The 113966-nt window shown below is 58.9% G+C and carries 104 protein-coding genes (1 of these 104 only partly in view); 39 read left to right on the top strand and 65 right to left on the bottom strand.

The genetic code is table 11. The features are described 5' to 3' along the window. A protein-coding gene (locus tag EI291_RS02850; RefSeq protein WP_125417743.1) for a S9 family peptidase crosses the window boundary here: on the bottom strand, positions 1-2004 show its 5' portion. Its footprint begins 207 nt before the window's first position; 2004 of the gene's 2211 nt are visible here — the first part of the coding sequence; its start codon is at positions 2002-2004; the stop codon falls past the left edge of the window. A 143-nt stretch (positions 2005-2147) separates the two neighbouring features. On the opposite strand from EI291_RS02850, the gene EI291_RS02855 reads away from it, so the two are divergent. Together EI291_RS02855 and EI291_RS02860 are read left to right on the top strand one after the other, a co-directional pair. After that, positions 2148-3056, top strand: a complete 909-nt coding sequence (locus EI291_RS02855; RefSeq protein WP_125417745.1) for a LysR substrate-binding domain-containing protein — start codon at positions 2148-2150, stop codon at positions 3054-3056. A 69-nt stretch (positions 3057-3125) separates the two neighbouring features. After that, on the top strand, positions 3126-4121 hold the full coding sequence (locus tag EI291_RS02860) for a YeiH family protein (protein WP_125417747.1): 996 nt from the start codon (positions 3126-3128) through the stop codon (positions 4119-4121). A gap of 74 nt (positions 4122-4195) precedes the next feature. Here EI291_RS02860 and EI291_RS22730 read toward each other — a convergent pair whose 3' ends face one another. After that, entirely contained in the window at positions 4196-4372 is a 177-nt protein-coding gene (locus EI291_RS22730) for a hypothetical protein (RefSeq protein WP_170172475.1), read from the bottom strand. Between the two features lie 141 nt (positions 4373-4513). On the opposite strand from EI291_RS22730, the gene EI291_RS02865 reads away from it, so the two are divergent. The 4 genes from EI291_RS02865 to EI291_RS02880 all read left to right on the top strand — a co-directional run bounded on the left by EI291_RS02865 (position 4514) and on the right by EI291_RS02880 (position 7862). Next, positions 4514-4759 (top strand): hypothetical protein, encoded by a 246-nt coding sequence (locus EI291_RS02865; RefSeq protein WP_125417749.1) that lies wholly within the window; start codon positions 4514-4516, stop codon positions 4757-4759. A gap of 39 nt (positions 4760-4798) precedes the next feature. After that, positions 4799-5524 (top strand): glutathione S-transferase family protein, encoded by a 726-nt coding sequence (locus tag EI291_RS02870; protein ID WP_125417751.1) that lies wholly within the window; start codon positions 4799-4801, stop codon positions 5522-5524. Between the two features lie 33 nt (positions 5525-5557). Continuing rightward, positions 5558-6721, top strand: coding sequence for an SHOCT domain-containing protein (locus tag EI291_RS02875; RefSeq protein WP_125417753.1), 1164 nt, complete (start codon positions 5558-5560; stop codon positions 6719-6721). A 94-nt stretch (positions 6722-6815) separates the two neighbouring features. Next, complete coding sequence (locus tag EI291_RS02880; protein ID WP_125417755.1) at positions 6816-7862, top strand: DUF3089 domain-containing protein; 1047 nt, start codon at positions 6816-6818, stop codon at positions 7860-7862. A 73-nt stretch (positions 7863-7935) separates the two neighbouring features. Here EI291_RS02880 and tsf read toward each other — a convergent pair whose 3' ends face one another. From tsf to EI291_RS02905, 5 genes are all read right to left on the bottom strand, one after another. Continuing rightward, positions 7936-8775: a translation elongation factor Ts gene (tsf, locus tag EI291_RS02885; protein ID WP_125417758.1), complete on the bottom strand. Its 840-nt coding sequence runs from the start codon at positions 8773-8775 to the stop codon at positions 7936-7938. A gap of 142 nt (positions 8776-8917) precedes the next feature. Next, positions 8918-9685: a 30S ribosomal protein S2 gene (gene rpsB / locus EI291_RS02890; protein ID WP_125417760.1), complete on the bottom strand. Its 768-nt coding sequence runs from the start codon at positions 9683-9685 to the stop codon at positions 8918-8920. Positions 9686-9706: 21 nt separating this feature from the next. Then, the gene (rpsI, locus tag EI291_RS02895; protein ID WP_125417763.1) at positions 9707-10093 is read right to left on the bottom strand and encodes a 30S ribosomal protein S9; all 387 of its coding nucleotides are present in this window, start codon (positions 10091-10093) and stop codon (positions 9707-9709) included. 35 nt (positions 10094-10128) lie between these two features. Further along, positions 10129-10581, bottom strand: coding sequence for a 50S ribosomal protein L13 (gene rplM, locus EI291_RS02900; protein WP_125417766.1), 453 nt, complete (start codon positions 10579-10581; stop codon positions 10129-10131). A 106-nt stretch (positions 10582-10687) separates the two neighbouring features. Continuing rightward, the gene (locus tag EI291_RS02905) at positions 10688-12220 is read right to left on the bottom strand and encodes an ArnT family glycosyltransferase (RefSeq protein WP_125417768.1); all 1533 of its coding nucleotides are present in this window, start codon (positions 12218-12220) and stop codon (positions 10688-10690) included. A 166-nt stretch (positions 12221-12386) separates the two neighbouring features. On the opposite strand from EI291_RS02905, the gene EI291_RS02910 reads away from it, so the two are divergent. Then, positions 12387-13793: a hypothetical protein gene (locus EI291_RS02910; RefSeq protein WP_125417771.1), complete on the top strand. Its 1407-nt coding sequence runs from the start codon at positions 12387-12389 to the stop codon at positions 13791-13793. 75 nt (positions 13794-13868) lie between these two features. On the opposite strand, the gene EI291_RS02915 is transcribed toward EI291_RS02910, so the two are convergent. The 5 genes from EI291_RS02915 to recA all read right to left on the bottom strand — a co-directional run bounded on the left by EI291_RS02915 (position 13869) and on the right by recA (position 19223). Then, complete coding sequence (locus tag EI291_RS02915; RefSeq protein ID WP_125417773.1) at positions 13869-14582, bottom strand: RluA family pseudouridine synthase; 714 nt, start codon at positions 14580-14582, stop codon at positions 13869-13871. A gap of 83 nt (positions 14583-14665) precedes the next feature. Continuing rightward, positions 14666-15757 (bottom strand): sensor histidine kinase, encoded by a 1092-nt coding sequence (locus EI291_RS02920; protein ID WP_125417776.1) that lies wholly within the window; start codon positions 15755-15757, stop codon positions 14666-14668. Between the two features lie 135 nt (positions 15758-15892). Then, a complete protein-coding gene (locus EI291_RS02925; protein WP_240635358.1) occupies positions 15893-16594 on the bottom strand; it encodes a response regulator transcription factor in 702 nt (233 codons plus the stop codon). Positions 16595-16909: 315 nt separating this feature from the next. Then, positions 16910-17740: a DUF3108 domain-containing protein gene (locus EI291_RS02930; RefSeq protein WP_125417778.1), complete on the bottom strand. Its 831-nt coding sequence runs from the start codon at positions 17738-17740 to the stop codon at positions 16910-16912. A 373-nt stretch (positions 17741-18113) separates the two neighbouring features. After that, the gene (recA, locus tag EI291_RS02935; RefSeq protein WP_125417781.1) at positions 18114-19223 is read right to left on the bottom strand and encodes a recombinase RecA; all 1110 of its coding nucleotides are present in this window, start codon (positions 19221-19223) and stop codon (positions 18114-18116) included. Between the two features lie 183 nt (positions 19224-19406). Here recA and EI291_RS02940 point away from each other — a divergent pair, with 183 nt between their 5' ends. Beyond that, a complete protein-coding gene (locus tag EI291_RS02940; protein ID WP_125417784.1) occupies positions 19407-20558 on the top strand; it encodes a hypothetical protein in 1152 nt (383 codons plus the stop codon). Between the two features lie 5 nt (positions 20559-20563). Here EI291_RS02940 and EI291_RS02945 read toward each other — a convergent pair whose 3' ends face one another. Further along, entirely contained in the window at positions 20564-21154 is a 591-nt protein-coding gene (locus EI291_RS02945) for a GNAT family N-acetyltransferase (RefSeq protein ID WP_125417787.1), read from the bottom strand. Between the two features lie 192 nt (positions 21155-21346). On the opposite strand from EI291_RS02945, the gene EI291_RS02950 reads away from it, so the two are divergent. Beyond that, positions 21347-22231, top strand: a complete 885-nt coding sequence (locus EI291_RS02950) for an SDR family NAD(P)-dependent oxidoreductase (protein ID WP_125417789.1) — start codon at positions 21347-21349, stop codon at positions 22229-22231. Between the two features lie 135 nt (positions 22232-22366). Here the strand turns inward: EI291_RS02950 and EI291_RS02955 are convergent, their stop codons facing one another. From EI291_RS02955 to guaB, 8 genes are all read right to left on the bottom strand, one after another. After that, on the bottom strand, positions 22367-22810 hold the full coding sequence (locus tag EI291_RS02955) for a hypothetical protein (RefSeq protein WP_125417792.1): 444 nt from the start codon (positions 22808-22810) through the stop codon (positions 22367-22369). 113 nt (positions 22811-22923) lie between these two features. Continuing rightward, positions 22924-23886 carry an AAA family ATPase gene (locus tag EI291_RS02960; RefSeq protein ID WP_125417795.1) on the bottom strand — a complete coding sequence of 321 codons (963 nt, stop codon included), beginning with the start codon at positions 23884-23886 and terminating at the stop codon, positions 22924-22926. 108 nt (positions 23887-23994) lie between these two features. Beyond that, on the bottom strand, positions 23995-25383 hold the full coding sequence (locus EI291_RS02965; RefSeq protein WP_125417797.1) for a peptidylprolyl isomerase: 1389 nt from the start codon (positions 25381-25383) through the stop codon (positions 23995-23997). A 279-nt stretch (positions 25384-25662) separates the two neighbouring features. Continuing rightward, positions 25663-27963: a peptidylprolyl isomerase gene (locus EI291_RS02970; RefSeq protein ID WP_125417800.1), complete on the bottom strand. Its 2301-nt coding sequence runs from the start codon at positions 27961-27963 to the stop codon at positions 25663-25665. Between the two features lie 189 nt (positions 27964-28152). Then, complete coding sequence (locus EI291_RS02975; protein ID WP_125417802.1) at positions 28153-28566, bottom strand: ATP-binding protein; 414 nt, start codon at positions 28564-28566, stop codon at positions 28153-28155. A gap of 24 nt (positions 28567-28590) precedes the next feature. Further along, positions 28591-28920, bottom strand: a complete 330-nt coding sequence (locus EI291_RS02980; RefSeq protein ID WP_125417805.1) for an STAS domain-containing protein — start codon at positions 28918-28920, stop codon at positions 28591-28593. Between the two features lie 14 nt (positions 28921-28934). After that, positions 28935-31025: a PP2C family protein-serine/threonine phosphatase gene (locus tag EI291_RS02985; protein WP_125417808.1), complete on the bottom strand. Its 2091-nt coding sequence runs from the start codon at positions 31023-31025 to the stop codon at positions 28935-28937. Positions 31026-31231: 206 nt separating this feature from the next. Continuing rightward, the gene (guaB, locus tag EI291_RS02990) at positions 31232-32704 is read right to left on the bottom strand and encodes an IMP dehydrogenase (protein ID WP_125417810.1); all 1473 of its coding nucleotides are present in this window, start codon (positions 32702-32704) and stop codon (positions 31232-31234) included. Between the two features lie 383 nt (positions 32705-33087). On the opposite strand from guaB, the gene EI291_RS02995 reads away from it, so the two are divergent. Beyond that, positions 33088-33933 carry an oxidoreductase gene (locus EI291_RS02995; RefSeq protein ID WP_125417813.1) on the top strand — a complete coding sequence of 282 codons (846 nt, stop codon included), beginning with the start codon at positions 33088-33090 and terminating at the stop codon, positions 33931-33933. A 74-nt stretch (positions 33934-34007) separates the two neighbouring features. On the opposite strand, the gene EI291_RS03000 is transcribed toward EI291_RS02995, so the two are convergent. From EI291_RS03000 to hrpB, 3 genes are all read right to left on the bottom strand, one after another. After that, complete coding sequence (locus tag EI291_RS03000; RefSeq protein WP_125417815.1) at positions 34008-34700, bottom strand: hypothetical protein; 693 nt, start codon at positions 34698-34700, stop codon at positions 34008-34010. Positions 34701-34822: 122 nt separating this feature from the next. Continuing rightward, positions 34823-35599 carry a DUF2490 domain-containing protein gene (locus EI291_RS03005; protein ID WP_125417818.1) on the bottom strand — a complete coding sequence of 259 codons (777 nt, stop codon included), beginning with the start codon at positions 35597-35599 and terminating at the stop codon, positions 34823-34825. A 125-nt stretch (positions 35600-35724) separates the two neighbouring features. Next, positions 35725-38280: an ATP-dependent helicase HrpB gene (gene hrpB / locus EI291_RS03010; RefSeq protein ID WP_125417820.1), complete on the bottom strand. Its 2556-nt coding sequence runs from the start codon at positions 38278-38280 to the stop codon at positions 35725-35727. A gap of 226 nt (positions 38281-38506) precedes the next feature. Between hrpB and EI291_RS23000 the strand changes: the two genes are divergently transcribed. Beyond that, positions 38507-39748: a DUF6799 domain-containing protein gene (locus EI291_RS23000; RefSeq protein WP_205701554.1), complete on the top strand. Its 1242-nt coding sequence runs from the start codon at positions 38507-38509 to the stop codon at positions 39746-39748. Positions 39749-39840: 92 nt separating this feature from the next. Here the strand turns inward: EI291_RS23000 and EI291_RS03020 are convergent, their stop codons facing one another. Continuing rightward, positions 39841-40164 carry a rhodanese-like domain-containing protein gene (locus tag EI291_RS03020; RefSeq protein ID WP_125417823.1) on the bottom strand — a complete coding sequence of 108 codons (324 nt, stop codon included), beginning with the start codon at positions 40162-40164 and terminating at the stop codon, positions 39841-39843. Positions 40165-40294: 130 nt separating this feature from the next. Here EI291_RS03020 and pnuC point away from each other — a divergent pair, with 130 nt between their 5' ends. Genes pnuC through EI291_RS03040 form a run of 4 tightly spaced genes read left to right on the top strand, consistent with a single transcriptional unit; the run spans position 40295 to position 42878 of the window. Continuing rightward, on the top strand, positions 40295-40921 hold the full coding sequence (pnuC, locus tag EI291_RS03025) for a nicotinamide riboside transporter PnuC (protein ID WP_170172476.1): 627 nt from the start codon (positions 40295-40297) through the stop codon (positions 40919-40921). 43 nt (positions 40922-40964) lie between these two features. Next, positions 40965-41528 carry an AAA family ATPase gene (locus tag EI291_RS03030; protein ID WP_125417828.1) on the top strand — a complete coding sequence of 188 codons (564 nt, stop codon included), beginning with the start codon at positions 40965-40967 and terminating at the stop codon, positions 41526-41528. 50 nt (positions 41529-41578) lie between these two features. Continuing rightward, a complete protein-coding gene (locus EI291_RS03035) occupies positions 41579-42454 on the top strand; it encodes an aldose 1-epimerase family protein (protein ID WP_125417831.1) in 876 nt (291 codons plus the stop codon). A 7-nt stretch (positions 42455-42461) separates the two neighbouring features. Continuing rightward, complete coding sequence (locus EI291_RS03040; RefSeq protein WP_125417834.1) at positions 42462-42878, top strand: GNAT family N-acetyltransferase; 417 nt, start codon at positions 42462-42464, stop codon at positions 42876-42878. 134 nt (positions 42879-43012) lie between these two features. Here the strand turns inward: EI291_RS03040 and EI291_RS03045 are convergent, their stop codons facing one another. Beyond that, positions 43013-43240, bottom strand: coding sequence for a hypothetical protein (locus tag EI291_RS03045; protein ID WP_125417837.1), 228 nt, complete (start codon positions 43238-43240; stop codon positions 43013-43015). 466 nt (positions 43241-43706) lie between these two features. On the opposite strand from EI291_RS03045, the gene EI291_RS03050 reads away from it, so the two are divergent. From EI291_RS03050 to EI291_RS03060, 3 genes are all read left to right on the top strand, one after another. Further along, entirely contained in the window at positions 43707-46184 is a 2478-nt protein-coding gene (locus EI291_RS03050; protein ID WP_125417840.1) for a TonB-dependent receptor, read from the top strand. A gap of 520 nt (positions 46185-46704) precedes the next feature. Then, on the top strand, positions 46705-47937 hold the full coding sequence (locus tag EI291_RS03055) for an acyl-CoA dehydrogenase family protein (RefSeq protein ID WP_125417843.1): 1233 nt from the start codon (positions 46705-46707) through the stop codon (positions 47935-47937). 92 nt (positions 47938-48029) lie between these two features. Continuing rightward, a complete protein-coding gene (locus EI291_RS03060) occupies positions 48030-48524 on the top strand; it encodes a YfbM family protein (RefSeq protein ID WP_205701555.1) in 495 nt (164 codons plus the stop codon). 60 nt (positions 48525-48584) lie between these two features. Here the strand turns inward: EI291_RS03060 and EI291_RS03065 are convergent, their stop codons facing one another. Together EI291_RS03065 and EI291_RS03070 are read right to left on the bottom strand one after the other, a co-directional pair. Further along, the gene (locus tag EI291_RS03065; RefSeq protein ID WP_125417846.1) at positions 48585-48977 is read right to left on the bottom strand and encodes a hypothetical protein; all 393 of its coding nucleotides are present in this window, start codon (positions 48975-48977) and stop codon (positions 48585-48587) included. A 104-nt stretch (positions 48978-49081) separates the two neighbouring features. Continuing rightward, positions 49082-49543, bottom strand: coding sequence for a DUF4268 domain-containing protein (locus tag EI291_RS03070; RefSeq protein ID WP_125417848.1), 462 nt, complete (start codon positions 49541-49543; stop codon positions 49082-49084). A gap of 119 nt (positions 49544-49662) precedes the next feature. Here EI291_RS03070 and EI291_RS03075 point away from each other — a divergent pair, with 119 nt between their 5' ends. Beyond that, a complete protein-coding gene (locus EI291_RS03075; RefSeq protein ID WP_125417850.1) occupies positions 49663-49995 on the top strand; it encodes an HIRAN domain-containing protein in 333 nt (110 codons plus the stop codon). 208 nt (positions 49996-50203) lie between these two features. On the opposite strand, the gene EI291_RS03080 is transcribed toward EI291_RS03075, so the two are convergent. Further along, complete coding sequence (locus EI291_RS03080; RefSeq protein WP_125417852.1) at positions 50204-51166, bottom strand: hypothetical protein; 963 nt, start codon at positions 51164-51166, stop codon at positions 50204-50206. A gap of 184 nt (positions 51167-51350) precedes the next feature. Here EI291_RS03080 and ruvB point away from each other — a divergent pair, with 184 nt between their 5' ends. Continuing rightward, positions 51351-52397, top strand: coding sequence for a Holliday junction branch migration DNA helicase RuvB (ruvB, locus tag EI291_RS03085; protein ID WP_125417854.1), 1047 nt, complete (start codon positions 51351-51353; stop codon positions 52395-52397). Between the two features lie 127 nt (positions 52398-52524). After that, positions 52525-53505 carry a tRNA epoxyqueuosine(34) reductase QueG gene (gene queG / locus EI291_RS03090; protein ID WP_125417856.1) on the top strand — a complete coding sequence of 327 codons (981 nt, stop codon included), beginning with the start codon at positions 52525-52527 and terminating at the stop codon, positions 53503-53505. Between the two features lie 96 nt (positions 53506-53601). Here the strand turns inward: queG and EI291_RS03095 are convergent, their stop codons facing one another. From EI291_RS03095 to EI291_RS03115, 5 genes are all read right to left on the bottom strand, one after another. Beyond that, the gene (locus EI291_RS03095) at positions 53602-53796 is read right to left on the bottom strand and encodes a hypothetical protein (RefSeq protein WP_125417858.1); all 195 of its coding nucleotides are present in this window, start codon (positions 53794-53796) and stop codon (positions 53602-53604) included. Between the two features lie 273 nt (positions 53797-54069). Then, positions 54070-54987: a ferritin-like domain-containing protein gene (locus EI291_RS03100; RefSeq protein WP_125417860.1), complete on the bottom strand. Its 918-nt coding sequence runs from the start codon at positions 54985-54987 to the stop codon at positions 54070-54072. 18 nt (positions 54988-55005) lie between these two features. Beyond that, a complete protein-coding gene (locus EI291_RS03105; protein WP_125417862.1) occupies positions 55006-55710 on the bottom strand; it encodes a ferritin-like domain-containing protein in 705 nt (234 codons plus the stop codon). A gap of 160 nt (positions 55711-55870) precedes the next feature. After that, positions 55871-56722 (bottom strand): ferritin-like domain-containing protein, encoded by an 852-nt coding sequence (locus EI291_RS03110; protein ID WP_125417864.1) that lies wholly within the window; start codon positions 56720-56722, stop codon positions 55871-55873. Between the two features lie 32 nt (positions 56723-56754). Further along, positions 56755-57477 (bottom strand): ferritin-like domain-containing protein, encoded by a 723-nt coding sequence (locus EI291_RS03115; RefSeq protein WP_125417866.1) that lies wholly within the window; start codon positions 57475-57477, stop codon positions 56755-56757. Positions 57478-57764: 287 nt separating this feature from the next. Here EI291_RS03115 and EI291_RS03120 point away from each other — a divergent pair, with 287 nt between their 5' ends. From EI291_RS03120 to EI291_RS03135, 4 genes are all read left to right on the top strand, one after another. Beyond that, a complete protein-coding gene (locus EI291_RS03120; RefSeq protein WP_125417868.1) occupies positions 57765-59228 on the top strand; it encodes a BatD family protein in 1464 nt (487 codons plus the stop codon). A gap of 87 nt (positions 59229-59315) precedes the next feature. Then, a complete protein-coding gene (gene aroC / locus EI291_RS03125) occupies positions 59316-60392 on the top strand; it encodes a chorismate synthase (RefSeq protein ID WP_125417870.1) in 1077 nt (358 codons plus the stop codon). Positions 60393-60517: 125 nt separating this feature from the next. Beyond that, a complete protein-coding gene (nhaA, locus tag EI291_RS03130) occupies positions 60518-61837 on the top strand; it encodes a Na+/H+ antiporter NhaA (RefSeq protein ID WP_125417872.1) in 1320 nt (439 codons plus the stop codon). Between the two features lie 130 nt (positions 61838-61967). Next, entirely contained in the window at positions 61968-62603 is a 636-nt protein-coding gene (locus EI291_RS03135) for a NifU family protein (protein WP_125417874.1), read from the top strand. A gap of 158 nt (positions 62604-62761) precedes the next feature. Here the strand turns inward: EI291_RS03135 and EI291_RS03140 are convergent, their stop codons facing one another. The 11 genes from EI291_RS03140 to EI291_RS03190 all read right to left on the bottom strand — a co-directional run bounded on the left by EI291_RS03140 (position 62762) and on the right by EI291_RS03190 (position 73529). Next, positions 62762-63664 (bottom strand): DUF5777 family beta-barrel protein, encoded by a 903-nt coding sequence (locus EI291_RS03140; protein ID WP_125417876.1) that lies wholly within the window; start codon positions 63662-63664, stop codon positions 62762-62764. 7 nt (positions 63665-63671) lie between these two features. After that, positions 63672-64259, bottom strand: a complete 588-nt coding sequence (locus EI291_RS03145) for a YceI family protein (protein WP_240635345.1) — start codon at positions 64257-64259, stop codon at positions 63672-63674. A 3-nt stretch (positions 64260-64262) separates the two neighbouring features. Next, positions 64263-64658, bottom strand: a complete 396-nt coding sequence (locus tag EI291_RS03150) for a hypothetical protein (protein WP_125417877.1) — start codon at positions 64656-64658, stop codon at positions 64263-64265. A 56-nt stretch (positions 64659-64714) separates the two neighbouring features. Next, a complete protein-coding gene (locus tag EI291_RS03155; protein ID WP_125417878.1) occupies positions 64715-65599 on the bottom strand; it encodes a hypothetical protein in 885 nt (294 codons plus the stop codon). A 154-nt stretch (positions 65600-65753) separates the two neighbouring features. Continuing rightward, entirely contained in the window at positions 65754-67262 is a 1509-nt protein-coding gene (locus EI291_RS03160) for a PorT family protein (RefSeq protein WP_148103371.1), read from the bottom strand. Further along, positions 67237-67839: an RNA polymerase sigma factor gene (locus tag EI291_RS03165; RefSeq protein ID WP_125417880.1), complete on the bottom strand. Its 603-nt coding sequence runs from the start codon at positions 67837-67839 to the stop codon at positions 67237-67239. The genes EI291_RS03160 and EI291_RS03165 overlap by 26 nt, the downstream gene beginning before the upstream one ends. Before the next feature lie 183 nt (positions 67840-68022). Then, positions 68023-70998, bottom strand: a complete 2976-nt coding sequence (secDF, locus tag EI291_RS03170; RefSeq protein ID WP_125417881.1) for a protein translocase subunit SecDF — start codon at positions 70996-70998, stop codon at positions 68023-68025. A 148-nt stretch (positions 70999-71146) separates the two neighbouring features. Then, positions 71147-71515, bottom strand: coding sequence for a hypothetical protein (locus EI291_RS03175; protein ID WP_125417882.1), 369 nt, complete (start codon positions 71513-71515; stop codon positions 71147-71149). Between the two features lie 140 nt (positions 71516-71655). Beyond that, a complete protein-coding gene (locus EI291_RS03180) occupies positions 71656-72291 on the bottom strand; it encodes a uridine kinase family protein (protein ID WP_125417883.1) in 636 nt (211 codons plus the stop codon). A gap of 149 nt (positions 72292-72440) precedes the next feature. Continuing rightward, the gene (rdgB, locus tag EI291_RS03185) at positions 72441-73031 is read right to left on the bottom strand and encodes an RdgB/HAM1 family non-canonical purine NTP pyrophosphatase (RefSeq protein ID WP_125417885.1); all 591 of its coding nucleotides are present in this window, start codon (positions 73029-73031) and stop codon (positions 72441-72443) included. Between the two features lie 99 nt (positions 73032-73130). Then, positions 73131-73529 carry a hypothetical protein gene (locus tag EI291_RS03190; protein ID WP_125417887.1) on the bottom strand — a complete coding sequence of 133 codons (399 nt, stop codon included), beginning with the start codon at positions 73527-73529 and terminating at the stop codon, positions 73131-73133. Positions 73530-73723: 194 nt separating this feature from the next. On the opposite strand from EI291_RS03190, the gene EI291_RS03195 reads away from it, so the two are divergent. The 5 genes from EI291_RS03195 to hemC all read left to right on the top strand — a co-directional run bounded on the left by EI291_RS03195 (position 73724) and on the right by hemC (position 78337). After that, complete coding sequence (locus EI291_RS03195) at positions 73724-73969, top strand: type B 50S ribosomal protein L31 (RefSeq protein WP_125417889.1); 246 nt, start codon at positions 73724-73726, stop codon at positions 73967-73969. A 174-nt stretch (positions 73970-74143) separates the two neighbouring features. Beyond that, a complete protein-coding gene (locus EI291_RS03200) occupies positions 74144-75382 on the top strand; it encodes a GlmU family protein (protein ID WP_125417891.1) in 1239 nt (412 codons plus the stop codon). Positions 75383-75394: 12 nt separating this feature from the next. Beyond that, entirely contained in the window at positions 75395-75934 is a 540-nt protein-coding gene (locus tag EI291_RS03205; RefSeq protein WP_125417893.1) for a hypothetical protein, read from the top strand. Between the two features lie 6 nt (positions 75935-75940). Continuing rightward, positions 75941-77077: a DNA polymerase III subunit gene (locus EI291_RS03210; RefSeq protein WP_125417895.1), complete on the top strand. Its 1137-nt coding sequence runs from the start codon at positions 75941-75943 to the stop codon at positions 77075-77077. A gap of 324 nt (positions 77078-77401) precedes the next feature. Continuing rightward, positions 77402-78337, top strand: coding sequence for a hydroxymethylbilane synthase (gene hemC / locus EI291_RS03215; RefSeq protein ID WP_125417897.1), 936 nt, complete (start codon positions 77402-77404; stop codon positions 78335-78337). A gap of 105 nt (positions 78338-78442) precedes the next feature. On the opposite strand, the gene EI291_RS03220 is transcribed toward hemC, so the two are convergent. Continuing rightward, positions 78443-79066 (bottom strand): DUF2238 domain-containing protein, encoded by a 624-nt coding sequence (locus EI291_RS03220; RefSeq protein ID WP_125417899.1) that lies wholly within the window; start codon positions 79064-79066, stop codon positions 78443-78445. 174 nt (positions 79067-79240) lie between these two features. On the opposite strand from EI291_RS03220, the gene EI291_RS03225 reads away from it, so the two are divergent. Together EI291_RS03225 and EI291_RS03230 are read left to right on the top strand one after the other, a co-directional pair. Further along, complete coding sequence (locus EI291_RS03225; RefSeq protein WP_125417901.1) at positions 79241-79882, top strand: peptidylprolyl isomerase; 642 nt, start codon at positions 79241-79243, stop codon at positions 79880-79882. A gap of 13 nt (positions 79883-79895) precedes the next feature. Next, on the top strand, positions 79896-80795 hold the full coding sequence (locus tag EI291_RS03230; protein ID WP_125417903.1) for an SDR family oxidoreductase: 900 nt from the start codon (positions 79896-79898) through the stop codon (positions 80793-80795). Positions 80796-81257: 462 nt separating this feature from the next. Here the strand turns inward: EI291_RS03230 and EI291_RS03235 are convergent, their stop codons facing one another. The 4 genes from EI291_RS03235 to EI291_RS03250 all read right to left on the bottom strand — a co-directional run bounded on the left by EI291_RS03235 (position 81258) and on the right by EI291_RS03250 (position 85270). Further along, on the bottom strand, positions 81258-82226 hold the full coding sequence (locus EI291_RS03235) for an ABC transporter permease (protein ID WP_125417905.1): 969 nt from the start codon (positions 82224-82226) through the stop codon (positions 81258-81260). Next, positions 82223-83146 (bottom strand): ABC transporter permease, encoded by a 924-nt coding sequence (locus tag EI291_RS03240; protein ID WP_170172477.1) that lies wholly within the window; start codon positions 83144-83146, stop codon positions 82223-82225. The genes EI291_RS03235 and EI291_RS03240 overlap by 4 nt, the downstream gene beginning before the upstream one ends. A gap of 125 nt (positions 83147-83271) precedes the next feature. Further along, positions 83272-84978 carry an ABC transporter substrate-binding protein gene (locus EI291_RS03245; protein WP_170172478.1) on the bottom strand — a complete coding sequence of 569 codons (1707 nt, stop codon included), beginning with the start codon at positions 84976-84978 and terminating at the stop codon, positions 83272-83274. A 100-nt stretch (positions 84979-85078) separates the two neighbouring features. After that, the gene (locus EI291_RS03250) at positions 85079-85270 is read right to left on the bottom strand and encodes a hypothetical protein (RefSeq protein ID WP_125417911.1); all 192 of its coding nucleotides are present in this window, start codon (positions 85268-85270) and stop codon (positions 85079-85081) included. Between the two features lie 818 nt (positions 85271-86088). Here EI291_RS03250 and EI291_RS03255 point away from each other — a divergent pair. Beyond that, entirely contained in the window at positions 86089-87165 is a 1077-nt protein-coding gene (locus tag EI291_RS03255; protein ID WP_125417913.1) for a phospholipase D-like domain-containing protein, read from the top strand. A 72-nt stretch (positions 87166-87237) separates the two neighbouring features. Here the strand turns inward: EI291_RS03255 and EI291_RS03260 are convergent, their stop codons facing one another. The 7 genes from EI291_RS03260 to EI291_RS03290 form a co-directional block, all read right to left on the bottom strand. Further along, positions 87238-87753 carry a hypothetical protein gene (locus tag EI291_RS03260; protein ID WP_125417915.1) on the bottom strand — a complete coding sequence of 172 codons (516 nt, stop codon included), beginning with the start codon at positions 87751-87753 and terminating at the stop codon, positions 87238-87240. Positions 87754-87920: 167 nt separating this feature from the next. Then, on the bottom strand, positions 87921-88538 hold the full coding sequence (locus tag EI291_RS03265; protein WP_125417917.1) for a PKD domain-containing protein: 618 nt from the start codon (positions 88536-88538) through the stop codon (positions 87921-87923). A gap of 20 nt (positions 88539-88558) precedes the next feature. Next, the gene (locus EI291_RS03270) at positions 88559-89287 is read right to left on the bottom strand and encodes a LytR/AlgR family response regulator transcription factor (protein WP_125417919.1); all 729 of its coding nucleotides are present in this window, start codon (positions 89285-89287) and stop codon (positions 88559-88561) included. A 36-nt stretch (positions 89288-89323) separates the two neighbouring features. Beyond that, positions 89324-92866 (bottom strand): hybrid sensor histidine kinase/response regulator, encoded by a 3543-nt coding sequence (locus EI291_RS03275; protein WP_125417921.1) that lies wholly within the window; start codon positions 92864-92866, stop codon positions 89324-89326. Positions 92867-93055: 189 nt separating this feature from the next. Next, complete coding sequence (locus EI291_RS03280; protein ID WP_125417923.1) at positions 93056-95098, bottom strand: OmpA family protein; 2043 nt, start codon at positions 95096-95098, stop codon at positions 93056-93058. Between the two features lie 151 nt (positions 95099-95249). Continuing rightward, positions 95250-96317: a tetratricopeptide repeat protein gene (locus EI291_RS03285; RefSeq protein WP_170172479.1), complete on the bottom strand. Its 1068-nt coding sequence runs from the start codon at positions 96315-96317 to the stop codon at positions 95250-95252. 136 nt (positions 96318-96453) lie between these two features. Then, positions 96454-96747 (bottom strand): hypothetical protein, encoded by a 294-nt coding sequence (locus EI291_RS03290; RefSeq protein ID WP_125417927.1) that lies wholly within the window; start codon positions 96745-96747, stop codon positions 96454-96456. Between the two features lie 175 nt (positions 96748-96922). Between EI291_RS03290 and EI291_RS03295 the strand changes: the two genes are divergently transcribed. Both EI291_RS03295 and EI291_RS03300 read left to right on the top strand, forming a co-directional pair. Beyond that, positions 96923-97345, top strand: coding sequence for a BrxA/BrxB family bacilliredoxin (locus EI291_RS03295; protein ID WP_125417929.1), 423 nt, complete (start codon positions 96923-96925; stop codon positions 97343-97345). A gap of 95 nt (positions 97346-97440) precedes the next feature. After that, positions 97441-98169, top strand: a complete 729-nt coding sequence (locus tag EI291_RS03300; RefSeq protein ID WP_125417931.1) for a GNAT family N-acetyltransferase — start codon at positions 97441-97443, stop codon at positions 98167-98169. A gap of 85 nt (positions 98170-98254) precedes the next feature. Here EI291_RS03300 and recQ read toward each other — a convergent pair whose 3' ends face one another. After that, on the bottom strand, positions 98255-100453 hold the full coding sequence (recQ, locus tag EI291_RS03305; RefSeq protein ID WP_125417933.1) for a DNA helicase RecQ: 2199 nt from the start codon (positions 100451-100453) through the stop codon (positions 98255-98257). A gap of 174 nt (positions 100454-100627) precedes the next feature. Between recQ and EI291_RS03310 the strand changes: the two genes are divergently transcribed. Beyond that, positions 100628-101605 (top strand): KpsF/GutQ family sugar-phosphate isomerase, encoded by a 978-nt coding sequence (locus EI291_RS03310; RefSeq protein WP_394343368.1) that lies wholly within the window; start codon positions 100628-100630, stop codon positions 101603-101605. A gap of 193 nt (positions 101606-101798) precedes the next feature. After that, positions 101799-102926, top strand: coding sequence for a mannose-1-phosphate guanylyltransferase (locus EI291_RS03315; RefSeq protein WP_125417935.1), 1128 nt, complete (start codon positions 101799-101801; stop codon positions 102924-102926). 87 nt (positions 102927-103013) lie between these two features. On the opposite strand, the gene EI291_RS03320 is transcribed toward EI291_RS03315, so the two are convergent. The 7 genes from EI291_RS03320 to EI291_RS03350 all read right to left on the bottom strand — a co-directional run bounded on the left by EI291_RS03320 (position 103014) and on the right by EI291_RS03350 (position 111242). Next, entirely contained in the window at positions 103014-103679 is a 666-nt protein-coding gene (locus tag EI291_RS03320) for an outer membrane beta-barrel protein (protein ID WP_125417937.1), read from the bottom strand. Positions 103680-103872: 193 nt separating this feature from the next. Beyond that, positions 103873-104880: a 23S rRNA (guanosine(2251)-2'-O)-methyltransferase RlmB gene (gene rlmB / locus EI291_RS03325; protein ID WP_317127638.1), complete on the bottom strand. Its 1008-nt coding sequence runs from the start codon at positions 104878-104880 to the stop codon at positions 103873-103875. Then, the gene (locus EI291_RS22735) at positions 104844-105398 is read right to left on the bottom strand and encodes a GWxTD domain-containing protein (RefSeq protein WP_170172480.1); all 555 of its coding nucleotides are present in this window, start codon (positions 105396-105398) and stop codon (positions 104844-104846) included. Before EI291_RS22735 ends, rlmB begins: the two co-directional genes overlap by 37 nt. A gap of 751 nt (positions 105399-106149) precedes the next feature. Further along, positions 106150-109140, bottom strand: coding sequence for a glycosyltransferase family 117 protein (locus EI291_RS03335; protein ID WP_125417941.1), 2991 nt, complete (start codon positions 109138-109140; stop codon positions 106150-106152). 258 nt (positions 109141-109398) lie between these two features. Next, positions 109399-110037: a T9SS type A sorting domain-containing protein gene (locus EI291_RS03340; RefSeq protein WP_125417943.1), complete on the bottom strand. Its 639-nt coding sequence runs from the start codon at positions 110035-110037 to the stop codon at positions 109399-109401. Between the two features lie 178 nt (positions 110038-110215). Beyond that, complete coding sequence (locus EI291_RS03345; protein WP_125417945.1) at positions 110216-110407, bottom strand: hypothetical protein; 192 nt, start codon at positions 110405-110407, stop codon at positions 110216-110218. 70 nt (positions 110408-110477) lie between these two features. After that, positions 110478-111242, bottom strand: coding sequence for a biotin--[acetyl-CoA-carboxylase] ligase (locus tag EI291_RS03350; protein ID WP_317127639.1), 765 nt, complete (start codon positions 111240-111242; stop codon positions 110478-110480). A 42-nt stretch (positions 111243-111284) separates the two neighbouring features. Between EI291_RS03350 and rsfS the strand changes: the two genes are divergently transcribed. Beyond that, positions 111285-111680, top strand: coding sequence for a ribosome silencing factor (gene rsfS, locus EI291_RS03355; protein WP_125417949.1), 396 nt, complete (start codon positions 111285-111287; stop codon positions 111678-111680). A 99-nt stretch (positions 111681-111779) separates the two neighbouring features. Continuing rightward, a complete protein-coding gene (gene ftsH / locus EI291_RS03360) occupies positions 111780-113894 on the top strand; it encodes an ATP-dependent zinc metalloprotease FtsH (protein ID WP_125417951.1) in 2115 nt (704 codons plus the stop codon). Positions 113895-113966: the final 72 nt, after the last annotated feature.

A 113966-nucleotide genomic window follows, 5' to 3' on the forward strand; every position in this document is an offset into this window, starting at 1 on the left:
CAGGATGGGCGTATCCCAGTTTTTGGCAAACAACTGGGGGTTGAACTCCTGGTAGGTGCGGGCCACGCTGGCTTTACGATTAATCTGCGCTTGGACGTCTTTCATCTTTGACTGCGCCACCAATGGATCATTGTTGCCACTTTTATCTTCCATAGCATCCGCCATAGCATCAGCAGCATCTTCTACCATGTCTGCCTTGTCTTCCTCACTCAACGGCTTGGTTGGAACTTCCCACGGCGCACCACCCAAATCGTGCTTGGCGAAGAACATTTCCTCGGTGCTGGGGTACCAGCTGGTGAGGTTGTAGAGGCCGCAGTGGGCAATAAATGTCTTGAAGCGGCCCTCGTGCTTGCCGGCCAGCAGGTACACCGAGTAGCCGCCGTAGCTGGCGCCCACGCAGCCCAGACGGGCTTTGTCCACGTAGGGCTCGGCACTCACGTTGTCGATGGCCGAGAGGTAGTCCCGGATGGGCTGGCCGCCCCAGTCGCCCGAGATGCTGTTGTTCCACTCGGTGCCGAAGCCGGGCAGGCCGCGGCGGTTGGGCGCCACCACAATGTAGCCCTGGGCCGCCAGCAGCTGGAAATTCCAGCGGTAGGAGAAGCTCTGCGTAATCGGGCTCTGCGGGCCGCCCTGGCAGTAGAGCAACGCCGGGTACTTCTTGGCGGGGTCGAAATCGGGCGGGTAGATGACGTACACCTGCATCTGCTTACCGTCGGTGGTCTTCACCCAGCGGGCCTCCGTTTTGCCGGTTTTCACGCCGGCCAGCTCCTGCTCGTTGATGGTGGTGAGGGACGTTTCGCGGCCGGTTTTCAGGTCCACGCGCACTAAATCGGCGGGCGTGGCCTGGGTGGTTTTGCTCACGATGGCCACGCCGGGACCGGCCAGCTCGAAGCTGTTATAGTTGAAGGCCCCCTTGCTGAGCTGCTGCACCTTGCCGCCCTTGGCCGGTACGCTGAACAGCTGCTCGGTGCCTTCCAGCGGGCTCACGAAGTACAGGGTTTTGCCATCAAGGCTCCAGCGCAGGTTGGCGGCACTCTGCTCCGAGCCCTTGGTTACGTCCTCGCGCTTCTGGGTCTTGAAATCATACACCACGATGCCGTTGCGGTCTGACTCAAAGCCCGGCGTGGCCATGCTCAGCCAGGCCACCTTCGAGCCGTCGGGCGAAAACACCGGCTCGGTGTCGTAGCCGCCCAGGCCCTCGCTCAGGTTCTGGGTCTGGCCCGAGCGCACGTCGTAGAGGTAGATGTCGGAGTTGGTGCTTTCGGCCTCGGCCTTGCCCGTGAGCTTGCGCGAGGTGTAAGCCAGCCGGTAGCCGTCGGGCGAAAAATTCAGCTGCTCGGAGCCGCCCAGCGGCTGCAACGGCGAGTCGAACTTCTCCCCGGCCATCACGTCCTTGCCGTAGCCGGTGGGCTTGCCATCGGGACCCAGGGGCTGGAAGAACACGTGCGAGGCCTTGTAGTCGTCCCACACGTTCCAGTGGCGGTAGTTCAGGTCGTCGATGATTTTGGCGTCGGCTTTGGGCAGGTCGGGGTACCAGTCCTGCACCGATTTGCCGGTTTTCACGTCCTGGGTGTAGAGCACGAAGTTGGCTTTGGGGGCCAGCTTCAGGTTGCTCAGGCCTTCGTCGGGGAACTCACTCAGCAGCTGTTTGCCCGAGCCGTCGGGGCTTATCACGTAGAGCTGGTCGGTGCCGCTTTCCCCGCTCAGAAAGGTCAGCTTGCCGTCGGGCCGCCAGTTCAGGGTGTTTTCCGACACGGCGGGCGTGTTGGTGAGCTGCCGGGCCGGCCCACCGGCTACGGGTACCAGCCAGATGTCGGACTGGCCTTTGTTATCGGCCAGGTTATAGCGCGTGACGGTGTAAGCCACCGTTTTCTTGTCCGGCGACACCTGCATTTCGCCCAGGCGGCCCAGCTTCCAGAGCAGTTCGGGGGTGTAGGTACTGCCGTTTTGGGCAGCGGCGGCCAGCGGCAGCAGCGCCAGCGCGGTTAATAGGTTTCGTTTCATGTAGCGCATGCTTTAGCTTGCGAAGGCAAGGGCAATAAGGGTGGGAGAAGGGCAAAGGTACTTTTCCCGCGCCTGACTGCTACCCGCCGGCTGGTACTTCAGCCGTGCCGTTCCTCTTCTCGCAAGCTAAAGCATGCGCTACTATGCCTGATTTTCGATTACGCGTGTTTCAGGCAGTGGCCCGGCACCTGAGCTTTACCAGGGCCGCCCAGGAGCTGTACATCACTCAGCCGGCCATTACCAAGCACATCCGGGAGCTGGAGCGCACCTACGGGCAGCGGCTGTTTGAGCGGCGCGGCAACCGCGTGAGCCTCACCGAAGCCGGCACCCTGCTGCTCGCCCACGCCGATGAAGTAGAGCAGCTCCACCAACAGCTTACGGAGCACCTGCATAACCTGCACGGCGAGGCGGCCGGCCGCCTGCGCCTGGGAGCCAGCACCACGCTCAGCCAGTACGTATTGCCCGCCATTCTGCCAGGGTTTCAGCAGCGCTACCCCCAGGTGGAGCTGACGCTCCTCAACGGCAACTCCGAACAGATTGCGGAGGCTATTCTGGCCGGGCAGCTGGATCTGGGTTTCGTGGAAGGTCGCTCCAAAAGCCGGGACCTGCACTATGAGCCGCTACTGGCCGATGAGCTGGTGGCCGTGCGCCGGGCCACGCCCGCCGGTCCGCCACCCGAGCCCATGCCCCTGGCCGAGGCGCTGGCCCACCCGCTGGTGCTGCGCGAGCGGGGCTCGGGCACGCTGGAAGTGCTGGAATTTGCTTTGCGGGAGCAGAAAATCAAGCTCGCCAGCCTGCACGTGGCCTTCTATTTCGATAACACCGAGGCCATCAAAACCTATCTGGAAGCTGCCCCCGAGGCCCTCGGTTTTGTATCCAGGCGGGCCCTCACGCGGGAGCTGGCCGCCGGGCTGCTGGAGGAAGTAGCCATTCAGGGTTTGCGGCTGCCCCGGCAGTTCGAGGCGCTGTGGGTACAGGGCCAGCCCCTTATAAAGTCGGCAGAACGATTCTTGCGGTATGCGCAACACGTTATAACTTCAAGTAATACCTGATAACTATTTTGGATTATCGAAAGGGTAGGGGGTAGCGTACTTTTGAAGCGAAGCACCCACTTCCTGAGTATGAAATCCACCCTCCCGCTATCCGGCCGCGCTGCATCTGCTGCCGCGGCGGCCACCCACGTTTCCTCCAACCAGAAAGTATGGCTGTCCCGGCTGGTATTTGGGCTGCTGCTGGTGTTTTGTCTTACGCCCTGGGCCTCGCCGCCCGTTGCGCTGGCACTGGGTCTGGTACTGGCTCAAACAGTAGGTAATCCGTTTCCGGCCTTCACCAAACAGTACACCGCGAAGCTGCTGCAGTTCTCCGTTATCGGGCTGGGATTTGGCATGAATGCGTACTCGGCGGTACAGGCCGGCCGGCAGGGAATTCTGTTCACGGTGTGCTCCATTTTCGGTACGCTGCTGTTGGGCTATGTGGCCGGGCGCTGGCTGAAGCTGGGGCGTCATCTTACGCACCTGATTTCCTGCGGCACCGCCATCTGCGGCGGCTCGGCCATTGCGGCGGTAGGCCCGGTGCTGCGCGCCAAGGATGAGGAAATGTCGGTGGCACTGGCTACGGTGTTTGTGCTGAATGCCATTGCACTGTTTGCGTTTCCGGCCATCGGGCACGCCTTCAGCCTCACCCAGCAGCAATTCGGGCTGTGGTGTGCCATTGCCATTCACGATACCTCCTCGGTGGTCGGGGCCGCGGCGGCGTACGGTAAAGATGCCCTTGAGGTAGCCACCACCGTGAAGCTGGCCCGGGCCCTCTGGATTATTCCGGTGGCGCTGGGCACTGCCATCCTGTTTAAGCAGCAGGATGTGAAAGTGAAAATTCCCTGGTTTATCCTGGGTTTCATCGGGGCGATGCTGCTCAATACCTACCTGCCCGCCACGCACTATGTGGGGCCCTGGCTGGTAAAGTCGGCTCATATAGGCCTTACCATCACCCTGTTCTTTATCGGGGCCGGGCTATCCGTGCGGGCCATTAAGTCCGTGGGTCCAAAGCCATTTGCCTTGGGCGTGCTGTTGTGGCTGGTTATTTCCTCGGTTTCGCTGTACGTTATCCTGCACGCTTAACAACAATTCTACTAAGATTCAGCAAAAAGCCCTGCCGGACGTTCCGGCAGGGCTTTTTGCTGAATCTTAGTAGATCAATTCTTTCGGCCTGAGCCGCTTTTCTTGCCGCCACCGTCCTGTTTGTTGACTGTGGCCCAGGCGCGTTTTTCGGCTTCTTCCTCCGACACGCCGCGTTTCTCGTAGCTTTCCTCAATGTGCTCAGCCTGCCGCTTTTGCTTGTCGGTATAGGACGATTTATCTCCCTGTGGCATAAGGCAAATCAATTAAAAGGTGAAACATGAGGTACTGTCAGACTGTACGCACTGGTGGTAGTGGTGTTATGCTGAGCTTGCGGCCGGGGTAGCGGGCAGCTCCGTATCTTCGCCCCGCTCAACTTACCTCGTGCAGTTCCTATGCGTCAGCTCGCCATAATTCCACACCCAGAGGCCAAAATCACGCTATTCAGCTGGAACGGGAAATACCTGATCAAGCTCGAAAAAGGCTCTTTGGAGCAGACCTATAAGGTGAGTGAGCTGGACCTAACCAGCGAGGACGACATTCACCTACTGCTCGACGAAGAATTCGTGCAGGCAGCCGTGCAGCGCTTCAAAGCCATGCAGCAGGATTTGCAGGCTGCCTTCGACCGGCACGGTATCTGAGGTGCTTCCGGTACTCCCCATTCCTTAATTCCTATCAGCATGAATCGGCTAATCACATTTCTGCTCACGCTGGCGGTGCTCTTCGTAGCATCGGCCGCCCGGGCCCAGCTCTACGAGGTGCGCAGCAGCAGCGTCAACTTCGAAAAAAAGGAGCGGGAAGCGCTTAAAGTGCAGATTGACGGCACCGCCCAGTGGACGCGCGACTTCTGGCAGAGCTGGCTCAAAGACACTTACAACATCAAGCTGAAAGGCGACGGTGTGTTTGGCGTCGGTAAAAAGGACGTGCTGGCGGCCAAGCAGGTGCCCATGTCCAGCATCAGCGGTAAGCTCCTCGATATGTATTCTACCGTCACGGCCCCCTCCGATACGGTAGCGGAGCTGTCGGTGTGGGCAGCCATGGGCCCCGATTCGTTTTTATCGGCTGCGGGTACGCCCTCCGAGTACAGCGCCCTGCGCAACATCGTGCAGAGCTTTGCCGCCGCCGCCCGCCTGAAAGCCTACCGGGAGCAGATTACCGAGGCCGAAAAGCAATTGACGGCAGCCGAGAAGGATAAGGAGAAGATGGAAAAGGAGCGGGTGAGCCTGGCCAACAACACCAAGGCCAACCTGGAAAAGATTGAGCAGCTCAAAAAGCAGAACATCGACAACAAGCTCAAGTCGGCCGAAGACTCGGTAAAGCTCTTGGACAACGCCCGCCTCATGGAGTTGCGTAAACAGCAGCTGGAGCGCCGCCGCGCCCGTCTCACCAACCTCGACCGTAAATAACGCGCCGTTGCCGCCCATTCGGGCCCATCGTTCATGGAAAAAGATTCATCCCTCGATACCCTGCGCCAGCTCAAGGAATGGCTGGATGCAGGTGCCATCACCCCCCAGGAATTCGCCGAGCTGAAGCAGAAGCTGGTGTTCAACAACCCGGTCCCAGCGGCTCCCGTTGCCCCGGCCGCACCCGAGCCACCCATTTCCCCGGTGCCGCCCATAAGCAACTCCCCGCTGGGTACCCCGGCTACTGCTGAGCCCACTGCCACTATTGCGCCCATCGAAGACCCACTATTGCCGCCCGTACTGACGGAGCCCGGCGGTGTATCCCAGCCGGCCGTGCCGCCGACGCCCCCCACCGGCATGCCCGGTTTCTCGCACCCGCTGGAGGCCGGCCGGCCTGGCACTTCGCCCAGTCAGGAAGATACCTTCGTAACCCCGGCTACTGCTGAAACCGAAGAGGAGTACATCGAGGATGCCCCCTACACGGCGCCTGCCAAAAGTCCGCTGGGTACCATTCTCATCATTGGCGGAGTGCTGCTGCTGCTGGCACTGGTAGCGTATTTGATGCTGGGCAGCCGCGACTCGGAGCGGCTCACCAGCACCACCATCACCGCTGCCGATTCAGTGGCGACGCCGCCGGAAATCGGGCCTCAGTCGGAGCAGATTGACCTGCCTCCGGCCGCCGCGCCCGAGACTATCCGCGTGGCTCCGGCCGTGCCCGTAACTCCCCCCGCCGATTCGGTGGCGGCTCCCGCAACACCTCCTGTCGACGAAGCTCCGGCGGTTTCATCGGCCGCCGATGAAAGTGCCGCGCAGGCCCGCATCGAAGGCGTGCTGCAGAATTATTATGCCGATTTACAGGCGTCGCCTTTTTCCGCCTCTTCCTACTTCGCCCCGAAGGTGGAGCGGTTCTATCTGCAGCAGAATACAACCCCAGCCGCCATCAACGCGGAACTGGAAAAAACGCATTTCCCCGAATTCCTGGAGGCTCAGAGCACTATCGAGCCGGGTACCCTGAAGGTGAGCCCGCCCGTAGCCGACGGGTCCCGCGTTGTTACGTTCATCGAGAAAAGCAGTGCCCTGCGCCAATCCATGCAGAAGCATCAACAAACGGCCGCACAGGTGCGCGTACGGTTCGATAAGAACTTCAAAATTGTATACCTGCGACAGGAAAAGCTGCTCGAAAATACTTTCAGCGACTAACCCCCGCACCGCCACAGCGGTACAACGCACGCTGCCTGCAACCGGTGGCGTGCGTTGGTGTTTATATCTCCCGCCGGTTACGTTTCTGCTGTCAATGCGCGTCATTTTTCTCTTCCTGCTACTGGCCGGAGCGGCCTCGTTAAGCTCCTGTCTGAAAATACTCAAGCCCGGCCGGGATTTTGCCCGGTCGCCGGTACCGGAAGCACCCGATTACCGGATGGAGGATAACTGGGCCGCTCTGCCCGACCGGCGCGACTCGGCCGATGTAGTGCCGCGCAATACGCTGTTGCGCGACAACCAGCGCAATGCCCCGGTTGACGTCTTCTTTGTCCATCCCACCACGTATTACTGGCGCAAGCAGTGGAACGCCAGCCTCAGCAATGAGCGGGTTAATCGGTTTACCGATGAGTCCGTCATCCGGGGCCAGGCTTCGGCATTCAATAGCACGGCCCGCGTGTACGCGCCGCGCTACCGGCAGGCTACGCTGTATTCCTTTTTCGACGAGAAGGAGCTAAACGGTAAGGAAGCCCTTGAGGTGGCCTACGACGATATTAAAACGGCTTTCCAGTTTTATCTGGACAATTACAACCACGGCCGCGCTATTATTATTGCGGGGCATAGCCAGGGCACGGTACATGCCACGCGGCTCCTGCACGACTTTTTCGAGCAAAATCCCAAACTGCGCCGCCGGTTGGTTGCCGCGTACCTTATCGGCTTTAAAGTGAAGCCTGACGAGTACACGACCATCCGCCCCTGTGAAGACTCCACCCAAACGGGCTGCTTCGTGGCCTGGAATACCGTGGCCTGGGGAAACACCTACGAGCCCTTCGCCAACGGCGTAGCCGTAAATCCCCTTACCTGGACGCGCGACACCGCCACAGCCCCGGCCCGTCTCAACCTCGGCGGCGTCCCCCAAGATTTTGACCGGCAGGATAAGCGCGTAGTGGATGCCAAAGCGCACGATGGGCTGGTATGGGTGCATCCGCCCGCGCCCAAAGGCTACCCCCGGTTTCTGCTGCCCGGCCACCCCGAGCTGCGCCACTCCTTCCACATTGCCGATTACTCTCTGTTCTACACCAATATCCGCCAGAATGCCGAAGCCCGTGTACGTGCCTACCGCATGCTCATGAACGGGCAGTAATGAACCTTACAAGACAAAAAAAGCCCCACCAGCAGCTGCCGGTGGGGCTTTTTCTATGGTAAACTCAGCGAGTTTAGCCTACGATGGCTACACGCTTGAAGTCCGAAATGGTCAGGCCCTTCTGCGTTTTGTCGAGCAGCTGGCTGATGGTAACCGAGTTGTCCTTCACGAACTCCTGGTTGAGCAGGGTGTTCTCTTTGTAGAACTTGTTCAGCTTGCCTTGGGCAATTTTCTCCAGCATCGCCTCAGGCTTGCCTTCGGCACGTGCCTGCTCTTTGCCGATTTCAATTTCCCGCTCGATGGTAGCAGCATCAACGCCGTCTTTATCGAGAGCTACGGGCTTCATGGCAACAATTTGCATAGCCACGTCGCGGCCTACTGCCGTAACGTCGGCACCGCCTACGTTCTTCATGGCCACCAGTACGCCCTTCTTGTTATCCGAGTGGATATAAGAAGCTACTTTCTCAGCGGTTACGTTCTCGTAAGCCACTACGTCCAGCTTCTCGCCGATTTTGCCCATCAGGTCGGTGATGTGCTCCTGCAGCGAGCGGCCATCTTCCTGCGAAGCAGCCAGCAGCTCTTCCTTGGTGGCAGCGTTGGTTTTCACGGCCGTAGCCAGAATCTGCTGCGCCAGGTTTTTGAAGTCTTCTACTTTGGCAACGGGCTCCGTTTCGCAAGCCAGGGCTACCAGTTTGCCGTTGGTGCCATCTTCGCTCACGGCCGCCAGCACAAGGCCTTCGGCAGTAGCGTTTTCAGCACGCTTATCGGCAATTTTCTGACCCTGCTTACGCAGAATGTCGCGGGCGGCTTCGAAGTCGCCGTTAGCCTCGGTCAGAGCTTTTTTGCAATCCATCATGCCGGCACCGGTCATGGTGCGCAGCTTGTTCACGTCTGCGGCGGTAATAGCGGCCATTGTTGTGAGTTGTATGTGGTTTGAGAGGGTATTTCGGGGAGGACCAGCAGCGTAGCGGATAAGCTCCGCTGCTGGTTAAAGAAAAAGGGAACACCGGAGCCGAGTGCTTCGCATGTTCCCTTTTCGGTGGAGGGCCGCTAGCCTATTCGTCGGCAGCCTGCTTCTCCTGGATGCCTTCTTCTTCGGCTTGCTTCTTGTCGGCGTCTTCCTTGTCGACTTTGCGCTCCGACAGACCATCTTCGATAGCCTTGCCGATTACGCTGACAATCAGCTGAATCGACTTCGAGGCGTCGTCGTTGGCCGGGATGGGGAACTGCACCAGTTCGGGGTTCGAGTTCGTATCCACGATGGCAAATACCGGAATACCCAGTTTCTGGGCCTCTTTCACGGCAATGTGCTCACGCTTCACGTCGATTACGAACAGAGCGGCGGGCAGGCGGCTCAGGTCGGCAATGCCGCCCAGTACACGCTCCAGCTTCTCCCGCTCACGCGACATCATCAGCTTCTCGCGTTTGGCGAGGGCCGCGTAGGCCGTGTTTTCCTTTACCATCTTGTCGATGGTGCTCATCTTCTTCAGCGACTTGCGTACGGTAGCGAAGTTGGTGAGCATGCCACCCAACCAGCGGTCCGTAACGAAAGGCATTTTCAGGCGCTTGGCTTCTTCCGTAACAATTTCCTGCGCCTGCTTCTTGGTGGCCACAAACAGCACCTTGCGGCCGCTCTTGGCGATGTTGCGGATAGCCGCAGCAGCGTGGTCGAGCGAAACGAGGGTTTTGTTCAGGTCAATGATATGGATGCCGTTCTTCTCCATGAAGATGTACGGCGCCATTTTCGGGTCCCACTTACGCGTAAGGTGACCAAAGTGGGCACCGGCGTCCAGCAGTTCTTTATACGTGGTGGTCTGAGCCATGATAGGGTTCCTCTGGAGATATTAGCGTTTCGAGAACTGGAACGAACGACGAGCTTTGCGCTTACCGAATTTCTTACGTTCCACCATGCGCGGGTCACGGGTCAGGAAGCCTTCTTTCTTCAGGGCGGGACGAACTTCGTCGTTGTCGCCTACGAGGGCTTTCGAGATGGCCAGACGGATAGCCTCAGCCTGGGCCGAGATGCCACCACCGCGCACGTTTACCTTGATGTCGTACTGGCCGACTTGCTCGACCGTAGCCAAGGGCTGGTTCACGATGTTTTCCAGGAGCTCATTGCTGAAGTACGCTTTGATGTCCCGGCCGTTGATAGTGATATTCCCTTGCCCGGCCTGCATGTAAATGCGGGCCACCGAGGTTTTTCTTCTACCAGAGGTATTGGAGATTTCCATTAAGTGAAGAGTTAAAAGGGGGGCCGACTAACGGCTTAGAGATTCGTGAAAGAAACAGCTTTGGGCTGTTGAGCTTCGTGGGGGTGAGCCGTGCCGGCGTACACGTACAGGTTGCGGAACTGCTCGGCACCCAGTTTGTTGCCTTGCAGCATGCCCCGTACGGCGTGCTCAATCACGCGGGTCGAGTCCTTGGCTTTCTTGTCGCGCAGGTTTATGCGCTTCTGACCGCCGGGGTAGCCCGAGTGGGTGATGTAGATTTTGTCGGTCAGCTTTTTGCCGGTTACGCGCAGGTTATCAGCATTGATAACGATTACGTTGTCGCCACAATCTGAATTGGGCGTAAAGGAGGGCTTGTGCTTGCCACGCAGCATGTTGGCAATCTGGCTGGCGAGACGACCCAGGGTAGCGTCGGCGGCGTCAACCACAACCCAGCCCTTGTTGGCGTTGGCTTTGTTGACGGATACCGTCTTGAAGCTCAAATGATCCATTGGGGAGGAGGATAAGCGTTTGAAAATGAAGAAGAAGCCGAACACAGTTCGGGGAAAACGGACACAAAGTTACCGGCTTTCTGCCAATATGCAAGCCAGCAGGTAATTATTGTCTCTGAACCGGTTGGATAACAGGACTCAGCGCCGCCGTTGACACGGCCGGGTGGCGCAGCTCCAGTACCCGGAACGCCCCGGTTTGATTGAGCTGCCGGCCCAGGTAGCGCTGCAGCGTAGGATGAGTCAGGACCGTTGAATCGTTGGTGTAGAGGTAGCGGGCTCCCTTGGTAATGCAGCTCTCAATATAGAGCTGCCCTGAGGCGGTGGGGGCCAGCAAATCGGCCGCGGTACCGAAGCCAAAGCCCTTTTTGTGCAGGTAGTAAAGACTGATGCAGCCCGAGTTGTCGGGGCCAACAAGGCAGCGCACGTTGGCAGGGGTGGCAGCTTCCAGCTGAGCCCGGGTAACGGGGTTGAACAGCTCCGGGGCTACATCGGGGCTGTGGTGCAGCCAACGGCCCCAATCGATGCGGATGGTGGCCCACAGCGGCTGAAACAGCAGAAAAGCCAGCAGCCAGGGGCGGGCCCGGGGGATACTCGCTAGCTGCGCGGCTCCCCACACGGCTATCAGCAGCAGTAAGGGCAACAGGGGCATGAGGTAGTACGTGTGCAGCTTCATCTGGGCCAGCTCGATGAAATAGTAGGCACTCACGCCCAGACCCCAGACCAACAACGGCAGAAACCACGGATGGCGCACCGGTGTGCGGCGCGCCAGAAACCACAGGCCGGCCAGCAGCAGGCCCAGCGTACCGTAACCCACCAGCAGCTCCGGTAAGTCGGAAATCAGGTTTTTGCGGATGATATTGAGGGCTGTGGCGGCATCGGTGGCAGGGCGGAACTCAATGCCGAAATCGGCAAGGCCGGAGGCTTCGATCAGACGGAGGGCATAGGCATACCAGGCTAAGGGTACTGCCACCGTTACTACCGCAAATCCGGCCAGCTGCAGCAGTTGTGCCCAACCAAGCCGGCGCTTCAGGATATCCTGCACCACAAACACGGCAATCGGGAACCCAACGGCCAGAAACTGCAGCTTGGTCAGGCCCGCCAGCGTAATGGCCAACATGCTCAGCACTAAGTTGCCGGGTTTCTGCGTGGTGCGCCACTGCCCAAACCAGTACAAGCCGGCAATGGAAGCTGTCAGGGCCAGAATATCAGGCAGGGCGTTGATGCCGTGGTAGAACAGCTCCGGACTCCAGGCCATGCACCAGGCGCCCACGGCCCCAAGCCAGGCCCGGCCGCTGATCTGCCGGACCAGCAAGTAAAACGCCACCACCCCGGCCATGTAAATGAGCCAGTTGATCAGGCGAGGCAGGGCCTCGTGAAAGCCAAATAGCTTGTAGCTGCCCGCTACCGCCCACTCGTAGGAGGGAAACTGCATGCCCGTTACACCGTCGGTATCGTTGCGGCGGTCTACGCGGGGGCGCAGGATGTTCATATCCTCTTCGTAGAAGTTGCGGGCTACGGCCAGCGTATTGCACTGCCGCCACACGTGGATGCTGGAGGGCGGGCGGTTGAAAAAGGGCGCGTGTAGCAGGAAATTCAACCCAATCAACAAAGGCCAGAACCAGCCCCGGGGCCAGTTCATAATGGTAGATAGCAAGGAAAACGAACGGGGCACCAGGTGATTTTTAAGAGTAGAAGCGCAAAAGTAGGCTAACCCTGGGAGTAGTTATATTTTTACGAGTACTATGCTGTATTCCGCTTCTGGCTCTGGCAACAGAGAGCCACTGCCAAGCAATTCATATGCGTATATGCTGCTCGGGTTGCTACTGGGCCTTTCGGTGGTCACTGCTTGCCTGACGCAGGGAACGTATGATTCCAGCGACAGTATCATGCACTACCTGTTTGCGCGCTACGCCTTCCTGCACCCCGTTAATTTCCTGGAGTCGTGGTCGAAGCCGCTGGTGGTGCAGCTGATGGCGGGGCCGGCGCAGCTGGGGTTACGGGGCGTGATGGTGCTGCAGTGCGCGCTGGTAGCGGCGGCGGCCGGACTGGCCTACGATGCGGCCCGCCAGCTGCGGCTACCCTGGCCCTGGCTGGCTATGGTGTTCTGCTACGCTTCGGCCGACTACTTCCGCATTCAGTTCTCGGGCCTGACGGAGCCTACCTTCAGCGTTGTGCTGATGGCGGCCGTGGCGCTGGCCTTGCGCAGCCGGGTAGCGTGGGGCGCAGCTGTTATATCCTTTCTGCCTTTTGCCCGCTCCGAGGGGTTTTTGCTGCTGGCCGTGTATGGGCTCTATGTGCTGCTTATCCGCCAGTGGCGGGCACTGCCGTGGCTGGGGCTGGGTTTTGTAGTGTATGGCGTGGCCGGACTGTTTGTCTACCAGGATTTTCTGTGGGTGTTCACGCGCAACGCCTATCCGGTTCACAACACCGACTATGCGTTTGCCTCCGGACAAATCACGCATTTCGTACTGGGCCTGGCCGACACTATCGGCTGGGTGCAGTACGGGCTGTTCTGGCTGGGAGCCGGCGGTATGGTGTGGGCGTGGCTGAAGCCTGGCAAACGGCTGCGTCCCAACTTATTTACGGCGGAGGTGCTGCTGGTGTACGGGAGTATTGTGGTGTTTGTGGCGGCCCACACGGTCTTCTGGATGTTTAATTTATTCGGGTCTTTGGGCCTGATACGGGTGCTGTGCAGCCTGGTGCCGCTGCTGAGCCTGGTGGTGTTGCGCGGGGTGTGGGTGTGCAGCCAGCTCTCCGACGCTCCCACGCGGCAGCGGCAGATCAGGGTGGTGCTGCTGGTAGCGGTGGTGGGTTTTCTGTTCAGCGGCTCCCGCATTGCCTTCCGTTGGGAGCGGGACTTCGGCCGCGCTTCCGACCAGCTGCTGCTTGATGAGGCTGCCCGGTGGGCCACCCATGCGCACGCAAATGCGCAGCTGGTGTACTGGCATCCGTACGTAGCCAGAGCCACGCAGCTGGATCCGTTCGGCCCGCGCCATAGCGCGCCGGAAGCCCTGCACGAGCAGCAGTGGCCATTGTCCGCCGGTAGTCTGGTGTTCTGGGATGAGTGGTACGCCGTGGTAGAAGGCAGCACCCCCCTGGAAGCGCTGAAAGCCAACCCTCAGTTGCGGCTACGCTGGTACAAGGCCATGCCGCGCAACCGCCGCAAGCCTGCTTCCGACTCAGTGCGAGTAGCTGTGTTCGAGAAAATCTAATTTTGTCCAATACAGAAAAAGCGGCTCCATACGTAGGAGCCGCTTTTTCTGCGTCTGATAGAGAGCCTAGGCGGGTTATTGGTACTGCTGCAGCGTTTCTACCAGTACCCGGAAATCCTTGGGGTAGGGTGCCTCAATGGTTACCTGCTCACCGTCCATTTTGGTAAAGGTGAGCTGGCGGGCGTGCAGCGCGAAGCGCTTGATGAACGGCTGCTCCTCCTCGCCCTGCTTCATGTTGAACTTCTTTTTCAGGGAAGACAGGTAGAAGTCGTCGCCGCCATACATGCCGTCGCCCACTATGGGGGCCTGCAGGTACGCCAGGTGCAGGCGGATCTGGTGCATGCGGCCGGTAATGGGCTGGCATTCCAGCAGCGTATGGCGGGCGTAGGCCTCCAAGGTGCGCACCAGCGTTACGGCCGGCTTGCCCTTGTACGCCAGGCGGGCTTTGCCTTTCGTGGTGGTTTCAATGCTGCGGTCCACGCGCAGGCCGTCGTACTGGTGCACGCCCCAGGCCACGGCGTGGTACACTTTTTTCACCTGCCGGTCCTCAAACTGCATGGCCAGGTGGCGGTAAGCCGCCGGGTTTTTGGCCAGGGCCAAAGCGCCGCTGGTTTCCTTGTCGAGGCGGTGGCAGGCCTGCACGTCGTCGTACCTCTCGCGGGCCAGGCGCAGAATGTTGGGGGCACCGCCAAACCGCTCGTCGAGGGTGGCGAGGTAGGGGGGCTTGTTGATGATGACGAAATCTTCGTCCTCAAACAGAATCAGGTCGTCGAAATTGGGCAGCTTCATAGAGAGCTGCAAAGGTACGGGGCTGGGCGCAAGTCAACGTGAAAAAGTAAAAAGGCAAAGCCACGGACGTGTTGCAGGGGCTTTTACTCTGGCACGTTCACTTCCCCTGAGGCCGTTTGCTCCGGTATGTGGCGGGGGCGGGGCAGCTTAAACTCCAGCGTGGTGCCTTCTCCCGGCTCGCTCCGCACCCGAATAGCAGACTTGTGGGCCTCCACAATGTGCTTGCTGATGGCCAGCCCCAGTCCGGACCCGCCGGCCTCTCGTGATTCACGGGTGCGGCTTTTATCAATGCGGTAAAACCGCTCAAAAATGCGGTTCTGGTGCTGCTTCGGAATGCCTTCACCGTCATCCTGCACCTGTACCCGGAGGCGTTTGCCTGTTTCAGCGAAGGACACGCGCACATGGCCGTTTTCGCGGCCGTACTTGATGGCGTTATCAATCAGGTTGATGAGTACCTGCCGGATGCGGTTCCGGTCGGCAACCACAAGGCTGGAGGTAGTCTGGGGCATCAGCTCCAGCATCACGTGGCGGCGGGCCGCTTTCAGTTCCAGTTGCTCAAAAATATCCTGTACCAGCTGACCCAGCTCAAACCGCTGCCGGCGCATACGTACCACGCCCTTTTCAAGCTGGGAGATGGTCACCAGGTCCTGCACCAGCGCGTCCAGCGCATCGAGGCTGGTGGCGGCTTTCTGCAGGAACTTCTTGCGGGTGAACTCATCCACGTCATCATCGTCCAGAATAGTGTGCACGAAGCCCTGGGCCGCAAAAATGGGCGTTTTCAGCTCGTGCGATACATCGGCCAGAAACTCCCGGCGCAGGGCCTGTAGGCGCTTCAACTCGTCTATTTCCTGCTGCTTGCGCTGAGCCATGTCCAGAATTTCGTCGCGCATGCGTTTGAGGGGCTCCGGCCGGAACAGAAACTTGTTCGACATGCGCCGAAACTCCTTGCGCTTGATATTCTCCAGGCCTTCGTAGATGTTGTTGATTTCCCGGAAAATCAGGGCTTCAAACATCAGGTACAGCAGCAGAAAGCAGGCCGCTATGGTAATTCCCGCCGCCAATACGCCCTGCTCAAACGGTAGAGTAGGGGCCAACCAGGCCAGCGTGGTCAGCACGGCCGCCACCAGCAGCGACAGGATGATGGCAATGGTGCGGGAGGAAATGTTGAATCTCATGGCTTGCAATGAAGAATACAAAAAAACGTCATGCTGAGCTTGTCGAAGCATCTCTACCGAGGGTAATTAGAAATTACTTTGGCGGGAGAGATGCTTCGACAAGCTCAGCATGACGTTCTGCTGGTTCGTGCAATCTTAATTATCCGTGTTGAACTTGTAGCCGACGCCTTTGATGGTCTGGATGTGGTGGTCCCCTACTTTCTCGCGCACTTTGCGCACGTGCACGTCCACGGTGCGGGCCAGCACAAATACGTCGTTGCCCCAGATGTTCTGCAGCAGCTCGTCGCGGCCGAATACTTTGTGGGGAGAAGCAGCCAGGAACGCCAGCAGCTCGAACTCCTTCTTGGGCAGCGAGATTTTACGGCCGTCCTGGTACACGGCAAAACCGGTGCGGTCAATTTTGAGGCCGTTGATTTCGATGGTATCCGACGTCTGCTGCGGGTCTTTGTCGCGGCGCACGAAGGCGGCCAGGCGGCTGAGCAGGGCCCGGGGCTTGATGGGCTTGGCAATGAAGTCGTCGGCCCCGGCATCAAACGCCGCTACCTCTGAAAACTCCTCGGCCCGGGCCGTGAGGAAGATGATGTACGTGTCCTTGAACTTGGGTTGCTCCCGCAGCTGGCGGCAGGCGGCAATGCCGTCGAGGTTCGGCATCATCACGTCCAGCAGAATAATATCGGGACCAAACTGGGGAGCCACTTCCAGGGCCTTGCGGCCGTCGGGGGCGCTGGCCACCTCGTAGCCTTCCTTGCGCAGGTTGTACTCCAGCAGCTCCACGATGTCGGGGTCATCGTCCACTACCAGAATTTTGTAAGCGTTGGGGTTGGCGGTTGGTTGCACGGAGCGGGGAGGTTTAGGGTAAAACAGAATGCGCGACGACAAAAGTACCGCCGGGCGGCGCGGGCGGCGTATTATGGTTTCGTTACCAACCGGCCGAACCGCTTCCTTGCGAGGTGCCGGCCCCGGAATGGGCCACACAAAATCGACAATGGGCGGCGGCGCGGGTACCGGCACTGCTACCGGCAGGCGGCGGGGCGGCATCACCAGGCGGCGGCGGGTGGCTAGCGTTGTTTGCATCAGGTACTTGGTAAGAGCAAAAGGGCAAATCAGAAAAAAAGAAAAGCGGCCCCCAACGGGAGCCGCTTCGCACAAGCATCATTTTTGAGCCACCAGATTCAGCCGGTTTCGGAGGCCTTTGTATTTGTACATGTCCACCTTTACGGAGCCCACGAACATTTCCGCCTGAATCAGGACCGGGACTTTGTTTCGGTCGTCGGAGAGGTACACCGAAATGGCGTTTTCTCCTTTAAACAGTTTATTGCTGGGCATTTTGGGCACCAGCCGAATGGTGCGGATGGTGCCGGCCTTGGTTTCCACTACCTCCCGGCCTTTGTAGATGACGTCCATGTTGAACACGTCCTCGTCAAAAAAGCCCTGGACCTTGATAACGTCGCCAATCTTGCGCTGGTCGTAATTGAGGGTGCGCAGGTAGTAAAATCCGCTGACCAGGTCCTGCACGTTGTTGGGCACTTTGAACGTGCCCTTCTTGACGTCGTTTTTATTCTTCTTATGGCTTTCCACATCGGCTACGTCCCGGATGTGGTCGAAGTCCACGGTTTCGCGCTTGCGGTAGTTGTTCTCCTCAATGTTGCGGAAAAAGCGCTGGGGCAGAATGCTGGTGGTGTCGATGTAGGAACGCCACGTGTCCCGGATGCGCAGGAAAAAATCGAAGGAGCCGGTAGTGCGGCCCGTAACGGTGGCCTTATAGCACGGCCGCTCATTCACGCGGTGCACATCCTCATCCACCTCAATGGTGGCCTCGGCGGCGTTTATCAGGCCGTAGTGCACTTTATACTGCAAAACTTCGCCCCGCTCAAAGCTGGTGTTGGCAATGGTACGGGTGGGTTCAGAGGCCGGGCCAAACGCAGTAAGAGTAGCTGCCAGCGGCAGCGCGAGTATCGTAAACGGAAGCCAGCGGCGGTTCATGAACAATCGGCAAGTTGGAGTGTAGCCGGTACCTACTCAAATGCGGTGCCAGCAAAGATAGTCGGATTCTGGCAGGGCAAAAATATCTTCTCGCGGCGCAGATTACGCCTTTTAGAGGTCAGGCAGTTTACCGGGCCGTAGTCGCGTAGGATTCTGGGGTACGGGCCGGCCCCGCAACCGGTTTTCTGCCTGGTTGCCGCCGCTTCCCGGGCATCGGGTCAACCGGTAGGATGAGCAAGTTCTCATCGCGCCATGCTTCACCATGCTTTGCCCAGCGGGGTGGGTAGTACCAAAAGCTTTGTTAGCTGTACAACTCCGGCCAATAAAAAAGCCCGCTGTAGCATACAGCGGGCTTTTCTTCGAATGCAGTGGCTTACAGCTCGGCAGTTTCGTCGTCGTCCATGGAGCGGTCCTCGGGAATGGCGGCCAGGGCTTCCTCCGGAGCGCCTTTCACCTTGGCCCGAATCTGGGCTTCGATTTTGTCGGCCAGCTCGGGGTTGTCCTGGAGCACGGTTTTCACGCCTTCGCGGCCCTGACCGAGGCGGTTGCCTTCGTAGGAGAACCAGGAGCCGGATTTGGCAATAATGCCCATATCCACGCCCAGGTCCAGAATCTCACCTACTTTGGAAATGCCTTCGTTGTAGATGATGTCGAACTCAATAACCTTGAAGGGAGGAGCCACTTTGTTTTTCACCACCTTCACCTTGGTGCGGTTACCGGTTACGTTGTCCTTATCTTCCTTGATCTGGCCAATCCGACGGATGTCGAGGCGCACGGAAGCGTAGAACTTGAGGGCGTTACCACCGGTAGTGGTTTCGGGCGAGCCGAACATTACCCCAATCTTCTCCCGCAGCTGGTTGATGAAGATGCAGAGGCAGTTGGTCTTGTTGATGGTACCAGTCAGCTTCCGCAGAGCCTGGCTCATGAGGCGGGCGTGCAAACCCACCTTGGAGTCGCCCATGTCGCCTTCCAGTTCGCCTTTCGGCACCAGGGCGGCTACGGAGTCAATTACAATGATGTCGATGGCACCGGAGGAAATCAGCTGGTCGGCAATTTCCAGGGCCTGCTCCCCGTTGTCGGGCTGGGCAATCAGCAGGTTCTCGGTATCGATACCCAGCTTTTTGGCGTACAGCGGGTCGAAGGCGTGCTCGGCGTCGATGAAGGCCGCAATGCCGCCCTTCTTCTGTGCTTCGGCAATGGCGTGCATGGTCAGCGTGGTCTTACCCGACGATTCCGGGCCGTAGATTTCCACTACGCGACCTTTAGGCAGACCACCTACGCCGAGGGCAATATCCAGACCCAACGAGCCGGTGCTGATGACTTCTACGTCCATCACCTTGTTGTCGCTGAGCTTCATGACGGTGCCTTTGCCGTAACTCTTATCCAGCTTATCCAGGGTGAGCTGGAGCGCCTTCAGTTTTTCAGCTTGCGGGTTTGCGGCAGTTTTTTCTGCTTTTTCGGCCTTTTCAGTGGTTGCAGCCATTATAGAGAGGGGTTGGATTGGAAATGCGTAGGTTTGGTGAATGTAGGCCTTTTGCGGGCCCCGCGCAACCCACCGGAGTAGCCGGAGTGGGTAGGCTCATGGTAACGCCGCCGGACTATATTTTGTGCCCGCAATGCTAAAAAAATTCGTCGGATTTAGCAGATTCTTTCCGTGCTAAAATTTTTGGAAAAACACCGGTTGGCTACTGTCCTGATACTGACGGTAGTAGCGTGGCTGGGAAGTGTGCAGGCCGGTTGGGCGCAGCTGGATAACCGGGCTTTTTATAATCGGCTGCCCCTAGGCCCGGGCTATGAGCGGCAGATTCGGCTGGATGTGCATGGGCTGCTGTTCAATAAGGACAATGAGTATTTCAACAAGATAGACCCCGGCCTGACTTACTTCGGGGCGCAGCTGGCTCCGCGGCTGGTCTATTTTCCGGCGGCCAACCTGCGGCTGGAAGCAGGCATCTTTCTGCAGAAGGATTACGGTACGCTCCGGTTTCGGCAGGTACGGCCGTTGTTTACGCTGAAATACGCCAACGGCCCCCACCGGCTGCTATTCGGCAACATTGAGGGTAACCTGCAGCACGGCTACATTGAGCCGATGTATGACTTTGAGCGGGTACTGACCGACCGGCTGGAGGAAGGTACCCAGTATCAATACCTGACGAACTATACCTTTCTGGATGCCTGGGTGAACTGGCGGCGGCAGCAGTACCGCTTCAGCAATTACCAGGAGCAGGTGGCCGGCGGCTTGAGCGTGGAACGGCGGCTGCTGGGCGACTCTACCGGGTGGCTGCTGAAGCTGCCGTTCCAGTTTACGGCCACCCACCGCGGCGGGCAGCTGGATACCGTGGATCGACCCCTGCAGACGCTGTTCAACGTGGCTACCGGCCTGCGGGTGCGGCGGGCTTTAGCTTCTCGCTTTGTGCAGGCGGCCCATTTTGATGGCTACGTCACCTATTTCCATGACTATTCCTTCACCTACGAGCTGCCCTACAAGCGGGGCACCGGCCTGTACCTGAACGCCGGCCTCGATACCCGCCTGACCAACCTGCAGCTGGCGTATTGGCAGGGCAGCGGCTACATCTCGCCCATCGGCGGGCGGCTGTACCAGTCAGTATCCGTATCAGTGGCCGACCCGAACTACACTGAAAAGAGCCGGCAGCTGCTGATTCTGCGGGCTATTAAAGATTATAAGCTGCCTGGCAATGTGGTGCTTACAACGCGCCTGGAACCGCTGTACGACCTGAATAACGGGCTGTTCGACTTCTCCTTTGCGCTGTACCTGAACTTCAGCCAGAGCTTTCTACTGGGTACGGTGCGCGGGGAGTAATTCAGTCAGGCAACTGGTAAGTCCGTCGGCCGCCGCAACGAGAAATACAGGATATCGGAAGTTGTAAAGGCCCGCAGCGGCCAGGGCCGGGGGCGGGGCGGCAATGGCTGAAAACCGGCGGCTTCGGCCACGGCGCAGCTGCGCGGGTTGCCGGCCCGGCACCGGATGAGTAGCCGACCAACCTGAAGAGCCCCAAATCCAAACGTGACGGCCGCGGCCAGTGCCTCCCGGGCATAGCCCTGACCTTCGGCCGCCTGCGCCAGGTAATAGCCAATTTCGGCGGTGATGGGAGCGGTCCAATTGGGCTTCAGGCTGATGTCGCCGAGGTACTCGTGCGTTTGCTGGTGCCAGATGCCGAACACGTACAAGCGGCCCGCCACCCAGTCGTGGCGAAACTGGCTAATGACCTGTCCGGCCGCGGCCGGATTCGACACGGCGGCTTCTCGGTTTGGAAACGAAGGCCGGAGCCGCTCCCGGTTCTGGTCAATCAGCGCGAAAAAGGTGTCCGAATCGGTGGGTTGGTACGGACGAAGCTCCAGCCGGGCCGTGAGCAGCGGAGTATCCGCAGGGGCAGATAAGGGCGGGGCAGCGTACATGATTTCGGGGAGCTGAGACGACCGATACTACGCAGAAACTGCAGAAAACGGCATTCCAATGACGTGGCATCTTAACAGGACAGTAACTCCAACGCCGGCAAATCGTTGAAAATGCAGCGGCTACGAAGTAAGCTGGACGGTAATGGTCCAACTTTCACGAGCCGGTTTTTGTCATTTTTTACGATCTGTCTTATGTCAACCAGACTTCAGAATAAAGTAGCCATTGTAACCGGCGGCGGCTCCGGTATTGGAGAAGCCATCAGCAAGCGGTTTGCCCGCGAAGGGGCGGCCGTGGTGGTAGTAGGCCTCGAGTCGGACCCCGTGCGGGAGGTGGTAGATGAGATTCAGGCTGAAGGGGGCCGCGCCATCGGCTACCTCGGCGACATCTCCCAGCAGGAAGCCGCCGAAGCCTGCGTGAAGGCTGCCGTAAAGGAGTTTGGCAAGCTGGATATCCTGATAAATAACGCCGGCGTGTTTCCGGCCACTTCGGAGCTGGATAAGTACCCCGTAGAGGCTTTCGAGTACATGATCAAGAATAATATCTACTCGGTGTTTATGATGAGCCGGGCTGCTTTGCCGGAGCTGCAGAAAACCAAGGGCAACATCGTATCAGCCGGCTCGGAAGCCGGGCACATGGGCTCCCCCATGATTACGCCCTACGGCGGCACCAAGGCCTGGGTGATGACGTTCAGCAAGGGCCTGGCCGTGGAGCAGGCCAAGCACGGGGTACGCGTGAACTGCGTAGGCCCCGGCCCCATTGATACCGCCTGGACGCACAAGGAAAGCGGCCCCATGAACCAGAAAATGGAAAAGAATACGGTATCCGGCGTACCCATGGGCCGCCGTGGCACTCCCGAGGAAGTAGCCAATGTGTACCTGTTCCTGGCCTCCGACGAAGCCAGCTACGTAACCGGTGCTACCTATTTCGTGGATGGGGGCGTAACCATCTCCAAAAGCGCCGCCGGCGACGAGGTGCCCACCCACCTTAAGCAGGAACCCGCCGGCCAGCTTCAGCTCAGCCACTCCAAAGAGGGCAACACCAAAGTGCGCAAAGAGGCACTGGCATCCATGAACTAAGCCCATTGATTACGCGGGCTATGCCGCGAATTTTACGGATTGTGTGGCCGATTTATTCTGCTTCAAGCTGTTCGGAAAACGAAAAAGACTTGCCAGCATGGCAAGTCTTTTTCGTTTTAGGTCTTCAACCGTGGGTTAGCCTTTCTGCAAGGCAGTACCTACGCCGGAGCGGCTTTGGGGCGGGCTGCCGAGGGCGCGCTGGTTGCGCATCACGTTTATCTGGCGGGCTGCTTCGTTGAAATACTCCAGGCGGCGAATCAACATTTCCTTGGTCAGGACGCGGCCTTCGGGCGTACGCATCATGGCTTTTTTATCATCCAGGATGCGCTGAAGCAGGGCCTCATTGCCTGCTTCGTTCTGGCGGAACTGGGTGTAAAACTCGCGCAGGCGCTCCAGCGGGGTTTCGGTGGTGAGGCGAAACTGGCCGCCGCCCTGGTTCAGCACTTCACTCAGCACGTACACTTCCAGCGGCAGGGAGGTATTCAGGGCCGTAGTACGCACATCGAGGCCGGCTTCCAGGCCGCTCAGAATGATTTCCAGGTTGCGCTCAAACTGCTGGTAGTAACCGGCTGCTTCCATTTTTTGAGGAATTAAAAATTAGGAATTAAAAATAAAAAATGGGGCAACGTATTACCGGCCAAGTGCCGCAGATGATACATCGTTTAATTCCTCATTTTAAATTTTTAATTATTTCAGAGAAGTTCTTTTACAATCTGCGCCACGGTGATGCCTTCGGCTTCGGCCTTGAAGTTGCGCACCAGCCGGTGCCGCAGAATGGGCAGCGCCACGGCTTTTACGTCTTCGATATCGGGCGAATACTTGCCATGGAGCAGGGCGTGACATTTGGCCCCCACAATGAGGTGCTGCGAGGCCCGGGGGCCGGCGCCCCATTCCAGCAGCTGGGTGGCGCGGGCCGCGGCCCGGTCGGTGTTGGGACGGGTTTTGTGGACCAGACTCACGGCGTATTCCACCACGTTGTCGGCCACGGGCACGCGGCGCACCAGTTGTTGAAACGCCTGAATTTCGGAAGCGTGTAGCACCTTGCTTACCGTGGGCTTCCGGTCGGAGGTGGTGTTTTTTACAATCTGCAGTTCCGCCTCGTAGCTGGGGTAATCCAGCTCGATATTAAACATGAAGCGGTCCAACTGGGCCTCGGGCAGGGGATAGGTGCCCTCCTGCTCAATAGGGTTCTGGGTAGCCAGCACGAAGAACGGTCGCTCCAGTGGGTACCGCTTACCGGCCACTGTTACGGCGTATTCCTGCATGCTTTCCAGCAAGGCCGCCTGGGTTTTGGGCGGAGTCCGGTTGATTTCGTCAGCCAGCACAATGTTGGCGAAAATCGGACCCGGCACGAAGTGAAACTCCCTCTGCTGATTGAGCGTCTCAGAACCCACAATATCGGAGGGCATCAGGTCCGGGGTGAACTGCACCCGGTTGAACGACAGGTCCAGCGAGTCGGCAATGGTTTGGATGAGCAGGGTTTTAGCCAGCCCCGGCACGCCCACCAGCAGACAGTGGCCCTGCGAAAACACGGCCGTCAGCACCAGCTCCACCACGTCTTCCTGCCCGATAATGACCTTCCCGATTTCCTGGCGAAGTTTCTGGTACGACTGGGCCAGCGCGTCGGCGGCTTCTTTATCGGAGGCGAAAGGCATCAGGTAGTGCTTGGTGCTTGGATGATAGTGCTTAGATAATGCAAAGTTACCAGCGCTTGGTGCTTGGGCTGACGAACAACCTAAGCACTAGGCACTGACAACTATGCACTAATTAACGGAATTCAGCAGCTTACAGCCGGAATATTCGGGGTCAACCTCGAGATATACAGTGCCACGGTTCTGGGCAAACCACGCGTCGAGAGCTTTATTTTTCTTCTCGTTGAGGGCGGCAGCGGCGATTTTCTGATAATCGTCCTGAATGTTAGCCTGGTGCGGGGCTGAGTTCGACTTCAGGTACAGAATCCGCACGGCATCCTTGCCATCTTCAGTCCGGTACGGCAGCGGGGGCGTAATACTGCCCACCTTCATGGTATCAATGGTGAAGAAAATGGCGGGGTCCAGCTGGTCAAGCGGGAGGTAGGTGCTGCCGTCGCGGCGGTTTTGCAGCATACCACCGTTGCCGCCCGTAGTCTTGTCATCGGAATTATCCTTAGCGGCTTTGGCGAAGGACACGCTGTCGGCCAGAATCCGGCGGCGCAGCTTCGCCAGCTCCAGGGCTGCGTCGTTGGTATCGGTGGTGCCGGTTTCGGGTTTCAGCAGAATGTGACGGGTGCTGTACGAGTCGCCTTTGCGCTCAATGAGCTGAATCAGGTGAAAGCCGAACTGCGACTCCACGATGGGCGACAGGCCGCCGGGCTCCAGGCGCAGGGCCGCTGCTTCGTACTCGGGCACCAGCTCCCGGCGCTTGAAGAAACCCAGGTAACCGCCTTCCACGGCCGAGCCGGGGTCCTGCGAATACTGCTTGGCCAGCGTAGCGAAATCCTCACCGGCTACAATGCGGGCCCGGATATCGTTGAGCTTCGCCTGGGCGGCCTGCTTGGCTTTTGTGTTGGTCTTGGCCACCTTCACGATTTCCCCAATTTCCACCTCGGTGGAATAATAGGGCAGGCTGTCCTTGGGAATACGGCTGAAATACTGCTTCACCTCCCGGGGCGTCACGGAAACCTTACCGGCAATCTGGTCCTGCATTTTCTGCTGAATCAGCTGCTCCTTCACCTGTACCCGCAGCTCTTCCTTCAGCTGTTTCAGGGGCTTGTTATAGTATTCCTCCAGCTTTTTCTCCGAGCCAATCTGCTGCACGAAGTAGGCCATACGCCGGTCCAGCTCACTCTTTACCTGCGAGTCTTCCACTACCACCGAGTCGGTTTCGGCTTTGGCCAGCAGCAGCTTGTTCAGGGCCAGGCTCTGCAGAATGCGGCACTTGGTATCGGGGGGCAGCATTTTGCCCTCGGCGCGGGCTACTTCCTGCGCATAAATCGTCTCCAGGTCGGAGCGCAGCACAATCTGGTTGTCCACCTTGGCAATGATACCGTCAACTACCTTCAGGCCTACCGGGCGGCCCACCCCTAACTGGGCATAGCTGGCGGTGACCGAAACGGCCAGTAGCATGGCACTCAGCAGTGCTTTACGGGCCGATACTCGCAATACTTGAATCATGGAATGTTCCGTAATGCTTCCGAATGCAACCGGAGTTGTGGAAGCCAGACAGCAGGCAAAACGCCAAAAGCTGCCCGTAAATTTCATCATAAATCCTTTCTCCGGCAAAAACAACGACTTCGCCCCTGGTTGTGCCGCATTACACCGGACAGAGCCTCATTTGCGGCCAGGGGTTGCAGTCCATACCAACCAAGCTACCGGAAAAGAAAAAAGCCAACGCCCGGCCGCCAGCAACGGGCTAACCAGAGCGTTGACTTTTCCTGAATTCTGACAGCGGCGTTATTTGGTTACCAGCTTATCAACTTCCGGCTGGTTGATTTTTACCGGATACTTCTCACGCAGCTGACCAATCCACTGCTTTTCCAGATAATTCTGGTAGTCGCTGGTAGCCTGGCCGCGGGCTTCAGACAGGTTTTTGGGGCCGGCAGGCAGCTGCTTTTCTACCTGTACGGCATAGTAGCGGCCATCCTGCTGCGTGGTGTACGTGCCGGGCGCATTGCTCAGGAACTGATCCACGGCTTTATTGTCGCCTTTCTGGAAGTTACGCTGCTGCACCTGTACCGCTAGCGGATTCTGCGCATTTAAGCTTTCCTCGAGGGCCGTAGGGTTGGTAGTGGTTACCGTGAGCAAAGCATTGCCTTCAGTAGCTGGCTTGCTGGCCGTGGTGGTCTTGATGCGGTCAGCGGGTATCCCTTTTGCCGTGAGGTATTTTACCACGTTGGCGGCGCGGCTGGCGGCTACGGCGGGCTTTTCGCCACGCTTGGTCTGGCCGGTTACCGTAAGGGTCAGGGCGGGGTCGGAGGCGAAGCGGCTGGCCAGGAAATCAAGCGGAGCCCAGTTGGCCTTCAGCAGCTCGGCGGTACCGGCCCGGAAGGTGGCCGCCGCAGGCAACCCCTGCCGCACCACAAACCGGCCGTTTTTCAGCTGTTGCTGAGCCTTGGCCAGCAGCTCCGGCGAGGCGGCGCTGATAACGGTGGCCTGCACGCGGGGCTCCCACTGGTATTTCGCCTGGTTCTCGGTAAAGTATTTCTGCAGGCCCACGGTGTCCTCAATGGCTTTGCTCCACACTTTCTCGTCCATCAGCTGGAACAGAAGGATCCCGTCCCGGTATTCCTTCACCAGCATGCGGTAATCCTCATACTTGTTCTCCAGGTTGGCCTTCTCGAAGTCGGTGAGGCTTTGCTCTACGTACTGGTCGTAGAGCTGCTGAGCCACGAAGCGGGCCTCGGAGCCGGGGCGGGGCCGCTGGTTCTGCTGGGCGTACGTCAGGAAGTCCTTCACCAGATACGGCTTGCCGCCGATGGTGAACAGCGTTGAGTTATCCGTGGGCAGCTGCTTGGCCTTCACGGGTACGGTCGGGGCCATGTAGGCATACCGGCCATTTACCAGGGCCGTATCCACGCGGCTGAACATGTAGTCCTTGGCGGCCTGGTTTTCGGTGAAGTTGTTCTCAGTGCGCACCCGTTTCAGGAATGCGGCCTTGTTCAGCTCCGAGCGGGAATCCTTGGCTACTTTGCTTTTGAGCGTGGGCTCCATGGCCGCAAACGTGGGCACGGGCTGCTTTTCAAGCAGCCGGATGATGTGCCAGCCGTAGGGCGTCTGGATGGGCTGCGAAATATCACCGGGCTTACGGAGCTTGAAGGCGGCCTCCTCGAAGCTCGGAATCATGCGGCCCGTGCCGAAGGGGGGCAACTCGCCGCCGTTAGCGGCCGAGCCGGCATCTTCCGAAAACTGCGCTACGGTCTTCTCCCAGTTGGCACCCTGCTTGGTGAGGCGGTTATACAGCTCATCTACCTTCTTCTTGGTGGTCACGGAGTCGGCGGCGGGCATACCGGGCGTGGTCCGAACCATGAGGTGGGCCACTTTGATTTCGCCCTGGGCCGGCCGCACATCGTTCACCTTGATGATATGGTAGCCGAAGCGCGTGCGCACCGGCTGCGACACCTGTCCCACCGGCGTGCTGTACGCCACCGACTCGAAGGGGTACACCATCTGCATAGCCGTGAAGTAGCCCAACTTGCCCCCATTTTCGGCCGCCGAGGGGTCCTCAGAGGTTTCGCGGGCCACTTTGGCGAAGTCCTCGCCACCGGTTACACGTTGGCGTAGGGCTGTAATCTTCTGGTAGGCCGCCAGCGTGTCTTTGGGGCTGGCGTCGGGCGTAATCCGAATCAGGATGTGGGAGGCGCTTACCTCTTTGCTCATCCGGTCGTAGGCTTCGCGCACCAGCTTATCCGTCACGCTTTTCTCGGTGAGATAAGGCTGGGCTAACTGCTGGCGGTAGCCGTCCAGCTCACGCTTGAACGCCTGGGTGGTGTCGAGGCCGCGTTGTTCCGCCTCCAGCACCTTCAGCTTGAAGTTGGTATAAAGGTCGAGGTATTCCTGTACGCTGGCCTTGGTGCCGTATTCCGGAGCCGTGCTGTTGTTTTTGCGGTACACGTACGCAAACTCCGAAGCCGGAACTTCGGTGGTACCCAGGGTTTCGACGGCGGGCACCATTGCCTTGGTAGTAGGTTTGGTAGTTTGGCACCCGGCCAGGAAAGCAGCCGCGGCGGTGCCGACAAGCAAAATGCGTTTGTGCATACAGTGAGGTAGGAATCAGACGAAGCAGGGAAACCGGCCGGGAAAAACTCCGGGTTCGGAAGGCTGCCTGTCGCAATTTTACGGATTTTTTTCCGGGTGCCGGAGGCGAAGTATGTGGGCTGGATGATCATGAAAAAAGCACTCCTTAAGCGGAGTGCTTTTCCTGTAGCCCAAGCCTGTAACGCTGCTTCAGGCCAGATTCTTATACAAACGGCATAGGTTGTGGGTTCCGTGCGTAGTAAATTCTACCCGGTCCATTATGCGGTTAACCAGCATCATGCCCACGCCGCCTTTCTTACCAATGCGAACATATTCCTGCAGATCGGGCTCCTGGTAGCTGGAAGGGGAATAGGAGGTAAGATTCTTGTCTTCCAGCTCAATGCTGAATTCCTTGTTCAGCAACTGTACACGTACATCCAGAAACTGCGACTCGTCTTCCCCGTTGCCGTGAATAATCAGGTTGGCCACTACTTCATCAACGGCCAGCACAATCTGATTAATTGTAAGCTCAGACAGGTTTTGATTTGTCAAAAAGTCGCTCACGAAGTCGCGCACCACCTTCAGGTTGCGGCGTGTGCAGCTAATTCGGATTGCGTGTTTCATTACTCGGGTTTCCGTGCGGCGCTATCAGATGGCTTCGGCTTCGGCTTCCGACGGTACAATCGTCATCAGCGAATCCAGACCCAGAATCTCAAACACATTGTGCACTTTTTCCTGCATGTTGAAGAACACCAACTTTACGCCGGCATCCTGAAAGCTTTGCAGGTGCGAAATGAACACACCCAGACCGGCCGAGGAAATGTAGTTGAGCTGACGGCAGTCAATCAACACCTTCTGGTTGCGCAGGATTTCCGGCTTGCTGAGTTCCGTATCGAGCAACACAGATGAGCTGGCGTCCAGCTCCCCGTCGAGGCTAAGCGTAAGAGTACTTTCGGTAGCGTGTTGTGTTATTTTCATAGCTCCGTGCTACGTTAAAGGCCGGCTTCGGGTTGGGAGGCTTTGAATTTAATTACCAGCAGCGTCTGATCGTCGTGCATGGGCTGGCCTTTGCTGAATTCCGTGAGGTCGGTCAGGATCTGTTCTTTAATCTGTTCGGCGTCAAGGTAGTAGGTGCGCTCCAGCATCTGCTGCAGCCTCTCCTCGCCATATTCCTCCTGAGCACCGTTGCGGGCTTCCACAATGCCGTCGGTGTATATCACCATCACGTCACTGGGGTTGTAATCGTAAAACTGGTTTTTGATGTGTTTTTCGTAGGTGTCATTCCGGATGATACCGAGCCCTAATCCAGCCGTACGGAAGTAGGAAACTTCCTCCTTGATGGAGTGATAATAGAGCGTGTGGCAATGTCCGGCTCGCGCAAATACAAAGCCGCCGTGCTCGTAATCAATGATATAGAGTGAGGCGGTAATAAAGGCGGCTTTCTCGAGGCAGCGGGCCAGGGCGTTGTTGGCCTGCGCCATGAATTTGCTGGGCACCGGAAACTTCTCCCGCTCGTTGCGGGCCAGCGGATTTTCCTGCATTAGGGCATGGAAAATGCCTTTCATCTGGGCCACGTGGAAGGCTGCCGTTACGCCTTTGCCCGAGACGTCGCCGATAAGCACGGCCAGGCGGCGACCCGGCAGATGCAGAAAGTCGTAAAAATCACCTCCTACCTCCGTAGCGGCCAGGGCGTGGGAGCTGATTTCAAACCAGTTGTCAATCGGCAGGTTTTTCGGAATGAGGCTGTCCTGTACCGCTGAGGCAATTTTGAGCTCATCCTGCACCCGCTGCGTGTGCATGGAGGCCTGTACCAGCTGCAGGTTTTCAATGCTGAGTACCGTCTGGCTGGCGAAGGTTTGCAGAATGCTCAGATTTTCGCGGTCAAAGCCCTGCGGGTGCTCCTTCAGCATGTATATGCTGCCGTACTGGTTTTTGCTGGAGTGCAGCGGCATTACAATCAGCGAGCCGAAGGGCAGATTCAGTCCCCGAAAGCCAGCGCTGTTGAACAGGTCATTGTTCAGGTACTCGATGTGCGAGAGGTTGTAATCGGCCAGCAGGTTGCGGATGGCCTGGGCCCGCTCCGGCTGCATATGATGATACAGATGCGGCTCCCCGTCAACGGCAATATCCAGCCAGGCGGCATCCGCTTCAACAGTCTGAATGGCCGAGTCGAAGAACATGCGATACACCTCCTCCGTGGTCTGGCCACGCTGAATAAGCTGTGTCAGGCGCTGCAGGCTGAGAATTTCCTCACGCTTCTGCTCAAATACGCCCGCAGTAGGAAGGTTGAACAGCGTAATCAGCAACCCCATCAGGGCATAGAAGCCGGCGAAGAAGGCGTTCAGAACCAGAAAGGTATGCTGGGTGGGGGGGGCAATCAGCTGTGGGTCGTGCTGGGTCTGCAGGAAGTAGGCGGTGAAGGCAGCCATAGCCAGAATGATGGCAATCTGGAGTAGGACGGCTTCTATTTTCTGCCGCCGGCTCAGGTATGCCACCCATTTCTGATGGCTGCTGAGGTAAGCCCCAAATGCCGCCAAAGCCCCAAAAATAGCCGTGTTGAAGCCCCACGTGGGCGTACGGGCAAACAGGTGAATCAGTAGGGTGATGCCCAGGAGCACCTCAAACCATACCCATTGCTGCCGAAGCCTGGCCGACGCGCGAAACAGGACCAAAGAGCGCCAGGCATAGTTGGTGCGGGCCAACAGCACTACGAACAGGCCAACATTGGCAGTGTATACCACCGAAAACAGCACCGAGCGGGTTTCAGGCAGGGTGGTAGCAATTAATTGCTGGAGCAGATGCAGGCCCATACACACCGTGGCCAGCAAGCCCGGCCCAAGTACCAGCCGGCGGAGCAGCCCCACAAAATCGAGGCCCCGCAGCCGTTCGGGCATGCTGCGCTCATGAATGAACACCGCCGCCGTAAATACTGCCTGCATTACCAGCATGGGCCAGTTGGGCTGCGGACTGGTGCCCGGTAGTAGCTGCGGATGCGCGTACAAAAGTGTACAGGCCAGAAGCCCGAACCACGTCAGAAGGGAAACTGGGAACAGGAAGGGGTGGAGCTTCCGAAGAAATGACATGCAGTAATCCTACTGAAAAAAAAGGCAGGGCGGGGGGCTGAACAGAGTAGCAAGATACAGGGTACAGCGGAAAAGTGTTGCAACCGGCCTAAGCAGATAGCTTTGCCCCCTACGGTAACAAGCCAAAAAAAGCCGACGACCCGAGGGACCGTCGGCAAGTTTATGGGAGAAATGCCCGGTACTGCAGGTAAAACCCTGACGGACCGTTAGCGGCTGCTGTAGTTGGGCGCTTCACGGGTAATCTGCACATCGTGCGGATGCGACTCGCGCAGGCCGGCCCCGGTAATGCGCACGAAGCGGGCGGTTTGCAGGGCCTCGATGGTGGCGGCTCCGCAGTAGCCCATGCCGGCGCGCAACCCACCGGAAAGCTGGTACAACACCTCCGCTGCCAGGCCTTTGTAGGGTACACGGCCCACAATGCCTTCGGGCACCAGTTTCTTTACATCATCTTCGGCATCCTGGAAATACCGGTCTTTCGAGCCCTCTTCCATGGCCTCCACCGAGCCCATGCCCCGGTAGCTCTTGTATTTGCGGCCCTCGAACAGCGTCACCTCGCCGGGGGCTTCCTCAGTACCCGCCAGCAGGGAGCCAATCATAATGGTACTGGCGCCGGCGGCCAGGGCCTTCACTACGTCGCCGGAGTATTTGATGCCACCATCGGCAATAAGGGGTACGCCGGTGCCTTCTAGGCCGCGCGCCGCTTCCAGTACGGCCGAGAGCTGCGGTACGCCAATGCCAGCAATGATGCGGGTAGTGCAGATAGAACCGGGGCCCACGCCAACTTTCACGGCATCGGCACCGGCATCGGCCAGGGCGCGGGCACCTTCGGCGGTAGCCACGTTGCCGGCAATTACTTCCAGCTTGGGAAACTGGTGCTTGAGGTTGCGCACAGCATCCAGCACGCCTTTGCTGTGGCCGTGGGCCGTATCGACACTTACCACGTCCACGCCGGCTTCCACCAGTGCCGCTACGCGGTCCGTGAGGTCGGCAGTTACACCCACGGCAGCGCCTACGCGCAGGCGGCCCAGCTCATCTTTGCAGGCGTTGGGGGTGCGGCGGCGCTTCCGGATGTCTTTATAGGTAATGAGGCCCACCAGCCGTCCTTCCGTGTCGATAACCGGCAGCTTCTCCACTTTCGAGTCCTGCAGAATATCCTCGGCGGCGGCCAGCTCGGTGCCGGCTTTGGCCGTTACCAGGGGAGCGGCCGTCATCACCTCCGTTACCGAGCGGGTCATGTCCTTCTCAAAGCGCAGGTCCCGGTTGGTGAGGATGCCCTTGAGGCGGCGCTGACTGTCAATAATAGGAATGCCGCCGATGTTGTTGTTGCGCATCAGCTTCTTGGCATCGGCCAGGGTGGCGGTTTCCTCCAGTGTGAAGGGGTCCAGAATCATTCCGCTTTCCGAGCGTTTCACGCGGCGCACCAGCTCAGCCTGCGCCTTGATGCTCATGTTCTTGTGAATGATGCCGATACCGCCTTCCTGAGCCAGGGCAATGGCCATTTCGGCTTCGGTTACGGTATCCATAGCCGCCGAAACAAAGGGGAGCTGAAGCCGGATGTTGCGGGTAAGCTGGGTGCTGGGGTCGGCGTCACGGGGCAGTACTTCCGAATAACCGGGCAGCAGCAGGACGTCGTCGTAGGTAAGCGCCTCGAAGGCAATTTTGGCAGCGAAATCAGCCATGGCAACAAGAAGGTTAGGTTCTACTTATTGCCGGGCAAATCTACGGCGAAATATTGGCTTTCCGCTTTTTAGTCAGGCTATTTTAGGCATACCAGTAGTTTCATCTGGTAAAGCAGACCCGTGTGCCGGGCGTTTTTGACACAGAAAAAACGTCCCGGGAATTTCACGGGACGTTTCAGTCTGAGGGGAGCGGATAAAACAGAGCAGGACAAATTTCTGCCTCCTTCATGAGCGGAGCATGAACAGAGGCGTTGATACCGGGAAAGTAGGTTGACACCGGGCAGGAGGTGAGCCGGTGAAAACCCCAGGGCAGCTTTTGCGGTTACATCTGCCAGCCGCATTCAACCGGCTACTTATCCTTTCAACATTCCCCTCGAATAGTCATGACAACCACTAAAACCTGGTTTATTACCGGTGTAAGCACCGGTTTCGGCAAAGAGCTGGCCGAATACTGCCTGAGCCAAGGCGACTCCGTAGCCGCCACCTTCCGCAAACAGGAACAGGCTGATGAATTCACGAAAAAAGATGGTAACCGGGCTCGGGGCTTCGTGTGCGACGTGGTAAACGAGCAGCAGGTGCAGCAGGCCGTACAGGATGCTATCCAGTTCTTCGGACAGCTGGATGTGGTGGTAAATAACGCCGGCTATGGCTCCTTGGGCAGCATTGAGGAAATTGACGACGCCGAAGTGCAGCGCCAGTTCGACGTGAACGTATTCGGGCCGCTGCGGGTGCTGCGGGCGGTGTTGCCGCATCTGCGGGAACGGAGAAGCGGCCATGTGCTCAACATCACCAGCATTGGCGGGCTGAAAACCTTCCCCGGTGTGGGCGTGTACAACGCCAGCAAGTTTGCCCTGGAAGCCATTGGCGAAAGTCTAGCCCAGCAGGTAGCACCACTTGGCATCAAGGTGACCAACATTGAGCCCAGCGGCTTTCGCACCGAGTGGGCCGGCAGCTCGGCTACGTATGTGGATACCAACATTGAGGACTACCGCAGCACTGTGGGCGAGAACCTGAAAGGCATCCAGAGCTACAGCGGCAAGCAACCCGGCGACCCGCAGCGCGCCGCCAAAATCATGTTCGACGTGGTACGCCAGGAAAACCCGCCGCTGCACCTGCCGTTGGGCAAAGCCGCCGTGAAAGGTGCCCGCGAGAAGTTCACGAAGCTGGTGGATGAACTGGCCCAGGTGGCCGACCTCGGTGACTCCGCCGACTACCCCGCCGGCGAATAGCGCCCGATTTCTGTAGCCCACAAAAAAGCCGACTGCCCGTTGCTGGCAGCCGGCTTTTTTGTTGATAGACGGGCCTAGAACTTAGCTCCCACGCTTAGCTGAAACTCCCGGATGTTGTACTCCGCATCGTACGTATAAGGGCCATTCAGGTCGCCCTCGAAGTGGGAAGCGCCCGGAATAAGCACGTTGTAGGGAGTAGTGGAAACGGTAGCCCCCAGCAGGAGCCGGTCGGTGGTGAAATACAGGCCGGGCTGAATGAAAGTGTAGCTATAGCCGTCCTTGCTCAGATTCACCATTTGCCCCACCGATACGCCCGGCATCAGCTGGCCCGACTGGCCCAGGCGTACGGCATAATGCAGGCCGAAATCGGTGCGGGCCCGACTCATCAGGCGGCTGATGTGCTGGTTGCCATAGGCCGTAATAATGCCGTTGCTGCCGGTTTGGGTGTAGCCCGTGCGGTAGTTCAGGTGCTGCATATCCAGCCCCACCGTGCCTGAAAGCATGAGGTGTTCCGACAATGCGCGGAAGCCTTTCACCTGCATAAAGCCCGAAAACGTGTTGCGCACAGAAACCCGCCGGTCTTCTTCCGGAGACGACCGGCCCGAGGTAGGAAAATAGCTACCCCCTGACGAATTGGTGCGAAAGTCGCTGATTTTAGGACCGGCTTCAAAGTAAAAGCGCCATTTAGGAGCTGTATCCTGGGCCGCGGCTGAGTGAGCGACAATTGAAGCGCCCAACAGAGCAATAGCAGTAAAAAAGTGTTTCATAGCACGCTGATGAAGGAAAAGTGATGTACAATTCCTCCTAACCAATGATAGTGCCACCCTTCACTATTCAACCACAAAGGGTTCCTTTCTGGGCAATAAATACCAGAATTCCAGTAGAAAAATTAGTTGCCAGCCGCTGCCAGTACTCGCCGCCAGTCGGGGTTGAAGCAGAGGCTGATCTGCATATTCTCGTTCAGTTCGGGGCGGCCTTCCTGAGGCAGCTGCACAAACTGATTGAGGTAGCCGATTTCGAGCGAAGAGGCTTTACTGATCTGATAGCCCACGCCGGCATACGCCCGGTTCTGCTGAAAGAGCCGGCCGTTGGATTGATGCCCAAAGCCGAGGAAAATTTCATCGGCTACCACGGCAAACGGCACGCCGCTGGTCAGTTCGCGCCCAAGCAACGGTATCGTCAGGCGCAGTTGGTAGCGCAGGCGGTTGAGGTAAGTGAAATCCTGGCCGGGGCGGAGCTGCACCCAGCGCTGTTCCAGCCGGTAGCGCTGCTGCAGCTGTACCCGGTTCTTGGCGTCGCGGAGCTGCAGTTGCTGGTAAAGCCGGTGCTCCGGGCCGGTAGCGCCGGCATAGCTGTCCTCGGCCACGTTCTGCGAGTAGGCGTAACCGCCCGTCAGCAATAAGTTATCGGTGGCATAGTACGTAGCCCCGCCTCGGAATACGTTCTGGTAGCCCAGCTCCGAGGTGCGGGTCCGCAATACCTGTACCTCGGTGTGCAGACCCCAGCGCTTGCTCAGGCGGGCATCACTCAGCAGCATAAGCCAGGTATTCTGACGAAGCCGGGACGAAGAAGGGGCGGAAAGCTGCTGGGCCGTGCCCGGGTGCAGCAGCAACATCAGGCTCGGCAGCAGCATCAGGCCCCGTTTAAGCAGGGTAGATGTTTGCATAGAGTAATGTTACCGAATTGTTGCCTGTGTTACCTAATTGTTAATGTTAAGTTTTAAGTAGTTCTCGGTGAATGCTGTACAGCGGCGGGCGAATGTGCTGAGGAGACGAAAAGAGAGGCCATATATCACAGCCCGTTCTGCTTTTTGGTGCCCCGGATGGCCTGGGCTTCCAGCGGGTTTTCGGGCCAGTAATGCTTTGGATAACGGCCGCGCAGCTCCTTCCGCACCTCAAAGTAGCTGTTGGTCCAGAAGCTGCGCAGGTCGCGGGTAACTTGGGCGGGGCGGTAGCCGGGGCTGAGCAGGTGCAGGGTAAGCGGCACGCGGCCCCCGGCCACCATTGGCGTATCCAGCAGCCCGAACACTTCCTGCAGGCGCACGGCCAGTACCGGGGCGGCCGGCTCCGAGTAATCCAGCCGAATGCGGGAGCCGGTGGGCACCTCCAGGTGCGAGGGAGCCAGCCGTTCCAGTTCCTGGCGTTGTGCCCAGCCATTGGGCAGCTGCCCCAGCAGCGCCTCCTGAAAATCAACCCGGCCCAGTTCCGCCATCGATTTTATGCCGGTCAAGTAGGGCCCCAGCCACTCTTCCAGCTCCGTGAGCAGCACCTCGTCCGATACAGCGGGCCAGTTGTCGGGAAAATGATGATGGAGAAACGCCAGCCGCTCCCGGAGCTGCTGCGCGGCCTCGCTCCACGGCAGCCGCGCAATCCCGCCCGCCCGAATGGTTCCGAGCAGTGCCGCCGTAATGGTGGCGGGCTCAGGGTTGGGCAGGTTGGTGTCGGAGAGAACAAGGGCCCCGAGGCGGCGCAGGCGGCGGGCCGTAACACGGCCGGCGGCCTCATCCCAGCGCACTTCATCCTGCGTATCCATCTGCCCGGCGAAATGCGTTTCCAGCTCCTGCCGGCTCAGCGGGGCCGCCAGGCTGGCCCGGGGCTGGGCGGCAATACCATCCAGGGCGGCCACGGCAAAAAATACATCCTGCTGCCCGAAAAACTCGGCCGGCAGGGTGGCCCGCTGCCCGCTGATGAGGCGCACCCGCTCCGGGGTTTCGCGCTGAGCCAGCCGGTCGGGGTAAGCCAGGGCGGCCAGCAGCCCGGCTACATCGGGCTCAATGGTGCCTTTAGCCCCGGCCCGGCTACGGAGCACGGCGGCGGCTTCCCGCACCCGGCGCATCCCGGCCCCATCGGGCTGCAGGCCCGGTAGCGGGGCCCGCCCGGTGCTCAGTGCCTCCAGCCTCAGCCGTAAATCGGGTGGCCCGAACGACCCATCGGCGGGGCGCAGGATGTCGCGCTCCGTGAGCAAAGCGGCTAAGGCGCAGGCCGTGGCTCCGTGCCCGATTTCCTGCCCCCGTACCACCAAGTGCGCCAACCGGGGGGCCAGCCCGAGGCCTGCCAAAGCCCGGCCGTGGGCCGTGGGCTGCCCGTTGGGCTGCAACGCCTGTAAGCGCACCAGCAACTCGCGGGCCTGAGCCAAAGCCGGGGCCGGTGGCGCATCCAGCCAACGAAGAGCCGTGGCGTCGTAGGCTCCCCACAAAGCCAGTTCCAGAGCCAATGGGCTGAGGTCGGCGGTGAGAATTTCGGGGGCGAGGTGGTGGGGGAGGGCCTGGTATTCGGCTTCCGTCCAGAGGCGGTAGCAGGTGCCGGGGCCGAGGCGCCCGGCCCGGCCCCGGCGTTGGTCGGCGGCGGCCTGGCTCACGGGCTCGGTGCCCAGGGTAGTGAGGCCGGTGCGGGGCTCGAAGCGCGGCACGCGGGCGTAGCCGCCATCCACCACAATGGTTACGCCTTCAATGGTAAGGCTGGTTTCGGCAATACTGGTGGCTAGTACCACTTTGCGCCGGCCGGCCGGCGCTGGTTGGAGAGCGGCGTCCTGCTGCTCGGCCGGCAACTCACCATGCAGCACGTGAATATCGATGTACTCGGGCAGGCCGGCCAGCTTATCGGCCACGCGACGCTGGTCGGCCAGGCCGGGCAGAAACACCAGCACGTCACCGGTAGCGTGGGTAGTCAGGGCTTCGCGGATGATGGCGGGCGTGAGGTCCTGGAGCTTCTCGTGGGGGCGGCTGGAAACGGTGGCGGCGCGGCGTGGGCTCAGGTAGTGGGTTTCCACCGGAAACATGCGGCCCAGGCTGCGTACCACCGGCGCCCCAAGCCACTGGCCCAGCCGGTCAGCGTCCAGTGTGGCCGACATTATCAGCAGCCGCAAATCGGGCCGCAGCACCTGCTGGGCATCCAGGGCTAAAGCCAGCCCCAGATCGGCCTGCAGGCTTCGCTCGTGAAACTCATCGAACAGCACAGCCGCCACGCCTTCCAGGGAGGGGTCGTCCTGCAGCTGGCGGGTCAGAATCACCTCCGTAACTACCTCAATGCGTGTTTTGGCGGATACTTTACTTTCCAGCCGCATGCGGTAGCCTACCGTCTGACCCACTGGCTCACCCAGCAGCTGCGCCATGCGAGTAGCTGCCGCCCGGGCCGCTAGTCGACGTGGCTCCAGTACCAGGATGCGCCCTCCGTTGCGCCAGGCAGCTTCCAAGAGGGCCAGCGGTACTACCGTGGTTTTGCCCGCACCGGGTGGGGCCTGCAGCACCGCAGTGGTATGGTTGTCCAGCGTGCGCAGCAGTTCCGGCAGCGCCTCCAGAATAGGAAGCTGCAAAGCGCGGAGATAATCGGGCAGGAGGGTGGGGGCCATAGCAGACGAGTGAGATATGCAGCGGCAAAATTGGCTAAAGCCCCGTCAACTCTCGCCGAATATAGGCAAGCAGACGACGAACAACTACCAGAATAGTAATTATGGAAGGTGTGATAATATTTTTCTTCCGATATGTATAAATTTTAGTGTAAAAAATTACAGATTTGCGCAGTGTGGGCTGCCTGATTTGGCCCGATTCTGTCCATTTATTTCTTCTATTCACTTCATGCTGACACATTTACTCCGTCGCATTTTGTGCGTGTGGCTTTTGGCTGCGTGCGCGCCACTCCTAAGCCTGGCCCAAGGACCGGCCGTAACGGATACTCCCCCACTCCCACAGCTTACTTGGTTCATCAAGCAAGGGCCGGATATGGTGGTGCGCCGTGGTACTGTAGTGATGACCATGGACCGGGACGTGGTGCTGGCCAACGGGGCTCGCATCAGCCACACCGATGGCAAAGTAGAGCTGCTGACCGGAGGCAGTATGCCGTTGCGGGATGGAGAGGCAATGAGCCAAAACGGGGAGCTGGTGGGAAGCCAGCGGGCTCAGCAAATGGGGCTTACTCCGGCGGCCGTCAACATGCGTCGGGACGCCGCTGCTGCTCCGGCCCCTGCTGTTCCGACCTCTACTGCTCCGGTTTCTGCGGCCGTTGCTACTGCGGCACCGTTCACTTACCAGCCACCGGTGCCCGTTGAGGGCAAGCTGAAAGGAGTGGTAGAACTGGGAGCCAGTGGGTTCAACTCTTTCATTATTCGGGTAGATAAGCAGCAGAACTGGAAGCTGGAGAAGGCCGATTTCGGTACCAGTCTGGTATTTGAAAACCTAGCCACCGACGAAGATGTTCGGAAAGGCCTGAAAGGCTACATCGGACAGATGCTGGACTACGGTGTAGGCGGCCGCGACATTCATTTCGTAGTAAGCTCGGGGGCCACCATGGCCGATGTAACCCGCCGGATTGTGCGTACGCTCAAGGAGCTAGGGTACGTGGTAAATACCGTAACTCCTGAGCAGGAAGGCGCTCTGGCCCTGAAAGCGGCTCTGCCCCCCACGTTTACGGGAAAGGCATTTGTGGCCGATATTGGCTCGGGCAACACCAAAATATCGTGGCTGCAGCATGGTATCCCGGCCGCTCTTGACTCGTACGGGGCCAAGTATTACCAAAAGGGCATTGCCGACGAGGCCGTAACCCGCGACATTGTGGATAATGCCCATCAGGTACCCGTTGAGCTGCGCCAGACCTGCTTTATCATTGGGGGCGTGCCTTATGAATTAGCCAAAGCCAGCCGCCAAGGCAAGGAGCGCTACACTGTGCTGAAAGCACCCGCTGCCTATGCCGAACTGCCGGGGGCCAAAATCAAATCGGGCGTCAACATTTACAAAGCCCTGGTCGATGCTACCGGCTGCCAGCAGTTCGTATTCGACTGGGATGCCAACTTCACCATTGGCTACCTGCTGAATATGCCTTAAGCCAGCGTGGCAGCATCTGCATAATCATAATATAAAAAGCACCAGCCGGCCCGAAGCAATTTGGGCTGGCTGGTGTGCTTTTGGGCAGCCGCTTAATAAACCGGCACCGATGGATCTACCTGTACACTCCAGGCATGAATGCCGCCCCGCAGGTTGAGCAGGTTGGTTAGCTCGTGGCGGTGCTGCAAATAAGCCAGGGCCTGCATGGAGCGCACCCCGTGGTGGCAGATGAGCACAGTGGGTCGGTCGGGGTCAATTTCCTCGGCGCGACGGGCCAATTCGCCCAGCGGAATCAGCTGGCTGCCTTCGATGCGGCAGTAGGCATACTCCTCTGGCTGCCGCACGTCAATCAGCTGGATATCCTCGCCGCTTTGGAGGCGGGCGTGTAGGTCGGAGGCGGTGAGTTCGGGGAGCATAGCAGCCGTGGAGAAAGGGAAAGTGCTGTAGAAGCTGCAAAATTACCACGCTACTCAGTAGTTTTGGACAGGCCCACGTGTCGGCCCGCTGCTGCGGAAGATGATGAGGGGCTTTTACGGTTCTTTTGCTGTGCTACAAGCGTTGTACGATTTTTGGACGGCCGCTGCCGGCGGTAGTCCGCTGGAGTGGGTGTCCGTGCTCACTGGGTTTGCCTGCGTGTGGCTGGCGGCGCGCGAGTCGCTCTGGAATTTCCCGGTGGCTATTATCAGCTGTGGCCTGTACGTGCTGGTATATTATCAAACCGGCCTGTATTCCGACATGTTTTTGCAGGGCTGCTTTATTGCCCTGAGTCTGTATGGCTGGTACGGGTGGCTGTATGGCGGCCGGGGCCGCACCGAGCTGCCCGTGACGCGCACCCGGCGCGCCGAGTGGGTGGGTGGGGCACTGTTTGCGGCGGCTTACACGCTGGGCGTCGGCTACCACCTGCAGCACCACACCGATGCTGCCCTGCCCCACTGGGATGCCTTCACCACGGCCGGGAGCTTGGTGGCGCAGTACCTGCTCATGCGTAAGCGGCTGGAAAACTGGTGGCTCTGGATTGTGGTGGACATCATCTACGTGCCTATTCTCTGGTACAAGCACCTGTATCCCACCAGTGCGCTGTATGTCCTGTACCTGGGGCTGGCCGTGTACGGGTACTGGGAGTGGCGCCGGGCCATGCGGCAGGAACAGGCTGCCTTGCCGGAGGCGGTGTAAGCCGTATATTTCGTTCTTCACTGCTGATTATTTCCCCCCTTACGTGCTGCGCGTTGCCCTTACCGGACCCGAATCGACGGGTAAAACTACTCTGAGCCGCTTGCTGGCCGAACATTACACCACCACTTGGGCCCCCGAATACGCGCGTTATTACCTGGAGCAGCACGGTCCCGGCTACACCCTCGCCGACCTGGAGCGCATTGCCCGTGGCCAGCTGCGGGCCGAGCAGAATGCCATGCAGGCCGCGCAGCTGCAGGGCCGGCCCATCATATTCTGCGACACGGATTTGCTGGTAATTAAAATCTGGGCCGAACATGCCTTTGGCGTGTGTCCGCAGTGGATTCTGGAGCAGATTGAGCAACAGCAGTACGATTTGGTGCTGCTGCTGAATGTGGATTTGCCCTGGGAGCCGGACCCGCTGCGGGAGCACCCGCACCACCGCCAGTATTTCTACGATTTGTACCTGCGCGAGCTGCGGGAGCAAATGTCCAACTTCGCCGAAATCAGCGGCGACCTCACTGAGCGGCTGGAGCAGGCTTGCTTTCACATAGACACCCTGCTGGGCAAAACCGGCTACTGGCGGGCTCCGGCCAGTCTGCGGGTTTAACCTTCGGGGCCGGCTTGCCGTTGGGGAGGCTGGTTGCCAATCCCTCCCATATGCTCTATACCCTCGAAAATGAACTGTGCCGGGTGGCCGTGGACACCCACGGGGCCGAGCTGCACAGCTTTGTCCGCAAAGATCTGAATGGTCTGGAATACATCTGGCCCGCCGAGGCTGCCCACTGGAACCGCCACGCGCCGGTACTGTTCCCCATTGTGGGCCGCCTTCCGCAGGATACCTACCAGTACCGCGGCCAGGAGTACCGCCTCACCCAGCACGGCTTCGCGCGCGACCAGGAGTTTCAGCTGCTGCACCAGGGGCCGGCCGAATTGACGTTTGAGCTGCGTGATACCGAGGCCACGCGCCAGCAGTATCCGTTTGCCTTTGCCCTGCGCATCAGCTATCGGCTGGCGGGCCCCACGCTCACCATTGGCTGGGAAGTGGAAAACCTCGGTGCCGATGAGCTGCTGTTCAGCATTGGCGCGCACCCGGCCTTCCGCTGCCCACTGCTGCCCGAGGAAACCTTCGAGGATTATGAGTTCGTGTTCGACCAGCCCGTAACTTTGCACCGGCATTTGCTGGATGGGGGGCTGCTCACGGGCCACACCGCGCCCGTGCTGGAGCAGCAGACCACGCTGCCGCTCCACTACGCGCTGTTTGCACAGGATGCGCTGGTGTTTAAGCACTTCGATTTCACCCACCTCACGCTGCGTAGCCGCCGCTCGGGCCGCGCGGTGCGGGTGCGCTTCGATGGGTTTCCGTACCTGGGCCTCTGGACCAAAGGGCCCGGCGCACCGTTTGTGTGCATTGAGCCCTGGCACGGCATTGCCAGCGCCACCACCGGCTCCCGGGAGCTAGCCGATAAAGAAGGCATTCTGTATTTGCAGCCCGGGCAGCAGTTTATCACCTCGCATAGCATCACCGTTGAGTAACCACTTCATGACCTCCGAAATTACCATCCGCCCCATCAAGGCGGCCGAAACCTACCCACTTCGCCACGAAGTACTGTGGCCCCAGGAATCCCTCGATTACGTAAAACTGAATCAGGACGAGCAAGGTCACCACTACGGCGCTTTCCGCAACGGCAAGCTCGTATCGGTGCTGTCATTGTTTATGGACGGCAGCGTGGCCCGCTTCCGCAAATTTGCTACCCGCCCCGATTGCCAGGGCCAGGGTATCGGCTCCCAGCTGCTGCGCCAGGTACTCGACGATGCCCGCCAGAAGGGGGCCCAGCGCATCTGGTGCGACGCCCGCGCCGTGAACGAAAACTTCTACCGCGCCTTCGGTCTGGAGCCCGAGGGTAACCGCTTCTACCGCGGCACCATTCCCTATATCCGCATGGCCAAGGACCTGTAGGTGGCAGAGCTGAGAATCTAGAGCTCAGAACTGAGAACAAAGAAGTGAGAGGTGAGCCCTTCGTTCTATCGGCACGTTGCCAGAACGAAGGGCTCACCTCTCACTTCTTTGTTCTCAGTTCTAAATTCTACAATTCACACCTCCACTGGGCGCCGCCGGTTATAGTCCGGCTCCCAGTCGTTGATGGGACGGGAAATACCGGGCGGCAGGTCGAAATCGGGCAGGCCGTCGTCCAGCGGTTCGCCCCCGTCGTCGTCACTATCAGGGGTGGGCGGGTGGCGCTGGCGGCGGCGCGGGAGCATCAGCAGTACCCCGGCAAATATCAGCGCAACAAGTAGGTAGAGTATACTGGAAACGGTCATGACAGGGAGAGCTGAAGTGCAACATCAAACCGGAAATCAACTGGTGTCACAGCAAGAAACGGAGGTGCAAGCCGGGTTGTTTTGGTTGGGTCGGTTTTTCTTTGGGTGAAATTGAGGGTTAGCTAATTTACCTGATTGTCAGGAAATAAAGTAGCCTTTTGCCGATCAATAACTCCCGCTGTTTGACCGGATACCGCGGGAGGCTGCCGGGCAGTTACGGCGTGGACTGTCGGCCGTGTATTCGGTGCCAATCAGGAGAATTTTGGGCCCGGTGCCGCAAAAACCAGACTCCCGCTTACCTTTGCCGCATAGTTTAGGGGTGCCCTCCTGCACAGGATGGCTGAGATCATACCCATTGAACCTGCCCGGGTAATGCCGGCGAAGGGAACAAACGATCCGCGAACGAAAAACCTTAGGGTGCCGACCCCTGGCACCGGGTCCGTTCCATCTTTTTCATTTTTCACCAGTGAAAAATTTTGTAGTAACCGGAGTAGCCTTGCTGGCCGCTACCGGTGCGGCATGGGCGCAAGGCCCCGTGTCGGGCGCAGTGCTGGATGCCCGTACGGGTGTGGCCCTGCCCAATGCCACCGTATTGTTGGACGGCGTAGCCGTGGCCGCTTCTACGGATGGTTCCTTCACGCTGCCGGCCGTGGCCGCGGGTGTGCACGAGCTGCGAGTCACATTTGTGGGCTACGAGCCCCTGGTGCAGCGCCTCGAAGGCCAGACCAGTCCGCAACAGCTGCGCCTTACGCTGCAGCCCGGCGGCGTACTCACCGGCGAGGCGCTGGTAACGGCCTCCCGCGCCAATGAGCGTACCGCTACGGCCTACACCAACCTCAGCAAGGAAGATCTGGCTAAGCGCAATTTCGGGCAGGATATTCCTTACCTGCTCGACCAGACGCCCTCCGTGGTGGTGAACTCCGACGCCGGCAACGGCGTGGGCTACACCGGAATTCGGGTGCGGGGCACGGGTATAGAGGGAATTAACGTGACGGTGAACGGCGTGCCGCTGAACGATGCGGAAAGTCACGGCGCGTTCTTCGTGAACCTGCCCGACCTGGCTTCCAGCACCAGCAGCCTGCAGGTGCAGCGGGGCGTGGGCACCAGCCAGAACGGCAGCGCTGCCTTCGGGGCCAGCATCAACATGAGCACCCTGGAAAGCCGGCAGCAGGCTTACGCCGAAAGCCAGAACAGCTACGGATCCTTCAATACCTGGAAAAACAACGTGCAGTTCGGCACCGGCCTCATCAACGGCCGCTTCACGGTGGATGGTCGCCTGTCGCGCATCAGCTCCGACGGCTATATGGTGCGCGGGGCTTCGGATCTGAAATCGTACTACCTGGCTGCCGGCTACCAGCAGAAAAATACCCTGCTGAAGTTTATCACCTTCTCGGGCCGCGAGAAAACCTACCAGGCCTGGAACGGGGTACCCGAGCCCGCCCTCACCCGCAATGCCGCCGGCCTGCAGCAGTACGTGGACAACTACGAGCTGAGCCCCGAGGATGCCGAGCGGGCCCTGCGCGAAGGCCGCCGCTACGCCTACTACACCTACGACAACCAAACCGACAACTACCAGCAGAATCACTACCAGCTCCACCTTACCCAGGGTCTGGGCCGCAACTGGAATATGGCCGCCGCCGCCCACCTCACCCGGGGCTTCGGCTACTACGAGAGCTTCCGCGCCAACCGTAAGCTGGCCGATTACAACCTGCCCGACGTGGTGCTGGGCACCGCGCCCAACACCACCGTCATTAAGCGCACTGATCTGGTGGACCGCAAGTGGCTGGATAACTACTTTTTCGGCGGCATCTTCGCGCTGAACTACCAGCCTACTGAGGGCAAGGTGCAGGCTACGCTGGGCGGGGGCTGGAACCGCTTCCTCAACGACCACTACGGCGAGGTAATCTGGGCGCGCTACGCTTCCACGGGCAACATCCGCCACCGGTCGTACTTCAACGACGCCACCAAAACCGACTACAACGCCTACGCCCGCGCCATCTGGCAGGCTGCGGAGAAACTGAGCGTGTATGCCGACGTGCAGGTGCGCCGCATCAACTACGAGCTGGGCGGCATTGAGGACAAGCAGGTGCCCGTATCGGCCAAGGCCAACTACACCTTCTTCAACCCCAAAGGAGGCCTTACTTGGCAGCTTTCCGATTACCAGACGCTGTACGCCAGCTACGCCGTGGCTCACCGGGAGCCCGTGCGCTCCGACTTCACCGACCGTCCGTTGTATGACGCCGGTCCGAAAGCCGAGCAGCTCCACGATCTGGAAGGCGGCTACCGCCTCAACCGCACCGTGAACAACCAGGTGCTGCGGGCCGAGGTGAACGGCTTCTATATGCGCTACCGCAACCAGCTGGTGAACACCGGCCAGCTGAACGACGTGGGCACGCCCTTGCGCACCAACGCCCCCCGCAGCTACCGGGCCGGCGTGGAGCTGACGGGCGCGTACCAGCCGCTCACGTGGCTGAGCCTGAGCAGCACCCTCACCCTGAGCCGCAACCGCATTCTGGACTACCGCGCCGTTACCTACGACAAGGACTACAACCCGGTCATTGCCTCGGAGGGCCGCACCACTACCATTTCCTACTCGCCCAGCGCCGTATCGGCGCACACGGTGGAGGTGATGCCGGTGAAGGGGCTGCGCGCGGCCCTGCTCTACAAAACCGTGAGCCGCCAGTACCTCGACAACACGGAGTCGGCCAATAAAGCCATTGCCGCCTATCAGGTGCTTGATTTGCGCCTGCGCTACACCGTGCAGCCCCGGTTTATGCGCGAGCTGGAGCTGGGCCTGCTGGTAAACAATCTGCTCAACCGCGAATACGTGGCCAACGGCTACACCTATGGCTACCCCGATGCCACCGGCCAGCAGCTCACCTTCAACTACTACTACCCCCAGGCCACCTGCAACTTCCTGGCCTCGGTAGGGGTGAAGTTTTAAGATGGGTTGGCGGTTTATGACCCGCCATTTATTAGGACGTCATTCCGAGCAGCGCGAGGAATCTCGCGTGCCGACGTTGCAATGGTAATCTGAGGTCAGCACGCAAGATGCTTCGGCTGCGCCTCTGCATGACAGATACTCGCTAACGTCAGCACGCGAGATTCCTCGGTCCCTGGCCTGATACGCCACATGCTCGGAATGACGACTTCGTAAACTAAAACCACTTCATTGTCAGGATTTTTTGCGAATAGATTAGCGAAACGCTATTTTTCGGCATACGCTTTGTAACGAAGCGGCAGTGAATTTCCCGACCGGAAATCTGCCTTTCGGTCGTTTTGTGGGCGTAGCGTTGTATGAGCCGGCTTCTGGCATTCCCGGGCCATCCGCTCCGCCCTCCGAAAACCCTGACTGGTCCCCTTGCCGGTCAGGGTTTTTTGGTGCCCGGAACCCGGGACCGGGCCTGCCGGTTGTCCGTAGTGGAATTCCTATCTTTGGGCATCATTCCCACCCACTTACTATCATGTCTTCAGAAACCGACGTACTGTCCACCAAGGCCCAGGTGCAGCGCAACAAAGGCTCCCTGAATGCCGCCGGCTTCACCGATTACTACGACATCGACGAGCTGCTCACCGAGGAGCACAAGCTCATCCGTCAGAGTATCCGCGACTTTGTGAAGCGCGAAATCAGCCCCAACATTGAGAAGTGGGCCCAGCAGGCGCACTTCCCGTCGGAAATTGTGCGCAAGTTCGGCGAGGTGGGCGCGTTCGGCCCCACCATTCCCACCGAGTACGGCGGCGGCGGCCTCGACTACATCAGCTACGGCCTCATCATGCAGGAAATTGAGCGCGGCGACTCCGGCATGCGTTCCACGGCCTCGGTGCAGGGCTCCCTGGTGATGTTCCCCATCTACCAGTACGGCTCGGAGGAGCAGCGCCGCAAGTACCTGCCCAAGCTGGCCTCGGGCGAGTGGCTGGGCTGCTTCGGCCTCACCGAGCCCGACCACGGCTCGAACCCCGGCGGCATGACCACCACCATTAAGGACATGGGCGACTACTACCTGCTGAACGGGGCCAAGCTCTGGATCAGCAACTCGCCCCAGAGCCAGGTAGCCGTGGTGTGGGCCAAGGACGACAACGGCCGCATCCGGGGCGTCATCGTGGAGAAAGGCATGGAAGGCTTCACGGCCCCCGAAATTCACAACAAGTGGAGCCTGCGCGCCAGCATCACCGGCGAGCTGGTGTTCGACAACGTGAAGGTGCCCAAGGAAAACATCCTGCCCAACATCGACGGCCTCAAAGGTCCCCTGAGCTGCCTCGATTCGGCCCGCTACGGCATTGCCTGGGGCGCCATCGGTGTGGCCATTGATTGCTACGAGTCGGCCCTGAAATACTCGCTGCAGCGCGAGCAGTTCGGCAAGCCTATTGCCGGCTTCCAGCTGCAGCAGAAGAAGCTGGCCGAAATGATTACCGAAATTACCAAGGCTCAGCTGCTGGTGTGGCGTTTGGGTATGCTCAAAAACGCCGGCAAAGCCACCTCGGCCCAGATTTCGATGGCCAAGCGCAACTCGGTGGAAATTGCCCTGCACATTGCCCGCGAAGCCCGCCAGATTCACGGCGGCATGGGCATCACGGGCGAGTACCCCATCATGCGCCACATGATGAACCTGGAGTCGGTGGTAACCTACGAAGGCACCCACGACATCCACCTGCTCATCACCGGCGCCGACATCACCGGTATCCAGGCGTTCAAATAAACCGCCGCCCGCGTATCTTCAAACGGCCGTTCTGCTGGGCAGGGCGGCCGTTTTTGTATAAATACACCTATGAATATTTCTTAAGTATGGGGATGAGAATGACACTCAGGAAGGTCAGCAAGGTGGAGTTGCGTGAGTTGCTGATCAACCCTGATGGTATCTTTGATTTTATTGATAATGATGTTACGCAGGGCCAAGAGCTGGATTTAGACAAAGCGTGGCATGGGCTGCATTTCATGCTGACAGGTACTGCTTGGGAAGGAGCAGAACCGTTAGCCTATTTACTGGCCGGCGGCCATACTATCGGTAATGATGAAGAACATGACGTAGGCTATGGGCCAGCGCGTGGCCTAACCGACATTGAAGTCAAGCAGTTTGCCAATGCGCTTGATACGATAACACAGGCAGAATTTCAGGCCCGTTATAACAGTGCGCGGATGGATGCTTTGGAAATCTATCCGATTGGTTGGAGCCAGGAGGCAAATCCACAGGAAATGGTAGAGTGGATGACCAGCAGTTTTATACAGATGACAAAGTTTGTGGGCGGTGCGGCGGGTGAATCGGCTGCTTTGCTCATCTACCTTTGAAAAGTAAAAAAAGCCCCAAAGCATGCACTTCGGGGCTTTTCCAGGCAGAGAAAAATAAGGTTATTTCTTCTCCAGATAGTAAATCGTCTGGCTGAAGACGGTGTTACCGCCGCTGATTACGTCGCTTGGCGACACGTTTACCAGGCGCCAGCCGTCGGCGGTGTACTGGTTTACGGCGGCCATAGCGGCTTTGTGTACTTCCGTCATGTTGGCCGCCATTTGCTTGGCGCTGAAGCGGCTGAAGTCAATTTCCTTTACTTGCTCCTTGCCATCCGGCGACACTGTAACGATGCTGGCTTGGGCGTTGAAGCCCATCGACACGCGGGAAATAATCATCATATAGCCGCCGGCAGCTACGGTAGTTGTAGGTTCTGCAAATGGAGCAGAAGTAGCAGCGGGAGCAGCTGCGGCGGTGCTCAGTAACAGCGCCAGCAAAATCATGCGGGTTTTCATGGGTACGCGTAGGAAATAGGGAGAGAGAAAAGTGAACAGCGGCTAAGTAGCAAAATATGAGCCGATATTCAGTCCTCCTTATATAAGATGCCTCCCTCCGCTACCTACCGCAGCTCGTCAAACGCATACTGCCCGGTACTCCAGAACTCATCCAGGGCCATGATGCGCGGCTTAAAGAAGGAAATCAGCTCCGGCCACTGCTCCCGGTTAAACAGGTTGGCGGGGCGTAGCTCCTGGTAAATGCGGCTAAAGGGCTGCCCGTTGGCATCCACGGCATCCGGCTCCCAGGTCCAGGTTTCGCCGGTGGCTTCTTCCAGCATCGGGCGCACCTCCCGAAACTGCTCGAAAAACAGCTCCCGCAGACCGGCATCGGGGTGGGTGAGGTCGATGCTGATGGTGGCGTGGCGGTTATCGGCCTGCATGCGGAAATACACGTGCTTGAGGCCGGTTTTGTAGTTAATCCAGTTGGTGGGCACGCCTTCGGCTGAGGGCACGGGCTGCATGTATTGCCCGAAAGTGGTCCAGAAAGCCTGGCGGAGTTGGGTGACTTCGTTCTTGCTGTACATCGTAGCGCAAAAGTACGGGCTGGCGCGGCCCGTGGTTCGGTAAGCTAACTACGGGGTGGAATGATGCGTAAACCCGCGCCAACGTGTAATTTACGGCCTCAACCCAACTTGCTTCGCCTATGTCTGCTCCCGCCGCTGGCCCCCTCGTACTGCTTGAATGCCTCGTGGCCGGTACTACCCACCGCGAGGGGCTGCGTGCCTTCGAGCCGCAGCTGCAGCCTAACCAGCCGCTGGCCCTGCAACGGGAACCCGACAGCTCCTACGATGACTGGGCCGTGCGCGTATACACTACCGGCCCGGATGCCTTCTGGCTAGGCTACCTGCCCGAGGGCCACAACGAAACTGTGGCCCGTATGCTGGACGCCGGTTTCCCCATCACGGCCCGCCTCACCCACAAAGCCTGGGAGGAAGAGTGGCTACACCTGGAAATTGAAGTGCTGCTGGCGCGGTAAGTGGTGGAAAGCTGTCATTGCGAGCAGCGCGAAGCAATCCTTCCTTCACGTGGCACGAAACGCTGACCTACTCAAAAGTCCTTGCGCTTAGTGTAGAAGTAAAGGCTTTTCAGCTTTTCACAACTCATCTCGCTGAACAGGAAGGATTGTTTCGCCGTGCCTCCTCGCAATGACCCGGCACAACTTCCCCTTTCACAATTTCACCGCTCTACCCCAACGTATCGGCCAACGCCAGAATTTCCTGGCGGGCATGCTGAATTTCGGGGGCGTCGGGGAAGGTGTGCTGCACCCAGTGCGTGAAGCCGCTTACCATTTCGCCCACGGCCTGGCGGTTGCTTACCGGTGCCGCCTCCATCGTCGATTGTTCTTCTTCCGAGAGTACCGGAAAGGCATCTTCCAGCCCAATCCGGCTCATTACATCCGACACGAATACCATCCCGCATACCTGCATGCCCTGGTAGAGCTGCACCAGCTCGGGCATAGTGAGGGTAAGCTGTTCCTGCGCCCGCACCCGGCCTAAATGCTCAATCAGCGGCTCCAAAGCAGCGGGCTGCAGATTCGGTAGCTGCGCCACGGCCCGCAGAAATGGGTGGTCGGCGGTATTGGGCAGGCTGTGCACCAGCAGCAGGGCCAGCCGGAGCATCTGGAGCTGGGGCTCGGCCAGGCGGAGGTTTGCCGCCGGGAGGGCCGGCGCGGGCTGCGCGGCCAGTACCTGCGCAAACGCTTCCTCAACCAGCAGGCGGTGCAGCCCCAGCGAGGCCACACCCACCGGAGCGGCCACTTGTTCTTCCAGCGTAGTCAGAAATGCGCCGCTCAACTCCAGACAATAGGTTTTGAGGGAATCGAGCTGGGCAGCATCAATGCCCATTTGCTGCTGCACATAGGCCAGCACCGGTACCGCCAACGACGTATCCAGCGTCAGACGGCCCAGCAGCAGCAAATGGTACAAAGCCAGCGGCTCCGTGCGCAGCTGTTCCAGCAGTTTCTGATGGGTTTGAATCTGGTTCAGCACCTGTACTTTGCGGGAGTTCAGGCTTGTCAGAGCGGCTAATGCTTGAGCTTCGGGGCGGCTCAGCAGCTCAGCCGTGGCCATGCCGTGCAGACTCAGGCAATGCGCCAGTTGGTCATAGAAATCGGATGGTAAGGCATCAAGCCAGGGTGCAGCAGGCATAGGAGAACGAGGGCAGATGAGGCCGCAAGTTACGCGCTGTTGCCAACCCGTTGCACTGTTGTAAACCCATATTTGCTAATTTTGTTAGTAAATATGGATAATGAGTAATATTTTTTGCTAAAAAAGGCACCAACGCCGGCCCCAAAGTGTTACCTTTCGACACGCTGAACTACTCATTACGCTTATGCGCGAACCGTATATGACCGGGAGCAACGACCACATGGACGCTTCCGAAAAGGACATTGACAAAGCCCTGCGGCCGCTTTCATTCGATGATTTCACCGGCCAGGGTAAGGTAGTCGAGAACCTGAAAGTGTTTGTGGCCGCGGCCAGGCACCGCGGCGAAGCCCTTGACCACGTGCTCTTGCACGGCCCCCCCGGTCTGGGTAAAACCACTCTCTCGCACATCATTGCCAACGAGCTGGAGTCGGGCATCAAAATGACCAGCGGCCCGGTGCTTGACAAGCCTTCCGACCTGGCCGGCCTGCTCACGAACCTGGAGCCCAATGACGTGCTGTTCATCGACGAGATTCACCGCCTGAACCCAGTGGTGGAGGAGTACCTGTACTCGGCCATGGAGGATTACCGCATCGACATTATGCTCGATTCGGGTCCGAATGCGCGCTCCGTGCAGATTTCGTTGTCGCCGTTTACGCTCATCGGGGCTACTACCCGCTCGGGCATGCTCACGGCCCCGCTGCGGGCCCGCTTCGGCATCAGTTCCCGCCTGGAGTACTACGATTCCAAGCTGCTGACCAGCATTGTGCTGCGCTCCGCCGAAATTCTGGGCACGCCCATCTACGAGGATGCGGCTTTCGAAATTGCCCGCCGCTCGCGTGGTACCCCGCGTATTGCCAACAATCTGCTGCGCCGCACCCGTGACTTTGCCCAGATCAAAGGCACCGGCACCATCACCCGCGAAATTGCCGAGTTTGCCCTCAACGCCCTCGACGTGGACCAGAACGGCCTCGACGAAATGGATATCCGCATCCTGAGCACCATCATCGACAAGTTCAAGGGCGGGCCCGTGGGGCTGAGCACAATCGCCACTGCCTGCGGCGACGAGGCCGAAACCATTGAAGAGGTATATGAGCCTTTCCTCATCCAGGAAGGCTTTATCAAGCGCACCAGCCGCGGCCGTGAGGCTACCGAGCTGGCCTACCAGCACCTCGGTCGGCCTATGCCCCAGCACCTGCGCGGGAATACAGCCACGGGCGAGCTGTTCAGCTAAAACCACATTCTGTCATCCTGAGCACAGCGAAGGACCTTATCCCGTTTGAATCGTATCGTTCAGATGGAATAAGGTCCTTCGCTGTGCTCAGGATGACGTATTTTTGTCGTTCGCCTATTCAACCGCCATGCTGCCCACTGCCCACTATACTGCTTTCATCAAACGCCGGGCGGCGGAGCTGGGGTTTATGTATTGCGGCATCAGTAAGGCTGGCTTTCTGGAAGAGGAGGCGCCGCGGCTGGAGAACTGGCTGAACCGCAACATGAACGGGCAGATGGCCTACATGGCCAATCACTTCGATAAGCGCCTCGACCCGCGCCTACTGGTGGATGGGGCCAAATCGGTCATTTCCCTGCTGTTGAACTACTACCCGCCCGAGGACCAGCAGCAGCCCGACGATACGCTCAAAGTCAGCAAGTACGCCTACGGCCGCGACTACCACTTCGTCATCAAGGACAAGCTCAAAACCCTGCTCCAGGATATGCAGCAGGAGATAGGGGAGGTGGGCGGCCGGTGCTTTGTGGATTCGGCCCCGGTGATGGACAAGGCCTGGGCCAGCAAAAGCGGTTTGGGCTGGGTGGGCAAGAACAGCAACCTCATCCGGCCCGGCACCGGCAGTTTCTTCTTCATTGCCGAGCTGATTGTGGACCTGGAGCTGGACTATGATGGCCCCATCAAGGACTACTGCGGCACCTGCACTAAGTGCGTGGACGCCTGCCCCACCCAGGCCATTACCGAGCCCTATATGGTGGACGGCAGTAAGTGCATCAGCTATTTCACCATCGAGCTGAAAGACCAGATTCCGCGGGAAGTGAACGGGCAGTTTGGTAACTGGGTGTTCGGCTGCGACATCTGCCAGGACGTGTGCCCCTGGAACCGCTTCGCGAAGCCCCACCAGGAGCCGCAGTTTACGGCCCACCCGGCCCTCAAAAACCTCACGCCCGGCGACTGGCGGGAAATTACGCATGAGTTATTCTCGGAGCTGTTCCGGCAGTCGGCGGTGAAGCGCACGGGTTACGCGGGGCTGCAACGCAACATTCGGTTTGTGCTGGGCGAGGAGACTAGAGCAGCGCCCGAAACAGGGGCCACCGAGGAGCCACGGATGTAACCGCCCAAAAACGCCGGAGCCGGACGCTGGCCTGCTGTAGTGGCAGGGGGCGTCCGGCTCCGGCGTGTGGGAGGTAGTGGAAAGGAAAGCGGGAAGTTAAGCGGCAACCGGCTGGCGGAACACGCGGTTCAGCACCCGACGGTACAGTTTGGAGAACTGCTTGTAGCACCAGGCTTTCAATTCAGAAAGCTCTGCAGGCACCAGGTTCCGGAGAGCTTTGCGTAGTTCTTTCTCGAAAAGAATTCGGTCAAAGCTCACTTTGAGCAGGATGGTTTTAGCGTACTCAAGCATGGGTATTGTGGTTAGCGGGTAGTGGGGTAAACAGAACGGGGAAAGGTGGGCAGGCACTTGTACGGAACACTGTAAAAAAGGCTAACAAGTGTTAGAAGTTTTTACAGCGCTTTGTTGAAAGATACAAAAAAATAACTGGTGAATACAAGCAAAGATGTCTCCATAGGCCAGTAGGCCGTACCCGAAGGCATGAAAAAAGGAACGCTGAACACGTTCCTTTTTCTGATGGCAAAGCTCGAAAGCTAGTGTGTACGGAGCGTTTCCTGGCGGTTACTAATACGTGAATACCTGCAGGACGCTTTCCGCTGTAACGGCTTCAATGGGCTCATCGAAGGCTTCGGCGACTTTAGCCAGAAGCGCGCTGGCACTAAGGGCGGGTGTGCCCACATTAATCGGCAGCGTAGAATCGAACGGGACCCTGGTTACGGCACCATTGAGCGTGACGTATTGCGAAATGTTGGTTTCGGTGGTGTACACCACATTCAAGGAGGAGCCGGTCGGGACTATGGCCGTATCAGTGGCGCTAACCCAGCTTTTTACGGTGGCTCCCCGCTGCCGGCGCATCGTGCGGATCTGGGCGGCGTGCCGGGCCTCGGTGGAGTGGGCGCGCACGGTGGTTTCCAGCAGATAGTTATCCGACTGCAGGAAGGCGGCCTGTCCCTTGTACGTTTGCACGCTGGCATCTTCCAGCAGCTGCGCTATTTTCAGGAACGTATCCAGGTTGGTATAGACATCCGGGTACACGCTGGCTTGCGCACCATTGCGGCTACCCGTAAAGTCATAATTGGGCATAGCATCGAGGGTGCTGCCGGCGTTGGTAACCAACTGGCCATACAGTGCAGCATGTTGCGCCTGGTGGCTCTGCATGGTCTGAATAGCCGCTTTGATAGCCGTAGTGCCGAAGAAGGCCGTGGGATTGGCCGGGCCGCCGGGCAGCAGGCCAAGGGCGCGGGAGTAAAACACATTCTGAAGATTTTCCAGCTTCAGAATCAGCTTCAGGGCATCCAGGCGGGTGCGGACGTCCTTTTTGCCGGCTTCTGCCGGGGTAGCGAGGCTGGTCAGCAGAGCGGGCAGAATGGCTGTGCCGGCCTGGCCCAGGCGCGAAAGAGCCGCCCGGCGCGGTGCCTGGGTGAGGGCCGTATTGTCAGTATCGAGAGTAGCCAGCCGAGCCAGCAGATGCAGGAAATCCATAAGAGAAGCAGGCAGAGCTTACGAAAGATTGGTGAGGCCGTCCGTCACGAGCGTAAGCGGAACAATAGGAGCAAGTAGTGCGGCCACTTCCATTGGCGTTTTCACTATGTCCAGCCCATCAGTAGTGCCAATTACATCGGCACCGGCAAAGGAGCCGGGCTGTGCCTGCTCCCGCACAAAAGCGGCGTGCCGGGCCTCTACCGACGACAGTTTGCTTAGCAAGGCCAGATACCCGGCGTCAGAAATTCGTTTGACGGCACCATTGTAGGCGGCCACCCCGATATCTTCCAGCGTCCGGGCGGCAGCATACACCCCCGCACGGGTGGTCAGGGTGAAGGATGAGAAGTTGAAGATGATGGCACCCGGCAGACTCAGGTCGTAGGCATTGCCACCCAGCGCAAACCGCAGAAACTCCCGGTGAATTACTTCATGGTCGCGCAGGTCAATAAAAGCGGCTTTATCCTCGGCGGTGAAGTCGCTCGGAAAGGCATCCACTACCTTCTGGTAGAACGTGGCTTCAATCTGCTCCAGCAGGTAGGCAAAGTTCAGCAGCCCATTATCATTGCTCGAAAAGGTGAGCGAAGCAGTGGTATTGGTGGGCTTGGGGTTGTCGTCGGAACCGCAGCCGGCCAACACCAGTGCAGAGGAAGCGGCCGTAGCCCCGGCTACGCGCAGGAAAGAGCGGCGCTGCAGAGTACGCTCCAGAAAAGATGTAAGGTGCATAGGAAAGGTAATACCAGCCTCCGCCAGACAACGGCAGCTGCATTAGTTCAGCAAAGATAACCTGTTCCGGGAGGATGCCGCTCTGCCCCGAAAGGTTGCACGAAAAAAGGCACCCCCGAAACGGAGGTGCCTTCTCAGCGAAGCGCTTACGCGCGGCGGTTTAGAATGTAGCGGCCGAACGGGCAATGGCTACTACGGTCGTGTTGTCGAGGCCCTCATCGAAAGCTTCGCTTACTTCAGCGGCCGTGTAGGTATTACCACCCACCGACGTGAGGGTGAGGCCGCCCTGCACTACGTTGCCTTCGGCAGGGAAGGTAGCGGCAGGATTTCCAGCACCGTATACTGCAGCCGGGGCACCATTGCTTTCAGCATTGGTAATCCAGCCGAACTGAGAAATGCTGCCGGCCGCAGCGGCCCGGCGCATATAGCGGATGTGCGAAGCGTGACGGGCCTCTACCGAGTGAATCTGCAGGGCAGTGGTCAGGACGTTGTTGGGGTTGCCGGCATCCTTGATTTTGGTAGCTTGGCCTTTGTACGCCCGTACACCGGTGTCTTCGAAAGCCTGGGCAAATGTCAGGAACGACGCGTACGTGGCAAAAGCAGTACCGAAGTTAAAGCTGGCAGGCCGGGGATTGGCGGCACTGCCCAGAGCCGACTTCAGCAGCGCAACGTGCGCCGTTTCGTGGGCCTTAATGGTCTGAATGGCACCCAGCGCAGCGCTGCCGGTGCTCAGGTTTGCCGAGAGAGTAGTAGCCGACAGGGCCTGGGCGTAAAAGTCTTCTTCCAGGTATTCCAGCAGCAGCGCGTAGTTCAGCACATCGTTTACGTTGCTAAGCGTCTGCTGGCCCATGGCTTTATTGAAGGCCGAGCCGATGGCAATGGGCGCAGCGGCCAGGGCCATTTTCTTGCTGATATCACCCAGCGCCGTGAGGGCACTGCGGCGGTGGGTCAGCCGATCCATAATTTCTGGATCAACTTTTTCAATTTCGCGGATTATTTGAAACAGGTTCATATCGAAGGAATGTCAGAATGGGAGTGGGAAGCTTATTTACCTACGTTGTCGCCGTTGATTTTGTCCTTGATGAACGGCTGAGCAGCAGCAAGCACATCGGCTACTGACATTGCTTTATCCAGACCATTATTGTCCACCACGGTGCTGTCGGCGAAGGTGCCGTTGCTGAGCAGGTCGCGGATATAAGCGGCGTGGCGAGCCTCTACCGAAACGATTTTACCGGCAATCAGCAGGTAGTCGTTGGTTTTGATGAGCGAGCCAGCGCCATTGTAGGCCGCTACTCCCAGATCTTCGAACGTTTTGGCTGTGTTCAGTACCGAGCTACGGTCAGAGAAATTAACCTTGCTGAAATCCGGCGTCAGCCCCCCGATAATCTGAGTGGGCGCAGCCGCCGTAATGGCCGCCTTGAAAAAGTCACGGTGAATGGCTTCGTGGCGGGAAATAGCCGTGAGGGCCGTCTTCTCGTCAGCAGTAATGCCGGTATAAGGCGTCGCTACTATCTGAGCATAGAAAGCGGCTTCCAGCTGTTCAAGCGCATACGCGTAGTTGAGTACGCCTACGTCGCCGGAGCCCAGGCTCACCGTGCCCGTCGTAGTAGTGTTGTCGTCATCGTCATCGTCGCAACCAGCCAGCAACAGGGCCGTGGCACCGGCCGTGGCACCGGCGTACATAAAAAAGGAGCGCCGCTTGATGGGCACGAACAGAGGCTTGGCGAATTCCGCTTCGTCGGTGCCGAAGAGTTTGTTATCGGACATGGTGAGAACTGGTTGGGTGAATAAAAACAGAAGGCAATACGAAGCCACCTGCCCGCAGGCAGTTCTTTAAAAAATCCCGGAAATCGAAGGGAAGTGAAAAGAGTAGGTGGATGTGAGAGGAATTACGCGACGGTGTTTAGCATGGATTGGTGAATGCCAAAATCTTGTTAGTGATATTTCTTAAATAGTTGATCTTTATTATGTAAGGTAATTGACGATAAACGCATCGGTAGCGCCCTACATGGGTTTTTCTGTAGCTTTGACGCCCTACCTGCTGCCACTGGCTCATGCGTTTATTTCTCATTTTTTTCTGGGGACTGTTTCTGGTAGCGGCAGTTGGTCAGGCGCAGGTGCCTGCGCCCAGTGCCACTATTGTACTCGGAGCACCCTCATTCCCGGTCAACGAGTATTATACTATCAGCTTTAAGCTGCGCGGCGCGCCGCTGGAGCGTTATTCTGCCTTTCCTGACTTAGAGGGATTTAAGAAGAGCGGCAAATCAAGCACCACCACCACGCGCATTGTGAATGGGCAGAGCTCCACAGAGCTGACAATTACGCAGCGATACGCCGCCTATGCAGAGGGAAGCTACGTGGTAAAGCCCTTCAGCATGAAAATCAACGGCCTCACGGTAGAGTCGGGGGGAGCAACGTTGAAAGTGGGGCCGCAGCAAGCCACCCCGCCACCCGCTGCTGCCAGTCCATTGCAGGGCATCGGGCTGCTGGATCAGCTGTTTGGCAAACCCAAGCCTCAGGAATACGTGGAACCGCAGGATCAGGCGTTTCTGGCTCTGGTGCCCGATAAAGCGCAGCTGTACGTGGGGGAAGGGCTGCATGTAGGGCTGTATTTCTACCTTACGCCTCAGGATCAGGCGGTGCTGAACTTCTACAACTTTGCCAGCCAGCTGCCCGGTATCATCCGGCAGCTGCGGCAGCGCACGGTGTGGGAGGAAAGCTTCGATGAGCAGGAGGTGGTGCCGGAAAACGTGCTGGTGGGCGGCAAGCCGTTTCTACGCTACCGCTTATGGGAGGCGGAGCTGTATCCGCTCAACACGCAGCCGCTGGTCTTTCCGGCCGTGGAGCTGCAGATGCTGAAGTACCGACTGGCTAAAAAACCCGCCGCCGGCCTCGACAACCGTCTGCAGGGCTACAAAACCTACCGCTCGGCAGCCCGCACGGTGCCGGTGCTGCCATTGCTGCCCCATCCTCTGCGCGACCAGGTGCCGGTGGGCAACTATGAGTTGAAAGAGGCTATTGACCGCACCACTTTCCGGACGGGGCAGGCCTTTGCGTACACATTTACGGTGGAAGGGGAAGGCAACCTGGCTACGGTGAACGTGAGTACACCGGCGGCCAGCCCGGCGCTGGAAGTGTACGGACCGGAAATCCAGCAAAGCCTTACGCGTCAGAACGGGCGCGTGGGCGGGCGCAAAAGCTTCCGGTTCCGGCTGGTAGCATTGCGGCCCGGCCCGGTTGCGCTGGATACACTGTTTCGGCTGATATTCTTCAACCCAATCAAAGCCCGCTACGATACCCTGCATGCGGGTGTTCAGCCAGTAGTGCGCGGTGCCCGGCAGGCTACTACAGCTTTCCGTACTCTTCCCGATGATCCTTTTTACCGTGAGGCCCTGTCCGAGGCCGATTCGGAGTTGCAGCCCCGGGATATGTACCGGGATGTACGCCGCTATGCCAACCTGCTGCTGGTAGTGCTACTGGCCGTAGCGGGGGTGGGCTGGTGGCAGGCCCGGCGCTAACGCTAGAAATTGTGAAATAGTCGGTTTTCGGGTGAACTTGCGGCGCGGCCCGGTTGCCGCTGCTTCACCTTTTACCCGTTTGCTGCCATGAATACCTTCGGTTCGCTGTTTCGCATTACCACGTTTGGAGAATCGCACGGGCCGGGTATCGGGGTGATTATTGACGGCTGTCCGGCGGGGCTGCCCATTACGGCCGAGGAAATTCAGGTAGCCCTGGACCGCCGCCGGCCCGGCCAGAGCGACCTGACCACGCCCCGCTCCGAGGCCGACCGGGTAGAGGTGCAGTCGGGTATTTTCCGGGATGAAACCACCGGTACGCCCATCAGCCTCTACATCCGCAACCAGGACCAACACAGCCACGACTACTCCCACATCGAGCACGCCTACCGCCCCTCGCACGCCGACTTCACCTACGACCAGAAGTACGGCCGACGCGACTTCCGGGGCGGGGGCCGCAGCTCGGCCCGCGAAACGGCTGCCCGCGTGGCCGCCGGCGCCGTGGCCCAGAAGCTGCTCGACCAGCACGGCATCCGCGTGAGCAGCTACGTGTCGCAGGTGGGGGCGGTGGCCGTGCCGGTGGGCTATGAGCAGCTGGATCTGGGCCTCATCGACTCCAACCCCGTGCGCTGCCCCCACCCCGAAACGGCCGAGCGCATGGCCGACCTCATCCGGCAGGTGCGCGACCGGCACGATACCGTGGGCGGCTACGTGACGTGTGTGGTGCAGGGCGTGCCCGCCGGCCTGGGCGAGCCGGTGTTCGATAAGCTGCATTCGGAGCTGGGCCGGGCCATGCTGGGCATCAACGCCGTGAAGGGCTTCGAATATGGCTCGGGCTTCAGCGGGGTGCTGCTGTTCGGCTCGGAGCACAACGACGCGTTTTACACCGACGAGGCCGGCCAGGTGCGCACCCGCACCAACCACTCGGGCGGCATCCAAGGTGGCATCAGCAACGGGCAGGACATCTACTTCCGGGTGGCGTTCAAGCCCGTGGCCACCATCCTGCAAAGCCAGCAAACCATCAACGACCAAGGCGAGGCCATCAGCCTGGCCGGCCGCGGCCGCCACGACCCCTGCGTGTTGCCTCGCGCCGTACCCATCGTGGACGCCATGACCGCCCTGGTGCTGGCCGACATGCTCCTGCGTGCCCGCGCCAACCGGGTGTAAGCAACTGCCGTTATACTTGAAGGCCGGCGGCCACCCACGTTGTGCGGCGGCCGCCGGCTTCCGTTTTTCCTGCGCTTCCGGCGCGGCTCTGCCAGGGCCCCGGAGGCTTTTTCGCTTTGCTGCCTATGGCTGTTCCTCAACTCGTGCGTCCGCTGGTGCGGCCTTTCACCGAATTTTTCCGCCGCGAAGCGGCCGGCGGCATTATGCTGATGGCCAGTGCGGCGCTGGCCCTGCTGCTGGCGAATACCAGCTGGGGGCCGGCGGCGTACTTCCCCGACATCTGGGAAAAGCACCTGCGTCTGTCGCTCAATGGGCTTGTGCTCGATATGAGCCTGCTGCACTGGATCAACGACGGGCTGATGAGCATATTTTTCCTGATTGTGGGGCTGGAAATCAAGCGCGAGGTAATGGAAGGCGAGCTGTCGGAGTGGCGGCAGGCGGCTCTGCCCATTGCGGGGGCGCTGGGCGGCATGCTGCTGCCGGCCCTGCTGTATTTTCTGGTAAACCGGGGCTTGCCCACCCAGAACGGCTGGGGTATTCCCATGGCCACCGACATTGCCTTTGCCCTGGCCGTGCTGCAGTTGCTGGGCCCGCGCGTGCCGCTGGGCCTCAAGGTGTTTCTCACGGCCCTGGCTATTGTCGATGACTTGGGCGCGGTGCTGGTTATTGCCGGCTTCTACACCACTAACCTCGACCTGACGTACCTGCTGCTGGCGCTGGGCACCTGGGCCTTACTGCTGAATCTGAATTTCCTGGGTGCGCGCGGTTTAGCGTTTTACCTGCCGCTGGGCGTACTGCTCTGGTACTTTATGCACCAATCGGGTATTCATGCCACGCTGGCGGGCGTGCTGCTGGCCCTGGCCATTCCGGCCCGCATCGGGCAGGCCCGCCCCGAAATTCTGCGGATGCTGAACGACCGGCTGGGCATGCTGCAGCATGAGGTGCACGGGGCCGAGGCCAACCCGCGCATCATCAGTGAGGAGCTGGAATACCTTTCCGATACCATCAGCTCACCGGCCCAGAAGCTGGAGCAGCGCCTGCACTCGGTAGTGGCGTTTGGCATCATTCCGCTGTTTGCCTTCGCCAATACCAGCCTGATAATTGACGCCGGCGTGTTCGGGCAGCTGCTGACGCCGCTGGGGCTGGGCATTCTGCTGGGGCTGGTGGTGGGCAAGCCGCTGGGCATTGGGGCGCTGTCGTGGCTGAGCGTGCGGCTGGGTTGGGCCTCGCTGCCGGCCGGCGTGACGTGGCGGCACCTGTGGGGAGCCGGCGTGCTGGGCGGCATTGGCTTTACCATGTCGTTGTTTATTACGCTGCTGGCGCTGGGCGAACAGTCGGCGGGCGAGCCGGTGGCCAAACTGGCTATTCTGACGGCCTCGTTCCTGTCGGGTACTATGGGCTTTCTGCTGCTGCGCACTACGCCCGCTGCGCCCGAGGCCTCCTGAAAAGGCAGCACCGCCACCATCCTGTATTTCCTGGTTACCTTTGCAACTATTGCCGCCCCTGGCGGTTTATGCTTTCAGGCCGCGCCGCTTTGGCGGGTCTTCTCTCCGCTTGTCTCCAAGTCTTTCAAACATGGCTGAACAACTCACTGCCCCCGCTGCGCCGGTTTCTATCTACGCCGAAGCCAGCCCCAACCCCGAATCCATGAAGTTCGTGCTCAACACCCAGCTGCTGGCTGATGGTGTGAGCGTGGACTACCCTAACCTGGAAGCCGCTGCCAACTCGCCGCTGGCCCAGGAGCTGTTTAACTTCGATTACGTGGGCCGGGTATTCATCGCCCAGAACTTCGTAACCATCACCAAAACCACCGAGCACCAGTGGGCTCAGCTCATCCCCGAGCTGCGCACCTTCCTGAAGTCGTACGTGGAAGCCGGTGGCCCCATCTTCACCGTGGACCCCGCTGCCGAGCAGAAAGCCGCCCAGCAGGCCGCCGCTACCGGCGACGCCTCGGAGGCCGACCAGCAGACCAGCCAGAAAATCATCGACCTGCTCGATAACTACGTGCGCCCCGCCGTGGAGCAGGATGGTGGCAACATCACCTTCAAAAGCTACCACGAAGGCATCGTGACGGTGAACCTGCAGGGCTCCTGCTCGGGCTGCCCCTCGGCCACGGTTACCCTGAAATCGGGTATCGAAAACCTGCTCAAGCGCATGGTGCCCGAGGTGAAGGAAGTAGTAGCCGAAGGCGTAACCGCCCAGGGCTTCTAGTCGAAACGACTTCCATAAAAGCAACGCGCCCCGCCATAACTGGCGGGGCGCGTTGCTTTTATGGTTGGGGTTGTTGGGAGCCGGTAGCACGCGAGATGCTTCGCTGCGCTCTGCATGACGGTTACCACCAAACCAGGAGCATGTATGACGTGCTGCGGCTACAAACCGGACTTGAGCGTAAAATTGCGGGCTACATTGAAACCGAAGTACAGGTCGCCCTTGAAGAACCGGCCGCTGGTGGTGGAGATGAACTGCTGCGAAATCATGCTGTTGGCATTAGTCACGTGTAGTTGAAAGACGTGGCCGCCGGTTTCGATGTCGATACCCGCGCCCAGCGCGTCGCGCAGGCCGGCAGTGCGGGAGTTGGGCAGGCGGTAGTAGTATTCCCAGGTGAAGGCCATGCGCTTGGTGAACTTCTGCCGGCCGGCAAAGCCCAGGGCGTACACGTCGTTGGGCGCTGCCTTTTCGCCTACCAGGTTGCGGTGTACTACCGTGGGCATGAGCTGCACCGAGAGGCTCGGGCTCATCTTACGGGCCAACAGGGCCTGCCAGGTGTAGGTGAGGCGGCGCGAAAAGGTGTGCTCGAACCCGTCGGCGGTGGCCGAATAACGCAGGGTATTGATGGCGGAGCTAGCCAGCAACGTGGCGCTGAGCGGCATGCCACCCCTGCGCTGGCGCAGGAGCCGGTACTGCACAAAGCCGTCGAAAGCTTTTTCCACGGAGCTGCGACCTACGCCCACGGCCAGCCGGTCGGTCAGTCCGTACTCCAGTCCCAGCCGGATGGTAGCCTGGTCCAGCCCGAACAGGTTGTAGGGCCCGCTGTTCAGGCGCCCAAACCGGTGCGAAATCAGAAACACCAGCGTACCTGGACCGGGCGTTTCCACCGAATGGCCGTTGATGATGCGGGTGCCCTTGAAGGTGGCCTGCACCAGCTCATGGCCGGTACTATCAGGAGCCTGGGCATTGAGCTCGGCCAGCAGGCTGTCCTGGGCCTGGGCTGCCGCACTTAGCAACAGGGCCAGTAGCAGCACCCAGAAGCGTAGAGTAGAAGGATGGTGCATACACAAATCAGGGTTGAGATACGGTCGTAGCACCTGCTGCCGGAGCACACGCCAGTCGCACCGTTACCAGCACGCTTTTCGCAATATGGTCGCGCACCAGGGCCGGAATTTCGATGTTGTAATCGGCCGGAGCCACCGGAAAGCTGGCATTAATCAACACTTGGTTGCTCAGCGACGTGAGCGTGCCGGGCACTTTGATATGGCGCGTTACGCCGTGCATGGTCAGGTCGCCCTCGGCCACCACCTGCACGGCCCCGGTGGCCGTTAATGTTTCGGGTTTCCATTCCAGCACCCGCCCGCTGAACGTGGCCTTCGGGTACTTCTCCGATTCCAGATAGTTCTCATTGAAATGCTCCTGCATGAGGCTGCGCTTAAACTGGAATGAGCGGATGGGGACCGTAAAAGCCAGCTGCCCGCTGCGGGTATCCAGCACGGCAGCCAGCTGCTGACTGCGCGCTTCAATATCCTCCAAAGGGCTGGAAGAGAAGAAGCTCACCATGCCGGCCCGCGTTTGGTAGCGGGCAGACTGGGCCATACTATGGAAACCCTGGCCAAGCAGCCAGGTCAGGAGCATAAAGCGAATCAAACGGGGCATAGCTCAGTTGTTGGGCATTCCGGCCTGTACCCATTGCCGCAAACGGGCAATGTCGCAACGGGCCAGCTGCGGTTGATTTTGGGGCATGGCGGGGTAGCCGGGCTGGTGCTTCACCACGCCCAGCAGCCGGCCGTCGGCGGCTACCTGCTTCACCTGAGCGTAGCTTTCCAGGCTCACGTTGCCGTTGCGCAGGGCGTTGTTGTGGCAGCTCACGCACCGCTGCTGCAACAGCGGTGCGACGGTTCCCGCGAATGTGACGGCCGTGGAGTCGCAGGTGGGAGCGGGCGGCGCATTTCCCATCAGGTCTTCCACGTTGTCGTAGGTGCAGGCAGAGGTGTAAAGTAGCCCTGCCAGAATGAGCAGCAGCCACCACGCCGGCCGCCGGCGGGGGGTGAGCAAAGTGGCCGAGCGTGCGCCCCCGCGAACTGCCCGGCCACCCGGAGGTACCTGCCGGCTCATGGCGTAGCCACCAGCCATTGGTCACCCTCACTCACGAGTCCGTGTCCTTCTACCCGGCCGCGAGTCAGGTTATCGGCCGTGTAGTAATAGAGCGGTTTGCCCTTGTAGGTAAGCTGAGAAGTAGAAGCCGTTCCGTCGCCGTACGGCCCGCCGCCGCCCGCCGTGGTGCGGGTAATGGTACCAAAATCCGATGCTTTCAGCAGGGAGGGAAACACCCGACCCGAGGTAGTGAAAGGAGGCCACAATGCTTCACAGGAGCCGGTGCAGTTCGTGGGCAGGGTGTTGGGGTTCAGGTCGTCTTTGTGAAAGAAGTAAAGCGTGCGGCCCTTGCCATCTATCAGGAAGCTTTTGGTAGAAGCCTGGTTGGTAGTTTTATCGGTTACGGCCTTGGTAGCCACCATCACCGAGTAGCCGGGGTTCACCACGTACCACACGTTGCCCACGCCGTTGCCGGTGGTCTGGCCGCTGGCTTCGCGCACGTTCTGGCCGTTCACGGCCGGGGCGTAATAGTACAGCGGCCAGCCCTTGTAAGTGGTTTGCGGTTGTCCACTGGCTGTCATTTGCGTTTTGAAGTCGGACGCCTGCAGGCCGTCACCTACCTGAATATCAGCTTCGTAGAAGATGGGCCACACGGCGGCGCAGCCCCCGGTGCACACGTTCTGCCCATCCACGTCGCGGGTGAAGTAGTACAGCGTATTGCCGGCTTTGTCGGTCAGGAAACTGCCCATAGTAGCCGAGGTAGCCAGCTTGATAGTGGGGTCGGGCGTGGGCTGCGCAGGTTTGTCATCGGAGCTGCTGCAGGCCGTCAGCAGCCAGCCAAAGAGCAAGGCAAAGCCAGCCCCCGCTCCCAGTCGGAAGCGGCGAGATAGGAAAGTTGTCATGATAAACAGGGAAAAGGTGGGTGAAAAAGTGGGCACAGGGCCTGCCTGACCCGCTCTGGAACGGGCCCTAATCAGCTGGGCACTGCGGCAATACCCCAGGCAAAACAGAAAGCAAAAGCGGTTGAAAACCGGGCAGGCGGCCCGGACTTAGCACTTACGGTGCGGCCGTGCGGGGCCGAAACAGGCCGTATTTAATCCCTAGCAATATGCCGGAGCTACTTAGCTTAACCTGTCCAAAACCCACGCCGCCCAGCGGGACTTTCACAAAAGGCTCAGCCTGCACCAGCCAGCGGCTGCCTACTGCCCGCTCCATTCCTACGCTCAGCTGCAGCAGGCTGAAAGCGGCATTGCCGCTGCGGTCAATGCTCCAGGTTCGGTCTATGTAATTCCCGTTGAGCTCATACAGATAACGGTACCGCTCATGGCGCATCAGCAGGGACGTGAGACCCGCCGAGGCGTAAAAGGTGTGCCCGGGCCGCACGGCCACATCGTAGCGCACATCCAGCGGAATTTCCAGAATGCGGCAGTTGGCATCTATCTGGTCGACCGGAATCCGATGCGTCCAGTAGGTGGGCGGCGGGTTGTAATCAGCTCCTTTGGCGGCGTATCGTTTGATGCTGCGCGTGAGGCCGGTCCGCACCCGGATACGCGGGGTCAGTCGGTACTCCAGCGCAACGCCCATCGTGCCCCCCACGCGCGGCGTGGGACCAGGCAGTACGGCCGTTGCCTCGGGCCCGCCAATCAGGCCTACCAGCAGGCGGTACGCAGGTTTTGGTTGTGACGGTTTCTGCGTGGTGCTGTCGGTGGGTGCTACACGTGGGGCAGTGGCCGCTGAGTCTGCCGGAAGCACTGCCGCCGTGCCCGCTGCAGCGTCTGTTGCGGTAATTGCTTCAGGAGCTAAGATAGAGCCGGGAGCAGCAGTAATAGCAGGGGTGTTGCCAACACCGGCATTTGGCACAGCCGGATTTGCAGCAGAACTTAGTGAAACGGACTGCTCAACGGATGCCTTCGTCATGATGGAAGGCGGATTTGTTGCGGAAACTGCCAGCGCCGTTGCCGTACCAGCGGTGCCGATGGCAGAGGCAGTATGCTGCTTCCCTGGCTCATCAGCGCGAAAAGAGGATCTGCTGCGGCCGGATGAGGCAACCAATTGGCCCGCTACGTTGGGCAGTACGAAAACCCGGCGCGACTTGTGGAAAGAGCCTACAGACGCTTCAGAAGCCGCAGGTGAGCCAGTAACACCCGTTGCGCTGGCAGCAGCAGCCAGTGCTGCTACTGGTGCAATTTGATCGGGAGGAGTATTGCGGGCAGTAGCTGCCGCCTCAGGCTGTTGCTGAACACGGCGGTTGAGCTGTTGAGCAGCTGCGGGCCGGAGTGTCTGCGCAGCGGTGGCGTCCGGAGTGTTACTAGTAGGTTGCCGCAGCTGCCACCCCGACTTCTGATTCCAAAGTAAGGCCAGCAATGCTACCAGCACCAGCTCAGCGGCAAACCACCGGGCTACCTGACGGCGCACCTGTTGCTGCACCAGCCGTTGTTGGTCGGCGGCATTTAGTTGGTCTTCCAGTTGTAACCAGCCCGACAGGGATACCTCGTCGGGGTAGGCTTCGGCACCGCGCTGGAACAGGCGGTCCAATTCCTCATCTGACATATCCGGCGTAGGCATGGTGATGTTGCTGTTTAAGCAGCGTTTTCAGCTGCGTGCGGGCCTTAAACAGGTTCGATTTCGACGTTCCGGTTGTGATGCCCAGGTGTTCGGCTATTTCCTCGTGGGAGTAGCCGTCAATGGCGAATAAGTTGAATACGGCCCGGTAGGCCGGTGGTAGCAGCCCAATCAGCCGTAGCAGCTCCTCAAACGATAGTGCATCCAGGGGCGTGCTGCCCACATCGGCCGGGTAATGCTCCGCTGCTTCCAAATCCGTCTGGAAAGCGTGGCGGTGGTTGCTGCGGAACTGGTCGATGGCCGTGCGCACCATAATGCGCCGCAGCCAGCCGCGCAGAGAGCCGGCCAGGTCCTCGGGGTAACGGCGGGCATCAAAGCGCGGCAGTTCCTGGAATGCCTTCATAAAGCCGTCGTTTACGGCTTCCTGCGCCAGGTCCCGGTCGTGAAGGTAGCGCAGGCAGATACTGAGCGCGTAGGCGAAATACTGGCGGTAGAACTGGCGCTGGCACGCACGGTCCAGCTGCCGGCATCCAGCCAACAGGTCGGTAAGCAGCGCAGAATCGGGTGCGGGGGCGGCCACGGGAGCGAAGCGTCTGAGTTATTAGGCCACTCGGAACGGTTCCTGAAAAGGTTGCCCTGAGCGCGTAAAAAAGTTAATAAAAAAAGCCCGACCGGTCAGGTCGGGCTTTTTTAAAGTTTCTAGTTGCTGGTTTCTAGTTTTTAGTTGACGTTATAACCAGCAACTAAAAACTAGAAACTCGTTTTACACTTGCGCGGCAGTGTTCAGCTTAGGAGCACCAGCCTCGGAGGTGTTGAGGCGCTCTTTCTCTTTGCGGCCGTAGGTGTCCAGAATCAGCGGAGCGGCAATGTACAGCGAGGAGTACGTACCGAAGATGATACCGATAATCATGGCGAAGGAGAACGAGCGGAGCGTTTCACCCCCGAAGATGTAGAGTACCACCATCACCAGGAATACCGTGGTAAACGTAATCATGGTGCGCGAGAACGTGCTGTTCAGGGCTGGGTTTACCACCTGCGCAAAGGTCAGGTGCTTGTTTTCCCGCAGGTATTCCCTGATTCGGTCGTAAATAACGATGGTATCGTTCATGGAGAAGCCGATGGTTGTCAGCACAGCGGCCACGAATACCTGGTCCATCTCGTAGTTCAGGCCCAGGGCCCGGGCAATCGGGAAGGAGGCAATTACAATCAGGGCATCGTGGAACAGGGCCACTACCGCCGCCATGGAGTACTGCCACTTCTCGAAGCGGAACAACACGTACACGAAAATGGCCAGCAGCGTAAGGCCCAGGCTCAGTACCGAGGTGCGCTTAATGTCGTCGGCAATGGTAGCGCCCACTTTCGAGGAGCTTACCTTGGTAGGATTCAGCGCGCCGTATTTAGCGTTCAAACCCTTGAACATGGCCGCTTCCACCTGCTTGTCGGCGTCGGCGCTTTCGTCGGCGGCGAGGTAGCCGGTCGTAATGCGCAGGCGGTTTTCGGCACCAAAGGTTTTCACCTCCGTACCGGCCCCACCAAAGTAATCCTGGGTAAGCTGGTCGCGCACATCCGAAGCCACTACGGGCTTGCTGAAGTTCACGATGTACTCACGGCCTCCACGGAAGTCAACGCCCAGGTTCGGGCCACCCTGCACGTACATCAGCGCGAAGCCAACGATGATGAACACGGTGGAGAGGGTGTAGGCAATCTTACGCTTGCCTACAATGTCCAGGTTGATGTTCTTGAACAGGTTGCGCGAGAAAGGCGTGCTAAAGCTGAGCGAGTTGGCGTTGTTGTTCTTCACCATGCGCTCAATGATCAGGCGCGACACGTACACGGCCGACAGGAACGAGGTGAATACGCCGATACCCAGGGTAATGGCAAAGTTCTGCACCGGACCCGTACCGAAGAAGCCCAGGATAACAGCAATGATCAGCTGCGTTACGTTGGAGTCGAAAATGGCGGTGGTAGCGCGCGAGTAGCCTTTGTTGATGGCGTCAGTCGGTTGTAGACCGTGGTCCAGCTCTTCCCGGATCCGTTCGAAAATCAGTACGTTGGCATCCACCGAAGCCGCAATTACCAGCAGCAGACCGGCAATGCCGGGCAGGGTAAGGGCAAACTGGAAGTTCGCCAGTACCCCCATAATCAGGAACAGGTTGAACAGCAGCACGGCATCGGCTACCATACCGGCGCGGCCGTAGTACACGGCCATGAACAGCATGATGATAGCCAGACCGCCAATTACCGAGAACAGACCCTGGTTGGTAGCCTCGCGGCCCAGCGACGGACCTACTACGGCTTCTTCCACAATGCGGGTAGGAGCGGGCAGCTTACCGGCTTTCAGGATGTTGGCCAAGTCTTTGGCTTCTTCAATCTGAAAGTTGCCCGAGATGCTGGAGTTGCCGCCAGCAATTTCCGACTGCACGTTCGGGGCCGAGTACACGTAATCGTCGAGCACAATGGCAATCTGGCGGCCAATGTTGGCAGCCGTCAGGCGCTGCCACTTGCGGGCACCACTGGGGTTCATCTGCATGGTCACCTCGGCGCGGCCGGTCAGACCGTCGAAGTCACCGTTGGCGTCGCTGATTACCTCGCCACCAATCGGGGCTTCCGTAGAGCTGCCTTTGCGGATGGCGTACAGCTGCAGATATTCCTGGCCGTCCACTACGTCGGGCTTGGCACCCCACAGGAAGGTGAGGTTAGAGGGTAGTACCGAGCGGGTTTCGGGGCTGCGCAGCATGGCATTCACGCGGGCCGTGTCCCGGATGTTGGCACCCAGCGTACCGGGCATGGTGAACAGGCTGGCCAGAACGTTTTTCTGGGGAGCAGCCGAGTCGGCTTTTGCCGTGGCTTTGGTGCCTTTCTTGGCTAGCTGGCTGGCCAGGGAAGTAGAGTCGCCGGCGGCAGCAGTAGCAGTTTTAGCAGTATCGGTGGTAACAGCGGCGGCTACGGCCGGAGCAGCTTGCTCCTTGGCGCTCAGCACTTGGTTGAGTTGGTTCAGGTAAGGCGCAAACTCATCCTGACGCCATACTTCCCAGAACTCCAGCTTGGCCTGGCCCTGTACCAGCTTGCGCACCCGGTCGGGGTTGTCTACGCCGGGCAGTTCAATCTGAATGCGGCCGGTGCCTTTTACCCGCTGAATGTTGGGCTGGCTGGTGCCGAATTTGTCGATCCGGTTACGCAGGATGTTGAACGAGCGGTCAATGGCTTCCTCTTCCTGCTTATTGATTTCGCTCATCACCTTGTCATTCGAGGCGTTGATGTCAATGGAGCCTTTGTTGACAGTGTTAGCGAAGATGCGAGCCAGCTTGTCGTTCGGGGCAATCTGCTGGAACGACTGGGCAAACAGCGTGGTGAAGGGAGTAGAAGGGTTGGTTTTGCGCAACTCCTGCGCCTGGGCCATGGCCTTGTTGAACACCGGATCCTTGGAGTTGCCGCTCATGGCGCGCACAATCTCCACCGGCGACACCTCCATGGTGAGGTGCATGCCGCCGTTCAGGTCAAGGCCCAGGCCCAGCTCCGACTGCCGTACGTCTTTGTAAGTAAGAGGGCCGAATACCGGAGCCCGCCACACCGAGTCGAGGTAGTGCTGGCGTTGCTTTTCGTTGATCTGGCCGCCGCGCGTGGCATAGCGCGCCGCATCCCGCTGCACGCCTCTGGAAACGAGGGTCAGCGAGAGGAAGTAAATACATAACGCCGATACCAGAAGGGTCAGCGTGATGATGAGTCCTTTATTACGCATGAAAAAAGTAGGGTTGGATAATCCAGGAAGGCAAGTGGGAGGCTGATTTGGTAAGCCGGGCCGCACGCTACTACTACCAACAACACGCAGGATTCTGCCTCATCAGCCGGGGCAGAAGTCGCTCATCAGGCAACGGGCGGCCCGCCGGTTAGGGGGCCTGCGGCGAAAGTGCCGCCAGCAAAAGCCGCGTCCGGAAAAAATCGGGAACGGCGCTGGGACGGGCCTGTGGCCCGGTAGAGCAGGCCGGCCGCCACTGCGCCACGGGCAGGAGCACCGGAAGCGGCAGCCAGGCATCGGCGGCCGGAGCCACGTAAAAGCCCAGCGGCGAGGTAGCCTCAAGGTTCACCCGTTGCTTGACTACCGCCGTGCGGGGAGCCACGTTCAGCCGGGTTTGGTGGCCGGCCGGCAGTACCCGTAGCGTGGCCACAGCCTGGTGGTTCAGCCCCAGCACCATCAGCAGGGTAGCTGTGATGAGGGCAAAACGCAAACGGGGCAACAGGGCGGTAAAGGAACGCAATGCAGTGGGGTAAGAGCTACAAATATAGGTTTTTGGCCCCGGCGCTGCAAAAGCCCGCTCGCATGCGTGGCAATACCGCAAAGAAAAAGCCCCCGCGAGTGGCGGAGGCTATTCCCTGCGGCAGTGAAGCCGGTTGATTTCTAGCGGGTTTGCGCCCCGGCAGCCACCTTGCTGCGCAAAAATGACACCAGCACATCCAGGCCTTTATCGAAGTGCCGGTTGTTCGGGATGATGATATCGGCGTCGTGCTTGAAGGGCTTGATGTACTTTTCGTAGGTAGGCGCCACGTGGTTGGTGTAGCGGTAGAGCACGTCCTCCAGGTCGTAGCCCCGCTCGTCCCGGTCGCGCACAATGCGGCGCTGCAGCTTCACATGTTCCCGGGCGTCGATGTACACTTTCAGGTCCAGCAGCTTGGCCACCTCCTCGAAGTAGAACACAAAGATGCCCTCCACCACTACAATGGGCGCGGGCCGGAACACCAGTTCAGCAGGCACCACGTTGGGGTTATTGAAGGTGTACTCCTGGCGGCGTACCTCCAGGCCCTGGCTGATGCGCAGCACGTCGGCCGCGTAAGCCGCCGAGTCGATGCTGCCGGGCAGGTCGAAGTTGGTGACGCCCTGGGCATCCACCGTCTGGCTTTCCCGGGGGTGGTAATAGTTATCCTGCGAAATCAGACAGATTTCTTCTTCGGGAAACGAAGCCAGCAGCCGGCGCAAAAAAGTGGTTTTGCCGGAGGCGCTGCCGCCCGTGATACCGACGATGAAGGGGTGTTGCATGGTGGGGGGAATAGGCCCGTACCGGCAGGGCCAACCCTGCAAAAGTAAGAAATCTAGCTGAGGCGCGCGGTCAGGAAGTGAAATTGTAGGCTGGCAATACCCGGATGGGCTGTTCAGCTTCCCAAGTCCGGATACCTTAAGGTACGAGCTTAGCCGGCCTGAACTGAGCTAAGAAAGCTAACCAAACCGGCTACAGCCCGGCTCCGGTGACTGATGGCGTTCTTCTCGGCCAGCGTCATCTGGGCAAACGTGCGGCCGTCTGCTTCCGTCGGCTGAAACACGGGGTCGTAGCCGAATCCATCGGTGCCCTGCAGCGTCTCCGTTATTTTTCCAGCCACGGCACCGGCAAACGTATGCACGTCGGTGCCGCTGAGCACCAGCGCCACCACCGTCCGAAACTGGGCTGAGCGGTCGGTAGCACCCTGCAGCTCCTGCAGCAGCTTCTGCACATTATCCTCGGAGCGGCGCTGAGGGCCAGCGTAACGGGCCGAGTACACGCCGGGAGCACCGTGCAGGGCCGTTACTTCCAGGCCGGTATCATCGGCAAAACAGGCCACACCGTAGTGGTCCCACACGTACCGGGCTTTCTGCAGGGCGTTGCCTTCCAGCGTATCCTGCGTTTCGGGCAACTCCTCCTGACAGCCGATGTCAGCCAGGCTGAGTAATTCAATGGAAGCGGGCAGCAGCGGCCGGATTTCATCCAGCTTATGGGCGTTGTTGGAGGCGAAGCAGAGGCGCATAGGAGTGGAGCAGGTGAATTGAATACAAAAGTACGGCAATAAAAAAACCGGCAGGAGCCGGTTTGCGGGAGAAGTGCGGAGAATGTCGTCAGCCGTAGCCTACCGGAACATCAGCTTAATTGTGTCCCAGGAGCGGAGGACTACGTTGGCCTCCGGCTGGGCGGGCGTGGTTTGGTAAGTCCGGGTACCAGTGGCCGTGCGCACCGCTAGGCGGTAGGTAACCCCCTCGCGGCCCATTTCCTGCCGGAACACATTCTGGTCGATGTAGCGGTAGTGGGGCTGAGCGGTTGGCGTCAGGCTGGTGATTTTGTCGAAATCGTCCGCCGGATAATCCTGCCGGTACACCTCATAGCCGCTGATGCCCTGCTCATTGGCCGCGTTCCACTCCAAGTGCACACTGTCGCCCTGCATCTGGGCCCGGAACAGCGTAACTGTGGCCCCGTAGGCCAGCAACGACACCAGCAGGCACGCAGCAAGGAGTATAAAGGTACGGGGCATAGAAACGGTAGCGCGGCGGAAGGAAAGCGGGGTAAGTATACAGGTATTCACCCGAAAAGCCGATGCCGCCCGTGTTAAGGATGAGTTACGCGGCACAAAAGCCCGGGAAGTCTTTTGAAATTCCGGCGTAACGTGTACTTTTGCAGTCCCTTCCGCAAAATCGGCAGGCAACAAGGTAAAACGGCCCTACGACCATGAAAAAAGACATTCACCCCGAGTACCGCGAAGTGGTATTCCAGGACACTTCCAGCGGTTTCAAGTTTGTTACCCGCTCCACGATGAACTCCAACGAGACCATCACCATGGAAGACGGCAAAACTTACCCCGTAATCAAGGTGGAAGTTAGCTCGGAGTCGCACCCCTTCTACACCGGCAAAAACGTACTGCTCGACACGGCTGGCCGCGTAGAGAAGTTCATGAACCGCTACAAGAAAAAATAGCTTTTCGTAAGCTGTTAGCTACTAGCCGTTGGCTGATAGCTTTCTTCAAGAAACTCCCTTCCTCATCCGAAGGGAGTTTTTTATTTGCCATTTTTGAGCATTCATTTCTTTGGCGGCCTGCTTGGCCTGCCGGAGCTATCAGCTAAAAGCCAGTAGCTAACAGCTAAACTTCCTATGCACGTTCTGCTCTTCGACGACCCCGCCATTCGGCCCCACCTCTTGCCGTTTACCTTCACCCGGCCCGTGGCGGCTTTGCGCTGCGGAATTCTCACGCTGGCCGAGAAGTGGCAGCATCGCCTGGGGGTGGAACAGGTAGGCTACCTCACCGAAAGCTACCTGCAGGCTAAATACCCGGCCGGCGACACCCAGGGTCCCGCCCTAGTTATCAACGGTGCCATCTGCCCTGATGATCTGCTGGTGCAGCAGGTGCAGGCCCTGGTACCCGGTGAGGCGCTGTTTGATGAGGAAATGCTGGTAGCTGCCCACCTAGCCGATGCCACCCAGGTAGCCGAGCTGATTCAGGAAGGCTTCCAGAAAACCCGCGACGTGCTGGAGCCCGTTACGGCCATTCAGGCGGTGTGGCACCTGTTCCTGCGCAACGGGGCCGAAATCCGCCGTGACTTCGACCTGCTCACCAAAGGCCGGCAGTCGGAGCCCATCGGTGACGCGCACACCATCGTGTACGCCCCCGAAAACATCTTCATTGAGCCGGGCGTGAAAATCCGGGCTGCCATCCTCAACGCCGAAAACGGCCCCATTTATCTGGGCCGCAACTCCCAGGTGCACGAAGGGGCCATCATCAGCGGGCCGCTGGCCTTGTGCGAGGGCAGCCACATCAACGCCGGGGCCAAAATGCGCGGCGACAATACCGTAGGCCCCTATTCGAAAGTAGGCGGCGAAGTAGGCAACAGCATCCTGCTGGGCTACAGCAACAAGGGCCACGACGGTTACCTGGGCAACTCAGTTATTGGCGAGTGGTGCAACCTGGGGGCTGATACCAACACCAGCAACCTCAAGAACAACTACGCCCCCGTCAAAATCTGGAGCCACTCGGCCGGCCGCTTCGTGAACACCGGCCAGCAGTTCTGCGGCCTCATGATGGGCGACCATAGCAAGTGCGGCATCAACACCATGTTCAACACCGGCACGGTGGTGGGCGTGGGGGCCAACATCTTCGGAGCCGGTTTCCCTCGCACCTTCATTCCAAGCTTCAGCTGGGGCGGGGCCGCCGGCTTCGAAACCTTCAAGCTGCCCAAAGTAGCTGAAGTAGCGGAGCGCGTCATGGCCCGCCGCCAGCTGCAGTACGATGCCGTAGAACAAGGCATCATGCAGCACGTGTACGAGCAAACCGTGAGAGACCGGGTGTGGGAGAAAGCTGCCCCAACGGCCCCGGTTACTGGCCAGGAGTTGTAAGAATTACACGCTATGCGACCATATCAGGTAGAATATGTTCAGCTGCATGGTTGGGACGCAGAAATTGTAGGCTTGTGGCTAGCCGAGAATGAGGAATGGCTATTGTTGCACTACATCCCAGTTGATTATGTAGTGGATGGTTACGTGCTAATCTCGAAGGCGCATATTGCCACCCGTATACCCAATAAGAGTCAACAGCAAGCAGAACTGGTGCTGCGCCTCAAAGGTGTCAAGCAAGACTTGCCTTCGGACTTCAGATTTGCTGATACTCTCTCATTGCTACGCTGGACCGAACAGCAATATGGCTTGGTACACTTCGTAGAGGAGGAGGATAGTACGTATCTCGGGTGGCTGAATGAGGCAGATGTTGTGCATTTCTGGATTGATACGCTAGAGCCGAATGGTACTAAAGATATCCGTGAAGAAAACGAGAAGCCTTTCGCTTTTCACGAAATACGGCTTATCGTTTTCGGTGACGATTACTCTCAATCCATGAAATTGCTGTGGCAGCACCATTGCAATCATGAATTGTGGGAAACGGGTAATAACTGATACAATATGCGTTTCTCCGACATTCCCGGCCAGCAACAGGTGAAGCAGCTGCTCGTGCGCAGCGTGCAGCAAAACCACGTGGCGCACGCCCAGCTGTTTCGCGGGGCCGAGGGCTCGGCGGCGCTGCCGCTGGCGCTGGCTTTTGCAGCTTTTCTGAACTGCGAGAACCGCCCGTCCGAAGCCGAAGACTCCTGCGGCCACTGCCCGAGTTGCCAGAAAATCGACAAGCTCATTCACCCCGACCTCAACTTCATCCTGCCGGTTACCACCACCAAGGCCGTAACCAAAGACGCCGTCAGCAGCAAGTTTGCGGTCGAGTGGCGCGAGTTTGTGCTCCAGAACCCCTACCAGGGCCTCAACGACTGGATGCAGCACATCGGGGCCGAAAACAAGCAGGGCAGCATTTCCAAGGAAGAAAGCGTGAACCTGCTGCGGCTGGTGAGCCTGAAGGCCTTTGAGGCCCGCTTTAAGCTGGTGATTATCTGGCTGCCGGAACTCATGCACCCTTCCGCCGCCAATGCCGTGCTGAAACTGCTGGAAGAGCCACCACCCGCCACCATTTTCCTACTGGTGAGCAACGCCCCCGAGCAGCTGCTGCTCACCATCATCAGCCGGGTGCAGCCGGTGGTAGTGCGCGCCGTGCCGGAGCCGGAGCTGACGGCCTGGCTGCGCGACGTGCAGCACGTACCCGAGGTGAAAGCCCGGCAGCTGGCCCAGCTCACGGAAGGCAACGTGGGCGCGGCCCTGGCTGCCCAGGCTTCCGGCCAGGAAGAGCACGACTATTTTGCGCTGTTTGTGAGCTGGATGCGCACCTGCTACGCCAACAAGGTGGCCGATATGCTGGAAAAGTGCGACGAGTTTCAGAAGCTGGGCCGCGAAAACCAGAAGGAGTTTCTGCAGTACGCCCTCACGCTGGTACGCAAGGTGCTGCTGTTCGGGCTGGATGCGCAGTTGGTGCCCCACCTACCGCAGCAGGAGCAGGGCTTCGTGAAGGGCTTTAGTCCGTTTGTAACGCCCCGTAACGCTTCCCAGTTGGCCGAGGAGCTTAACGAAGCGCACTACCACATTGAGCGCAACGCCAATCCGCGCATGGTATTCCTAGATATTTCGCTGCGGGTGGCGGAGCTGCTCCGCCTAGTCTGAGGCAGATGAGTTGTGGCTGAAGTAAGTCCGTCATGCAGAGCGTAGCGAAGCATCTCGCGTGCTGGCACCTGCCTTACTTTTCGCAACATCAGCACGCGAGATGCTTCGCTACGCTCTGCATGACTGGTCAATAAGTACGCTGAGTTGCTGGAAAAATGCCCCTATACTTAATTAAAAGCCAAAAATACAGTTTGCTAACTTAGTATAGCTGTTGCTAAACTGCGTATAGCCGGCTGGCTTAACAGGGGTGCGTATCTTTGCAGAGGCGAAGGCCTGGGGCTGTTTAGGCTCCCAAGTATCACAGTTTCTGAATTCGTTTCCAAGTTGAAAACTTCCATTCGTATCGGTACCCGCGGCAGCAAGCTGGCGCTGTGGCAGGCTAATCATGTAGCCGACCGCCTCACCGCCGCCGGCCTCTCGCCCGAAATCGTCATCATCACCACCAAAGGCGACGTGGTGCTGGACCGCTCCCTGGATAAGATTGGAGCGAAGGGCGTGTTCACTGAGGAGCTGGAAGAAAGCCTGCGTACCGGCCACATTGATATTGCCGTGCACAGCGCCAAGGACGTACAAAGCACCATTCCCGCCGACCTGGAACTGCTGGCCTTTATGGAGCGCGAGCAGGTAAACGACGTGGTAGTGAGCTTCGACGCCAACCTCGACCTGCAGCGCCCCGACCTAGTGCTGGGCACCAGCAGCACCCGGCGCAAGGCTATGCTGAAGCGGTTTATGCCCCACGCTACCACCGCCGAGGCCCGGGGCAACCTGCAAACCCGCCTGCGTAAGCTCGAAGAAGGCCAATACCACGCCTTGGTGCTGGCCTACGCCGGCGTGCACCGCATGGAGTACGATGGCCTCATCCGCCACGTGCTGCCCGAAACGCAGTTTATTCCGGCCACCGGCCAGGGCAGCGTAGCCATTGAGTGCGCCCGCAATCTGGAGCCCGCCCTCAAAACCGAGCTGCACCGCATCCTCGACCACACCGCCACACACGTATGCCTGGCCGCCGAGCGGGCGTTTCTGCGCACCATGGAAGGCGGCTGCAGCATCCCTAGCTTCGCCCTGGCCACTCTCAGCCCCGACGGCGCAACCCTGCAACTCCATGCCGGCCTCATCAGCCTCGATGGCCAGCAGTTCATTGAAGAAACCCGCACCGCCACCCCCGCCGAGGCCGAAGCAACCGGCGTTCAGCTGGCCGAAAGCATCCTAGTCCGCGGCGGCCAGCAAATCCTCGATGATATCCGGCGGGAGCGGGCGTAGAAAAAAAACGTCATCTTGAGCAACGTAAAGGACCTTATCACGCTGGAACAGATTGTTCTGACGTGGTAAGGTCCTTTGTGTTGAACAGGATGGCAAGTTCAGTTTCTATTCTCTTTTGCCACGGCCAAACAGCGCGTACAGTATCAGCGCAAACACGGCCCCGCTAGTGTCCGCCAGCATGTCTTTTTGGGCGTCCCAGATGTCGCCCTGGCTGCCTAGGAAGGCGGCTCCTGCGTCGCCGCCGGCCAGCTCGGCGTACACCCATTCAATCAGTTCGTAGCTCATGGCTACGGTGCCAATAACGCACAGGGGCAGCAAATAGCTCAGGAAACGGCTCCGGATAAGGTCGCGCTGGTCGGTGTACTCGATGAGGGCGTAGGCGTAGAAGCCCACCGAGAAGTGCGCTACCCGGTCGTACATATTGCGCTTGAACCCGAACAGGTTGTTGAACCAGTCGAAGGGTACCTTCTCGAAGGTGTAGTGTCCGCCCACGGTGTGCATAAAAATCAGCACGCTCATGAGGGCATACGCCAGGTTGGAAAATCGCACCCCGCGTACGTACAGTACGACCAAGGTTCCCACAATCAGCAAAATCGGAATGTTTTCAGCCCACCACGTGCCCCGGTCGGTGGGGTTGATGCCCAGCGCCACAAACTCAATGAGGTAAATGGCCAGGAGTACTTTCGGAAACCAGTGCGAAGCGGTGGAAGAGGGGAGAGGTTGGGTCATGCGAAGGCAAGAAATAAGGTTGAGCTTAGCGGCATACGTAAATGGCCTGTATTCGCTGCCAAAAATCAAAAAGACTACTGGCCATGGTGCGGGATTCCCGGGTTTCGGCCGTTTGAGGCCCGGTAAAACCGCGTAACTTCGCCGGACTTCCTCCATCTCCGATAGTGTGTCGTTATGAGTAACATAGTGCGTCGTGCCCTCTGGGTAAGTCTGATTCTGAGCGTTGTGGTATCGGTCGCGCAGGCTGCCAAAAAGCCCCGTAAGAGTCGTAAAGATGAAATCGTAACTATCAGCACGGCCCAGGGTGATATTCGGCTGATTCTGTTTGATGTGACCCCCTTACACAAGGCCAATTTTCTGAAGCTGGCCCAGAGCGGCTTCTATAACGGCACCACTTTCCACCGCATCATTCCGGGCTTCATGATTCAGGGCGGCGACCCGAATTCCAAGGATGCCGACCCCAACAACGACGGTGCCGGGCAAACGGATGAAAAGATGATTCCGGCCGAAATCCGGCCCGGGCTCACGCACAAGCGCGGGGCCGTAGCCGCCGCCCGCACCCCCGATTTTATCAACCCACAGCGCATGAGCAGCGCCTCGCAGTTCTACATCGTGCAGAATCCGCTGGGTACCCCGCATCTGGACGGGCAGTACACCGTGTTTGGACAGGTTATCAGTGGGCAGGAGGTGGTGGATAAGATTGCCCAGCAGCCCGCCGCCGAACGAAACCGCCCCGTCACGGACATCAAAATGACCGTAAAAGTGGAGAAGTTGAAGAAGAAGAAAATCACGGAGCTGTACGGCTACCAGTATTAACCCGCTTTCGGCTATGAAAATACTGGTAACGGGCTCCAATGGCTTACTCGGGCAGAAGCTGGTGGCTCTGCTCCGCCAGCAGTCCGAGGTGCAGCTGGTGGCCACGTCGCGCGGTGCCAACAAGCTGGCCGATGTGTATCCGGAAGTGCAGTTTGTGACCTTGGATGTTGCCGACGCGGCGCAGGTACACGAGGTAATCGGACGGGAGCGGCCCACCCACCTCATGCACACGGCCGCCATGACCAACGTAGATGAGTGTGAGCTAAACCAGGCGGAGTGCTGGCACCAGAATGTGGAAGCTGTGGCCAACCTGGTAGCGGCCTGCGAGCAACATCAGGTGCATGTGCTGCACCTCAGCACCGATTTTATTTTCAGTGGGGCCGAAGGGCCGCTGACTGAAGAGGCCGTGCCTGAGCCGGTGAACTTCTACGGACAAAGCAAGTTAGCAGCCGAGCAGCTGGTGCAGGCCTGTCGCGCGCCCTGGGCTATTTTGCGCACGGTGCTGGTGTATGGCACTGCCCATGACTACGGCCGTACCAATATTGTGACCTGGGTGCGCGACTCTTTGCAGGCCGGTAAACCCATTAAGGTCGTCAACGACCAGTTCCGTACGCCCACGCTGGCCGAAGACCTGGCCATGGGCTGCTGGCTGGCCGCCCGCCACAATGCCACGGGCATCTACCACATCAGCGGGCAGGAGCAATACACGCCCTACCAGATTGCGCAAGCAGTAGCGGCCTACTTCAACCTGGATGCTATACTCATTACTCCGGTTGATGCCAGTATCTTCACGCAGCCTGCCCGGCGCCCTTTGCGTACCGGCTTTATCATTGACAAAGCCAAGCGCGACCTGGGCTATCAGCCACGCACCCTGGCCGAAGGCATTGCGTTGCTGACTTCGCAAATGGTCTGAAACGCAAAAAACCCGCGAACAACGCCCGCGGGATTTTCACACACCTATTGCAACAACCTATATGTAGCGGAGCCTGCTGCGAGCAGACGCAGCAGCTTCGTACATGAATTATTCGAGTTAAAAAGCCACCCGGCTGGTGGCGCTATACGCAGAATACAGATGTCTGTCAGAATAACTGTATCTGTAGTAAATTCCTGTTTTTCAGGGGATTTAATGGGTCTTGTTAGAGCAGCTTGACTCCTTTTTGGCGCCGTTCTTATGACAATATTAGGGGAGTAATAATGCCTTGTAAAGGACACTTCTGTTATAATTGTGACTTGTTATTAAGTAAAAATAAGTAGTACTTTTTTTAAGTATAAAATATGATGATAGTGGCTTGATTTAGTCTGGAAACACAATTTGGTGTGGTGTGCCACGAAGTACAGCGAAAAAACCAGCTGTTTTATAGCTGATTTGTGACATCTAGCGGCGATTTTCTGACCCACTAATTCGTTGCAGACTTAGGACAGTGAGCGTAATAGCGAGGCCTGGCCACAGAATAAGCCACCAATCGGGAGGGGCCTGACGCACAGCGGCTAACAGGCGCCCCCAGCTGGGCATTTCGGCAGGCAGTCCTACTCCCAGAAAGGAAAGTGTAGTTTCGAGGCTGATCAATACAGCTACCGTCAGCGGAAAGCGAACCAGCAGCACTGGCAGGGCGTTCGGGCCGATATGCCGCCACAAAATCCGTAATGAGGGAATGCCCGCCGCCTGGGCCGCTTCTACATAGGGTTGCGTGCGGCATTGCAGGGTGGCGGCCCGCATCAGGCGGGCCGGCGTTGGCCAGCACGTTGCGCTCAGCAGCGCAACTACTCCTGTCAGTGAGGGGCGCTGCACGGCGGCGGCGGCAACGACCAGCACCAGCAGCGGCACCGAATTCACTAGCGCAATCAGGCCCAGAATGCTGCTGTCGAGGGGTAGCGCCAGGCGTGTGGCGGAACGTGTGCTTCCGGGCAAAAAAGCCCATGCTACTGCAGCAGCGGCTGGTACTCCCGCCAGAATCCAGAAAGCAAATCTTGGGAAATATGTGAGCAGAAGGCCCGTTAGTAGAAGTGCAAATAGCGCCAGTGCCAGTTGGAAGTGAGTAATCCGCAGACGAGTATTACCCCAATAACCAGCTGTTCCTCCCAAGACGGCACCTGCCAGCAAGGTAAAAAATGCGGCGGGCAGGCTTACCAACAGCAGTGTGCGAGCACCTTGCCATAGACTTACGCCTACATCCAGCCCTTGTGAAGTGGTGCCAAGCCAGTGGCCGCCTTGAAACGGGGGCTGGTTGATATTTGCCAGATCGGGGGGGGAAACAGCCGAAGGGGCAAAGAGGCCCGCCAGCACCACCAGTACTAGCCAACCAGCCGCAAGCCTTTGTTTAACTGGAGGTAGCAGAATTGTCATACTTCTGGCCGAATACGAGGGTCCAGAATGGGATAGAGCACATCGGCCAGTAGCTGCGCCCCCAGCCGGACCATGGCCACTAGGCCCACGCCCCCCAGCAGCACCGGAAAGTCCTGATTCAGGGCCGCATCGGCTAGTAAGCGTCCCATCCCTGGCAGGGCAAATACCACCTCCACCACCACCGAGCCCGCCACAATGCTGGGTAGCAGCTCCGTAAGCAGCGTAACGGTTGGCAAAACAGCGTTGCGCAGCGCATGACGCCACACAATGCCTGCCGGTGAGGAGCCTTTCGCACGGGCCGTAGCTATATAAGGGCGGTTGAACTCGTGGCGTAGAGCCCCATCCAGCTGAATAGCCAATGCCGGAAAGCTGCCCAGAACCAGGCTGATGATGGGGAGAGTGAGCTGGTAAAGCAGCAGGCCCGGCCGGCTCCAGCCGGTACTCTCCTGGTCAGCCGGACCCAGGCCGAATGCCGGAAACCAGCTGAGCGCATCGGGGTTTGCCAGTAGCAGTAATAGCCCCAGCGCCAGCAGAAACAGCGGAAAACTCTGCAGTATGTGCGCTACCCGGATAAACCATCGGCGTGCGGAGGGCCGGTAGCTGGTGGCTGTTGCGACGCCCAGCGCCAGAGCAATGCTGAGGGCCGCAGCCAACAGTGTGAGCGGCAGCGTGTAGCGCAGTGCCTGCTTCACCACATCCCACACCGGTGCTTCCAACCGATACGAGTAGCCTAGGTCACCATGCAGAAGCTGCTTCAGCCACCTATGATATTGGGTCTGCACTCCGTGCCAGTGCCAGCCGGTAGCGGGCTGCCAGGTTGCGTAAAACAGGGGTTCATACAATCCGTAGCGGTGCAGCAATTGTTGGCTGGTGGCCGGCTGCTCCAGCAAACCTCCCATGCGGCTGTTGCTTTCCACCATATTTCGCAACTGGCTGTCCGGGTCAGCAGTGCTACGGCTCAGTAGAAACAGTACGGACAGAATAAGCCAGGCGGCAACTATGGTCCGGAGAATATGCCGTAGTGCAACTGCCCCCAGCATACAAACTACAGTGGAGTTTTGATGGGGCTGATGCGCGCCGCCTCATAGCCGGGCTTTAGGCCGGAAACGGGAACTACACCAATAGCACGGGAGGCAGCAACCCGGTATTTCAGGAAATACAGCACCATGAACGGCATTTCCTGCGCCATAACGCGCTGAAATTTCCGCAGTAGCAGCCGCTTCTTGCGGGTGTCTTCCGTCGTGGTAATCTGCTCAATCAGATGATCGGTGAGCGGCGACGAAAACTGGGTAGTGTTGCTGGCCCCGATACCGCGGGAGTGCAGCAACGCCGTAAAATCATATGAAAACGGATTGCCCGAGTAGTTGCGGATGCACATATCGGTTTCTCCTGCCTGCAATTGGCGGCTCAGAACTGCCTGCTCGGTAGGGCGCAATTCAACTTCGATTCCAATTGCTTCGGCAGCCGCCCGAAACTGCAGGGCGGCCGTTTCAAAGGATGGCTCCCCGGCCCGGTAGCTGACGCCAAAACGTAATATCTGCGGGGTACCCTGAACTGAAGTGCGCTGCCAACGGCCAGTGGGCTGCCGTTGCCAGCCCGCCTGCCGGAGCATCGCCACGGTCTGCGCAGGCCGAAAAGCCGGTAAGGCCAGGCTGTCATTGTAATATTCCTTCATGCGTGGGCTGATCAGGCCTGCGCTGGGCGTGGCCGCACCTTGTTGGGTAGCTTTGATAAGCGCCGGCACATCAAACAGAAACCCCAGCGCCCGGCGCGTTGCTGCGTCACGTAACACCGGTTGCCGCACATTAAAGGAGGCCGTGAGAAACTCGTAGGCATCGGCAGTATAAAAAGCCAGCCGTTGCCGGTCGTCGGCTGACTGCTGCAACCGGGTGAATTCGGCGGCGGGCATCAGGCCGTACACATCTATTTCGCCCCGGCGCAGGGCCAGGGTTGCGGTAGCCGCATCTGGAATAACCTGATAGATGAGGGTGGCCGGATAGGCCTGTAGCTGGTAGGGCGGAGCCGGATATACATCGGCCCACCAGGATTTCTTGCGGCGAAGGGTAAGGTAACGGCCGCTTTGCCAGGCACTCAGGCGGTACGGGCCGCATCCCGGCAGGTTTTCCGGATGACGAGCCAGTTGCAGCCGCTGGTACCGCCGGGCCAGTGCCTGCGCAGCAGCCAGTGTAGGCTGCCGGCGCATGTCGGCCAGAGAAACGGTGCGAAGCTGCCCTTGCGGATCCAGTATATATTCCGGTAATACCGAGAAGTCGCCGGACGAGCGGATGTGTTCCGGTGACTGGCCCGCGCACACCAGGGTAAACCGGCGGGCATCGGCACTATCAAGCCGAATATCCCGGATAAACCCGAACATAGCCTGGGCCATTTCGGTAGGCAGGCCCGTGCAGTTCATTATTTTGAGAGTAAGGGCTACATCCCGGGCCAGCACTGGCGTACCATTATCCCAGGTAGCTTCCGGCCGGATACGGTAGGTTACCTGTAGCAGCGTATCGCCGAGGTGCTTAACCGTGGGGAACGACTCCGCCAGCCACGGCACAAAGTCGTGCGCCTCTTCGCGGCCCATAAGCAGGCTGCAATGCGTGAGATTGGCAACCTCATAGGCGCTGGCATTGCTTACTATCAGCGGGTCCAGATTCTCCGGGTCACGAGCCCAGCGGATGCGTACGGTACCTTCTGGCGAGCGGGTGGTAGGGGCTGTACAGGCATACAGCAACCCCATCCAAACCAGCATGAGTACTCCGGAGAAAAGCTGCTTCATGAACGGGTAACCGCATAAGACCTACGTCCGGGCAAGTTACCACGTTTTGCAAATACCAGCAGCTTGGTGCTGCCTAGTGGCCGTCGCCCCAGCCACCGGTGCCGTGGTCGTCAACTACGTGGCCGTCGCCCCAGCCGCCGGTGCCGTGGTCAGTATCCGCCGATGCAGTGGTGCCGGTAGAAGCATCTGTCGCCGCAACGGTAGTAACGTCGGTAGAAGCAAGGCTGGCGAACTGGAAAAGGGCGATGGTGATGAGCTCTAACATGGCTTGGAAATATTTGTGTGTCAAGTGATTGAATGACACAAATGTGGGGTCCAAACCAGCCGCCGTAAAGGAAATACAGGCTATAAATGTGACCTGAAACAGGCGCGTATTACCGGGAAATAATCCGGGAGGAACTAGTAAGTAGCGTGAGGAATAAGATAGAAATGCAGAATAGTTTAAGCCCAGATTAGATGATTTTGTGACATCTGCCTCCGAAAAAAAACACAATTAACCGTTTACAAAAGTCCGATGGATTTTCCCAATGGATAAAGGCAGGGCATTCGAAAAATGTGACATAGGTAACGGCGTGCGTATATTGTAGTATATTGGCTAAAACAGCCTATAAACAGTATTTTACTATGGATGAATTGACAACACTAGTAAGAATTGTGACAGACAGGCGACAAGCTGTTTTACCTTTTCTTGATTTCTCAGACCGAAATTCTTCGCAAAAAGATCTGCGGCTCGTCAGGTTGCTGGAAGGGCCGGTGATTACCCAGACGCAGTTAGTCAAGAGTCTCTACGGAAAAACAGATACCAAAACCCAGGCTACGTACCGCAAACTCAAGTCGAGAGTACAGCAGAAGCTGCTGAACCACTTGTATTTTCTGGACCAGACTGATCCGCGCCACATTGCGTCCAGGCGCTATGAGCAGCAGTGTTTGGGGCTGCTGCACCAAGCCAAAATACTGGCCGGTGAAGGAGAGTACAATATGGCGGAAAAGCTCTTCCGAAGATTTATCCGAATAGCAGAAGCTGCTGAATTCACGGCTTATACAATGCTTGGTGCCCGTATATTACGGAATCTGTACGCGGAAATGCGGCAGCCGGCAAAGTATAAGCATATCGTTAAACAGCTAAGCAAATACCAAGCAAAGCTGGCCCTAGAGGAAGAGGCCGAGACGTTGTACACCGACATCAAGATGGCCCTCAACCACAAGGTGAAATCACGCAAGTTTCTGGTGAACCAGATGCCGGCGTTTGAGGCCCGACTGGAACAGCTGCACAAGCAGGTGAAAAGCTACAATACGTTCCACTTCCTGTACTTCATCAGAATGTCGAAAGAGGAATTGGTGGGTAATTATCAGGAGATTATCAACATTACCTCCGCCACGGAGAAAGCGCGAAAACAGGGTAAAATCAACGAAAAACGCTTCGACAAGCGTTTCAACAACTATATGAGCGTGTATGCGCACCTGCGCTGCCGTAAATCGGAAAAGGGCTTAGCGCTGGCCGAGGAGTACTTCAAAGATTTTCATTATTCGTCCGGCAACTGGTTCTATTTCCTGGAAACCTACCTGCTGCTGGCCGTGCATGCCCGGCAGTATGGTCAGGCGTTTGAGCTGCTGCAACAGGCCCGCAAAAACCCTTACTACCGCAAACAGCGGGTGGCGGCCCAGCAGCGCTGGGAGCTGTACGAGGCGTACGTGCAGTTTGTCCGGCCCGAGCAGTCACCCCTGAAAATGCGCCATTTCACGCAGTTTGTGCAAACGGTGCCCGACTACGGCCGCGACAAGCAGGGATACAACGTGGCCATCCTGATTCTACAGTTCCTGTACTTCCTGCAGCGCCGGGATATTGAGGGGCTGTTGGCCCGTTTGGAAGGCCTGCGCAAATACGAGCAGCGCCACCTGCGTGACCCGGCAACGCTCCGCAGTCAGCTGTTTTTTAGAATGCTGCTGACGACGGTGAAGGAAAACTTTGTGCTGGCCGCGTGTGAGAAGAAAAGCGCCCCACTGCTGGAACGCTTACGTGCTGCGCCGCAGCCCGGCGAAGCCTACGGCGAAATCGAAATCATTCCCTACGAAGACCTGTGGGAACTGACGCTGGGTATCCTGCGGCAGCAGCAGCTGGAGCAGTCGGCAGCTGAGCAGGCTGAGCGCAACCGTACCTAAATGCCGCCGCCCCGGCCGCAACCCGTTATGCAGGTGCTGGCCGGGGCGGCGTGCTTGTGCTTGCGTGACTGACTAACGCCGGGCGGCGGCTTTGGCGGGTGTTGAGCGCGGAGCCGTGGGCCGTGCGGTCGGTCGGCTGGGTTGGCTTTTGCTCACTATGGCTGGAACAGCTGGCTGGGGCGGGGCTACGGAAGCGGCCGGTTGAGCGGCCGGTTGAGGGGCCGCAACAGCGGCTACGGAAGCAGGCAGCATGCCGGGAGCGGCCGCCAGAAAGCGCTGATATTGAGTTGCCGTCAGGACCTGCTCCAGTTGCCGGGTGTATTCCTGGCCGATATCCGCTAATTTTTTTCCGAGCATATCGGCATCATTGGCGTACAGCTGCCGCGCTTCGGCTTCCTGCGTGAGCCGTATCTGCGTGAAACGGCGCACCGGCAGCTGGCGAGCATCATCCAACGAAATAAGGGCCGCCAGCTGACGGGTAGCCGCCGTAGCCTCACTTTTAAAGGCAGGAGAGGCCTCCTGGGCATGTAGCTGCGTGAATGAAAAAAGGCAAAAAGCGGCCAGCAGCCAAGAGTAGAGGTTGTTCATAGGGAAAGGCAAACGGGTGTTCTGGATGAAAGTAAAAACAGGCTGCCTGCTGCGCCAGGCAATAAGCAGCCGCTAAAATATAACCCGGCTGTGTACAGTGCATGGTGCATAAGCTGAACGGGGCCAACAACTCGCTCGGCGGCAGCCTAAGCGCTGCGGTTGTGACATCAGGGAATAACCTGAACTATGCGGCTGACACAGTGGCTGGATGGGCAGGCATCGGGACCGTTGCCGCGGAGACTCATGCGCACGGCGTACCGGCCGGGCCGGCGGAAAGCATGCTGTACCAGTCGGCCATTTGTCACGTAGCCGTCCCGAAAATCCCAGAGCACTACCACATTCTGGCACAGCGGCAGCTGCGAGTCCAGCGCATCGAAGGTCACGGGCTGGCCCACGCGTACGGTGTCAACGGCCCGGAAATTCAGCACGATTTCCTTGGTGAAATCAACCGGGATGAGCTTTTCGGCGGTGCGCACTTCGCCGGTAGCCTCTTCTATCACATCCAGCTGAATGGTGTAGCTGGCGCGCCGCTGGTAGCAGTGCTGCACAGTGGGGCCGGTGAGCTGGGTACCGTCGCCCATGGTCCAGCGGAAGGTGAGGGGGCCGGCGTCGGGGTCAATGGCCCGGCGAGCATCCAATTCCACGCACATTTCCAGTACGCGCGGAGCTGGGCAGTCTACGCTCAGGGTATCGCCAGCCTGCTGAGCCGCCGCGGGGCCGGCCGCCAACAGGCCCACCAGCACCATAAGACCATAGAGAAAACGTACCAGGCCGCGAAGCGTCATGGGCAATGAAGGGCAGAGCGTTAGAACCTGTTCAGCCGCTGAAAAACCTCGCGCATGTAGGTCTGGCCAATGGGAATGTGCTTATTGTCGATGATAACAGTGTTATCCTCAATGGTTTGCACACGCTTCAGGTTGACTATAAATGAGCGGTGTACCCGCACGAATTGGGTGGCCGGAAATTTCTCTTCCACGGCCCGCATGGTGCTGTACACAATGAGCTTGCTCTGGCCCGTTACGATGTGCACGTAGTCGCCAAGGGCCTCCACGTAGCGTACGTCATCAAATAGCACTTTCACCAGCCGGCTATCCACCTTCACGAAAGTAAACTCCGTATTCTGGGGTGCTTCAATGGCGTCGGCGGCAGGATTATTACGGGCCTCTACCGCTTCCAATGCTTTCTGGGCGGCTTTCAGGAACCGCGCGTAGCTGATGGGCTTCACAATGTAATCGAGCACATCGTGCTCAAATGCTTCCACCGCGTATCCTTTGTTACTGGTGATGAGGACCACCAGTGGCGGATGCTGCAAAGTGCGCAGCAAATCTAGCCCCGACATCAGGGGCATTTCCACATCGAGAAACAGCAGGTCAACGGGCTGCTGACGCAGCACTTCGGCGGCGGCAATGGCACTTTCGCAACTGGCTACATGCTGCAAAAACGGAGTATTGCTGATGCAGTTTTCCACAATCTGAATAGCCAGCGGATCATCATCAACAACCAGGCAACGCAGTGGTACAGTAGATTCAGCCATAGCGCCAAAGGTACAAGCTGACTGGAAAAAAGCCTATTATTTATGTTCAGCTGCCGATAAACGCTGTTCCAGCATAGGATAGATGATAAGTAGCTGTCGATGAATATGCTCAGATGCCTCGGTCAGGCTGTCAGCGGTGGCAGTAGCTCTGGCTTGTTGCTCTATGTACTCCAACTGCTCAGTCAGAACATTCAGGCCAAAGTACGCTACCTGGCCTTTGAGCCGATGAGCCGTCTGACTCAACTCGGAGCCGGCAAGCTGCTGTAGCTGCTCAACCAGCGGGGGGGCCTGCGCCAGGAAAGTGCGCACGATCTGCTGAACAAAGGCCTCATTGCCGCCGGCAAGTTCTTCCAACAGGCTCCAATCGGGCTGCAGAAGTGGATCAGTCTGGACGTGGAGTGAGGGAGAAAAGGAGGTTGACTCCGGAGCCATAGTCGGGTTGAGCAAGGTGGCACCGGTTGGGCGTGGTGTCTCTGGCGGTAGCGTGCGGCCGGTGAAATAAGCCAGGCGGGCGTACAGCACAGCCGGGTCGAAGGGCTTAGCGAGGGTATCGTTCATGCCGGCTTCCATGGCCAGAGCCCGGTCTTCGGGCAGGGCGGAGGCAGTGAGGCCGATGAGAGGCAGCGCCATAGCATCCGGAAACAGACTACGCAGCTGGCGGGCCGCTTCGTAGCCATCCATTTCGGGCATCTGCACGTCCAGCAGCACCGCATCGAACAACTGCTGGCGGGCAGCTTCCACGGCCAGACGACCATTGGCGGCAATAGTTACCTCCACGTTCCATGCTTCCAAGGTTTTGCGGGCCACCAACTGGTTCAGGTCGTTGTCTTCGGCTACCAGCACCCGTAGGGCCGGCTCGAAAGGGGCCAGCGGTCCGGTAGCTTCGGCGCGTACAGCAACGGCATCGACAGGGTGGCTGGGAATTTCAAACCAGAAGGTAGAGCCCACGCCTTCCCGGCTTTCTACCCACAGTCGGCCGCCGTGCAGCTGCACCAGGTTGCGGGCAATGCTCAGGCCGAGGCCGGTGCCGCCAAATTGCCGGGTAGTGCTGGTATTGGCCTGCGAGAAATCCTCAAAAATGGTGTCCAGCTTCTCTGCTGGGATGCCAATACCAGTGTCCTGTATCCCAAAGCGGAGCATTTCGGGCATTTCACTGGTGCTAGGCTGTAGCATCAGCCGGATGGTAACGCCCCCGGTGGTGGTGAATTTCACGGCGTTGCCCACTAGGTTCACCAGCACCTGATTAAGGCGCACGGCGTCGCCGAGGATGGCGGCGGGCACGTTGGGGGCTACCTCGGTGCGCAGGTGCAGGCCCTTGGCTTCGGTGGCAAACTGGAACATGCGCGCCACCCGCTCCACCAGCTCCGGCAGCCGGAACGGGGCCTGCTCCAGGGTGAGCTTGCCGGCCTCGATTTTGGAGGAATCCAGAATATCGTTGATAATCACCAGCAGGTTCTGCGACGACGACTGGATGGCCTGCAGGTACTCGCCCTGCTCGGGGCTGACGGGGGTGTTGCGCAGCAAATGGGTGAGGCCAATCACCGCATTCATGGGCGTGCGGATTTCGTGGCTCATGTTGGCCAGAAACTGCGCCTTGGCCCGGCGCGACGCCTCGGCCGCGTCGCGGGCCACTACCAGGTCGGCGTTGATCTGCTCGATTTCGGCCTTCTGGTGGCGCAGCTCGGCAGTTCGCTCGCGCACGGTGGTTTCCAACTGCAGCTTCTGGCGGCGCAGGGTGGCGGTGCGGGCCTGGGCAAAGGCGTAGGCCAACCCCGCCGCCCCCAGCAGCACCAGCGCCGCAAACCACCACGTGCGCCAGAACGGAGTAGCAATGCTGAAACGGGTAGCAACCGGTGCTGACCACTGGCCTTCCGCGCCGCGGCGCGCCCGCACTTCCAGCACGTATCGGCCCGCATCCAGTCGCGGAAAATCGGCCTCGCCGGTGGCGGTAGGGCGACTCCAGGTATTCAGAAAGCCCCGCAGCCGGTATTGGTACTGCCAGGTGCCAGCGGGAGCCAGGCTGGCCACCCGGAAAAACCACGTGACGTGGTGGGGCTGGGCCGAAAGCTCCGGCAGCGGCCCCGCGGGCTGCCGCACGCCATCCACCTCCGCCCCCGTCAGCGTTACCGGCGTGGCGATGCGACGCGGCACCGCTAGCCGTACCTGTACCAGCCCCGTGCGGGATGCCAGCAGCACCGCCGAATCGGATGGAGGGAGCAGGGCCGCGGCGTTGGGCAGCAGGTCGCGGATAATCGGGTTGTTGGGGGTGGAAATAGGGGTGAACTGCGTGCCTTGGCCCAGAGAGAGGCCGTTGCGGTGCTGTACTACTAAGCCGGTGGGCGTGGGCTGCAAACCGTAGCAGTAGTTGCTGGCCAGCCCGCTGTTGTGAGTGGTGAACTGCCGGAACCGGCCCTGCTCGTAACAAAACAGCCCGTCGCCCTCGGTGCCAATCCAGACGCGGCCGGCGGCGTCCTGGGCCAGCGCGGTGGCATCCACGCCGCCCGGCACCAAGCGGTGCACCCGGAAGCGGCCGTTTTCCAGCACTGCCAGGCCAGTACCGTCAGTGGCAAACCACACCCGGCCCTGCCGGTCGGGCAGAATGGCGTACACATCGTTCTGCAGCAGGCCGTTGGCGGTGGTGTAGTGGCGCACCTGCCGGCCTGTCACGTGAAAAGCGCCTTCACCAATGGTGCCTACCCAAAAACTCCTATTGCCGGGAGAGAGAGTATCATTTGATTTATCTAAAACCAGAGCAGTGACATGAAGATCAGTGGGCAAGTCAGCCAGATTCGGAGCGTCGATGTCCGTGGTCACCGATACAAAAGGATGTACACCCTTTCCGTCAGTTCCTGCCAAGCTCCAAGCACTAACCGGAAGCAATGCCGTTACGGAACCACTTTGTCGTTCAGGCTGAAAGCGTAACGTTAGTCCGTCAGGAGTGGGTAAAAGACGGCCCAGCTGTCCAGCGGCAGTTCCTGCTGTTATCAAAGCACCTCGCCCAGCCAAGGCCGTCAACCGCGCCGGGGTTGGCGAGAAGCTCACGTGGGCATCCGTCAGCCGCCACAGGCCCAGACCGGTGGTACCAATCCAGTAAGTGCCTTCGGCGTCGCGCAACACCTGGCTGATAATGGCATTGGGGGGCAGGGCGGGGCGGAACCGGTGGCGGAACCGGCCGATGGCGGCCGTATCGGGGGTGGGCAAGCCTTTTATCCGAACCTGTTTGCCATCGGCGGCGGTGGCGCGCCGAAAGCGGCGGCCTTGGCTGATGGATACGCGGCCCTGGTAATGCTTTACCCACAGTTGGCCGTTCCGCGGATGCACGTATAGCCCGGTTACGAAGTCTTCGGCCAGCCCTTCGTGGGTGGTGAACGTCTGGAACGTGGTGCCATCAAACCGCACCAGCCCTTCGGCGGTGCCAATCCAGAGGTAGCCAGAGTTATCCTGGGCCAGGGCGTAAATAAATGGCTGCGGCAACCCTTCGGCGGCCCCGAACTGCTTCAGGAACTGCCGTTGGGGCAGGCGCTGAGCAGTGGCGAGGTGCGCAAACAGGCAGAAAAGGAGCAGCAGACGGTGTATCACAATGGGCAAGATACAGGCCGGCAGTGCAGCCTGGGCTATTTCTCGGCGGACGCGGGCGTTTTGGCGTTAAGCTTGGTATTTTTTCGCGCAGGGTCTCGCAGTGGGGGGCGCAGGGTTTCGCGGTGGTAGTTGAACGACCCTGCGAAACCCTGCGCCCCCCACTGCGAGACCCTGCGCGAAAACCAGCTATTACTTGCCCGTCACCTTGAACTCCGTCCGGCGGTTGAGCTGGCGGCCGGCTTTGGAAGCGTTAGAGGCCACCGGCTGGGTGTCGCCGTAGCCGGCAAAGGTCAGGCGGGCTTTGTCGATGCCTTTGGCCACGAGGTAATCCACCACGGCTTTGGCGCGGCGCTGCGAGAGGTCCTTGTTGTATTCGGCTTTGCCCACATTGTCGGTGTGGCCCGAAATTTCGAGGCGCAGGGTGGGGGTTTCGGTCAGCAGCTTTTGCAGGCGCTCCAGCTCGTTAGTGCTTTCCTTGCGCAGCGTGGCCTTATCGAAGTCGAAGAAGATGTTGTTGAGCACCACCTTCACGCCCACGTCCAACTTCTTAAGGGCAATGTCCTTCACCACTTCCGAATACGCCGCCCCGGCCGGCAAATCGAAGTTTTCGGAGTGGAACAGGTAGCCGTCTTTGCGCACCACAATGCCGTAGTTCACGCCCGAAGGCAACGACACCAGGTAGCGGCCCGACTGCCCGTTGCTCTGGAAGGAGGCAATGGTCTGGTTCAGGGAGTTGTCCACCACATCAATGGTAGCCTCGATGGGCTGCTTGCTGGCTTCATCCGTCACAATACCTTTCAGAATAGTTACTTGGGCGGCCACAATGGCTACCGGTGGGGCCAGCAGGGTTTCCTTCACCGGCTGCACGCGCGAGGCCAGCAGCTGGTCTTCCTGGCTGAGCACAGGTGGCTTTTCGGGGCCCAGAAAGGTAATTTGGTAGATGTCCTTGGAACCCAGCCCGTCTTCCCGGAACGAGGAGTAGTACCCGTGGCGGCCCGAGGCCGAAATCACGAAGAACACGTCGTCGTCGGGGGTGTTGATGGGCCAGCCCAGGTTTTCCGGGGAGCTCCACTTGCCGTTTTCGAACACCGATTTAAAGATGTCGTAGCCGCCCATGGAGTTGTGACCCTCCGAGGAGAAGTACATCGTCTTGCCATCGGGATGCAGGAACACGCCTTCCTCGCCGTAGGGCGTGTTGATGACGGAGCCCAGGTTCTGGGCCGGGCCGCGGCCTTCCATCTCCACTTTGTAGATGTCGCGCCCGCCCAGGCCGCCTTCCTTATCGGTCACGAAGTACAGGCTGCGCCCGTCCGGCGTGTAGGCAGCCGACGACTCGTGGTACTTGCTGTTGATGCGGGAGCCCAATTTTTGAGGTTTGCGCCACTCGGCCCCGCGCAAGTTGGCCTCGTGCAGGTCGCCGCCGTTGTCTTCCATGTACACCAGCAGGCGCTGGCCGTCGGGCGAGAGGCCCACGGTGGCATCGTGGCCCTCGGTGTTCACGCCCTCGCCCAGGTTGCGGGCATCCACCCAGCTGCCCTTGGCGGTGCGGGTGCTGGTGTAAATGTCCTCCATGAAGCCGCCGGTTTCGGGGTCCTTCAGGTCGCCGGTGCCGCCCGGCCGGCGCGAGGTAAATAGGATAACGGCCTCATCGGCAGTGATTACGGGGCCGTACTCGGGATAGGGCGAGTTCACGCCCGGCCCGGCGTTATCGATAAACACCCGGGTGGGCCTGGCGGCCAGCTTGCGGCCGTTTTCGCACTCCCGGATTTTCTTCTGGATGTCCTGGGTGAAGGCGGTCGTGTTCTTGGTACCGCTGGCGGGGGTAGCGCGCTTGTACTCGGCAATGGCTTCGTCCCACTTCCCGTTCAGATGGAGGCCCCGGCCCAGCGCGTAATGGATGCGCGGGTCCACGTCGGGGTTGAGCTGATAGGCTTTCTGCAGATACTCCAGCGCCCGGGGCTTGAAGCCGGAGTGCAGGTAACTGTCGCCGATTTTGTAGTTGAGCTGGGCGTTGTTGGGGTTGAACTTCTGGGCCGACAGGTAGTGCGGTAGCGCCTGCTCGTAGCGGGCCGGGTCGGAGTCGTAGAATTCGTCCCCGAGCTTGATTTCCCTGAGCGCCGCTTTCAGCCCTTCTTTATCGTTGCCGAACCGGTCTTTGCTGAATTCTACATCCTGGGCCAGCAAGGTGGCCGGGGTACTCAGGAGCAGCAGGGCGAGTAGGTATTTGTGCATGAGGATCTGATGCGTTATAAAAAGGCGTCATGCTGAGCGAAGCTGGAGGCGAAGTCGAAGCATCTCTACCTCTGACTAATTAATGGCAATGCAACGAAGCGGTAGAGATGCTTCGGCAAGCTCAGCATGGCGTTCTATTTTTCATTATTCCTTACTCCGCCGTGCCGCAGCCGGAGTTGGCGGCGTGGGTGTTACCCACTTCCAAGCCCAGCTCGGCAGCCTTGCGCCAGTCCTGGCAGGCGGCGTCGGGGTTGCGCAGCATTTCGCGGGCGTGGCCCCGGTTGAGGTAGGCCTCGGCGTACTGCGCGTTCAGGCCGATGGCCTTACTGGCGTCGGTTTCGGCTTTTTTGTAGTCTTCCAGCTTGAGGTAGGCGGCGGCGCGGTTATTCCAGGCAAAGGCGTACTGCGCGTCCAGCTCAATGGCCTTGGTGAAGTCGTCCACGGCGCCTTTGTAGTCGCCCTGCTCGTAGCGGGCGGCGCCGCGGTTGGTGTAGGCTAAGGCGTTGTCCTGCTTTTGGCGCAGGTAGTCGTTGTAATCCTGCAACGCACCTTTCAGGTCGCCGGCGCGGCGGCGGGTGGCGGCTCGGTTCAGCAGCGCCGGTAACAGCTCGGGCTGCAGCTTCAGGGCCTGGGTGTAGTCCTGAATGGCGGCGGGCAGGTTGTTGAGCTGGCGCTGGGCGCTGCCCCGGTCGTGCCAGGCGTAGGCGTAGGTGGGGTCGGCCTTAATGGCGGCGTCGAAATCAGCTTTGGCAGCCTGATAGTCGGCTTTTTCGAAACGCAGGGCTCCGCGGTAATACCAGGCGGGGGCGTAGTCGGCCTTCAGCTCGGCGGCTTTGCCGTAGTCCTGCTCGGCCTCGGCGGGCTGCTTCAGCGCTTCCCGGGCCTGGGCCCGCCCAAAGTAGGAGGTGAAGGTGTTGGGGTCGAGCTTGATGGCCTGGTCGTAGTCCTGCACGGCCGTGGGGTACTCTTTCAGCTCGTAGCGCACGGCGGCGCGGTTGTAGTAGGCCTTGGCAAAATCGGGCTTGGCGGCCAGGGCCTTATCGAAATCCTGGAGGGCGGCGCGGTAGCTTTTCTGGTTGAATTTGGCTACACCGCTGTTATAGAGTTTCTCGGCCTGCTGGGCCGGGGGCAGGGTGGAGGCCCGCACCGTATCGACCTGAGCCTGGGCCGCAGCCGTAGTCAGCAGAAGCCCAATGGTAAGGATATACGTCTGATTCATGCTGTCCCGCCCGTTATAGAGGCGCGGGGTAAATGTAATTTTATTTACGGAATAGGCGGTAAGTGAATCAGTTAAATGTATTTGCATTGAATTTTGGCAAGATGAAATAGTAGCCCGCAATCCTATTTCTGCCCTATTAATCCGGTAGCTGATTCCGGACCATTTCTTCCCATTCGCGGCGCAGGGAGCCATTGAAAACCGGCCGATTGGCCCGCCGATACCAGTAAGCGGCATTACCCGCGTCGCCTTCCTGCCGGTGCAGAAACGCATGCAGCCAGTTATGCGGGGCATCGTGCTCATTGTCCTGGGCAATGGTGTGGGCGCGGTGCCATTCGTCGCGGCCGGCATACCATAGGGCTTCCAGAATGGGCGAGAGGCCGGCAGGTGGCTCAGGTTGGGTCTGGGAGGTGAGAAAATCGGCGTATTTCATATTCGGACTCGGAAAAGCAGCTGCAGAAGAAAAATACCAGCGTGCGGTAAACTTCCGTTGGCTGGCCGCAGTTCTATACGCCAACTGTGGCAGTGCGGCCGCAGTTGCGTAATTTTGTACGGCCGTTGGGTAATTCGCCCCGGCAGAAGTTCATCTTAAAGCCTAGCTTTCACCTATGGCCACGTATCCCGAATACATGGTAGCTCCCATTCGCCAGGACCTCGTTGAGGCCGGCTTCGAGCAACTGATGACCCCCGAGGAGGTTGATACCGCCCTCAACGACCAGAGCGGAACCGTGCTGGTAGCCGTTAACTCGGTATGTGGCTGCGCCGCCGCCAAAGCCCGTCCGGCCCTGAAAATGGCCGTTTCCAGCTCCGAGAAGAAGCCTGCCAAGCTGGTAACTGTGTTTGCCGGTATGGAAACGGAAGCCGTAGCCAAAGCCCGGGAGCACATGCTGCCCTATCCGCCCAGCAGCCCCTGCATCGCCCTGTTCAAAGATGGCGAACTGGTGCACATGATTGAGCGTTACCACATCGAAGGCAACGACCTGATGCGGATTGTAAATAACCTACAAGGTGCTTTTGAAGAATATTGCTAATTAATTGGCTTTTTCTGTAATTGAATCGTTTAACCGTCCGTAACTATTGTTACGGACGGTTTTTCGTTTAGGGCGCTGAGAGCCGGTTACAGCTTATGGAACTACTGATGGAATACGGGGTACAATTGCTGCCGTGGGATACGCAGTTTTTTGGGTTTCCGGTGGGCCGGCTGAAAGGCAAGCGGTTCACGGAGGCTCAGTTGCGCGAGGTTATCCGGCAGGCCCGCGAGGACGGTTGGCGGCTGGTGTACTGGTTTGCTGAGCCCACCGATGCATTATCGGCGGCCAGTGCCCAAGCCCTTGGTATTCCGCTCACCGACCGCAAAGCCCGCTTTGCCCGGGCCGTGCCGACTACACCTCCGCCCATCTCCGAGGACGTGTTCCCGACGGATGAGCTAACGCCCCGGCTGCTGGAGCTGGCTCGCCAGAGCGGCCACCACTCCCGGTTCCGGGTTGATCCGGTCTTTCAGGCCGGCGTGTACGAGCGGCTGTATGAACACTGGATCCGGAGCAGCGTAACCGGTCAGACGGCCCGGCAGGTTCTCATCTACCAGCCCGTAACGCAGCCCAATGCGCTGGGTCTGCTCACGCTGGGCTACCAAACCACGCACGCCATTATCGGGCTGCTAGCCGTGCAGGAAGGCTACCGTAGTCAAGGTATCGGCCAGCTTCTGCTTAATGCCGCTATGCACTACGCCCACGCCTGGCAACTCCCCGAAATTCAGGTAACCACCCAACTCGATAACGAAGGGGCCTGTCGTTTCTACGAGCGGGAAGGCTTCGAACGCATCCACGAAGAGCATGTATACCACCTCTGGTTATAGAGCTGAATGATGAGAGCTGGGTTATGAATTGGTTGATCGAATAACCAATTCATAACCCAGCTCTCATCATTCAGCTCTCAATAACTTAGTTAGCTACTTCGCTCAGGAATTTGATGCGCATCAGGCGCAGGTCCTCCTCGGTGTAGTCGTCGGTGCCTAGTTCTTTGAGTGCCACAGCAATGTTGTCGGTCTGGGCCGTCATGAAGTAATCGTAGATTTCGTCCTGCCGCTCCTCGTCCAGCACCCCGTTGATGTAGTAATCAAGGTTGAGCTTGGTGCCGGAGTAGCAGATGTGCTCGATTTCCTCCATCAGCTCCCGCATGTCAATGCCCTTGGAGGAAGCAATTTCCTCCAAGTCCATCTTCTTGTCGATCTGCTGGATGATGTAAATCTTGATTTTCGACTTGTTGACGGCCGATTTCACCACCACGTCGGCGGCCGTCATAATGTCGTTGTCCTCCACGTACTTCTTGATCAGGTCCAGGAAAGGCGCGCCGAACTTCTGCGCCTTGCCCTGACCCACACCCGATACGTGCGACAAGTCCTCCATCTTGGTGGGGAACGTTGTGGCCATTTCCTTCAGGCTGGGGTCCTGAAACAGCACGTAGGGCGGGAGGTTCTTTTGCTGCGCCACCTTCTTGCGGAGCGCCTTCAGCATTTCAAACAGGGCCTCATCGTGGCCGGCTGCCTGCTGCACTTCTTCCTGTTCCTGTTCTTCTTTCACCTCTTCCTCGTAGTTATGGTCCTTGGTGAGCTTGATTGAATGCGGATTCTCAATGAAATCAATGCCTTTGGGCGTGATTTTCACCACCCCGAAGTTTTCAATATCTTTTTCCAGGAAGCCATTCAGCAGGCTTTGGCGGAGCAGGGAATGCCAGAACTGCGCGTCGTGCGCTTTGCCTTGGCCGTACACCGGCAGCTTGTCGTGGCCGTAGCTTTCCACGTGGGGGTTGTTCATTCCCATCAGCACGGTGCCGATGTGGTCGAGGCCGAACCGCTCGTCAGTCTGCACCACGGCTTTCAAGGCCATCAGCACCTCGTTTTTCGCCTCAAACCGCTCCTTGGGGTGCTTGCAGTTGTCGCAGAAGCCGCAGTCCCGCTCAAAATGTTCGCCGAAGTAGTGCAGCAGCTGCTTGCGCCGGCACACGGCCGAATCGGCGTAGTTGGCCATTTCCTGCAGCAGTAGCTTGGAGTTGTCGCGCTCCGTTACGGGCTTATCCTTGTTGAACTTCTCCAGCTTCACGATGTCGTCGTAGCTGTAGAACATCAGGCAGTCGCCTTCCAAGCCGTCGCGTCCGCCGCGGCCAGTTTCCTGGTAGTAGCCCTCAATACTTTTGGGGGTATCGAAGTGAATCACAAAGCGTACGTCGGGCTTATCGATGCCCATGCCGAAGGCAATGGTGGCCACAATCACGTCGCACTCCTCGTTCAGGAAGGCATCTTGGTTAGCCATGCGCACGTGCGGGTCGAGGCCGGCGTGGTAGGGCAGGGCCCGCACGTCGTTCACCTTCAGCAGCTCGGCAATTTCCTCCACCTTCTTGCGGCTCAGGCAGTACACAATGCCGGCCAGGCCCTTACGCTGCTTCACGTACTGAATCAGCTGCTTTTTGGTGTTGTGCTTGGGCCGTACCTCGTAGTACAGGTTGGTGCGGTTGAAGGAGGTCTTGAACACGGAGGCCTCATCCATCTGGAGGTTTTTCTGGATGTCCTGCTGCACTTTGGGCGTAGCCGTGGCCGTGAGGGCAATAATGGGCACCTGCACGCCCAGTCCGTCGATGATGCTGCGGATTTTGCGGTACTCCGGCCGGAAGTCATGGCCCCACTCCGAAATGCAGTGCGCCTCATCAATAGCCACGAAGCTGATGGTGGCCTTGTTCAGAAACTCGATGGTTTCGTCCTTGGTCAGGCTTTCGGGAGCCACGTACAGCAGCTTCACCTCGCCGCTGATAACGTCTTTCTTCACCCGGTTCATCTCCGATTTCGACAGGGTCGAGTTCAGAAACTGGGCATTTACCCCGAAGGCGTTGAGCTGGTCGACCTGATTTTTCATCAGGGCAATGAGGGGCGAAATAACGATGGCCGTGCCGGGCAATACGAGGGCGGGGAGTTGGTAGCACAGGCTCTTACCGGCCCCGGTGGGCATGATAACGAAGGTATTGTTGCCGGCAATGACGTTCTGGATGATGTCTTCCTGCACGCCGCGGAACTGACCGTACCCAAAAACTTCCTTTAACTTGCCTTTCAAATCAGCCTCTCGCTGCACTTGTTGTTTCACGGCTGGCATGGACATCCTCACTTACTCAGTTGGTTGGCAGATTGGCGTGGCAGCACAACAGTGTTGCTTCTTACAATCTAGGGATTTTAGGAATTCGGTACTAAGGAGTTAAGTGAAAGAATTCGGTCTTACCCAAATTTTGCCGCTACGGTCCAGCTCCCGAAATACAATATCAAATTTAGATTGAAACCGCAGAACGAACTCAACAATCTTGCAAAAAAAGTGCTTCAGCAAGAAGCTGAGGCAATTATGGGGGTGGCTGAGGCCATTAGCCTGACCCCTGATTTTGCACAATGCGTAGAGGCCATACTCTCTTTACGCGGCCGGGTGGTGGTAACGGGCATCGGCAAGAGTGCCCACATTGCGGGCAAAATGGTGGCTACCTTCAACTCTACCGGTACGCCTGCCCTGTTTATGCACGCCGCCGATGCCATCCACGGCGACCTGGGCATGATTCAGCCCGGGGACTTCGTTATTGCCATCAGCAAATCCGGCGACACGCCCGAAATCAAGGTGCTGGTGCCCTTGCTGAAGCGAAAAGGTGTACCGCTGGCGGCTCTGGTCAGCAACGCCGATTCCTACCTAGCCGTGCAGGCCGATTACGTGCTGCACGCCCCCGTGGAGCGCGAAGCCTGCCCCAACAACCTGGCCCCCACCACCAGTACCACCGCCGCCCTGGCCCTGGGCGATGCGCTGGCCGTGTGTTTGCTGGAAAGTCGGGAGTTCTCCCGCCAGGATTTTGCCCGCCTGCACCCAGGTGGTACGCTGGGCAAGCAGCTCTATCTGAAAGTGGGCGACCTGAGCCGCCAGAATCAGCAGCCCCAGGTACCCGATACGGCCCCGCTGAAGGATATCATCCTGGAAATATCGGGTAAGCGGCTGGGGGCTACGGCGGTGCTGGCGGAGGGTGGCGAACTGGTTGGCATCATCACCGACGGCGACCTGCGCCGCATGCTCACTACTTACGCCGGCCGATTGGAAGCTGTACGGGCCCAGGACATTCTGACCCCGGCTCCCGTGACCATCGACGTAGATGATTTTGCCATGGAGGCCCTGGCCCGGATGCAGGAGCGCAACATCACGCAGTTGGTAGTGCTGGAACAGGGTCGTTTCAACGGCTTTATCCACCTGCACGATCTGCTGCGAGAGGGTTTAGTGTAGATTATTTTAATATAAATTTTTGAAAGAATTATTATATAAAATATCGATCAGTTATTATTGCCCTAACCGATACATAGCATTTGCTACTTCCGTACCTTGGATGCGGTAGTATGGCTACGGTTGGGCTTCGGCCTATAGTATCTGCTCTACCTACTTTTTCTCTCTCCAATCACGGGCTTCTGGTCCGGCTCCGATGGAACAGCACACATACCTTGTTGTAATGGCCGGTGGCATTGGCAGCCGGTTCTGGCCTTTCAGCCGCACCCATCACCCCAAACAGTTTCATGATGTACTCGGCCTGGGTCGGTCGATGCTCCAGCTGACGGTGGACCGGTTCCGGGGCATCTGTCCGCCTGAAAACGTGTTTGTGGTGACTAATCGGGACTATATGGAGTTGGTTCACCAGCACCTGCCGGAGTTGCACTCCAGTCAGATTCTGGGCGAGCCGATTGGCCGCAACACGGCTCCCTGCATTGCCTACGCAAGCTACCGGATTGCCCAGCGCGACCCGGAGGCCGTCATCGTGGTAACGCCCGCCGACCACGCCGTGATGCACGAGGAGAACTTCCGGGCGGCCATCCGCACGGCGCTGCACGGTGCCCAGACCCATGATGTGCTCATCACACTGGGGATTCAGCCTTCCCGCCCCGATACCGGCTATGGCTACATCCAGTTTCTGGATGATGCCGTGAAACCCCAAGACGTGCAGACGATGCCGGGCCATGAACATGGCACCTTCCCGGCCGGACTTCGCAAAGTCAAGACCTTTACTGAGAAGCCGAATCTGGAACTGGCCCGCATGTTCCTCTCCAGCGGCGACTTTCTGTGGAACTCCGGCCTGTTTGTGTGGCGAGCCGATGCCATTATCAAAGCCTTCCACCAGTACCTCTCCGATATTGCCGAGGTATTCGATGAAGGCGAAGGTCAGTTGGGTACCCCGCAGGAGGAAGCCTTCATTGCCCGCGCCTACAGCCACTGCCGCAACATCAGCATCGACTACGGGGTGATGGAAAAGGCCGATAACGTGTACGTGCTGCCCGCCGATTTTGGGTGGAGCGACCTGGGTACCTGGGATTCCCTGCACCGCATGGGCCAGCACGACGCCGATGAAAACGTGGTGGATGGCAACGCTCTGCTCTACGATACCAAGGAGTGCGTTATCAAAACACCTTCCGAGCGCTTGGTAGTAGTGCAAGGGCTGGAAGGCTACATCGTGGCCGAGTACGACAACGTGCTCCTTATCTGCAAACGCACCGAGGAGCAGCGGGTGAAGGATTTCGTAGCCGACGTGAAATCGAAGAAGGGTGTGGGCTATAACTAAGCCAGCTTCAAATGCCGATACCATAAGAGGCCCACTCCGCATTTTCTGCAGAGCGGGCCTCTTATGGTATCGGAGAGTAGGCTGTGGCTAAAAGGCGAAAAGGAGATTAAGCCGGGCTGCTGGAGCGTGTAAACGAGTACGATTGGAGCCGAGGTAAGTCGTGCCCGACGCAGGGTCGTTATTCGTTGTAGTATTGCGGGCGCGGGCTGCGTCGTAGTACACCTCAGGATTTAGGTGCACATGATTGAGCAGCCGGACTTTGGCCCCTACACCCGCATTAAAGCCAACGCCGTTCGAGCGTAAGCCCAGCACTACATTCTGATTGCCGGTAAAGCCTCCGCTGAAATTGCCTTCCGACGTGTAGCGGCGGTAGTATACATCCGTGAATACGTACAGCCACGGGGCCTTAGCGAACGGCGAATATTGCCCGCCGAGCTTGAGCCGTAACTCTTTACCCTTGGTCTGGCCGACCAAGCAATCGGCACAGCCACTGCCATCTACCTTGTCGGTATTGGTAGTGTAGTTAGCACCGGCGCGCAACCCGAAACGGTCGAAGTTGTAGCGGAAGGTGACGCCGGAAAGCCACTGGGTTTTGTTGTTGTTATAGGCGTTGTAGAAGTAATTGTAGCCGGAGGTGAACGGCGAATAATTAACAACGTCCAAGCCTACTTCAACCTTGTGAGGCTGATCCTGGGCCCGAGCGGAAATACTCAGACCGGCTATAAAGGCAATAGTACAAGTAGCTTTCAACATACTGAATGGCTGAAGGGGGAATCAAGTGTGTAATGATGGATTTCCCTAGTGAGCCAAAAACTCTTTTGCCGGTTGCAGCTCAATACTGACCATTAGCGTGTCGCAGAGCAAATGGCTGATTGCCAAGGCGCAAAATGCAAAACACCCGCAGAAATAAGTCTCTGCGGGTGTTTTTACCGAAAACGGACCAGTTCTATTCTTCTGCGCGTAGCCGCTGACGCAGCACTTCGTACAGCATGATGCCGCTAGCCACGCTCACGTTGAGGGAGCTGATTTGGCCGGCCATCGGTATGCGCAGCTTGTGGTCGGCGAGGCGCAGGTATTCGGGGCTGATGCCGTCTTCCTCGGAACCCATGAGCACGGCCAAAGGGCCGGAGAGGTCCACGGTCTCGGCTTCCAGGCTGGCGTCTGATTTCTCGGTACAAGCCACAATCTGTACGCCCGATTCGCGCAGGAAGGTGAGCGTGTCCTTCAGGTTGGGCTCCCGGCATACCGGAATCAGGTTGAGGGCACCGGCGGAGGTTTTCAGCGCGTCGCCGTTGATTTGGGCGGCCCCGCGGCTGGGTACCACAATGGCATGCACGCCCATACACTCGGCGTTCCGGGCAATGGAACCGAAGTTACGCACGTCGGTTACGCGGTCCAGCACCAGCAGCAAGGGCGTTTTGCCTTCCTCGTACAAGCCGGCCAGAATGCTGTCCAGGGGCATGTAGTCGATGGGCGACACGAAGGCTACGGCACCTTGGTGGTTTTTCTTGGTGATGTTGTCCAGCTTCTCCACAGGCACCATCGACACGGGCACGTTGGCGGCTTTGGCCAGCGCGGTAATGTCCTGGGTCATGGAGTTTTTGGTACCGCGCAGCAGGAAAATCTTGTCCAGCGTGCGGCCCGCGTTCAGTGCCTCCAGGATGGGGCGCAACCCGAAAATCATGTCGATGCTGCGGTCCTGGGGCGGACGGTGGTACTGGCTCTTGTCGGAGCGGCCGCCTTCCGAGCGGCTGCCCTCGAAACGGCCACCCTCAGCGCGGCTATTGTCAAACCGACCTCCTTCGGCGCGGCTGCCTTCGTAGCGGCCACCTTCGGGGCGCGCATCGTCGTCGCGCCCACCGGGGCGACGGTTGGGCACCGGGCGGTTTTCGGAATCATAAAATTGGCGGCGCTCCGTTAGCGGCCGGGGCGGGCGGTTCGTCCTTTTCTCCATTGCTCCACGGCGGCATACCAGAGTTGTTCGTACTCGGGGCGGCGCACCAGTTCGTAGTTGTCTGGGGCAAAGGTACTGGGTTTCGCGCGGAAGATGAACGTGCCGCTGCGTTCCACGTCGGCGCGGTACACCCACCGCTCGATGCCGGCCTCCCGATACACGCTTTCCGGCGGCCCCAGCACGAGGTATAACAGGCCTCTATCGGTGAGCCAGCCCGCTTTATGGGCCGAAAATAACTGGCTGGCCTCCGCTACCCGCCCGTAGTACGTACGAATCAGCTGGCGGGCAATGGGCTGGCTGTTGGCGGCCACCGTCAGCCAGAACTGGTCCACAGCCTTTTTGGGGTCGGGAGCATCGAAGAGTTTTTGCCGCTCCTGGGAGGTGGTCAGGTAAATCAGGGGGGCAATCAACTCATCGGCCGTCGTCAGTTCCGGAAACTGGTTGTCCTCCACCAGCAGGCCACTACGCACCGGGCTACCACCCACGCGCAGCAAGAACAGCCCGGCCGGTAGTTTCATGCCCAGGTTAGTCTGGAATACAGCGGAATCCTGTAAACGTAAAATGCGCGACGGTATCCCTTGGGTGCTGCTGGCTGCCATAGGTGGAGCCGCTGCTACCGAGCTAAGCGGATATCGATACACGGTCATCAAAGTCTGCTCAAGAGAATATGTCCCTATACAAAAGACCTCCTGCGCATGCACATAGCGGCGCATAAGTGGTTGACTTACTGTGTCAATAAGAATAAAAGGGCGCGTGAGGCTTTCGGGCGTGAGGTGCAACCAAGCTGCGTCACCCGAGGCGGCATTTTCTGCGGTGCTGATGCCCACACTCATATCCCATCCCGCCCGCAGGTAGCTAACCGGTAAGAGGAATGCCACGGTAGTAACTGAAAACCGTTTAATACGCATAGGCTCTATGACCAATTGCCGCAAGGGCCTTTTGGCATCAACTGATGGCCAGATCAGCACATGCAAGGGCTGGCCTGAGCGTACAGAAGTTTGGTCGCTGGGATTGGCGAACTTCAAGTACACCCGCACACTATCACCTTCCCGGCGGGTATCCACCAGAATGCGCCGCTCGGGTCGGTACTGGGTGGCAAAGTCCCGGCGCGGGTTGGCGTGGAGCGCGCCAGCGGCCCAAGTAAACAGTAGGGAAAGGAGCAGAGCGTATTTCACGGGCAGAGGCAGTAACGCTGGATATAACGTGATTCTACGAAAAAAGCCGACCCCGTTTCCGGAGCCGGCTTTTCGTGCGCAAAAACCGTGCGGCTTACTGCCGGTAATACTGCTGCAGCAGCGTAAGGGCGCGGGTGGCGCGTTTCTGGTCGCCAATGGCGTCGGCGGCGCGGCCGATGCTGTTGAGGCCCAGCAGGTAGGTCTGGAACTCCTGGTCGAACAGGGCCTGGTTGTGGGTGCTGTAATAGGCCAGAGCCCGCTCGGCGCGGCCGGTCATGGTATCCATGATTTCGTTGGCCCGCTGCTGCTCGCCCACGGCCACCAGCGCCGGAATGAACTGCGGCACGTAGTAGTCGTAGGGAACGGCCTTATCGGGCATCACCTCAAAGCACTTGTCAATTACCTGCTTGGCGCGGGCTTTGTCGCCGGAGGCCAGCAAAGCATCGGCCAGACGCGAGAATTTGTCGCGGTAGTTGGCCGGGAAGCGCAGGTTGTTCTCGTCGTAGAAGATGTTGGCGTTGTCGAGGCCCCGGTATGCGAATTTGTTCATCAGCTTATCGTACATCAGGCCCGTAGCCACGTAGCCTTCCTCCGAACCGCCTTTGGGGTCGTAGTTGGGGTCTTTGGCGGGCAGGATACGGTAGGCCATGCCTTCCAGCTGGAAGTAGGGCTGCAGGCCCATGAAGTCGCGCGAGTCCACAGTGCTGCTGAAGTACACCGGGCGCTGCCAGTTATTGGTAGCCAGGATGTCCAGAATCACGAGGCTCTTCTTCTCGATGGCACTTTTGCCCACCTGCCACTCCATGCGGGGCACCAGCTGCTTGCGGCGCTCGGCCGGGATAATGCCCATTTTGTCCACGGCGGCTGTATCCACGGGCAGGTAGAAGTTACGGGTGGGGAAGGAAAGCAGGGTCTTCGAACCGTCGCCGTAGCTTACCTGCAGCAACGGGCTATTCTGGTTCACCAGCTGCATAAACTCCTTCACGTTCACCTCCTTCACCGAGGGGTTCTCGGCGTAGGGCAGGTAGTCGTTGGTGCCCTGCTTGTAGTTGCCGTTCTGCATGGAAATGGGCAGCGGCTGCGACTTGTAAGCGCGGCGCTTCATCTGGTCGATGTACCAGTCGGTGTTCAGGTAGCTGAGCACGGCCACGCGCACGTCCGTCCGGATGCCTTCCACTTCCTGTGCGTACCAGAGTGGGAAGGTGTCGTTGTCGCCGTTGGTGAACAGGATGGCATTCGGGGCGCAGCTGTTGAGCAGGTTCTTGGCCGAATCCACGGAGTTGTAGCGGTTGCTCCGGTCATGGTCGTCCCAGCCCTGGGCCAGCATAATGCCCGGTACCACTAGGCCCAGCGCTGTTACCACGCCGGCCCGCGCCGTGTCCGACTTCACTACTTTCTCCAGGAGCTCAGCCAGGGCCAGCACGCCCAGCCCAATCCAGATGGCGAAGGCGAAAGTGGCACCCGCAAAGGTGTAGTCCCGCTCCCGGGGCTCAATGGGGGGCTGGTTCAGGTAAATCACAATGGCCAGACCCGTGAACAGGAACAGCAGGCCCACAATGAAAGCATTGCGGCCGTCGCGGCGGACATGAAAGAACAGGCCCAGGATACCCAGCAGCAGCGGCAGCGCGAAGAAGGCGTTGCGGGCCGGGCTGTCGGCTACCCGCTCGGGCAGGCCGGCACCGTTGCCGCTGCCCCACAGAATGCCGGATTGCTGAATGTCACCCTCGCGGCCCACGTAGTTCCACATGAAGTAGCGCCAGAACATGTGGCCCATCTGGTACTTGAACAGGAACGACAGGTTCTGACCCATCGTGGGCTTCACGCCTTCCTGAATGTCTACCCACTTCTTGTAGTTGTACATGTGCAGCGGGTCATTGCTGTACAGGCGCGGGAGCAGCATTTTGTCCTCGGGATTGTACTGCAGCACGGGGCGGTACTCGGCCACCACGTACTTGTCGCCCTGGCGCACGTAGCGGGGCGCGCCGTCTTCCTGGGCAATGGGCTGGGCGTTGAATTGCGGGCCGTAGAGCAGCGGACGGTCACCGTACTGCTCGCGCTTCAGGTAGCTCACGAAGGACAGCACATCCTCCGGGTCGTTTTCGTTGATGGTGGGGTGGTAGGAGCTGCGGATGGGGACAATCAGGTACGACGAATACCCAATCAGAATAAACACAAAGCTCAGCATGGCCGTGTTCAGCAGACGGCTGCGGCGCTTGAACGACTGCTGAAAACCCAGCCAGATCAGACCCACGAACAGCAGGAGGAAAATCACCAGCCCGTAGTTGAAGGGCAGGCCCACGCTGTTCACGAAGAACACCTCAAAGGCACCCGCCAAGGTGGGCAGGCCCGGAATGATACCGGCCAGAATCAGGCCCACAATCACGCTGCTTACTACCAGCGTAATGATGCCGCCCACGACTGAGGGGTTTTGGGTGCGGCGGTAATAGTAGATGAAGCCCAGGGCCGGAATAGCCAGCAGGTTCAGCAAGTGCACCCCAATACTGAGGCCGATAACGTAGGCAATGAGCACCAGCCACCGGTCGGAGTCGGCCTCATCGGCGCGGTTTTCCCACTTCAGCATCAGCCACACCACGGCCGCCGTGCACAGCGACGACATAGCATACACTTCGGCTTCCTCGGCGTTAAACCAGAACGAATCGGAGAAGGCATAAGCCAACGCGCCCACGGCACCCGCGCCCAGAATCAGCAGGCTCTGGCCGAAGGTGGGTTCCAGGGGCCGGTCGTCGTGCATGCCGGGACGGTGCAGCACCAGCTTCTTGGCCAGCATAGTAATGCTCCAGAACAGGAACAATACTGTGAATGAGGAGCTCAGGGCCGACAGCATATTTACCAGCACCGACACCTTGGTCACGTCGCCGAAGCTCAGCAGGGAAAACAGACGGCCCAGCAGCAGGAAGGTAGGCGCGCCCGGAGGGTGAGGCACCAGCAGCTTGTAGGAGCAGGCAATAAACTCGCCGCAGTCCCAGAACGAAGCCGTGGGTTCCAGCGTGAGGAAATAAACGACGGTGGCAATAGCAAAAACCAGCCAGCCGGTAAGGTTATTCAGGCGTGTGTAACTCCGCATAAGTGGGGGTAGGGGTGGCCGACCACAGCCGGCCCGTTGCTGAACGACGGGATGTAAGTCTGAAAGGAAATCAGTGAAAGGTCAAAAATAGAGAATAAGTACTGAGCCGCGCACCCTTAAATCAACCAACACCCGCGCTGACCTCAACCAACCCGCCAAACACCCGGCCCTTTCGGGTGGGCGGCGCGGCGCAACAGCAAAAAGCCCCGACCACAGGGTCAGGGCTTTACCTACAGAAGAAACGGATGAGCGTCAGGACTAATTCTGCAAAATCAGGCGTTTGGTAGCCAAGACCTTGTCGTTCTGCACCAGGCTGTAGAAGTACATGCCGGCAGGCAAATCGGAGAGGTTAATGCTCATGCCTCCGTCGGCAGCTTCGGGGCGGACGGCTACCGTGCGGATTTCCCGGCCAATGATGTTGTTGAGGCGCAGCTTCAGGTCACTTTTCGCTGATAACTGGCTTACGGACACTGTTACCAGGCCCCGGCTTGGGTTGGGGTATACCGAAAGGGTAGGAGCGAGGTCCCGGGCTGCCAGCGTGGGCGTGGCCACCGTGCGTACCGTAATGCTGCCAATCATGCCCTGACGCGTTCCATTGCTCACAAACGAGTGAGCCGAGCAATAGTATTTGTACGTGGTGCCGGCCGCCAGCGAGGAAATGGTGCTGGTGGTATTCGAAGGGCTAATGATGAACGTAGACCACGCGCTGGTTTCCGATACGGTGGGGTGTACGCCGCTGCCTACATTGCGCCATACCACCACGTCGCCGGGGTTGATGGTTACGTTTTCGGGGCTGTAATAATTGTCGCCCACTTCAATGGTCACGGTGGCTGCCAGGGCCGAGAGCTGGGCCAGCAGCAAAACCACCATTAGGGTAAGACGAGTAGAAATTTTCATGAGGGAATGGAAAAGAAGGTGCAGAAACTGGTGGAGGCCGCCGCTGCGTAAGCAAGATACGCAATTGGCAACGGCTGCCGTCGTACATGGACAATCATCGTGCCCGTTCAGCAGGTGAACGTACCAGCCAGATGCGTTATCAGACAATTGCGTTGCATCCGGGTTTAAAATCACGGCATTACAAGGCAGTGCCGCCGTATACCAGCAGCCCCCCAACCAACAGTGCCTTTCCGTTGCGTAGGGCAGCCTGCCCTACACTGTAGGGCACCAGCTCGCCACCCAAGCTGGTAAATTCGGTTTGGTGATGCAGCAGTGTAGAGTGGCTGGAGCGGGAGCTAGCGGATCGGCGGTGGGCAGCGGGAGCAAACATGGAGGATAGCGGTAGATTACTGAAACATATCCACCTACTCGGAGCCGCGTGCCAAAAGGTTGCCTGAAAACTAGTGCAGGTACTTAATTTCTTTTAAGTCAAAGTACCGCAGGCCGCTGGTAGTAGCCAATGCCAGTCGGCCGGCTTCATCCACGCCCACAATCTGCCCGCGCAGCCGCTGCCCGTCAGCCTCATAGTCATGTTCCTCCTGAAACCGGTACAGCACCCGCAGATACTCGGTGCGCAGCGCCCCGATGCGGCCGCCGCGCAGCTGCAGATAGCGTCGCTCCAGGCTCTCGAGCAGACGGGCGGCCAGCGTAGACACACTATATACGCGCCCGGTAATAGTGACCAGCGACGTGGCCGTAGGCACGGCAAATTGTTGTTGGTTAATATTTATTCCAATCCCCACGATGCTGTGCTGAATCTTTGCCCCGCTGAGTGTGTTCTCAATCAGAATGCCTCCCAGCTTCTGGCTGCCAAAGAACAGGTCGTTCGGCCACTTCACCCGCAGCTGTGGGTCGGGGCCGAGCAGCGCGGCCAGCCAGTCGTGCACGGCCAGAGCTACCGCCTGACTCAGCAGAAACTGGTCGGCGGCGGGCAGAAATGCTGGCTTCCAGACTACCGACATCGTCAGGTTTTCGCCGGCGGCAGCTTCCCACTGGTTGCCACGTTGGCCGCGTCCGGCGGTCTGTTTGTCGGTAATCACGCAACAACCATCCGTGGCCCGGTTTTGGACAGCCAATAGCTGTGCCTCCGTGTTCGTGGAGGGGCATTCGGGCAACCAGACAAGCTGTTGGCCCGTGAAGAGCGTTTGGGGGAATAGTGCCTCCACCTGTTTTTCGTACTTTGTGACGTTCAAACCTAACAATACCCTATGAAAAGTACCCTGGTTCGGCAGGATTCGGACAAGTTGGCAGATGTAGTAGTGCGCGGCATGCAGGAGAAGAAGGCCTCCGACATTGTGGTGCTCAACCTGAAAGACCTCAAAAATGCCGTTGCGGATTATTTCATCATCTGCTCGGCTTCTTCAGATACCCAAATTGACGCCATTGCGCGCTCCGTCGAGGAAGAAGTAGAAAAGCTCACCGGCCAGAACCCCTGGCAAACGGAAGGCCGCATGAACCGGGAATGGGTACTGCTCGACTACGTGGATGTAGTCGTACACGTTTTCCTGCGCGACCGGCGCCAGTTCTACGCGCTGGAAGAACTGTGGGGCGATGCCGAAATTACGTACGTGGAAGACGAAGTAACTCCGGCGGCCGTAAAGTAAACTGCGGCCGTTTACGTCTTGCTATAGGCAGGTGGGCTCGCCAACAAACGCGCGGTTGGCGTGTTCCGCCTTTGTTTTTTGTTCTAGCAACCTCAATACATGTCTGATACGACGCCCAAAAAGAAAAAGCCTGCGTTGCCTAACCCTGCTCCTCGGCCGGGTATGCAGCTGTGGGTGCTGGTTGGCTTAGTGGTACTCATCCTGGGGATGGTGTACGTTTCGCGCAGCAACCCGCCGAAAGATATTACCCAGAAGCAGTTTGAGCAGATGCTCGTGAACGGCGACGTGCGCGACGTAACGCTCAATGGCCGGCAGGTGGAGGTAACGCTTAAGCCGGATGCCGCCAAAAAACCGCCCTATAGCAATGACCTCCGCACCCGGGGCCCGTTGGCCCTCAACCAGGGTGGCCCGCAATACGGGTTTCTGGTAGTAGATGGTAAGACGTTCAAGGAAGACCTCGACAAGCTGCAGGCTACTATTCCGCCGGACCGGCAGGTAGGCCTGAAAGTGGTGCAGGACCAGGGATACGGTGATTTTGTCACTACCTGGGGCTTTATGATTCTGCTGTTCGTTGGCTTCTGGTTCCTGATGCGCCGCATGAGCGGAGCCGGCGGGCCCGGTGGCCAGATCTTCAACATCGGCAAGTCGCGTGCGGCTTTGTTTGAAGGTGGCGACAAGGTGAAAATCACCTTTAAAGACGTAGCCGGTCTGGAAGAAGCCAAGGAAGAGGTGCAGGAGATTGTGGAGTTCCTCAAGAACCCCTCAAAATTCACCATTCTGGGTGGTAAAATCCCGAAAGGTGCGTTGCTGGTAGGTCCTCCCGGTACCGGTAAAACTCTATTGGCCAAAGCCGTAGCCGGCGAGGCCGACGTGCCCTTCTTCTCCCTGTCGGGCTCTGACTTTGTGGAGATGTTCGTGGGCGTGGGCGCGGCCCGGGTACGTGATTTGTTCAAACAAGCTAAAGCCAAAGCGCCGTGTATCATCTTTATTGATGAGATTGACGCCATTGGCCGCAGCCGCAGCAAAGGCAATATGCCGGGCGGCAACGATGAGCGGGAAAACACGCTGAACTCGCTGCTGGTAGAAATGGACGGTTTCGGTACCGACTCCGGGGTTATCATTCTGGCCGCTACCAACCGCCCCGATACGCTGGACTCGGCCCTGCTGCGTCCCGGCCGCTTCGACCGGCAAATCAGCATCGACAAGCCGGACATCAACGGCCGGACCCAGATTTTCAACGTGCATCTGAAGCCGCTAACCCTGGGTCCCGATGTGGAAGCCAAGAAGCTGGCCGCCCAGACGCCCGGATTTGCCGGTGCCGAAATTGCCAACGTCTGCAACGAAGCCGCCCTCATTGCCGCCCGCCGCGACAAGAAGATGGTGACCATGCAGGACTTCACCGATGCCGTGGACCGCGTAATTGGCGGTCTGGAGAAGAAAAATAAAATCATCAGCCCCGGTGAAAAGCGGATTGTAGCCTACCACGAAGCCGGCCACGCCATTGCCGGTTGGTTCCTGGAGCACGCCGACCCGTTGGTAAAGGTGAGCATTGTGCCCCGCGGTGTGGCCGCCCTGGGTTACGCGCAGTATCTGCCCCGCGAGCAGTTCCTGTACAACACCGAGCAGCTCATGGACGAAATGTGCATGACACTGGGCGGCCGCGCTGCCGAGGAACTCGTATTCGGCAAGATTTCGACCGGTGCCCTATCCGACCTGGAGCGCATCACCAAGGTGGCTTACAGCATCGTAACGATGTACGGCATGAACGCCAAGCTCGGCAACGTGTCCTTCTATGACTCGAAAGGCCAGAACGAATACGGCTTTACCAAGCCATATTCGGAGGCCACGTCGCAGATGATTGACGAGGAAGTTCGCACCATCATCGAGCAGGCGTACATTCGTACCAAAGAGTTGCTGACCGAGCGTCGGCACGAGCTGGAGGTAGTGGCCAAAGAGCTGCTGGAAAAGGAAATCCTGCTACAGGATGACCTGGAGCGTCTCGTGGGCAAGCGTCCCTTCGACAGTCAGACGACGTATCAGGCCCACATGGCGGGCACCGACCGCTCGGAAACCCTGAGCGAGCGGAAGCAGGAACACGCCGGTTTGCCCCTGGGTAATGACCTGCCCGACCTTAACCTGCCCGGCGTACCCAACGACTCAAACCCGTCGGATGCTCCTTCCGAGCCAAACGGTTCTGCAGTGACACCTGTATAAGCTGTTGCTTGAATTTCTGAAAAAGCCCGCCCGCAACGGCGGGCTTTTTCTTTTTGCGTGCTACCTTCTGCT

The sequence above is a fragment of the Hymenobacter rigui genome (genome assembly GCF_003944715.1).
GTDB lineage: Bacteria > Bacteroidota > Bacteroidia > Cytophagales > Hymenobacteraceae > Hymenobacter > Hymenobacter rigui.

What these genes read in the sequence shown, in the direction of transcription:
- EI291_RS02955 (WP_125417792.1), bottom strand. Translation starts at nt 22,810, where the DNA reads ATGGAAGCAGCCGGTTACTACCAGCAGTTTGAGCGCAACCTGGAAATC.
- EI291_RS03230 (WP_125417903.1), top strand. Translation starts at nt 79,896, where the DNA reads ATGAAAATACTGGTAACGGGCTCCAATGGCTTACTCGGGCAGAAGCTG.
- EI291_RS02875 (WP_125417753.1), top strand. Translation starts at nt 5,558, where the DNA reads ATGGAAAAAGATTCATCCCTCGATACCCTGCGCCAGCTCAAGGAATGG.
- EI291_RS02995 (WP_125417813.1), top strand. Translation starts at nt 33,088, where the DNA reads ATGACAACCACTAAAACCTGGTTTATTACCGGTGTAAGCACCGGTTTC.
- EI291_RS03190 (WP_125417887.1), bottom strand. Translation starts at nt 73,529, where the DNA reads ATGCCCCGTACCTTTATACTCCTTGCTGCGTGCCTGCTGGTGTCGTTG.
- EI291_RS22730 (WP_170172475.1), bottom strand. Translation starts at nt 4,372, where the DNA reads ATGCCACAGGGAGATAAATCGTCCTATACCGACAAGCAAAAGCGGCAG.
- EI291_RS03020 (WP_125417823.1), bottom strand. Translation starts at nt 40,164, where the DNA reads ATGCTCCCCGAACTCACCGCCTCCGACCTACACGCCCGCCTCCAAAGC.
- EI291_RS03290 (WP_125417927.1), bottom strand. Translation starts at nt 96,747, where the DNA reads ATGAAATACGCCGATTTTCTCACCTCCCAGACCCAACCTGAGCCACCT.
- EI291_RS02970 (WP_125417800.1), bottom strand. Translation starts at nt 27,963, where the DNA reads ATGCACAAACGCATTTTGCTTGTCGGCACCGCCGCGGCTGCTTTCCTG.
- EI291_RS03195 (WP_125417889.1), top strand. Translation starts at nt 73,724, where the DNA reads ATGAAAAAAGACATTCACCCCGAGTACCGCGAAGTGGTATTCCAGGAC.
- EI291_RS02860 (WP_125417747.1), top strand. Translation starts at nt 3,126, where the DNA reads ATGAAATCCACCCTCCCGCTATCCGGCCGCGCTGCATCTGCTGCCGCG.
- EI291_RS03200 (WP_125417891.1), top strand. Translation starts at nt 74,144, where the DNA reads ATGCACGTTCTGCTCTTCGACGACCCCGCCATTCGGCCCCACCTCTTG.
- EI291_RS02975 (WP_125417802.1), bottom strand. Translation starts at nt 28,566, where the DNA reads ATGAAACACGCAATCCGAATTAGCTGCACACGCCGCAACCTGAAGGTG.
- EI291_RS03250 (WP_125417911.1), bottom strand. Translation starts at nt 85,270, where the DNA reads ATGTTAGAGCTCATCACCATCGCCCTTTTCCAGTTCGCCAGCCTTGCT.
- EI291_RS02880 (WP_125417755.1), top strand. Translation starts at nt 6,816, where the DNA reads ATGCGCGTCATTTTTCTCTTCCTGCTACTGGCCGGAGCGGCCTCGTTA.
- EI291_RS03300 (WP_125417931.1), top strand. Translation starts at nt 97,441, where the DNA reads ATGGAACTACTGATGGAATACGGGGTACAATTGCTGCCGTGGGATACG.
- EI291_RS02855 (WP_125417745.1), top strand. Translation starts at nt 2,148, where the DNA reads ATGCCTGATTTTCGATTACGCGTGTTTCAGGCAGTGGCCCGGCACCTG.
- EI291_RS03235 (WP_125417905.1), bottom strand. Translation starts at nt 82,226, where the DNA reads ATGACAATTCTGCTACCTCCAGTTAAACAAAGGCTTGCGGCTGGTTGG.
- EI291_RS03080 (WP_125417852.1), bottom strand. Translation starts at nt 51,166, where the DNA reads ATGCCTGCTGCACCCTGGCTTGATGCCTTACCATCCGATTTCTATGAC.
- secDF (WP_125417881.1), bottom strand. Translation starts at nt 70,998, where the DNA reads ATGCGTAATAAAGGACTCATCATCACGCTGACCCTTCTGGTATCGGCG.
- EI291_RS23000 (WP_205701554.1), top strand. Translation starts at nt 38,507, where the DNA reads ATGCTGACACATTTACTCCGTCGCATTTTGTGCGTGTGGCTTTTGGCT.
- EI291_RS03285 (WP_170172479.1), bottom strand. Translation starts at nt 96,317, where the DNA reads ATGAATCAGACGTATATCCTTACCATTGGGCTTCTGCTGACTACGGCT.
- EI291_RS02980 (WP_125417805.1), bottom strand. Translation starts at nt 28,920, where the DNA reads ATGAAAATAACACAACACGCTACCGAAAGTACTCTTACGCTTAGCCTC.
- EI291_RS03180 (WP_125417883.1), bottom strand. Translation starts at nt 72,291, where the DNA reads ATGCAACACCCCTTCATCGTCGGTATCACGGGCGGCAGCGCCTCCGGC.
- EI291_RS03340 (WP_125417943.1), bottom strand. Translation starts at nt 110,037, where the DNA reads ATGAAAATTTCTACTCGTCTTACCCTAATGGTGGTTTTGCTGCTGGCC.
- EI291_RS03005 (WP_125417818.1), bottom strand. Translation starts at nt 35,599, where the DNA reads ATGCAAACATCTACCCTGCTTAAACGGGGCCTGATGCTGCTGCCGAGC.
- EI291_RS02915 (WP_125417773.1), bottom strand. Translation starts at nt 14,582, where the DNA reads ATGAAGCTGCCCAATTTCGACGACCTGATTCTGTTTGAGGACGAAGAT.
- EI291_RS03040 (WP_125417834.1), top strand. Translation starts at nt 42,462, where the DNA reads ATGACCTCCGAAATTACCATCCGCCCCATCAAGGCGGCCGAAACCTAC.
- EI291_RS02865 (WP_125417749.1), top strand. Translation starts at nt 4,514, where the DNA reads ATGCGTCAGCTCGCCATAATTCCACACCCAGAGGCCAAAATCACGCTA.
- EI291_RS03055 (WP_125417843.1), top strand. Translation starts at nt 46,705, where the DNA reads ATGTCTTCAGAAACCGACGTACTGTCCACCAAGGCCCAGGTGCAGCGC.
- EI291_RS03035 (WP_125417831.1), top strand. Translation starts at nt 41,579, where the DNA reads ATGCTCTATACCCTCGAAAATGAACTGTGCCGGGTGGCCGTGGACACC.
- EI291_RS03160 (WP_148103371.1), bottom strand. Translation starts at nt 67,262, where the DNA reads ATGCCTACGCCGGATATGTCAGATGAGGAATTGGACCGCCTGTTCCAG.
- recA (WP_125417781.1), bottom strand. Translation starts at nt 19,223, where the DNA reads ATGGCTGCAACCACTGAAAAGGCCGAAAAAGCAGAAAAAACTGCCGCA.
- EI291_RS03135 (WP_125417874.1), top strand. Translation starts at nt 61,968, where the DNA reads ATGGCTGAACAACTCACTGCCCCCGCTGCGCCGGTTTCTATCTACGCC.
- EI291_RS03140 (WP_125417876.1), bottom strand. Translation starts at nt 63,664, where the DNA reads ATGCACCATCCTTCTACTCTACGCTTCTGGGTGCTGCTACTGGCCCTG.
- EI291_RS03045 (WP_125417837.1), bottom strand. Translation starts at nt 43,240, where the DNA reads ATGACCGTTTCCAGTATACTCTACCTACTTGTTGCGCTGATATTTGCC.
- EI291_RS02950 (WP_125417789.1), top strand. Translation starts at nt 21,347, where the DNA reads ATGTCAACCAGACTTCAGAATAAAGTAGCCATTGTAACCGGCGGCGGC.
- EI291_RS03265 (WP_125417917.1), bottom strand. Translation starts at nt 88,538, where the DNA reads ATGACGCTTCGCGGCCTGGTACGTTTTCTCTATGGTCTTATGGTGCTG.
- ftsH (WP_125417951.1), top strand. Translation starts at nt 111,780, where the DNA reads ATGTCTGATACGACGCCCAAAAAGAAAAAGCCTGCGTTGCCTAACCCT.
- EI291_RS02960 (WP_125417795.1), bottom strand. Translation starts at nt 23,886, where the DNA reads ATGCCTTTCGCCTCCGATAAAGAAGCCGCCGACGCGCTGGCCCAGTCG.
- EI291_RS03245 (WP_170172478.1), bottom strand. Translation starts at nt 84,978, where the DNA reads ATGCTGGTTTGGATGGGGTTGCTGTATGCCTGTACAGCCCCTACCACC.
- rpsB (WP_125417760.1), bottom strand. Translation starts at nt 9,685, where the DNA reads ATGGCTCAGACCACCACGTATAAAGAACTGCTGGACGCCGGTGCCCAC.
- nhaA (WP_125417872.1), top strand. Translation starts at nt 60,518, where the DNA reads ATGGCTGTTCCTCAACTCGTGCGTCCGCTGGTGCGGCCTTTCACCGAA.
- EI291_RS02985 (WP_125417808.1), bottom strand. Translation starts at nt 31,025, where the DNA reads ATGTCATTTCTTCGGAAGCTCCACCCCTTCCTGTTCCCAGTTTCCCTT.
- EI291_RS03120 (WP_125417868.1), top strand. Translation starts at nt 57,765, where the DNA reads ATGCGTTTATTTCTCATTTTTTTCTGGGGACTGTTTCTGGTAGCGGCA.
- rsfS (WP_125417949.1), top strand. Translation starts at nt 111,285, where the DNA reads ATGAAAAGTACCCTGGTTCGGCAGGATTCGGACAAGTTGGCAGATGTA.
- EI291_RS03255 (WP_125417913.1), top strand. Translation starts at nt 86,089, where the DNA reads ATGCGGCAGCCGGCAAAGTATAAGCATATCGTTAAACAGCTAAGCAAA.
- EI291_RS03095 (WP_125417858.1), bottom strand. Translation starts at nt 53,796, where the DNA reads ATGCTTGAGTACGCTAAAACCATCCTGCTCAAAGTGAGCTTTGACCGA.
- EI291_RS03205 (WP_125417893.1), top strand. Translation starts at nt 75,395, where the DNA reads ATGCGACCATATCAGGTAGAATATGTTCAGCTGCATGGTTGGGACGCA.
- EI291_RS03295 (WP_125417929.1), top strand. Translation starts at nt 96,923, where the DNA reads ATGGCCACGTATCCCGAATACATGGTAGCTCCCATTCGCCAGGACCTC.
- EI291_RS03060 (WP_205701555.1), top strand. Translation starts at nt 48,030, where the DNA reads ATGAGAATGACACTCAGGAAGGTCAGCAAGGTGGAGTTGCGTGAGTTG.
- EI291_RS03320 (WP_125417937.1), bottom strand. Translation starts at nt 103,679, where the DNA reads ATGTTGAAAGCTACTTGTACTATTGCCTTTATAGCCGGTCTGAGTATT.
- EI291_RS03105 (WP_125417862.1), bottom strand. Translation starts at nt 55,710, where the DNA reads ATGCACCTTACATCTTTTCTGGAGCGTACTCTGCAGCGCCGCTCTTTC.
- EI291_RS02870 (WP_125417751.1), top strand. Translation starts at nt 4,799, where the DNA reads ATGAATCGGCTAATCACATTTCTGCTCACGCTGGCGGTGCTCTTCGTA.
- rlmB (WP_317127638.1), bottom strand. Translation starts at nt 104,880, where the DNA reads ATGGAGAAAAGGACGAACCGCCCGCCCCGGCCGCTAACGGAGCGCCGC.
- EI291_RS03240 (WP_170172477.1), bottom strand. Translation starts at nt 83,146, where the DNA reads ATGGTGGAAAGCAACAGCCGCATGGGAGGTTTGCTGGAGCAGCCGGCC.
- EI291_RS03280 (WP_125417923.1), bottom strand. Translation starts at nt 95,098, where the DNA reads ATGCACAAATACCTACTCGCCCTGCTGCTCCTGAGTACCCCGGCCACC.
- EI291_RS03100 (WP_125417860.1), bottom strand. Translation starts at nt 54,987, where the DNA reads ATGGATTTCCTGCATCTGCTGGCTCGGCTGGCTACTCTCGATACTGAC.
- EI291_RS03210 (WP_125417895.1), top strand. Translation starts at nt 75,941, where the DNA reads ATGCGTTTCTCCGACATTCCCGGCCAGCAACAGGTGAAGCAGCTGCTC.
- rplM (WP_125417766.1), bottom strand. Translation starts at nt 10,581, where the DNA reads ATGGATCATTTGAGCTTCAAGACGGTATCCGTCAACAAAGCCAACGCC.
- EI291_RS02945 (WP_125417787.1), bottom strand. Translation starts at nt 21,154, where the DNA reads ATGTACGCTGCCCCGCCCTTATCTGCCCCTGCGGATACTCCGCTGCTC.
- EI291_RS03345 (WP_125417945.1), bottom strand. Translation starts at nt 110,407, where the DNA reads ATGTTTGCTCCCGCTGCCCACCGCCGATCCGCTAGCTCCCGCTCCAGC.
- EI291_RS02965 (WP_125417797.1), bottom strand. Translation starts at nt 25,383, where the DNA reads ATGATTCAAGTATTGCGAGTATCGGCCCGTAAAGCACTGCTGAGTGCC.
- EI291_RS03065 (WP_125417846.1), bottom strand. Translation starts at nt 48,977, where the DNA reads ATGAAAACCCGCATGATTTTGCTGGCGCTGTTACTGAGCACCGCCGCA.
- EI291_RS02920 (WP_125417776.1), bottom strand. Translation starts at nt 15,757, where the DNA reads ATGAGATTCAACATTTCCTCCCGCACCATTGCCATCATCCTGTCGCTG.
- EI291_RS03315 (WP_125417935.1), top strand. Translation starts at nt 101,799, where the DNA reads ATGGAACAGCACACATACCTTGTTGTAATGGCCGGTGGCATTGGCAGC.
- EI291_RS22735 (WP_170172480.1), bottom strand. Translation starts at nt 105,398, where the DNA reads ATGAAACTACCGGCCGGGCTGTTCTTGCTGCGCGTGGGTGGTAGCCCG.
- EI291_RS03145 (WP_240635345.1), bottom strand. Translation starts at nt 64,259, where the DNA reads ATGCCCCGTTTGATTCGCTTTATGCTCCTGACCTGGCTGCTTGGCCAG.
- EI291_RS03260 (WP_125417915.1), bottom strand. Translation starts at nt 87,753, where the DNA reads ATGAACAACCTCTACTCTTGGCTGCTGGCCGCTTTTTGCCTTTTTTCA.
- EI291_RS03220 (WP_125417899.1), bottom strand. Translation starts at nt 79,066, where the DNA reads ATGACCCAACCTCTCCCCTCTTCCACCGCTTCGCACTGGTTTCCGAAA.
- EI291_RS03335 (WP_125417941.1), bottom strand. Translation starts at nt 109,140, where the DNA reads ATGCGGAGTTACACACGCCTGAATAACCTTACCGGCTGGCTGGTTTTT.
- aroC (WP_125417870.1), top strand. Translation starts at nt 59,316, where the DNA reads ATGAATACCTTCGGTTCGCTGTTTCGCATTACCACGTTTGGAGAATCG.
- EI291_RS03000 (WP_125417815.1), bottom strand. Translation starts at nt 34,700, where the DNA reads ATGAAACACTTTTTTACTGCTATTGCTCTGTTGGGCGCTTCAATTGTC.
- recQ (WP_125417933.1), bottom strand. Translation starts at nt 100,453, where the DNA reads ATGCCAGCCGTGAAACAACAAGTGCAGCGAGAGGCTGATTTGAAAGGC.
- EI291_RS02910 (WP_125417771.1), top strand. Translation starts at nt 12,387, where the DNA reads ATGCTGCTCGGGTTGCTACTGGGCCTTTCGGTGGTCACTGCTTGCCTG.
- EI291_RS03225 (WP_125417901.1), top strand. Translation starts at nt 79,241, where the DNA reads ATGAGTAACATAGTGCGTCGTGCCCTCTGGGTAAGTCTGATTCTGAGC.
- hrpB (WP_125417820.1), bottom strand. Translation starts at nt 38,280, where the DNA reads ATGGCCCCCACCCTCCTGCCCGATTATCTCCGCGCTTTGCAGCTTCCT.
- ruvB (WP_125417854.1), top strand. Translation starts at nt 51,351, where the DNA reads ATGCGCGAACCGTATATGACCGGGAGCAACGACCACATGGACGCTTCC.
- rdgB (WP_125417885.1), bottom strand. Translation starts at nt 73,031, where the DNA reads ATGCGCCTCTGCTTCGCCTCCAACAACGCCCATAAGCTGGATGAAATC.
- guaB (WP_125417810.1), bottom strand. Translation starts at nt 32,704, where the DNA reads ATGGCTGATTTCGCTGCCAAAATTGCCTTCGAGGCGCTTACCTACGAC.
- EI291_RS02905 (WP_125417768.1), bottom strand. Translation starts at nt 12,220, where the DNA reads ATGAACTGGCCCCGGGGCTGGTTCTGGCCTTTGTTGATTGGGTTGAAT.
- EI291_RS03075 (WP_125417850.1), top strand. Translation starts at nt 49,663, where the DNA reads ATGTCTGCTCCCGCCGCTGGCCCCCTCGTACTGCTTGAATGCCTCGTG.
- EI291_RS03070 (WP_125417848.1), bottom strand. Translation starts at nt 49,543, where the DNA reads ATGTACAGCAAGAACGAAGTCACCCAACTCCGCCAGGCTTTCTGGACC.
- EI291_RS02930 (WP_125417778.1), bottom strand. Translation starts at nt 17,740, where the DNA reads ATGAACCGCCGCTGGCTTCCGTTTACGATACTCGCGCTGCCGCTGGCA.
- queG (WP_125417856.1), top strand. Translation starts at nt 52,525, where the DNA reads ATGCTGCCCACTGCCCACTATACTGCTTTCATCAAACGCCGGGCGGCG.
- EI291_RS03270 (WP_125417919.1), bottom strand. Translation starts at nt 89,287, where the DNA reads ATGGCTGAATCTACTGTACCACTGCGTTGCCTGGTTGTTGATGATGAT.
- EI291_RS03115 (WP_125417866.1), bottom strand. Translation starts at nt 57,477, where the DNA reads ATGTCCGATAACAAACTCTTCGGCACCGACGAAGCGGAATTCGCCAAG.
- rpsI (WP_125417763.1), bottom strand. Translation starts at nt 10,093, where the DNA reads ATGGAAATCTCCAATACCTCTGGTAGAAGAAAAACCTCGGTGGCCCGC.
- EI291_RS03110 (WP_125417864.1), bottom strand. Translation starts at nt 56,722, where the DNA reads ATGAACCTGTTTCAAATAATCCGCGAAATTGAAAAAGTTGATCCAGAA.
- tsf (WP_125417758.1), bottom strand. Translation starts at nt 8,775, where the DNA reads ATGGCCGCTATTACCGCCGCAGACGTGAACAAGCTGCGCACCATGACC.
- EI291_RS03155 (WP_125417878.1), bottom strand. Translation starts at nt 65,599, where the DNA reads ATGACAACTTTCCTATCTCGCCGCTTCCGACTGGGAGCGGGGGCTGGC.